Genomic DNA, 115,343 nt, shown 5'->3' with positions numbered 1-115,343 from the left:
CTGGGCGAAGAACCCGATCCGCGGGTCGTCGGAGAAGACCTTCTGCCAGCTCGCGGTCAGCGTGACCACGGCGACCCAGGCGAGCGGCGCGGCCGTCACCCAGGCCCACCGCAGCCGCCCGCTCTTGACGAGCACGGTGGTCGCGACGGTGAGGGCGATGGCGGCGAGCAGCTGGTTGGCGATGCCGAAGAGCGGGAACAGCTGGTTGATGCCGCCGAGCGGGTCGCTGACCCCGGCGTAGAGGAAGTAGCCCCACGCGGCCACGACGACCGCGCTCGTCGCCCACAGGCCCGGCTTCCAGCCGACCCGGCCGAGCGGCTTCCAGACGTTGCCGAGGGTGTCCTGCAGCATGAACCGCCCGACGCGGGTGCCCGCGTCCACAGTGGTCAGGATGAAGAGCGCTTCGAACATGATCGCGAAGTGGTACCAGAAGGCCTTGAGGCCGTCGCCGCCGAAGGCCGAGGAGAGGATCTCCGACATGCCGACCGCGAGCGTCGGCGCGCCGCCGGTGCGGGCGACGAGGGACTCCTCCCCCACCGCGTCGGCGGCGGCCTGCAGGTCCTGCGGGGTGATGGTGAACCCGAGGTTCGCCACGGCCGTGGACGCGGACTCCACAGTGGTGCCGAGGACGCCCGCCGGGGCGTTCATGGCGTAGTACAGGCCGGGGTCGAGGATGCACGCGGCGATCAGGGCCATGACGGCGACGAACGACTCCATCAGCATGGAGCCGTAGCCGATCATCCGGACCTGCGACTCCTTCTGGATCATCTTGGGCGTGGTGCCCGAGGCGATGAGCGAGTGGAAGCCCGACAGCGCGCCACAGGCGATCGTGATGAACACGAACGGGAACAGCTCGCCCGAGAACACCGGGCCCATGCCGTTGAGCGCGAACTCGGAGACGGCGTCGGCCTGCAGCGTCGGGGCGACGACGAGCACGCCGACCGCGAGCAGCCCGATCGTGCCGATCTTCATGAAGGTCGACAGGTAGTCGCGCGGCGCCAGCAGCATCCACACCGGGAGCACCGCGGCGACGAAACCGTAGACGACGAGGCAGAACACGAGGGTCTGCGGGCTGAGCGTGAACGCGTCGGCCCACGACGAGGCCTGGACCCAGCCTCCGGCGACGATCGCGAGCAGCAGCAGCGCCAGGCCGATGAGGCTCGTCTCGATCACCCGGCCCGGCCGCAGCGTGCGCAGGTAGAAGCCCATGAGCAGTGCGATCGGGATGGTCATGGCGATCGAGAACGTGCCCCACGGCGAGGCGGCCAGCGCGTTGACGACGACGAGCGCGAGCACCGCGAGGATGATGATCATGATGGAGAAGACGCCGACGAGGGCGGCGGCCCCGCCGATCGGGCCGATCTCGTCGCGGGCGAGCTGGCCGAGGCTCTTGCCGTTGCGGCGCATGGAGATGAACAGGACGACCATGTCCTGGACGGCTCCGGCGAAGATGGCTCCGGCGATGATCCACATCGTTCCGGGGAGGTAGCCCATCTGGGCGGCGAGGACGGGTCCGACGAGGGGTCCGGCGCCCGCGATGGCGGCGAAGTGGTGGCCGAGGAGGACGCGGCGGTCGGTGGGCTGGAAGTCGACGCCGTCTTCGAGCCGTTCGGCGGGTGTGGCGCGGGTGTCGTCGACCTGCAGGACTTTGCGGGCGATGAACTTGGCGTAGAAGCGGTAGCCGATGGCGTAGGAGCCGAGTGCGGCGAGGACGAGCCAGAACGCGGAGATCTCTTCGCCTCTGGCGAGGGCGATGACGCCCCAGGCGGCGGCTCCGGCGATCGATATCGCGGTCCAGACGAGGACGGATCTCCAGTTGGGCCTTGTCCGTGGTGCTTCGGTGGTCATGTCGTCCTCCGAGTCTCGGGCGGGTGGGGCTGGAGTCGCCGGGTGGGGGGCGGCGACAACCTAGACATAGTTGAGCATCAATGTCTATTTCGACGATTGTGGCGCAACTCCGACCCGTGCACAAGATGAAGTGCGGACTTTGCGGGTGTCTAACCGACCCATAGGAACAGGACGGCGAGGCTCGCGGCGGCGCCCGCGAAGCAGGCGGCGGCGGTCTTCGTGCTCGGCGCGGCGGTGCCGGAGGTGTGGCCGCCGAGCATCGTCTCGAGCTGTTCGCGCAGTTCATCGTTGAACGCGAGGCCTGCGGCGAGGATGAGGGCCGAGGGCAGGGCGTATACGAGGGTGTAGCCGACGAGGACGGCGACTGCGGCGGGGGCGGCGATGTCGGCGTGGATGAGGCGTTCGACGGCGAGGACCATCGGGAAGGCGTTGGGGAGGTCGCCGAGGGTGGCGAGGACGCCGAACGGCAGTGCGCTCCAGGCGTTGACCCAGGGCGGCAGCGTGTAGCCCTTGCGTTCGCGCGGCCGGAGTCTGCGTACGCCCATGACGGCCAGTGCGACCGCGAGTCCGGCGAAGAGGGCGCGGCGCAGCCACAGGGTGAACCCTTCGAGGACCGAGTCGGCGAACGACATGCCGAAGTAGAAGGCCAGCGCGATGGCGAGGAAGGACGCGGCCGCGCCGAGCATGAACGCCCAGCCGGTCGGGGCGGGGCGCTTGGCGCCCAGCAGGATCACGATGACGATCCAGATGGTGGCGGCGTTGACCGAGTCGAGCAGCGCCAGGCCGGTGAGGCCCCACAGCAGTCCGCCGGTCACCGGGTGCCGTCCTCGTCGCGGCCCATGCGCTTCCCTCCCGGTGTGCGGCGCGGGGCCGCGGGTCGAGGGCGGCCGGCGCCGCCCGTGGGCACAGTACCTTCCATCGCGCGGCCGGGAGTTGTCGGCGGTGCCGGGGCTGTGGCATGCTTATCGAAACGAAAGCATTTCGTTTAGAGACGGAGGCGGCTTTGGAACGCAAGTCGCGGCTCTCGCCCGAGCGCGAGGCCGAGATCTTCGACGTGGTCGTGCGCCTGGTCAGGGAGCACGGCTACGAGAAGGTCACCACGCAGCAGATCGCGGCCGAGGCCCGGACCAGCACCGCGACGCTGTACCGGCACTGGGACGGCAAGCCGCGCCTGGTGGTGGAGGCGGTGCGCCACCGCCGCCCCGCGCCGCTCGAGGACGTCGACACCGGGAGCCTCCGCGGTGACCTCCTCGCCGGGGCGAGGGCGGTCATCGAGGCCGGGCCCGAGGACCACGACCTCATGTCCGGGCTGGCGAACGCGGCCCGCAAGGACCCCGAGCTCGACGAAGCGCAGCGGGAGATCCTGGTCGGGCCGATGCGCCGCGCCGTCGAGGCGGTGCTCGACCGGGCCGCCGAGCGCGGCGAGATCGCCGCCGACGCCCCCGCCCGCGAGTTCATCAACGAGCTGCTGTTCGCGTCCCTCATCGCCCACCGCGTCCATACCGGACAGTTTCCTGACGAGGCCTACGTCGGCCGCTTCATCGACACCGTCATCCTTCCCGCATTCGGAGTCCAGCACCCATGACCACCGCAACGGCCGAGAACCCGGCCGCCCCCGCCGCACCGGAGAGCGCGAAGCTCCCCTCCCACTTCGGGTGGATCTACGCCGCCCTCATGGTCACGATGCTGCTGTCCGCGCTGGACCAGACCATCGTCTCCACCGCGCTGCCGACCATCGTCGGCGAACTCGACGGCCTGTCGCACATGGCCTGGGTGACCACCGCGTACATCCTCGCGGCCACGATCGGCATGCCCGTCTACGGCAAGCTCGGCGACCTCATCGGACGCCGCAGGCTCTTCCTCGCCGCCCTCGCGGTCTTCGTCCTCGGCTCCGGGCTCGCCGGGTTCGCGCAGGACATGCCGCAGCTCATCGCCTTCCGCGCCCTCCAGGGCCTCGGCGGCGGCGGGCTCATGATCGTCTCCCAAGCGATCATCGCCGACCTCGTCCCGGTCAGGCAGCGGGCGAAGTTCATGGGCCCCATGGGCGCCGTGTTCGGCCTCGCCGCCGTCGCCGGGCCGCTGCTCGGCGGCTGGATCACCGACAACACCGACTGGCGCTGGGCGTTCTGGATCAACCTGCCCCTGGGCGTCGCCGCGCTCGCCATCTCGGCGGCCGCGATCAAGCTGCCGCACAAGCAGGTCAAGGTCAGGTTCGACTACCTCGGCACCGCGCTCATGGCCGTCGCCGTCACCAGCCTGATCCTGGTGTGCACGTGGGGCGGGACCGAGTACGACTGGACCTCCCCCACCATCCTGTGGCTCGGCGCGGTCACCGTCGCCGCCGCCGTGCTGTTCTGCGTCGTCGAGCGGCGCGCCGCCGAACCGCTCATCCCGCTGCGGATGCTCAAGAACCCGGTCTTCTCCATCGCGACCCTCATCGGCATGATCGCGATCGGCCTGGGCATGTTCGCCGTCGTCTCCTATATGCCCACGTATTTGCAGATGGTGTACGGGTACTCCGCGACCGAGTCCGGCCTGCTGCTCATCCCGATGGTCGTGGGCATGATGCTCACCGCGACCACGTCGGGCGCGCTGGTGTCGAAGCTCGGGCGCTACAAGGGGTTCGTGATCGCGGGCATGCTCGTCATGCCCGTCGGGATCTGGCTCATGTCCACTCTCGACCCGTCGTCGCCGGTGTGGGTGCTGTGCCTCTACATAGGGCTGCTCGGCGCGGGCATGGGCCTGGTCATGCAGAACCTCGTCCTCGCCGTCCAGAACGCGTTCCCGCAGAGCGAGGTCGGCACCGCGACCTCCTCGAACAACTTCTTCCGAGAGATCGGCGCGACCGTGGGCGTCGCGGTGGTCGGCGCGATCTTCACCAACCGCCTCACCGACGCCCTCGGGTCGATCGGCACCGACTTCGGCGGCGCCGGAGCCGAGTCGATCACGCCCGCGATCGTCCGCTCGCTCCCCGAAGCGCTGCGCGACCAGGTGATCGACGCGTACGCGGACTCGCTGCTGCCGATCTTCCTCGGCCTCGTCCCGGTGATCCTGGTCGGCACCGTCCTCGCGTTCGTCCTGCCGAACCGCAGGCTCCGCGACGACGCCGAGCACGCGCCGTCCCACTGACCGGTCGGCGGCGGGCCGGGGTCATTCCGGTCCGCCGCCCAGGAACCGCTCGATCACCAGCGTCGCCGCGCCTTTCGCGACCGCGTCGGGCCCGAGCCTGCCGGGCACGATCCGCGCCGTCTCGAAGGGCTGGTCGAGAGCGTAGGACCGCGCCGCGGCCGCGATGTCGTCCATGCGGCGCTCGGCGAGCATGAGCCCGGCCCAGCCGCCGATGACGATGAGTTCGGGGTTGAAGAGGTTGAGCAGGTCGGCGACGCCCGCGCCGAGGTACTCGACGGTCTCGTCGACGACGGTGCGCGCCGCCTCGGAAGGGTCGTCCAGCAGCCGGGCGAACGCCGCCTCCTCGTCGTCCTCCGCGACCGTGCCGCCGACGGCGCGGAAGCGGGCGAGCACGCCTTCGGCGCCGACGTACGCCTCCAGGCATCCCGGTGCGCCGCAACGGCAGCGGCGGCCCCGCACCTCCACGGTCGTGTGCCCCCACTCCCCGGCGCTGCTCGCCGAGCCGCGGTAGAGGCGCCCGTCGGTGACGATGCACGACCCGACGCCGGTGCCGATCAGGGCGATCACGGCGTTGTCCGCGCCGCGCCCGGCCCCGGACCACAGTTCGGCCTGACCCATCGTCATCGCGCCGTTGTCGACGTGGACGGGCAGGGGCGCCAGGCGCTCCATGAGGATCCGGCCGAGCGGGACCGCGTCCCAGCCGAAGGCCTTGGCGTGGATGACCCCGTCCGGCCCGTACTCCACGATGCCGGGCATGCCGACCCCGACGCCCAGGACCTGCGGGCCGTCGGACGCGGCGAGGACGGAGCGGACGCCCGCCACGATGTGCTCGACCACAGTGGAGGGGTCGTGGACGCCGGGGGCCAGCGGGTACTCGGCGCTGGCGAGCTCGCCCAGCTTGAGGTCGACCAGCTCGACCCGGACGTGGGTCTCGCCGACGTCGACGCCCACCGCGCGGGCGTGCCCGGGGTCGACGTCGAGGAGGATGTGCGGGCGCCCGCCGTCGGACTCGACCTTGCCGCCCTCGCGCAGGACCCCCTGCGCGAGGAGCTCGGCGGTCACGTTGCTGACCGAGGCGGTGCTGAGGCCGGTGGCCGGTCCCAGGTCGCGGCGGGTCAGCGGTCCGTCGAAATAGAGGGTCCGCAGCAGGCGCATCCTGTTGCCCTGCTTGAGGTCCCGGGTCGTCTTGTGCCGGGGTCGTTCCATCGCTCCACCAGTGGGTAGTTACGGGTCCGAGATCAGGCCGTTATGTCGAGGAGATTGACGGCGCGTTCCCGAATACTTAATCTAAGTCTTATAGGTAAGTCGTGTACAACGCATCGAGCTTACCTCCGGGCGGCTCGGGCGCATGCCCGTCCACCACCGTCCGTCCCTTCGACCACAGCCCTTCACATCCCTTCAGCACCGTCGGAGCCGCCGCAGGCTCCGATCGAGGAGCATCCCATGAGGACCAGATTCACCCCGCGCGGCCGCACCGCCGCGACCACCCGCGCGCTCGTCGTGGGCGCGTGCACCGCGCTGGCGGCCACCGCCTGCCTCGACGGGTCCGGCGCCGCCGCCGGACCCGTCGAGATCCGGTGGTTCGTCGGCATGGGCGTCGGCTCCGACGCCCCCACGATCCCCGCCCAGGAGCAGATCGTCGACGAGTTCAACGCGAGCCAGGACGAGATCGAGCTCGTCCTCGAGATCGTCGACGCCGACCAGGCCCCCGACATCCTCTCCACCCAGATCGCCACCGGCGACGCCCCGGACATCGTGGGGCCCATGGGCATCCGCGGCCGCTCCACCTTCCCCGGGGCCTGGCTCGACCTCACGCCGCTCATCGAGGAGAACGACTACGACCTCACCGACTTCGACCCCGCGCTCGTCGACTTCTACCAGATCGAGGACGAGGGCCAGATCGGCCTGCCGTTCGCGGTCTTCCCGTCGTTCATGTACGTCAACCTCGACCTCTTCGACGAGGCGGGACTCCCCTACCCGCCGCAGGAGTACGGCGCGCCGTACGTCGACGCGGAGGGCAACGAGCGCCCCTGGGACATCGCGACCCTGACCGACATCGCCATGCAGCTCACCGTCGACGGCGAAGGCAACGACGCCAACGACCCCGCGTTCAACCCCGACGACATCGTGCAGTTCGGGTTCGGCAACGTCTTCGCCGACATCCGCGCCCAGTCCACCCTGTTCGGCCCCGGCTCGCTCGTCAGCGAGTCCGGCGACGCCCAGATCCCGGAGCACTGGGCCGCCGCCCAGCAGTGGTACTACGACGGCATGTGGGAGCAGCACTTCATCCCCAACGGGCCCTACGGCGACTCCGACATGCTCAACGCGGGCTCGTGGTTCGAGTCCGGCAACCTCGCGCTCGGCTACTCGCACCTGTGGTACGCCACCTGCTGCATGGGCGGCTTCGAAGGCAACTGGAACACCGCCGCCGTCCCGGCCTACGACGGCGCGACCACCGCGAAGCTCCACGCCGACACCTTCTCCATCACCGCCGGCACCGAGCACCCCGACGAGGCGTTCGAGGTCCTCACCTACCTCCTCGGCGACGCAGCCGAGGCGCTGACGACCACCTACGGCGGCATGCCCGCCCGCATCAGCCTCCAGGACGGCTACTTCGACCGGGTCGGCGCCGAGAACTTCGAAGGCCAGGAGATCGACTGGGACGTCGCCGTCGAGGGCATGTCCTACGTGGACAACCCCTCGCACGAGGGCGGCATGCCGAACTTCCTCGAGGCCGAAGCGGTCATCGCCGAGTACGGGACCAGGTTCAGCCAGGAGGAGGGGCTCGACATCCCGGCCGAGCTCGAAGCGCTCAGGACCGAACTCCAGGCCGTCTTCGACGCCGCGTGACCCTTCCCGCCCGATCCTCCTGACCGGTCGGGCGGGAGCGCCCCGCGCGCCCCGCCCGACCGCCCCTTCCGAAAGGACGCCAATGTCCGACCTCACCGAAGCGGTGCTGTCCGTCCGGCGCCGCCCGCGCGCGCCGAAGCGCCCGCCGACCTCCATGCAGCGGCGCGAGGCCCGCTGGGGCTACGCCTTCATCTCCCCGTGGCTCATCGGCTTCGTCCTGTTCTGGACGATCCCCATCGCCGCCTCGCTCGTGTTCTCCACCCTCGACTTCAAGCTCACCGCGCCCGACGAGACCGCGTTCGTGGGCCTGGGCAACTGGGAGCGGGCGCTGTCCGACCCCGACACCTGGACCTCGCTGCTCGTCACGCTGCGGTTCACCCTCGTGTTCCTGCCCGTGAGCCTCGTCGTCTCCCTCGCGCTGGCGCTGCTGCTCAACTCCTCGCACCTCAAGGGCCGCAACTTCTTCCGGCTCATGTTCTACGCGCCGTCGATGATCCCGCTCGTCGCCGGGATCCTCATCTGGCAGCAAGTGCTCAACCCGCAGACCGGCTGGCTCAACCGGCTCATCGACCTCACCGGCGTCCAGGCCTCCGGCACCTCCGGCATGCGCTGGCTCGACAACCCGGTGCTCGTGCTGTTCGCGTTCAGCTTCATCGGCCTGTGGGGCGTCGGCAACGCCATGATGATCAACCTCGCAGGGCTGCAAGGCATCCCGACGCAGCTGTACGAGGCCGCCGCCATCGACGGCGCGGGCTGGTGGCGCAGGCTCACCAGCATCACCCTCCCGCTGCTGTCGCCGGTCATGTTCTACAACCTCGTCATCGGCTCGGTCCTGGTCATGCAGTACTTCGTGGTGCCGTGGGTCCTGTTCGGCGCCTCGGGCCACCCGGACGGGGCCAGCCGCTTCCTGCTCGTCCACTTCTACGAGGAGGCGTTCGTGTTCGGGAACATGGGCTACGGCGCGGCCCTGGCCTGGTTCATCTTCCTCGTCGTCGGCGCCCTGACCGCCCTGCTGTTCAGCACCGCCCGACACTGGGTCCACTACGGAACGGAGCGGTCATGACCGTCGACAGCCCCACCCGCGAGACCGACGCCGCGACCGCCCGGCGCCGCCGCCGCATCCTCCTCGCCGGGTGCACGACACTCGGCGCGTTCCTGCTCGTCATGGTGTTCCTCATGCCGCTCGGCTACGGCGCCGTCACCTCCCTCAAGGACAAGGACCAGGTCGCCGACGCCGACAGCCCGGTCCTGCCGGTCACCGCTGTCACCTTCGAATACGAAGGCGAGGAGCACGACGTGTACGCCGTGCCCATGCCCGACGGCTCCACGCGCGAACTCGCCCTGCTCGAACCGGGCCGCGAGTCCAGCGTCTTCATCGACCCCGCCGACACCGCCGCGGGCCCGGTCGAATGGGAGGGCCGCTGGCGCACCCTCGAACCCGTGCGCGGGTTCGACCCGCAGTGGGAGAACTACAGCGAGGCGTGGACGACCATCGACTTCCTGCGGCTCACCGGCTGGACCCTGTTCTACGCGCTCACCACGATGATCGCCACCGTCGTCTCCTCGGCGGTCGTCGCCTACGGCTTCGCCCGGTTCCGCTTCCCCGGCCGCGGGCTCCTGTTCGGGCTCCTGCTCGCCACCATCCTGCTGCCGCCCGCCGTCACGCTCGTGCCAAAGTACGCGGTGTTCCTCCAGATGGGATGGGTCGGCACCTACCTGCCGCTTATCGTGCCGCAGTTCTTCGCCAGCGCGTTCAACGTGTTCCTGCTGCGCCAGTACTTCCTGACGATCCCGCGCGAACTGGAGGAGGCCGCCCGCATGGACGGCGCGGGCCCGATCCGGACCTTCGTGCGGGTCATCATCCCGCAGTCGGTGCCCGCGCTCACGGCCGTCAGCCTCTTCCACTTCTTCTACGCCTGGAACGACTTCTTCGAGCCGCTGCTCTACCTCGCCGGCAACCGCGACATCGTGCCGATCGGCGTGGGCCTCAGCTACTTCAACGGCGTGTACAACGCCGAGCCGCAGCTGATCCTCGCCGCCGCGCTGCTCGCCCTGATCCTCCCGATGCTCATCTTCCTGGCGGCGCAGCGCGTCTTCGTCCAGGGGATCGTCGTGTCCGGAGTGGACAAATGAACCGACCGCACAAGGAGCCCGCCACCATGACCGACGCCAGCCCGTTCCCGAAGGACTTCCTCTGGGGCGCTTCCACGGCGGCCTACCAGATCGAGGGGTCCGCCGACGCGGACGGCCGCCTGCCGTCCATCTGGGACACCTTCTCGGCGACGCCGGGGAAGACCCGCGACGGCGACACCGGCAACGAGGCCTGCGACCACTACCGGCGCTGGCGCGAGGACTTCGCGATCGCCGAGGGCATCGGCCTGCGGGCGTACCGGATGTCGGTCTCGTGGGCGCGGCTCCAGCCGACCGGGCGCGGGGAGCTCAACCCGAAGGCGGTCGCGTTCTACCGGGAGCAGTTGGAGGACTTGCGCTCGCGCGGCATCAGGCCGTTCGTGACGCTGTACCACTGGGACCTGCCGCAGGTCCTGGAGGACGAGGGCGGGTGGCCGGAGCGGGCCACGGCCCTCATGTTCGCCGACTACGCCGCGCGCACCGCCGAGGCCCTGGGCGACCTGGTCGAGGACTGGATCCCGGTCAACGAGGCCTGGTGCGCGGCGTTCCTCGGGTACGCCGACGGGGTCCACGCCCCCGGCCGCACGGACCTCGCGGCGGCGCTGCGCGCGGCCCACCACCTCAACCTCGGGCACGGCCTGGCGGTCAAGGCGATCCGGGAGCGGCAGCCCGAGGCGCGCGTGGGCTCGGCGGTGATCCTCACCGACATCGAGGCGGCGAGCGACAGTCCGGAGGACGCGGCCGCGGCGCGGCTGGCGGACGGCTCGGGCAACCGGCTGTTCCTGGACCCGCTGTTCAAGGGGTCCTATCCGGAGGACGTGGTGGCGCACTACGGCCCGACCGGGGCGTTCGCGGCCGTCGAGCCGGGAGACATGGAGACGATCGCCGCGCCGCTGGACTTCGTGGGGGTCAACCACTACCACCACTTCCGGGTCGCGGCCGACGACGCGGACGCGCGCATGGGGGCGAGCAACCTCCCGGCACAGGGTCCGCTCACGAGCTTCGGCTGGGAGATCACGCCGGACAGCCTGCGGCGGATCCTGGAGCGGGTGCACGCCGAGTACACCGACCTGCCGGTCTACGTCACCGAGAGCGGCGCCTCGTTCGACGACGAGGTCGGCCCTGACGGCACGGTCGACGACCAGGCGCGCGTGGACTACCTGGACGGCTACTTCCGCGCGGCGGGCGCGGCCGTCGAGAAGGGCGTCGACCTGCGCGGCTACTTCGTCTGGTCGCTCGTCGACAACTTCGAATGGGGCGAGGGCTACTCGAAGCGGTTCGGGCTGGTCCACATCGACTACCGGACGCAGCGGCGCACCTTGAAGCGCAGCGCCGACTGGTACCGCGGCGTCATCGCTTCCAACGGCGCGGACCTTCACTGGGACTGACCGGGGAACAGGAGCGGGCCGGGGCCCGGCGGCAGGTCGTGCCGCCGGGCCCCGGCTCGTGTTCGCGCCGCGGCCGCTAGGAGGCGGTACCGGTCACGGTGGTGCCGTTCTTGGTGACGGTGTAGTCGACCGAGTCGCCGCCCCAGAAGTGGTACGTGATCGTGACGGGCTCGCCGTCCCGGATCGCGTTGACGAACGAGGTCGGGACGGTGATCGTGCCGCCGTTGTAGTTCGGCAGCCAGCTCACGTTGGACTCCTGGTACGGGGTCCAGGAGGCGGGTCCGGCGTTGGAGCCGTCCGCGTAGTGGGCCTCCATCTGCTCGATGCGGTCGCCCTTGAACTGGGTCGGGATGACGAGCGAGTTCGTCCCGGTCGCGTCCGAGAGCACGGGCTGGTCGAAGGTGATGATGTTGATGCGCCACGGGACGCCCGCGGAGAAGCGGGCCTCGACGGTGGCGTTGGTGCCGTAGGCGCGGTCGCCCGCGAGGCGGGTGAGGGTCGCGGCCTTGAACGTGAGCGTGTCGCCCGAGAGCGTGTAGTCGGTGCCCTCGACCAGCTGCGTGTCACCGTGCCACAGGCCCTCGAACTCCAGGCCGTTCAGGTTGAGCGTCTGCGACACGTCGCCGATGGTCCCGGCCTTCTCCAGGTAGATCCGGTCGAACGAGGTCGAACCCGAGCGGGTGGTCCAGCTGGAGGAGATCCGATCCTGGAGGTACTGGTCGTGCCACTGGAGGGTGTTGCGGTTGAGGAACTGGATCGCGTCCCAGATCATCGTCGTGAAGTGGTACTGACGGGCCTGGAACTGCAGGTCCTCGAAGAACTTCAGCATCTCCCCGTACTCGACCACCTCGGGACCGGTGACGCCGTAGTTCAGGATCGCCCACTCGCCCACGATGACCGGGATGCCGTTCGCAGTGAAGGTGTCGTGCGTCCGCTGGAAGGCGCCCGCGAGGTCCGCCTGGGACACTTCCTCGTAGGTCGGGTACCCGGCGACGTTCACCGAGAACGGCCAGAACCCGTAGTAGTGGATCGTCGCGGCGACCATGTCGTCGTTCAGGCTGTCGATCATGGCCTTGAGCGGGTCGAGGCGCTCCTGCGCGGCGTTGGTGTTCAGCGTCGGCAGGACCAGGAGCCGGTCGGCGTTGCCGCCGCCGGAGCCGCGGACGATGTCGTAGAAGGCGCGGTTGAGCTCTTCGTTGTAGGGGTCGCCCGCGTCGCCCTCCTTGCCCACGAACTGCGGCTCGTTGTTGCTCTCGAACGACAGCCCTTCAGGGTAGTCCTTGAACCGCTCGGCGATCTGCGTCCACATCGCCTCGAACTTGGCCATGACGTTGTCGTGGTCGTTCGGCAGCTCGTCGAGCCACATCCACGAGTCGTGGTGGAGGTTGATCATGACCTGCAGGTCGTTCTCCAGGGCCCAGTCGACGACCTGCGCGACGCGCTCCATGCGCTCGGGCGCGATCGTGTAGTCCGGACCCGGGCCGGTGAACTCGTCCCAGGTCACGGGAAGCCGGATCGAGTTGTAGCCCTCGGCTTTGTAGGTCTGGAGCAGTTCCTCGGTGATCATCGGGTTGCCCCAGGCGGTCTCGCCGCCCAGCGCGTCGAGCGTGTTGCCGATGTTCGTGCTCGGCTCCATGGCCGCGACCTGGTCCACGGCGTTGTCCCACTCGGCGGGTCCGCCCGTGGGCGTCTCGGTGGGCTCGCCGGTGGTGCCGTCGCACAGGCGCCCGTTGAGCTTGAACCCGGTCGGGTCGGTGTTCTCGCCGGACCAGGAGCCGGTGAAGCCGAAGGCGGTCGAGTCGCCGGTGGCGATGCGCTTGTTGTAGCCGTAGCTCTCGGCCGTCGCGGTCTCGCCTGAGGCGGTGTGCTTCGCGTTCCACATGCTCGTGACGCGCTGGCCGTCGGGCCAGGTCCACTCGAGGCTCCAGCCGTCGACCGGCTCGCCGAGGTTGGTGACCTCGACCTCGGCGATGAACCCGCCGGGCCATTCGCCTGTGACCTCGTAGTCGACTTCGCAGCCTTGGGCCGCTTGGGCGCCGACCGCGCCGAGGAGGCCCGCCGTGAGGGCGGTGACGGCGGCTCCGGCCAGCACGCCGAGGCGCAGCCGTCGCCGGTGCGCGGTGGATGGACTCATGGGAGGACTCCTGTCAGGGGAGGCGGTTTCGTGGCGGGCCCGGTTTCTAAGCGCATAGATAGATGCGCGTCCATGGCCCGTGAAGCACCGTAAGCCAAGATCCTCATCTTTGTCAATACATGAAACTAAGTGAGCATGAACTGCACCGACAATTCAGGACATTCGACTGCGGATCGACAAGCGGCATAAGCCGATCGGCGGCGGTCGCGGTGTCGACCGCCGCCGGAGGCGACTGCTCGAGCCGGTTTGGTTGCCGGCACTTACAAAGGAGTTCAGACGGTCCAGTGCTGGCTCGTGCCGGTGCCGCACGTGGACTGCTGCAGGCGGACGCCGTTGGCGGTGCCGCCGCCGACGAGGTCGAGGCACTTGCCGGAGTGGCGGGCGACGAGCTGGACGTAGCCGCCCGCGTCGCGCTGCTGCCACTGCTGGTTCGTACCGCTGCCGCACGTCCACAGGATCGCCCTCGCGCCGTCGGCGGTGGAAGCGCCGCTGATGTCGAGGCACTTTCCCGAAGCGGCGGAGACGATCTGGACGTAGCCGCCGCCCGCGTCGCGCAGGGTCCACTGCTGATTGGCGCGACCGTGGCAGTCGTACTGGATGATCTCGGCCCCGTCCGCGGTTGAGCCGCTGACGACGTCGACGCATCTGCCGGACAGGCGGTTCACGATGTCGGTGGTCTGGCCGCCGCCGATCGCGTCGCCCCAAGCGTGCCGGATCCGGTCGGCCCCTGAGGGGTTGCGGACCGTGAGGTCGATGGCGGTGCCGGAGCCGCTCGCGGCGAACATGGAGTACCAGTCGTACCCGATCGTGCCGGGCTTGCCGCCGATCGCGGGCCAGTAGGTCGAGCCCATGCGCTGCTCGCGGGCCACGTCGGTGACGGCCCGGAGGTAGCGCACGAAGTTGTCGGTGCTGGCGGCGTTCGCGTAGTCGCGCCCGTCGTTCATCGGCGCGCCGAACTCGGTGAGGACCGAGCGCGGGCCGCACGTGCCGAGCTGGTCGCGGACGCTCTGCACCCACCCGGCGTAGTCCTTGGTGCCATAGAAGAACTGGTAGTGGTGGAAGGACACGAGGGTGCCGTCGAGGCGGGAGTCGGCGCAGATCGGCTTCGCGTCCTGGCTGTAGCCGGTGCCGCCGATGAGGATGCGGCCCTTCGGGACCGAGGGCCGGGCGCTGATCCACGAGGCCGCGACGTTCGTCCACTCGCTCGCGCTGTAGCCGTGGGGCTCGTTCATCGGCTCGAAGTAGACGAGGCTGTTGGAGCCGTACTGGGAGGTCACGGTGTTCCACATGGTGTTGAACGCCGTCATGTTCGTGATGCGCCCGCCTGAGGCCGCGCCGTCCTCCCAGTAGGCGAGGATGACCTTGAAGCCGCGGGCGGTGGCGGCGTCGATGGTGCCGCGGTAGGCGTTCCACCAGGTCGTGCCCACGGTGTGGGTGTTGACGGGGAGCCGGACGGTGTTGGCGCCCATGGTCGCGGCCATGTCGGCGTAGATCGCGTCGGCCTTCGCGCGGACGGTGTCGTAGCTGTCGGACTGGCTCAGCCGGTCCAGGACGAGGGGGCCTTCGACGAAGTTGTCCCCCAGCACGGCCCAGTTGAAGCCGCGGAACTGGCTCGTGTCGGCCGCCGCGGGCGATGCACCCGTGAGGACGGCGACCGGTACGAGGACCAGCGCGGACAGCAGGCTGAGGAGGAGGCCGTGGAGGCGGCGCGGTCGAGGCGGAGAAAGGTTCATGCGGGGCCGTTTCTCGTGCGGCGCAAGGAGCCGTGAGGGTGCGGTGTGTGCGCGATCACATCCGCCCAAAGTATGGCACCGCGCCCCATCCCCGTCAAGGATCGATGAATGTCAATTTCTTATGGCAGGGCGGTGATCTCCAGGACGAGGGCCTCGCCGGGGGCGAGCAGCGGGAGCTGGACGCCGACGGCGGCGAGCACCGAGCCGGGCAGGCGCAGGCCGTCCTCCGCGAGCCACGGCGGGGGCTGCTCGTCGAGGCCGCGCGGCACCGGCAGCTCGGCCACGGGCGCGACCCGGTAGCGCGTGCCGGGCTCCAGGCCCGGGACGCGCAGCGCCGTGCCGAGGGCACGGTCTCCGGTGGCGTGCCTGGCGACCCGCACCACCGCATGGCGGAGGTCGTCGGACACGACGGCGGTCGCGGTCGCGCCGCCGTCGCCGGTGTCGAGGTGGCTCATCGCGCCACTGTGGAGGAGGCCGCGCAGGCGCCGGTAGCAGGCGACGGCGTCGCGCAGCCGGCCGAGTTCGGCCGGGGTGCACGCGGTGACGTCCCATTCGATCCCGAAGGAGCCGAACAGCGCGGTCGCCACCCGGAAGTCGAGGCTCGCGGCCCGATGGGTGGTGTGCGCGGTCGGCGGGCCGATGTGGGAGCCGATGAGTTCGAGCGGCAACAGCAGCTCGGTCCAGCGCTGGATCGCTAGGCGCTCAATGGGGTCGTTCGTGTCCGAGGCCCACACCCGGTCGGTGCGCTCGAGGACGCCGAGGTCGACGCGGGCGCCGCCGGAGGCGCACGACTCGATCTCCAGCGCCGGGTGGCGCTCGCGGAGGCGGTCGAGGAGCCGGTAGACGGCGGCGGTGTGCTTGTGGACGTTCGCGCGCCCGTCGTGGACGGCCTCGATGAGGTCGCGGTTCTGGTCCCACTTGATGTAGTCGAGGCCGTATTCGGCGACGAGCGCGGAGATCGACTCGAGCAGGTGGTCGAACGCCTCGGCCCGGGTCAGGTCGAGCGCGTGCTGGCCGCGCCACGCTCTGGTCGCGGGCGGCTGGAGCAGCCATTCGGGATGCGCGCGGGCGAGGTCGGAGTCCGGGTTGACCATCTCCGGCTCGAACCACAGGCCGAACTGCATGCCGAGGGAGCGGACGGTGCGCACGATCGGGTGCAGGCCCTCGGGCCAGACCCCGGTGTCGACGGTCCAGTCGCCGAGCCCGGCGGTGTCGTCGCGTCGGCCCCGGAACCAGCCGTCGTCGAGCACGAACCGCTCGACGCCGATGTCGGCGGCGGTGCGTGCGAGCGCTTCCAACCGGTCGAGGTCGTGCTTGAAGTAGACGGCCTCCCAGGTGTTGAGGACGACTGGGCGGGGTTCGCGCGGGTGCGCGGGCCGGGCGCGCAGCGAGCGGTGGAAGCGGTCGCCGAGGCCGTCGAGCCCCCGGTCGCTCCAGACGAACACGGCGTCGGGAGTGCGGAACGACTCGCCCGGGGCGAGTTCGATCTCGCCGGGGCGCAGCAGCGGCCCGGCGCCGAGGAGGGTCCGGGCCTCGGGGAGGGCGTCGTGGCGGTAGACGGCGTCCCCGCTCCAGCCGAGGTGCACCGCCCACACTTCGCCTGCGGCGCTGTCGAAGCCGGGGGTGCCGAGGACGAGGGCGAACGGGGAGTCGTGGCCGGTGCGCCCGCGCCGGGTCTCCCGGACGCGGCTGCCCTGGGCGAGCGGGCCGCGCTGGGGGACGCGTTCGCGGGTCCAGCGGCCGGTGAAGTCGAGGACCTCGGCGGCGCGGTCGTCGACGGGCAGCACGGGTTCGAGTGAGGCGAGGGAGAGCGGCTCCGCCGCGGTGTTGACGATCTCGTGGGCGATGCGCAGGACGCCGCTGTCGTCGAGGCGCAGTTCGCTGTGCAGCAGCAGGCCGGGGGCCTCGGCGCGGACGTGGAGCGTCCTGGTCTCGGCGTCGGCCTCGAAGCCCGCGTCGGCGACTCTCCACTCTGGATATTGGGCTTGCCCGGCGCGGTGCGCGGCGAAGCCGGGGCGGCCCTCCCAGCCGTCGTGCTCGCCCGGCACGAGGGTGAGGGGCCAGGGGGCGTCGAGCGCGCTGGGCGAGACGGGGCGGACGCGGGCGAGCCGCAGCTGCTCGAAGTCGCCGGGGCCGAGGTCGCCGAGGTCGCGGCCCCAGTGCAGCACTTCGGGGAGCCCGCGCTCGGGCAGGTGCACGACGACGGAGACGCCTGCGGCCCAGAGCATCCGGGTCTTCCCGTCGCTCTCGGGGTCGTGCGGGACAGCCTGGCGCGGAGCCGGGGCGCGCCGGAGCGGCGGGGGTTCGGCGACAGTGCTCGATTCAGACATGCGGACTCCTCGATGGACCGGCTGGGGCCGCCCAAGTATCGACAAGTCGCCATTGTTTGTCAACTCATGAAACTAAGCGTTTCAGAACCGGAGGTGGTCCCGGATGGCGAGCACGGCCCCGGCCCGCGCCCATTCGGCGAACTCGAACGGCTGGATGTCGAGGGCGACCGGGGCCTCGTCGGGGCCGCGGAGCATCGCGATCGCGGCGTCGATCTCGTCGCGGGCCAGCTCGGTCACCGCGATGCCGTCGCCGGTGATGACGATCTTCTCGGGGTCGAGGGTGTTCGCTAGCATCCCCGACAGGACCCCGAGCGCGTGCCCGGCGTCGCGGAAGGCCTGCCTGGCGGCGGGGTCGCCGCCCCGCGCGAGCTCGAGGACGTTCGCGTAGTCGAGCCCGGGGGTGCGCAGCGCGGCGACGATCGCCGCGTTCGGCAGGTACGCGGCCACGCAGCCGCGGTGGCCGCGCTCGCACCGCGGGCCGCCCGGGTCGACCGGCAGGTGTTCGACGTTCCCGGCCCGGCCGCTGGCGCCCGTGACGACCTTGCCGTCGACGACGACACCGACCCCGACGCCGGCGCCGACGGTGACCAGGACCATCGACTCGTATCCGGCGCCGACCCCGAACCAGTGCTCGGCCGCGGTCAGGGCGCGGACGTCGTTCTCGGTCGCGACGGGCACGCCGACCAGTTCGCCCACGAGGTCGGCCAGGGGCACCTCGCCCCAGCCGAGGAACGGCGACTGCAGCACGGTCTGGCGGTCGCCCTTGGCCACGACGTCCCCGGCGAGGCCGATGCCGACCGCGGCGATTCCGGGGTGCTCGGCGGCGAGGCGCTCGTACACGCCCGCGATCTGCGCGACGGCGTCCTCGACCGACCGCGAGGCGAGGGGCTCGTCGTACTCGGCGAGCGCCTGCGCGGCGAGGTCGGTGACGACGGCGAAGAGCCGCTCGCCGGTGAGCTTGACGCCGAGGAACCGGCGGCCCTCGGGCCGGATGCGCAGGACCTCGCTGGGCCTGCCGGTGGCGCCGCGCAGCTCGAGCGGTCCTTCGGCGACCAGGCCCTGCTCGATGAGCGTGCGCGTGACGCGGGTGAGGCTCGCGCGCGACATGCCGAGCTCCCGGGCTATCTCCGCGCGGGACTTCGGCCCGTGGACCAGCAGCTCCCGCAGAGTGCTGCGCTCCAGGCCGCTCAGCGGGGCCGCCGTCGGTGTCTGCTCCATTGCGATCTCCTCGGTTTGTTCAAAGCCAACGATATCCAAGCAACATTCATCTGATCTTTCCGCCCGAATGTCGCCTTCTTGACCGTTTGCAGCTCGCCAATTGAAAACAAGTTCGTTTCATTCGTTGACAAACTTGAGTCCGTCTGCGTACGGTACATCGCACCAGGTCAGGCATCCACATACCTCGATACGCCCGATCTGTGTAGCTCCTTATCCCTTCGCGACAACGAGGTTCAGCGACATGACCACTCCCTCAGACCGGGCGCCCTTCAAGCGCCGCTCCCTGTTCAAGGCCGCGGGACTCGGGGCCGCGGGGGCCGCGGGCCTCCCGGTCGTCGCCGCCTGCTCCGACATCCAGGGCAGCACCGGCTCCACGCAGACCAGCGAGGGCTTCGACTTCCTGCCCACGCACGAGGACTGGCCGCTCCCGGTCCAGCCCGACCTGGTCGGCGAACCGCCGCACCACCCGTCGGCCTTCACCTCGTACCCCGCGCCGGTCCAGGCCATCGCGGACGTGCCCTCCGGCAGCGGCGCCTACGAGATCACCATCCCGTGCTGGGGCACCCCTCCCGCGCAGGACGACCCGTACTTCGCGAAGTGCGCCGAAGCCTGGGGCGGCACCAAGGTCACGATCCGCCAAGGCGACGGCATGACCTACGGCGACACGGCGGTCCAGTGGGTCAAGGCCGACGAGTACGGCGACGGCATCCAGCTGTTCAACTACATGACCGGCTCCTTCGCCAACTTCCAGGAGACCGTGGTCAACTCCTTCTACGACCTCACCGAGATCGTGCAGGGCGACATCGCCGACCGCTGGCCGCTCCTCGCCGCCCTCCCGTCCGAGTCCTGGGGCCAGGCGGTCTGGTCCAAGGACCCGAACGACCCCGACACCGCTGGCATCTACGCCATCCCCATGACCTACAGCGGCGGCCAGGGCAACGGCATCCTCGCCCGCACCGACCTCCTGGAGGCCGAGGGCCTGGCGATGCCGACCACGGTCGAAGAGCTCCTCGAGGTCTCCCGCGCCTGGACCACCGACTCCCGGTGGGCCTTCGTGGGCCTCGACTGGTTCATCGGCCAGTGGTTCGACCTCGGCGGCATCGACGGCTGGAACTGGGACCCCGAGCAGAAGAAGATGGTCAACAACATCGAGCGGCCCGAGTTCACCGAGCTCATGGAGTTCCGCCGCACACTCTGGGACGAGGGGCTCATCCACCCCGACGCCCCGACCGGGACCCTCGACGCCGCCGCGATGCAGGAGGCCGGCCAGGTCATGTTCACTCAGGACAACCTGGTCCGCTGGAACGACTACAACCTCAAGGTCAGGAGGGGCGAGGCCGAAGGCGCGGTCGCCCCGCTCCCGCCGCTGGCCGCGAAGGGCCGCACGCCCATGGTGGCGGTGTCCGCCGGGATCGGCGGCTGGACCTTCCTCAACAAGAACCTCTCCAAGGAGCAGGTCGAGGAGATCCTGGACGTCGCCAACTGGTGCGCCGCCCCGTACGGCACCACTGAGTACCAGCTGCTCCAGTACGGCGTCGAAGGCGAGCACTTCGAGATCGACGCTACCGGCAACCCCTCCTACATCGGGGCGGGCCCCGAGGTCGTCCAGGGCCCGGTGAACTACAAGGCGTTCGCCCAGGTCGACACGTTCCTCACCGGCGACCCGGACATGGTCGCCGCCCGCTTCGAGTACAACGCCTCGATCCAGGAGTACATCGTGGAGCCCCCGTTCAAGGGCATCCGCATCGAGGCCCCCGCCGCCGCGAAGGCCGCCGGCACCACGCTGTGGGACCAGCAGTCGGACATCGCCTACGGGCGCGCCGACCTCTCCTCCATCCCGGAGATGGTCGAGACGTACTTCAAGAACGGCGGCGAAGAGGCCCGCAAGCACTACACCGACGCGTACCTGGCCGTCTACGGCGACGAGTAGCGCACCCCGGTCGGGCGGCCCCCCGCGGCCGCCCGACCGCCGCCCGTACCGGAACTACACGACTGGAATCTGAAGCGATGGCAACTCTCCAGAGCACCGCACCACCGGAAGCAGGCGAGGCTTCCCGCCCACCGGTGGTCAGGCGCAAACGCACGGTGGCGCAGCGGCTCCGGCACGACTGGCCGCTGCTGGTGCTGGCGCTGCCGGTGGTCGCCCACCTGCTGGTGTTCCACTACTGGCCCTCGGCCTGGAACATCATCGCGTTCATGGACTACAGCCCCTACCGGCCGTTCTGGGAGAACCCGTTCGTCGGCTTCGCGTGGTTCGAGCGGCTGTTCAACGACCCCTACTTCACGCCCGCGCTGCTCAACACCCTCAAGTTCGCGGCGTTGAACCTGCTGTGCATGTTCCCGCTCTCGGTCGTCCTGGCCCTGGCGATGAACTCGATCATCTCCCTCAAGATCCGCTCGACGTTCCAGTCGGTGGTCTACCTGCCCCACTTCTTCTCCTGGGTGCTGGTCGTGACCGTGTTCGTCCAGGTCCTCGGCGCGGACGGCCTGGTCTCGAACTGGCTCATGGACGGCGGCGGCGAGCGGCTGAACTTCACCTCCAACCCCGACAGCTTCCTGTTCCTGGTCTGGCTGCAGTGGGCCTGGAAGGACGCGGGCTGGGGCATGATCATCTTCCTCGCCGCGCTCGCCTCGATCAACCCGAGCCTGTACGAGGCGGCGGCCTCCGACGGCGCGGGACGCTGGCGCCGCATGTGGCACATCACCCTCCCGGGCATCCGGCCGGTCATCATCCTGCTGCTCATCCTCCAGATCGGCGGCATCCTCTCCGTCGGCTTCGAGCAGTACCAGCTCCAACGCCAGGCCGTGGGCTACCAGGCGACCGAAGTGCTCGACACGTACGTCTACTACCAGTCGATCGTCGGCAACCAGGGCGAGTCGTTCGGCACCGCCGCGGGCCTGTTCAAGGGCGTCATCGGACTGATCCTCATCCTCGTCGCCAACAACATCGCGCACCGCCTCGGAGAGCAAGGGATCTACCAGAAGTCATGACCGCCATCGCATTGAAACCCAAGCGCCGCAACAAGAACCGTCCCATCTGGGACGAGGAGCCCTCGGTCGCCGGCAAAGCGGTCAAGGCCCTGTTCCTCATCTGCTACGCCGCCGCGATCATCCTGCCGATCTGGGCGGTCGTCGCCACCAGCTTCGCCAGCGAGGACGCCCTCAACCGCGCCGGTGGCAGCCTCCTGATCCTGCCCACCGACGTGTCGGCGCAGGCCTACCGCGAGATCTTCTCCGGCGGCGCGCTCACCGACTCGCTCGTGCTCACCCTGACCCTGACCTTCGTCGGCACCGCCATCAGCCTGGTCCTCACCATCTGCGGCGCCTACGCGCTCTCGCGGACCGGCTCGCTCCTGCACCGCCCGATCCTGTGGCTCATCCTGCTCACGTTCCTGTTCGGACCGGGCATGTACCCCTCGTTCCTGGTCGTGCAGAAACTGGGCCTGTTCAACTCCTACTGGTCCCTCATCCTGCCCGGCGCGGTCGGCACGTTCAACATCATCATCCTGCGCGCGTTCTTCATGAACTCGATCCCCGGGGAGCTGCTGGACGCGGCCCGCATCGACGGCGCGGGCGAGTTCCGCATCCTCCTCACGATCGTGCTGCCGATGTCCAAGGCGATCCTCGCCGTCATCGCCCTGTTCTACGCCGTCGGCTACTGGAACATGTACTTCCAGGCCGTGCTCTACACGCCGGGTCTGGAGACCCAGCCGATCCAGGTCGTGCTGCAGCGCATGCTCATGTCCACCCAGGGCCTGCCCGAAGGCGCCCAGGCGACCGCCCAGTACCAGGCCCGAGGCGAGGCCGCGCCCACCGCGGCACTCAAGATGGCCGTCGTCGTCTGCACGATCATCCCGATCGTGATCATGTACCCCTTCATCCAGAAGCACTTCACGAAGGCCGTCATCACCGGCGCCGTGAAGGGATAGACCCGCGGCTGTGAGGGTCCGCGGGGGAAGGGCGTCCGGACTTTTGCCGGGCCCGGACGCCCGTTACCCCTACTCCCCCATCGCATTGACGCAGATTCCCCCAATCAACGCAAGGAGAAGCACGTGCGACGACGCACATTCGCCGCCACCGCAGGCGCGGCCGTGGTCGGGGCAGGCGCCCTGTCCGTCCCCCTCATCGCCGGAGCCGAAGAGCGCGACCGGCAGGGCGGCGACGCCTACACCTGGAAGAACGCCGTCATCAACGGCGGCGGCTTCGTCCCCGGGATCGTCTTCAACGAGACCGAGGCGGACCTGATCTACGCGCGCACCGACATCGGCGGCTGCTACCGCTGGCAGGAGGACACCCGCACCTGGAAGCCGCTGCTCGACTGGGTCGGGCGCGACAAGTGGGGCTACTCGGGCGTGGTCTCGATGGCCACCGACCCGGTGGACACGAACCGCGTCTACGCCGCCGTCGGCACCTACACGATCGACTGGGACCCCAACAACGGCGCGGTCCTCTACTCCGACGACAAGGGCGAGTCCTGGGGCGTCGCCGAGCTGCCGTTCAAGCAGGGCGGCAACATGCCCGGCCGCGGCATGGGCGAGCGCCTCGCGGTGAACCCCGCCGACAACGCCGAGGTCTACCTGGGCACGCCCTCCGGCAACGGCCTGTGGCGTTCCAAGGACTACGGCCGGACGTGGGCGAAGGTCGAGGAGTTCCCGAACCCCGGCGACTTCGTCATCGACCCGAACAACCCCACCCAGGCCGACAACCAGGGCGTCGTCTGGATCGACTTCGACCAGATCGGCGGCAAGATCTATGTGGGCGTGGCCGACCCGGCCGATCCGCTGTACGTCTCCGAGGACGGCGGCCAGACCTGGCAGCCCGTCCCCGGCGCGGCCGAGATCCTCGGCTCGGCCGACGGCAACCGCACCTTCCCCCAGCAGTCCGCTGTGGACGACACCAACGGCTACCTGTACATGGTGACCGGCTACGACCCCGGCCCGTACAACGGCGCGCCCGCCTCCGGCGACGGCGGCAAGATCGTGCGGCTCGCGACCCAGACCGGCGAGTGGACCGACGTCACCCCCACGTACAACCCCCGCGGGGTGATCCCCGGCTTCGGCGGGATCACCGTCGACCGCCAGAACCCCGGCACTCTCATGGCGGCCACGCGGAACAACTGGTGGCCCGACGAAATCCTCTACCGCTCCACCGACTCCGGCGCGACCTGGTCGCTCAGCTGGGACTACGCCGAAGGCCAGGACCGCCACGACCGGTTCGACATGGACAAGTCCGGCAGTCCGTGGCTGTCGTGGAACGGCGAGGACTCCGGGCCCGCGTACGCGGTCAAGCACGGCTGGATGATCGACGCGCTCGCGATCGACCCGCACGACTCGGGCCGCGTCATGTGGGGCACCGGCGCGACCATCTGGGGCACTGAGGAACTGACCCGATGGGACTCGCAGGGCGAGCTCATCGGCGAGGAGGACGGCCAGCGCGTGCCGCTGCCGGTCGAGAAGTTCACCGTCGGCGTCCGCGCCGAAGGCGTGGAGGAGTGCGCGGTCCTCGACCTCGCCGCGATCGGCGGGACCCTCGTCTCGGCCGTCGGCGATGTCGGCGGGTTCGTGCACACCGACCTCGGCCGGGCCGAGCCGATGATCGACACCGGCTGGTCGACCGGCACCAGCGTCGACTTCGCGCAGTCGAAGCCGGACATCGTCGTCGGCACGGGCAACGTGCACGGCAACGAGAAGGGGCACGTCGGCGTCTCGACCGATCGGGGCAAGACCTGGAAGAACGCCGCGCGTGTCGAGGGCGTGCCGGGCGACGGCAACGGCGGCTCCGTCGCGGTCACCGCCGACGGGGCCGTGATCCTGTGGACGCCGGGCGGGAACCAGGTGGCCCCGGTCTACAGCACGGACCTGGGCGAGACGTGGGTCCCGGTGGAGGGGCTCCCGGTCGGCGCGAAGATCCGCTCCGACCGCGTCACGGCCTCGGTCTTGTACGCGTTCTCTGGCGGGAAGTTCTACCGCAGCGCCGACGGCGGCAAGACCTTCGCCGACACGGGCGCGACGGGCCTGCCCTCCGGGGCCGTCGAGGACTTCCGGGCCGTCCCGGGCCGCAAGAACCACGTCTGGCTCGCCGGGCGCGGGGACGACAAGGAAGGTATTCCGGGCGGCATGTGGCAGTCCAAGGACGGCGGCACGACCTGGAAGCGGATCAAGGCGTTCGAGACCGCTGACTCGGTCGGCTTCGGCAAGGCCCCCAAGAAGAACGGCTATCCGACGATCTACACGTCGGCGCTGAAGGACGGCAAGGCCGCGATCTACCGCTCGACCGACGGCGGCGTCCGCTGGCGCCGCATCAACGACGACGAGCACCAGTGGGCCTACTCCGGCTCCGCGATCACCGGCGACCCGCAGATCTACGGCCGCGTGTACCTGACGACCAACGGCCGTGGCATCATCTACGGCGACATCGCCGCCTAGCAGCGAAGCGCCGCCCCGCACCACGCGGGGCGGCGCTTCGGTACCCGCTCCGATTTTCCCTGTACGCAAGGAGAGCACCATCGTGAACCCTCTCGCCGCCACCCCGCCGATGGGCTGGAACTCATGGGACGTGTTCGGCGGCTCGGTGACCGAGGCCGAGACCCGCGCGAACGCGGCGTTCATCGCCGAGCACATGGCCGAGCACGGCTGGGAGTACGTGGTCGTCGACATCCAGTGGTACGAGCCGAAGGCCCGCGCGGGCGGCTACAACCCCGGGGCCGAACTGGTCTTGGACGAGTACGGCCTCCCCCAGCCCGCCCCGAACCGCTTCCCGTCCGCCGCCGACGGCGCCGGGTTCAAACCCCTCGCGGACTACGTCCACTCGCTCGGATTGAAGTTCGGCGTCCACATCCTGCGCGGCGTCCCGCGCCAGGCCGTCGCCGCCGACCTGCCGGTCAAGGGCACGGACTACACGGCCGCGCAGATCGCCGACAAGGACCGCCCCTGCGCGTGGAACGACGACAACTGGGGCATCGACCACTCGCACCCCGGCGGCCAGGCCTACTACGACGCGCTGGTCCGCCAGTTCGCGGAGTGGGGCGTGGACTTCGTCAAGGCCGACGACATGATCGGCCCGTACTGGGACGACGAGATCGAGGCGTTCAAGCGCGCGATCGACCGCTCCGGGCGCGACATCGTCTTCAGCCTCTCGCCGGGCGTGGGGCTCTCGATCGAGCACGCCGAGCACCTCAAGGCGCACTCGCACATGTGGCGCGTCTCCGGCGACCTGTGGGACCGCTGGCGGGACGTCGACGCCCAGTTCGACCTGCTCCGCGACTGGGCGTCGCACTCCGGGCCCGGCCACTGGCCCGACGCGGACATGCTTCCGTTGGGCCGCATGGGTCTGCGCGCCGAGGTCGGCGAGCCGCGCGACAGCCTGCTGACCGCGGACGAGCAGCGGACCATGCTCACGCTGTGGTGCGTCGCCCGCTCGCCGCTCATGGTCGGCGCGGACCTGCCGAGTTCCAGCAAGGAGACGATCGAGCTGCTCACCAACCCCGAAGTCCTCGCCGCCGTCCGCCATCCCGTCGGCGCGGTCGAGCGGTGGCGCGAGAAGGAGCTCGTCGCGTGGGTCTCGGAGGACGGCGCGTTCGCGGCGGTCTTCAACCGCGGGGACCGGGCCGTGAACGTGCGGCTTCCTTGGGCCACACTGGGTGTCGACCGTCCCGAGCGGATCCGCGACTGCTGGAGCCGCACTGATCTGGACCCCGCCGACGACCTCGGGGTCGCGCTCGCCCCCCACGGTGCCGCACTGCTTCGCCTGGGGGCGTTAGCGAACGAACGATAGCGGGCGGGTCGGGGCGGATGCCTCGGCCCGCCTTCGCGTCACCGGTGCCGCCTGCGGTACGCGGCGGGCGGGAGGCCGCATTCGGCTTTGAACGCGGCGTAGAAGCGGCTGACCGAGCTGAATCCGGATTCGGCGGCGACGTCGGCGATCGGCAGGTCGGTCGTGATGAGCAGGCGGCGGCCCTCGGCGAGGCGGCATCCGAGGAGGTAGTCCCAGATCGTCGTGCGCACGACCTTGCGGAAGTGGGCCATCGCGTAGTTGGGGTGGAGGTTCGCGGCGGCGGCGACCTCGGCGACGGTCAGCGGCTCGCGGAAGTGCTCGGCGAGGTGGCGCACCATGGCGACGACGTGGCGCAGCGCCGGGTCGCCGCCGGTGTACGGGGGCGAGGGCTCCCCCGGCGCGTCCAGGGCGAGGCGGCGCACGCGCGCCTCGACTTCCAGGAGCAGGATGCGGCGGCGCTCGGGCTGCCCGCCCGCCAGGTCGGCGGCCCACTGCGTGAAGTTCGCGGGGTCCGAGGGCATCGCGGCCGAGGGCGGGGCGATGAGCGGCTTGCCCGACAGCAGCCGGCCGACGAGCGCGGCGGGGAGCCCCCAGCCCAGGAAGGTCGCGAACGGGACGTGCACCCAGTGCGCCCTGGTCACGGTGTTGGCGACGAGCTGGTGCGGCACCGCCGCCCAGAAGGCCGCGACCGACCCGGGCGCGATCTCGACGGGCTCGCCGCCGAAGAGGTAGAGCATCGTGCCGCCCTCGGCGACGAAGTTGATCTCCAGGTCGTCGTGCTGGTGGGCGGTGTCCATGAGGATGGGCCGCCCGGCCCACCCGACCAGTTCCGAAGGGTGGATGGCTATCTGAGTATCCAAGAAACACCCGCTCGTATCGATGAAGACTTCCCGGATCAAAACTAATACGGTCGTGACGGCGACCGGCACCGGCCGTTCGGCCATGCATCCGCAACGAAGGAGCCTCCCTTGTTCGCTATCGGTATCGTCGGGGCCGGGCAGTTCGCCGGCGGCTTCGCGAAGCTGTTCGACGCCCACCCCGGCGTCTCCCGCGTCACCGTCACCGACCTCGTCGCCGACCGCGCCGCGACCCTCGTCGCCGAACTCGGCCTGGCAGGCGCGGAGGACGACTTCGACGCGATGCTCGCCTCCGATGTGGATGCGGTGGCGATCTTCACCCAGCGTTGGACCCACGGCCCGCTCGTCGTCAAGGCGCTCCGCGCGGGCAAGCACGTCTACTCCGCCGTCCCGATGGCGTTCACAGTGGACGAGATCGGCGCGATCATCGACGCGGTCAAGGAGACCGGCCTCACCTACATGATGGGCGAGACCAGCCAGTACCACCCCGCCACCGTGCTCGCCCGGCAGAAGGCCGCCGACGGCGCGTTCGGGCGCCTGTTCTACGCCGAGGGCGACTACCTGCACGACATGGACCACGGCTTCTACGCCGCGTACCAGTACAGCGGCGGCGCCGACTGGAAGCGGACCGCCAGCTTCCCGCCCATGAAGTACCCGACCCACGCCGTCGGCGGGGTCCTCGGCGCCTGGAACACGCACGCCGTCAGCGTGAGCGCCATCGGCGTGCCCGACCGCCTCGGCGACGGCGTCTTCGACAAGGCCGTGAGCATGTTCGACAACGACTTCTCCAACGCCACCGCGCTGTTCGAGACCGCCGACGGAGGGAGCTTCCGCACCAACGAGTTCCGCCGTATCGGCCTGGCCCACTGGATCCCCGAGTCCCGCTTCGTCTTCTACGGCACGGAGGGCATCCTCGAGCAGGGCTCCCGCTCCAGCTACTGGCACAAGAAGTCCGAGGACCTGCAGGACGTCACCGAACTGCTGAAACCCGGCTGGGCGTCCGGCGCCGACGACCCGGTCCTCGCCAACGTCGACCCGGCGCTGCACGACTCGTTCATCTCCGGGCACGCGCCCGTGCACGACACCTCCGCGCTCCCGGTCGAGTTCAAGGGACTCGGCAACGGGCACATGGGAAGCCACCACCTGCTCGTCAACGACTTCGTGACCGCCGTCAACGAGCAGACCCTCCCGAGCGTGAACGCCTGGGTCGCCGCCCGGTACACGCTCCCCGGCGTCATGGCCCACGAGTCCGCCCTGCGCGGCGGCGAACGCCTCCGCATCGACGACTTCGGCGACGCGCCGCAGTAGCCCGTCACGACCGCGAACGCCCGGAGGCGACTCCGGGCGTTCGGCGTGTCAGCCGCGCGGCGGCGCGGTCGACTCGCGGACCACGAGCTGGGGCTTGACCACTGAGGACGTCAGGCCGGTCTTGCCCTGGAGCTGCTGCGAGAGCAGGTCGAATGCGCGCGCTCCCAGATCCTCGAAGTCCTGTTCGACCGTCGTCAGCGAAGGGCGCCAGAGCGAGACGAGCGGCTGGCCGTCGAAACCGGCGACGGAGACGTCGCGGGGGACGTCGACGCCGCGGTCGGCCAAGGCCCGCATGACGCCCAAGGCGATCTCGTCGTTGCCGCAGAACACGGCGGTCACGTCGTCGCGACCGGCGATCCGCTCGCCCCAGCGGTAGCCGGACGGGGCGTCCCACTCGGAGTGCATCACGGTGGGGACCTCGGCCCCGGCGTCGAGCAGCGCGTTCCGCCAGCCCTCGGTGCGGCCCGAGGTCTTGCCGCCGGTGGGCCCGGCGATGTGGTGCACCGTGCGGTGCCCTTGCCGCAGCAGGTACTCCGTGACCTGGCGCCCGCCCGCCGCTTCGTCGATGAGCGCCGCCAGCGAGCCGTCGGTGCGCTCCGAAGCGCCCCCGGCCCCGACGACCGGCAGGGACTCGGGCAGCGCCTTCGAGACCTTCATGCCCGCGGCCCGGAACTCCAGGACGATCGCGCCGCCGATGGGCTGCGACAAGGCGAGGTCGACCGCCCGCGCCACCGCGTCGTCGTCGTCGGACGAGAGGATGGTTATCGACACGGACATGCCCGCCTGCTGCGCGGCCATCTCGACGCCGCGCAGCGTGTTCGCGTAGCCGTAGCTCGAGGTCGTGGCCTCCGCGATGATCGAGATGAGGTTCGACTGGCTCATCCGCAGGGAGCGGGCGGCGCTGTTGGGCCGGTACCCGAGCGCCTTCACCGCCGCGTTGACCCGCGCGACCAGCTCTGGGGCGACGTTCTTGGTGCCGTTGAGCACGCGGGAGACGGTCGGGACCGAGACACCCGCCGCCTTCGCTACATCGGCGAGGACAGGGGCGCGGTACGACTTCGGGGAGGCCATGCCATTGAGGATACGAGACGTTCTTCGCGATCCGCGCCCGGGAGGTGCTGCCAGGATAATCGTTATCCCAAGTCGAGATGCAAGCTGAAGTCGATGGAGAGCCGCCGCGTATCGAACACCTTGATAACCTTCTCTCGGAGACTGGCAGCGCCGGCCGGGGCTTCCGACGCCCAGACCGGACCGCCAAGGGGCCGAGCACTGTCGCGCTCGGCCCCTTGGCGTCTCGGTCAGACGCGGATCAGGCGCCAACGCTGCGTCACGGCGCCCTTGTCGGTCCACTGGATCGCGGGCTCGCCGTCGACCTCCTTGTTGCCGTTGTCGAGGACCATGCCGGAGCGTTCGCAGGTGAGCTTGACGGCGCCGCCGCCGACGTCGGTGATCTTCCACCGCTGCGGGGCCGTGCCGTTGTCGGTCCACTGCTTGACCTGCGCGCCCTCGGCGGTCGAGTTGCCGTTGTCGAGGGCCTTGCCCGAGTGCTCGCAGACGAGCTTGTGGTGGCCGCCGCCGACGTCGATGATCTTCCACCGCTGCTGGACGCCGCCGTTCTCACCCCACTGGATCACGGGCTTCCCGTCGACCGCGGACCGGCCGTTCTCCAGGAGCTTCCCGGATCGCTCGCACATCAGGTGGTAGGTGCCGCCGGAGACGACCGCCGGGGTGGAGCGCATGTGGGCGAGCGTGCCCCAGCCGAGCGCGTCGAATCCGCCGGAGTTGCCGCCGTAGTCGCCCCCGCCGCCTTCGGGGCGGGCGAGCGCGGCCATGCGCGCGACGTGGGGCATGCGCATGCCGCGCCGGACGCTGTAGTGGTTGTAGACGAGTTCCCACACCGGCCGGATCTGGCCGCGCGCGCCTTCGGAGACGACGGTGTGCTCGACGCCGTCGCAGTTGCGGTAGGTCGTGAACGGCACGTCGTAGCCGAGGTTGTAGCGGGCGACGTACTCGGCGGCCTTGGCGAAGGCGTCGTCGCGCGCGGAGTAGAGGTCGAGGCCCTGGCTCCAGGCCATCTCCATGAACGTGCTCATGAGGCCGATGCCCATGATGGAGTGGGCTTGGTCGCGGCCCGACTCCTGCCATTGGGCGAGGTCGCCGTGGAGGAACGGGATCGCGTTGGTGATCGACCCGGCGCCCGCGCCGTTGTGGAAGTAGTCGACGGCCGTGTCGATCTTGGCCTGGTCGTCGCAGAGGATGCCGATGGCGAGCATCGAGGCCATGTTGCACAGGTCCCAGTTCGCCCAATAGTGGGTGTCGCAGGTGTTGTTGTGCCGCACCAGGAAGTCGGCGTTGAGTTCGTAGAAGACCGTGGTCATCATCTGCTGGAACCGGCCCAGTTCGAACCCGGGCGCGTCGCGGACGAGCTCTCCCGCGTTGGCGAACTGGTAGCCGTAGATCCCCGAGGCGAGGCGGGAGTCCGAGGGCGGCCAGTAGATCGACTTGAGCGTCTCCGACCAGGCGTTGCAGATGCGGACGGCCGCGTCGCGGTGGGCGGTGTCGCCGCTGATGCGCCAGCGCAGGGCGTTCTGGTAGGCGGCGTGCGCGTCGTTGTAGAGCAGCCAGTAGTTCTGGGGCTTGTCGGTGTTGCCGCGGACGATCTCCGCCACGGGCTGGGGCGTCCAGGTGCTCGCCGAGTGGCCGTTGGCGACGAGTCTGTCCCAGCCCTGCTTCCAGGGTTGGGCGCCCGCGTCGACCTTGGACCTCATGCGGTCGAAGTCGGCTTGGAGGTGAAGCATCCCGGGGTGGGCGAGCGCTTGCGCGCCGACCTCCTGCTGCTGGGCTCTGGCGACGGCGAGGCCGCCGGTCCCGGCGGCGGCCAGGGCGGTGGCGGCGACCGCGCCCCTGAGGAGGTTGCGCCGTTTGAACCGGGCGCTGCCGGTGCGGTTGTCGGTCATGGTGCTCCTTCGGCTGTCGTTGGCGAGGGGCGGAGGGGGCGCGAGCCGAGATCGGATAACGTTATCCCCTTGGACTGAAGATAAGGTTATCATCCATGTATGTCAATATCTAATGACACCGATTCGAGGCCGAATGTGGTCGACATCCACTGAGAACAGGCATCGAGCCCGTCCTGTCCAGCGAATGGCAATCGCGACATGATCGACGTCGGGCACTGTCTTAGAAATCGTTATCCCTCAGGCCTGCCAAGGACTCCGCATAACCGCTGCGGGCCCGAAAACCGCACCGCCCCGCAGCGCTCCAGTGCGCTGCGGGGCGGGCGGCCCGAGACGGTCGGTTAAGCGAGTTCCCCGAAGAACTGGACCTCGCCGAGGTTGCCGTGCCAGCGGTTCGGGTTGTAGATCCTGAACCAGCGGTAGGCCGTGTCGTCGGTGACCGCGCGGCCCTGCCAGACACCCGGCTTGGTGCCGGTCAGCGGCTCGGTGAGCGTGGTCCACGTCTGGTTGTCGTCGGAGCCCAGGACGATCGTGCCGTCGGATCGCGACGGACAGCACAGGCGGGGCAGCAGGTACACCTCGTCGAGGCGCACCGCCGCCTCGCCGAAGTCCACTGTGTAGTACGAGCCCGTGCCGGTGTTCAGGTCGCCGGCGGTGTCGGCGTCGCCGTCGAACAGCAGGTATCCGATCTCGTCGGGACCGGGCACGTTGTTCGGCCACCCGCCCGAGGAGGCGGTGACGGTGGCGAGGTTCGCGACGTCGATCAGCCGGTCGCCGTTCCCGCCGACGAACAGCCCCGCGCCTTCGGTGGGGCCGTAGAGGGTCGGTCCGGCCTCGCCGCCGTCGGTGTAGGCGACCGAGAGCGTGACCGAACCCGGTTCGACCCCGTCGAGGACGACCGGTGCGAGCCATTCGACGCCGTCGTCGGAGGCGGCGGCCGCTTCGATCCCCATCACGTTCACCGTGACCGAGTCGACCGGCTGCCTCGTGGTGACGGCGACGTTCACGGTGTCGCCGACGGCGACCTTCCCGGCCACGGCGTCGTCGGAGGCGACCACCGCCTTCGCGATCTGGTTGCCGATCTCGTGGCGCTCGCCGTAGATGTGGAACTCGGTCATCTCGAAGACGCCGCGGATGATCCCGTACAGGACGTCCGGCAGCTGCTCGATCATCTGGACCTTGATGTACCGGAACCGGTCGTCCCGCAGTTCCGGCGACACTTCGAGGGTGTTGAAGTCCTGCGTGAACTCCGTGACCCCCGGGGTGAGCCGGGTCCAGTCGACGCCGTCGTTCGAGCCGTACACGGCCGAGTTGGCGAGCCGGTCGGCGAAGATGTTGCTCTGGAAGCCGAACTCCCGTGCCGAGACGCGGAAGTCCGGGCCGAAGTCGAACGTGTGGGACATGTCGACGGCCTGCGGGTAGGCGGTGCCGGTCTGGTTGTCGCCGTCGATCAGGAGCGCGGTGCGCTCCTTCGCGGTCGAGGCGTGCAGGAGGTTCGCGTAGTCCAGGCTGCCGTCGACAGCGGACTTCGGGTTCACGAGGCGCAGGCCGTCGCCAGCGGCGACCAGGTCCGCCAAGGCGCTCGCGTACTCGGTGTCGGTACCGTCCTCGAGCTTCGCTTCGGCCGCGCCGCGGGCGGCGGTGAAGGCGGCTTCAGTCGCGGACTCGTAACCGTCATCGGGCTCGTAGTCCTCCTCGGCGAGGGCCAGTGCGCCTTCGCGGTCGGCGGCGGCGTCGAGGACGACCGTGCGCGCGGCGACGCTCGTGCCGTCGTCGGCGGCGACGGTGACCGTGCCCGAATCCTCGCCGGTCCAGGTGAGCCGCCCGGTCGCGGCGTCGATCGCGGCGCCGTCGGGGAGTCCGGTGGCGCTGTAGGCGATGCCGTCGCCGGTGGCGGCGAGTTCGAGCGTCTGTCGGGCGCCCTCCCAGCCGACGACCCGGCCGGGGGCGTCCTCGGGGAAGACCGGGCCGTGCAGTTCGGCCTGGGCGTTGGTGTTGATGTGGTCGATGTCGACCGCAGCGCCCTCGGTCTCGATGAACAGGATGTCGCCCATGCCCCGGGTGACCGTGACGTACCGCCATTCGCCGCCGGTGTCTGGCACGGTCACGGAGGTGTCGCGCCTGACGGTGTCGTCGTGGCTGACGCCGCCCAGGTGGATCACGGCCGGGCCTTCGGTGCGGACGAGGAAGCCCTGCTGGGGCTTGTTGTTGGCGCCGCTGATGTAGGAGATCTTCGACCCTCCCGCCATGCTGACGAAGCCGTCGCCTTCCTGGACGTCGCCGGCGAGGTGCGTGTAGCGCTGCTCGATCTCCAGGATGTCGGGGTCGGCGTTCGGCGCCTGGGCGGTCTGGCCCGCGGCCTCGGCGGGCGCGAACATCCACGAGTCGCCGCCGCCGTCGCGGCCGTCCCAGCCGATCTGGACGGGCGTGGGGCGCTTGGCGTAGGCCTCGGCGAAGAACGGGGCGATCGTCTCGACGTCCTCACCGCGCTGGTACTCGTAGTAGTAGTACATCTCCCAGAAGCTCGCGGTCGCGTACCGGCCGCGGTAGCCGTCGGCGATGTGGTCGTAGGTGTCGCGGATCGTGCCGTCGGGCGAGATCGCGTAGCCCACCGGGGTCCATTCGGGGTCGCGTCCGGACATGAACTGCCAGAAGTAGTCGGCGGCCTTGATGATCCGGTCGTCGAGGAACTCGTAGGGCCCCACCGCGTTCCCGGCGGTCGAGACGGTGCCGTCGACGGGGTCCACTTCGGTCCCCTGCGCCATCATCATGCGGGACAGGGCCGCGTAGTTCGTCAGGTTGCCGCCGCCGTGGGCCTGGTCGCGGCCCATCTCGACGAGCTGGACGTGGGGGTCGGCGATGGGCTCGCCGGTCTTGTCGTCCGTGTCGACCCAGCGGGCGAGGCGGGCGATGGAGCCGTTGAAGCCCTCGTCCTGGGCGGTCTCGTTGACGGTGAACCACTCGACCTTCTGGGCGTACAGGTCCGCGTCGTCCATGAAGATCGACCCGGCCATGGAGCCCAGGAGCGGGTAGTTGTGCTGGTTCATGAAGTGGTCCGGGGAGGACATGAACGTCGCGATCGCGGGCCGGATCAGGTTCTCGCCGAAGGCCCGGGCCTCCTCGTCGGTCAGGACGAGCGCCGGGTCCTCGCCGCAGCTGGTGTAGCGCAGGAGTTCGGCGGCTCCGGCCATGCGGAAGAGCGGCATGCCGTTGTGGATGTGGGAGTCGGTGTAGTACTCGAACTTCGTCGGGTCCATCTGGGCCCAGTTGCGGATGATCGCCAGGGCGTTGCTGCGGTACACCTGCTTCCCGGTGAGGACGTGCAGGATCGCCTGGGTGTAGGCCTTCAGGCCGTCGGCCTCGAACATGCCCCTCGTGCCCGCGTTGAAGGCGGTCGTGCGGGGCTTGGTCGGGTCGGCTCCGGCGTTGGAGGGTTTGACGCCCTCGCCCGCGGCGCTCGACTTCAGCAGCGCTTGGTAACCGGAGGCCCACGGTTCGGCTCCGGCTGTGAGCTGGGTGCGGACGTTCTCGAGGATCGGCTCGGTGAGCCCGATGCCGGGGTGGCTGAACCCGGCTTCGCTGGTAGTGGAATCGAACTGGACTTCGCAGGTGGTGGCGGCTTGCGCGGGCTCGGCGGCGGGGACGAGCTGGACGAGCCCGATCGCGAGCAGTACCGCCGCTATGAGCGCGGCGGCGCGCCCGCGTGCGGCGGTCGCAGGGGGATGCATGAGCGGTACCTCCGGTTGAGAGTCGTTGCTGGGTAGGCGGTCAGGACCAGGCTTTGCTCAGCCGTTCGTGCTCTTCGGCGGTGACGGGGAGGACGACGCCGTGGCAGGGGTCTTGCGGGAGTCGGAAGTCCGTGGAGGGGGTCCATTCGCCGCTGGCGAGGTCGGTGGTCTCGAAGGGCACGTAGCGGCGTTCGGCGGTGAACTCGTCGATCCAGAGGAACCACTTGTCCTCGGTGTTCGACTTGTAGACCAGGGGGCCTTCGCCCTGCTTGATCGCGCCGAGGCCGATGCCCTCGGCCAGCGGCGCCCACTCGGCGGCGGTGAGCGACGCGGCGGTCTCGGAGAAGATCGACTTGCCGAGCGGCGCTTGGCCGCCGCGTGCGCGCTCGTCCTTGAGGAAGCGGTAGTAGACGCCGTCGTGGTCGATGACGGTGGCGTCGATGGTGTGCCAGCCGCGGTCGATCCAGGTGCGCGCGGGCGAGAATTCGCGGAAGTCGCGCGTGGTGGCGTACATGATCCGGTTGTAGCTCTCGCCTTCGTGGGCGGCGTCGTCGTACACAGTGGAGGACCAGTGGACGAGGTAGGCGTCCTGCTCCGGGTCCCATACGGACTCGGGGGCCCAGGTGTTGCCCGCCTCGGGCGGGGCGACCTCGACCAGGCGCCCTTCGCCCCAGTCGACGAGGTCGCTCGACTCCCACACCATGATGGAGCGGCTGCCCCAGCGCTGGGTCAGCGCCCAGTCGTTCACGGCGAAGACGCGCAGGTCGGTGGCGACCATGAAGAAGCGGTCGCCTTCCGGGGAGCGGACGATGTGCGGGTCGCGGACCCCGCACTCCCCCAGCGTCGAGAACAGGACCGGCTGGCCGTTGTTGAGGTCGTCGAAGTGCAGCGGGTCGTTCCCGTCGCTCAGGGCGAAGTGGATCTGCTCGCCGTCGGCGGACTCCCGCTTGAAGTGCACGTAGAGGTAACCGGCGAAGTCGGTGGTCATGATGCTCCTTGGTGTCGATGGTCGGCGCTAGCGCGCCGCGTAGATCCGGGCGGCGGGTCCGGCCTGGACGTCGAGGACGGGCACACCGTCCACGGCGCGGACCTTCCACTCCGGCAGGGCGGTCGGGTAGACCTGTTCGAAGGCCCGCCCGCGCAGGCCCGGTAGCGCGACTTCGGCGGCCTCGCCGCGGGACCAGACCGCCAGCAGCGACTCGTCCCCGGCATCCAGCTGCAGCGCCAGCACCTCGTCGTCCCAGCCGGGCAGGCCGAGCGGCCACGACGGGTGCGACCGGGCGATGCGCTGCCGCCAGTCCTTGTGCAGCGTGACGGCTTCGCGCACGAGCGCGAAACGCTCGGCGCCGAGGCCGCCGAGGAACCCCGAGAGGTAGAGGCGGCCCATGACGCCCGCCGTCATCGCGAACGCCGTCTCCTCCAGTGACATCGACGCCGCCGGGTAGGCCCAGTTCCCGGCCTGCTCGGGCAGGACGCTCGCGGGCGCGGCGGCGGCGATCGCGGCGTACCGGCGGAAGTCCTGCTGGTCGCTCGTGGACTGCAGGTGCGCCACCGACAGCAGGTGGTAGTCCATGCGCATCCCGCCGGACGCGCAGTTCTCGAACAGCACCTCGGGGTGGCGGGCCTGGGCGGCGAGCAGCCACTCCCGGAAGGCCCTGGTGTGCCCCAGCAGGCCCGCACCCGGCGCGACGGCGTCCACATCGGTGCCCACGCCCGAGTTCACGTTGTAGTCGAGCTTGAAGAACTCGAACCCGAACTCGGCCACGAGCCGGTCCACGGCCTCGTCCAGGTGGGCGCGGGCCGCGGGATGGCGCAGGTCGAGCTGGTAGTGGCCGGTCTCGAAGACGCGCTTGCCGTGCCGCTGGAAGAACGCGCCCTCCGGCAGGTCCCGGCTCGCCGCCGCATTCGCGCCCACCGCTTCGGGTTCGAGCCAGATCCCCGGTCGCATCCCCTTGGCGCGGATCGCCTCGATGACCGCGATCAGGCCGCCCGCGAACCGTCCGGGGGCTTCGAACCAGTCCCCCGCGTCGTTCCACCAGTCGCCGGTGCCGTACCAGCCCGCGTCGACGCAGAAGTACTCCGCGCCCGCCTCGGCCGCCGCCTCGATGAGCGGCAGCTCCTTCTCCGTCGACGGGCCCGCCATGAGCGTGTTCATGAAGTCGTTGTAGACCAAGGGAAGCCGCGCATCGACCGGGCGCGTCTCGCGGATCGCCCGCCGGTAGTCGGCGAGCGCGGCGAACGCCTGGTCGCGGCCCCCGTCCGTGATGCAGCAGCCCGCGGGCGCGGTCGCGAACGACGCGCCGGGCTCCAAGCGCGCGGCGAACTGGTGGTACAGGTCGGTCGGGCCCCACACGCCGACGGTCACCGTGCCCTCGTGCTGCGTCGCCTCCCAGTGCCAGCCCGCGCTCGTCTCGGGCTGCCATGCGATCGACGGCCCGCCTTCGGTGAGGAGGACCCCGGTCGGCAGGTAGGCGCCGCTGGAGAAGGACCCGTGGCTGGTGAACGCGATGCTGCCGCGGTGCTGCCGGTGGTGGATCCCGGGGTTGACGTCCGGCAGGAGTTCCGCGACAGGGCGCTGTCGCCAGCGCCCTTCGGCGAGCCATTCGCTCTCGCCCCAGAGCAGGTCGTGGCCGCCTTCGGGGACGGCCACGAGGGCTGAGCTGATGTTGAGGAGCACGATCGCGTCGTCGGTCGCGTTGCGGACGGTGTGGCGGATCTGGAGTCCCGGACCGGCGGCCCGGAAGACACTGTGGACTTCGAGTCCGAGTTCGGGGTCGCGCTGGGCGATGCGCAGTTCGCCGCCGTCGGTCTCGTGGCCGGTGTAGCGCAGGCGCAGGCCCGCGCCCCAGAGCAGGAGGCTCTGGTTGTGGCGGGCGCGGCGTTCGCCCGCGGTGCTGAAGTCGACGATCGGCGAGGGCGCGGCGACGGAGGGCGCGTCGGGTCCGGTGGCCCAGTGGACGAGCCGGACCGGTCGGTCGTCCGCTTCGAGGCCGGTGTCGAACCGCAGGTGCAGTCCGGGGCGGGTCCACTCGATGACGGTGTCGTGGTCGGGGTGCATGTGTCGCTCCAGTTCGAGTCGTCACGGTCGCGTCCGGGCGAGGCGGACGCCTGCCGTGGCACGCGTTCTCAGGAAAACGATATCGAGGTATTGATTCCTGCTCCTGACATAATTAGCATCGATCCAAGGATAACGATATCCTGATCTCACGATGCGAGCCGACTCCCTGGTCCCCCTAGGCCCGCACCGGATCTACGGAAGGAACCCCCCGCAATGAAGCGGATCGAACGCAGAGGACGGCCGCGCCTGTCGGCCGCGGCCGCCGTATTGGCGCTCGCGGCGGGCATGGTGACGGCGTCCTCGCCCGCCCAGGCCGCCGAACCACCCGGACTCGTCACCGACCACGTGGTCGCGGTCAACGAGACGGTGAGCGACGCCGGATTCGTCCACCCCGGCATCGGCCTCTCCGCCGAGGACCTGCGAACGACACAGGAGATGGTCCGTTCGGGCCAGGAGCCGTGGGCGTCCTATTTCGACGCCATGACCAAGACGGGCTTCGCCTCGACGACCTGGCGGGCCTCGAACTCCGTGTCGGCGGCCGAGCCCGACAAGGCGCGGACCAGGATCTTCGACAACGCCGGGATGCGCGGCCGCGAGACCAACGACTCCTTCGGCGCGCTCACGCAGTCCCTCATGTGGGTCAACACCGGCGACGAGGTCTACCGCAAGAACGCGATCCAGGCGCTGCGCACGTGGGCCGACATGGACCCGGACGGCTACACGTACTTCCCCGACGCGCACATCCACACCGGGCACCCGCTCTACCAGTTCCTCATGGCCGCTGAGATCATCCGCGCCACCGAGCCGGTCCCCGACGAGACCCCCGGGCAGCACGACGGGTACGACGTGGTCTGGAGCGCGGCCGACGACGAGCGCCTGCTCGGCAACTTCGCGAACCCCGTCCTGGAGACGTTCCTGGCCTCGAACAAGCACTGGATGAACCAGCACAACTTCGGCCTGTTCGGACGGATCGCGACCGCGATCTACTCCGACGACGCCGCGGGCTACGCCAAGGGCGTGGAGTGGTTCACCGTCAACGAGGGCGACACCGCCTACGACAACGGCTCGATGGCCGAGCAGATGCCGCTGATCGAGGCTGACGACCCGATCAACCCGTACGGGTACGACTTCGTGCAGGTCCGCGAGATGGGCCGCGACCAGGCCCACGGCGAGTGCAACATCGACAATTTCGCCGGCCTGGCGCGGATGCTGGAACTGCAGGGCACCAAGGTGGACCCGGTCGAGGGGACCGTCTCGACCGCCGACGACGCCGTCTCCCCCTACGACTTCCTCGACCAGCGCCTCCTGCAGGGCGCCGAGCAGTTCTACAAGTACATGCAGGGCGGCTGGATGCCCTGGGTCGACGAGCGCGGCGAAGACTGGTTCGGCACCGTCTCGCAGTCGTATCGCGGCCGCATCTTCAACACGGTCTCGGTCGCGGAGCTGTACTACGAGTACAAGATCGAGCGCGGCGTCGACGTCGAGGCCGAAGCGCCGTGGCTGGCCCGCCTGGCGTCCCGCATGGACGGCCCGATCTACACGCGCGGCTCCTCGACGACGGCGAACTTCTGGGTCCCCGGCGACAAGAACCCCGAGTACTGGGTGGCGTTCCCCGAAGAGCTGGCCGGGACCGAACCCGAGCCGCCCCGAGAGGACCCCGCCTGGCGGTTCGACAAGGCCGGGCTCATGCTCGACGACCGGACCGAGCTCGTGACCGAGGACGGCGCGACGTTCGCGCGCGCGAACCTCACCGAGGAAGGCACGACCAGCGCCATGGCCCGCTTGGAGTTCGGGCAGGGAGCCGTGTTCGGCCTGAAGTACCGCAGCGACGGTCCGGCACATCTGGAAGTGCTCCGCAACCCCGAGCCCTCCGGGCTCAACCCTGATGAGGCGCCCAAGAGCACCCTCGCGGCGCAGGACCTCCCCGACACCGGCGGCGAGTGGCGGTACTTCGCCTACCCCATGTCGGGCAACCCGATCAACTACTTCCGGCTCACCGGCGCCGAAGGCACCACTGTGGACATGGACAGTGTGATCACGACCGGCGCGAAGGACCTGACGCCGCCGCAGTTCCCGCAGACCGACGGCACCCTCTACCTCGCCGCGAACATGGAGCGGTCGCTCGACCTCAAGGCGGTCGACACGGGCGGGAACGTGGCGTACACCGTCGAGGGCCTTCCTGAAGGGGCCTCGTTCGACACCTCCACGGGCGATTTCACCTGGACGCCCGGTGACGCCGACCGGGGCCGCCACGAGGTGCGGATCTTCGCCGACGACGGCCAGACCGTCGCGAGCCGCACGTTCGAACTCGTCGTCGCCGCCAACCGGCCCAAGACGATCGACGCGCTGCTCGCCGACGTCTACGACCCCGACGCCGTATACGAGACCGCCAGCGCCGAGCAGTTCGACGCGGCGCTGAGCGAGGCCAAGGAGGCCTCCGAATCGGGCGCCGACGAGGCGTTCCTGACCGCGCTCGGCGCGCTCCGGGACACGGTCGAGGCGATGCGGCTGCTCAACCCGCGCTTGGAGGACGGCGGGCTCGACATCTCCGGCGGCATGGTCACGCCGCACGACGCCACCGCCGTCCAGGTGGACCGGATGGTCGGCCCCGACCACACCGGCAACATCCTGCACACCTCGTTCGTGCTCGACTTCGGGACGCGGTTCAGGGTGGCGGCCGAGGAGTTCGCGTTCCAGGGGCCGTTCGCGTTCGCGATGCGCTCGGCCGGCACCAACGTGTACGGCTCGAACGACGGGATCGAGTGGGATCTGCTCTCGGAGCGGCCCACCGCGGAGGTCAACAGCTGGGAGCACATCCCGGTCGTCGAGGAGCACCGCGGGGAGCGGTACCGGTTCCTCAAACTGCAGGTCGACGAGCCCGCGCTGCCGAACGACCCGGCGTACCCGGGCATCTGGATCGTCGACGAGTTCCACATCATGGGCGAGCGCACCGAACTGCCGGGCGCGGTCGACGCGGTGTCCTTCACTTCTCCTGGCGCGCTGCGGGAGCGGGTGACGGCTGGCGACACAGCCGAGCTCACGTTCGAGAGCGACGAGGCGATCGGCGATGTGGTCGTCGAGATCGGCGGCCACCAGGTCGAGGCGGTCAGCGAGGACGGGCTGTCGTGGAAGGCGAGCCTCGAACTCGGCGAGGACACTCCGGTCGGCGACGTGCCGTTCAGCATTGACTACAGCATCGGCGGCGACGCCGCGCCGACGGTGCTCGGGACGACCGACTTCAGCCGCGTGTACTTCTCCGATGAACGCGACATCGTCGATCCGGCGACGTTCGCCGAGGTCGTGGACGACAGCGGCGCACCTGACGCCACTCGGGAGGCGCAGGCGGCGCTCATGCTCGACGGCAAGGTGAACAGCATCGGCGCCCTGAGCGGGAGCACCGGCGAGTACCACGTCACCTGGGACTTCGGGGAGGGCCGCGGGCTCTCGCTCGACCGCGCCGACTTCCTGATCAACCAGGACACCAGGTACCCGGGCCTCATCGACACCATGGTCTTCCAGGGCTCCAACGACCTCGAGCACTGGACGGACCTGACCGCGCCGGCGTTCCGCGGCTACGACTGGCAGAACCTGGAGTCCGGCGACGAGACTCCGTACCGGTACCTGCGGCTGCGCAACCGGTACGCCGTCTCGGTCTCGGAGTTCAGGCTCTTCGGCGACATCAGCGGCGACCTGGACATTGTGCTGGAGCAGGCCGACGCCGTGGACCTGGAGCAGTACACGCGGGGTTCGCGGATCCTGTTCCCCCGGGAGGTGGCCGCGGTCCGCGAAGCCGCGGAGGACGAGGGCGCCGATGAGGAAGCGCTCGCGCGGCGGCTCATCGACGCCTGGAACCTCTTGGACCCCTTGGTGACCGAGGCCCCGGCCGAAATCGACCGGGACTGGGTCGCGGCGAGCACCGTGAGCTGGGACGGCCGGCTCGATGCGGCCGACAACGGCTGGCGCATGTTCGACGGCGACCCCGGCACCTGGACCGACACGACCACGAAGTCGTGCACGAACACCGTGCTCCCGACCGACGGGACCGCGTTCGAGGTGCTGGGGGTCAGGTACTTCCCGAAGGACGCCGCGGTGAGCCGCGCGACCGACATGTCCATCGACGGCTCCAACGACGACGGGTCGACCTGGACCGCGTTCGCCAACACGGGAACGCCGGTGCGCGGCTGGAACACGGTCGCGCTCGCCGAACCCGTCGGCTTCGAGGCGCTGCGCATCAGCGGCGGCAACGGCTACTGCAACGTGGCCGAGCTCGAGTTCCTCGTCGCCGTCATCGACAAGTCCGGACTCACTGTCCGCCTTGACGACGCGGCGGCGCTGCACGAGTCCGATTGGACGCCCGAATCCTGGGCCGCCCTGGTCGCCGCCCGCGACGCCGCCCAAGCGGCCGCGGACGACAAGGGCGGCACCCAGCAGGAGGTCGACGACGCCGCCTCGGCGCTCGCCGAAGCCGTCGCCGGACTGACCAACGCCTGATCCCGGCCACCCCGGCCACCCCGGTCGCCCGGGCCCCGATCGCGGGGCCCGGGCGTTCCCGTTCAGTCCGGCTGAACGGGCGCTTCGGGATTCGTCGTTGCCGCGGCCCTTCGGGGGTGGTGAGACTGGAGGGGCGCGTGTCCGCGTGCGACGAACGATGGAGTGAGCTTTGAACGAGGACTGGGACGTGATCGTGGTCGGGGCCGGGCCGACCGGGCTGATGCTCGGGGCCGAGCTGCGCCTGGCCGGGGTGCGGCCGCTGCTGCTGGAGAAGCACCCGCAGCGCCGCGACACGGCGAAGGCGGGCGGTCTCGGCGGTCAGATCCTGGAGCTGCTGCGGTACCGGGGTCTGATGGAGCGGCTCGAGGCCGCCGCCGGTCCGGCCCCCGAGCCCCGGTTCCCCTTCGGCGGCGTGCACGTCGACCTGACCCGGCTCGAGCACGCGCCGATGCACGCGCTGCCGCTGCCGCAGGCGCGGCTCGAAGGGCTGCTCGACGACCGGGCCGCCGAGCTCGGCGTCGAGGTCCGCCGCGGGCACGAGGCGGTCGCCGTGACCCAGGACGAGGACGCGGTGACCGTGGAGGTCCAGGGTCCCGGCGAGCGGTACCGGCTGACCGCCCGCTACCTCGTGGGCGCCGACGGGGCGCGCAGCCCGATCCGCGAACAGGCCGGGATCCCGTTCCCGGGCATCGCCTATCCGGAGGTCAACCGGCTCGCGCAGGTCGCCCTCCCCGACACGGCGACGGTCACCGGGGGCGGCGGCGTGGACTTTCCGGGCCTCGGCGCGATCGGCGCCGGGTTCACCCGCACCGAGCGGGGCCTGTTCGGCCTCGCCGCCTCGCCGGACTCGAGGACCGTCTCCTTCTACACCACCGAGGACGAGGCCGCCGAGTACGACGACGACGTGCCGATGACGCTCGACGAGGTCCAGGACAGCGTCGAACGCGTCCTCGGGTTCCGCCCGCCGGTCCACAGCCCGACGCGGCTGTCGCGGTTCACGTTCAAAGCACGCCAGGCGGAACGGTACCGGGACGGGCGGATCTTCCTCGCGGGCGACGCGGCCCACCAGTTCCCCGCCACCGGTGTCGCGATCAACGCGGGCATGCTCGACGCGGCGAACCTGGCCTGGAAGCTCGCCGCCGAGGTCCACGGCTGGGCGCCGAGCGGCCTCCTCGACACCTACCACGGGGAGCGCCACCTCGCCGGGGCCCGCACCATGCTCCACACGCAGGCGCAGGTGGCGCTGCGGCGCGGGCACGACGCCGCGGCCGAAGCGCTCCGCGAGGTCTTCCAGGAGCTGCTCGCCGACGAGCCGGCCCTGCTCCGCCTGGGCGCCCTGCTCGCCGGAGCCGACGTCCGCTACCCCGTCCCCGGCGCGGAACGGCACCCGCTCACGGGAACGTTCACGCCCGACCTGCCGCTGCACACCGACCAGGGCGAGATCCGGATCGCCGACCTCCTGCACACCGCGCCGTCCGTGCTGCTCGTCCTCGCCGACCGCGGCGACCTCCTCGATGCCGCAGGCAAGTGGGCCGACCGGGTCGACGTCGTACCCGCCTCGACCGCCGACCGCGCCGCCGACGCCCTCCTGATCCGCCCCGACGCCCACATCGCCTGGGCCGCAACGGTCGACGAGTCCGGTGCGACGGCGGTCCCGTCCTTGGAGCGGGCCCTCACCGACTGGTTCGGCGCGCCCTGACGCGAAGGGGCCCTGGCCGAAGCGGGGGCCCGACTACCCCAGGTCCGCCGGGGCGTTCGGTTTCGTTCGGAAACCGCTCCCGGCTCCGGTTCTCGGCGAGGATCGGGGGTCAGCCGCAGGAACCCCTGGCGGCCTTGAGGAAAGGAAAGTCAGATGAGCATTCGGGTGCGAACCGGCCTGGCGGCCGCGGGCTCGGTGGCCCTCATCCTGCTCGTCGCGTCCCCGGCGGCCGCGGACAGCGTGCGGATCACCGGCGGGGCCGACGGGTTCACCCCGCCGTACGCCAGCGTGCGGATCACCGGCGACGACGTGGACAACCGCGACTACAGCGTGCGGATCACCGGCGCCGACGACCGCGAGTACCTCGTCCGCGTCGTCGAGCTGAAGGACGACTTGGACAACCGCGACTTCAGCGTCGCCCCCGCCAACCGGGAATGGTAGGACCGGGCGCTCCCGGCGGGTCCTCGCATGCCCGCCGGGAGCGCCCGACTCCCTAGTACAGCGGGGCGCCCGGCTCGACCGTGGCCTCCGGGTCGTCGGCGCCGATCGGCTTGACGACCAGGTCCGCGAAATGCGGTGTGCTGAAGGACGGTTCGATGCCCGCCAGGAGGCCGACCATCCCTGCCGCGTGGGCGGTGTGCACGGTCCCGAGGACCGGTTCGCCGTCGATGAGGGCGGTGATGCGCGCGCCGGAGCACCTGAGCGTCAGGCGCCGCCACCGCCCCGGGGCGGGCTCGACCGTCGCTTCGGCGATGAGCTGCTCGCCGCCCGCGCTGTGGTCGGCGGCGGTGATGAGCGCCTGCTGTTCGGCGTCGCCCACGAGTTCGCCGGGGTCTTCCTTGCCGTTGACCGAGACGAGCCGGCAGCTCCCGTCGGCGGCGAGTTCGAACAGGTAGCACTTGGGGATGAAGCCGTAGCCGGTGCCGACGTGGTTGACGCGGCCCATGAGCGCGGCGCGCTCCCCCGGTTCGAGGAGGACGCTGACGCCGACCTCGTAGTCGGTCCAGTCGGCGTCGCCGATGATCGTGTACGGCTTCCAGTCCGGGGCCCACGAGTGCGTCGCGGCGGGCACGACCTGCCGCAGGCGCGTGCCGCCGCCTTGCGCGGGGACGAGTTCGAACGTCCCGGCGATGTCGGCGGTGAACCGCGGCAGGTGCCCGCGCGCCTCGGGGTCGCCGTAGTCGAAGCTGTCGCGGTAGGGGAACGGGAACGGCGCGCTGGCCGGGACCTCGGCGAAGCCGCCCTTGCGCTGGCCGGTCGTCGTCGACAGCGAGTACACCGAGTCGGGGGCGAGGTCGATCTCGAGCGCACCGTCCACGATGTCCGCGAAGCCGAGGTGCTGGAACTGCTCGGCGGCGTCGCTGCGCCACACGGTCACCGGGCCCTGCGCGAGGCCGCCGGGGACGAGCACGCGCAGCCGCTGCGGGGCGCGGGCGTCCTTCGTCTCGGCGATGACGCTGAAATCGCCTGCGGGGGAACGGAGGGCGACGGCGCTGCCGCCGCCGTCCAGGAACGCGCAGGCCTCGTCCACATAGGTCCATCCGAGTCCGGTGAACTGGCCGTAGTGCGCGTAGCCCCACAGCGCCTCCCGCACCCGGTAGTGCCCGCTCCACGGCTCGTGCGCAACGATCATCGCCGGGTCCACCGCGTACGGCTCGACCGGGTAGACGCCCGCGACGTCGTACCAGAGCACGGTCTTCGTCGCGCCGCTGCGCAGGTAGTTCTCGTTGAAGCACTCGACGATGCCGATCAGGCAGTCGAACCCGTCGCGGTAGACGTGGTCCTCGGTGTTCCAGATCGGCTTGCCCGCCGTCTCGGCCCAGGCGCGGACCTCGTCCGGGGCGTGCACGTCGTTGGCGTACATGACGTGCGCGCCGATCACGTCCACGGCCGCGACCGCCTCGGGGTCGCGGCGCAGCTGCTCGACGAAGTCGAACTTGTCCTCCGGCCAGTTGTCGAAGGCGTGCAAGAGGACCGAGTCGAACCCGGCCGCGTCCAGAGACGCCCGGAGGCGCTTGGCGAAGTCGAGGCTCACGCCCTTCTCGTTGCGGCAGCCGATCGCGTCGAGCTCGAACCCGTGCACCTCGCGCAGCAGCCGCGCCCACGAGACGTAGTAGTCGGCCATGTCCTGCGACCAGAACTCGCCGTCGCCGATCCACCCCGGCGCGCTCCACGCCACCGCGTCCAGGCTCAGCACCGGGTTGCGCCGCTTCGCCTCCCGCATGACCCACCACGTGTAGCCGCGGTGCGCGCCCAGGTCGTCCCGGGTGTGCATGTGGCTGGGCATGGACCCCTGCGTCGCGTTCCCGTCGCCGGGCACCTCGACGAGCATCGCGCTCACCGAGGCCCCGAACTTCGGCGCGAACACCAGGTCGAGGATCTGGCCGCGCTGCGGCTCGGGATAGTCCTTGAGCAGCGCCGAGGTCGCCCCGCCGCCGTTGACCGCCCCGATCCCGTCGAACCGGCGGTCGCCGGGCCCCTCCCGGAGTTCGAGCACCTGCACCTGTTTCCCGCCCACTGCGCCTCCTCGGGTTCCGATTTTGTTTAGCACATTGACAATAGCAGTGATATCGACGATCATCGTTCTAATGGGCTCCTTGGGAGCGCTTCCCACATTGCCGTCCGAAGGGATCGGGCATATGCAGATCAATAGCAGCCATCGAAAACGCCTGGCGGTCACCGCGATCGGCGCTACCGCCGTCATCGCGGCGGCGCTCGGCCTCACCACCGCGAACCAGGCCTCCGCGCAGCAGGGCTGCGACGTGGACTACCGCGTCGTCAGCTCCTGGGGCTCGGGGTTCCAGGCCAGCGTCAGCATCACCGCCGCATCTGCGGTCGACGGCTGGGACCTCGCCTGGGAGTTCCCCGGCGACACCACCGTCACCAGCGCCTGGAACGTCGACTGGAGCCAGACCGGCGGCGCCTTCTCCGGCACCGACGTCGGCTGGAACGGCGCCATCGCCGCCGGGCAGACCCGCGAGGTCTTCGGCTTCATCGGGTCGGGATCGACCGAGGCCCCGACCTCCTTCACCCTCAACGGCGTCGCCTGCGGTGACGAAGGCGAGCCGACCGAGACCCCCACCGACGACCCGACCACCGACCCGCCGGACGGTCCGGCACCGGAGCTCAGCGTCTCCGGCAACCAGATCGTCACCGAGGACGGCGACCCGTACCGGCTGCTGGGCGTGTCCCGGTCCTCGACCGAGTTCGCGTGCGTGCAGGGCAAGGGACTGTTCGACTCCGGCCCGGTCGACCAGGCGTCCGTCGACGCCATGAAGTCCTGGAACATCCGCACCGTGCGCCTCCCGCTCAACGAGGAGTGCTGGCTCGGCCTCAACGGCACACCCAGCGGCGCCGCCTATCAGCAAGGCGTCGAGGACTACGTCGACCTCCTGGTCGCCAACAGCCTCAACGTCATCCTCGACCTGCACTGGACCTGGGGCGCCTACACCACAGGACCGGACTGGCACTGCACCGACGTGCACGCCACCTGCCAGAAGCCGATGCCCGACGCGCAGTACGCCCCGCAGTTCTGGGCCGGCGTCGCCGAGACCTTCAAGGGCGACGACGCCGTCGTCTTCGACCTGTTCAACGAGCCGTACCCGGACATGGCCAGCAACTGGGACAAGACCTTGGGCTGGCAGTGCCTGCGCGACGGCGGCACCTGCGCCGGCATCGGGTACGAGGTGGCCGGCATGCAGGACCTCGTCGACGCGGTCCGCGGCACCGGCGCCACGAACATGCTCATGGTCAGCGGGCTCGAATGGACCAACGACATGCGGGAATGGCTGGCCTACATGCCGAACGACCCGCTGGACAACATCGCCGCGTCCTGGCACGCGTACAGCTTCAACCGGTGCGTGACCGCGTCCTGCTGGGACGCCGAGATCGCCCCGCTGATGCAGGAGGTGCCGGTCGTCCTCGGCGAGTTCGGCCAGGACGACTGCGCGTTCGACTACATGCAGCAGCTGGTGGACTGGGCCGACGCGAACGGCATGAGCTACCTCGCGTGGACCTGGAACCCGTGGGGCTGCACCACCGGCGCGGTCCTCATCAAGGACTGGTCAGGCACGCCGGAACCCGGTGTCGGCGAAGGGTATCGGAGCCACCTGCTCACCCAGAGCCCTTACCTGTAACCAGAAAAGGCACTGAAGCGACCGGTCAGCCCTCGGCTGGCCGGTCGCCGACGTTCGGCGATTCGAGCAGGTTGCGCAGCACCACCATCGCGGCACCGACGGCCGCGGCGCAGGAGACGTCGGCGGCGAGCTCCACCCGCACCTCGTGCACGTGGCGCATGAACACGGCCCGGTCCACTTCGTCCTGCAGCGCCTGGCGGTAGACCGGGCCGATGTCCGCGAACGCGTTGCCCACCAGCACGACCCGGCCGACGTCGAGCAGGTTCACCATGCTCACCACCGCGACCGCCAGCGCCCGCGTCGAGACCCCGATGAGCGCGCCCGCTTCGGGGTCGCCCGCGGCGGCCGCCGCGGCGACGCTCCGGAAGTCGGCGAGCGGATCGCCGACGAGGCCGAGGCGCGCGGCCAGTGCCGGGTCGCTGCGGGCGCGGTCGGTGACCGCGACGGGCCCGGCGACGCCGTCCACGCAGCCGCGGTTCCCGCACACGCATCGGGGGCCCTCGGAGTCGACGGAGATGTGGCCCAGTTCCAGGCCGTTCGAGGTCGCCCCGCGGTAGGGGCGGCCGTCGATGATGAGGCCCGCGCCGATGCCGCCGGACATGAAGACGACGGCGAAGTTCGGCTGCGGGTCCCCGGGCGTCTGCGCCCCGATGCCGGCCGCGGTGGCGTCGTTCTCGATGGCGACGGGCAGGCCGGTCGCTTCGGCGAGCGCCGCCGCGAGCGGGTAGCCCTGCCAGGCCGGGGTCGGCTGCGGGGTGAGCAGGACGCCCGCGTCGCGGTCCTGGGGTCCGTAGGTGGCGAGGCCGATGCCGAGCACGTCGGGGCGGGCGAGGCCCGCCGAGGCGAGGAGGTCGCGCACGAGGGCCGCGAATTCGGGGACGACGGCGTCCGGGTCGCGGCCGCCGGGCGCGGGCAGCTCGCGCCGGGCGACGACCGCTCCGGCGAGGTCGACGACGACGGCGACGGCCGCGTACGAGTCGAACTGGACGCCGACCATGTGGCAGGCCTTGGGCTGGAGTTCGAGGAGCCGCCGAGGCGTGCCACGCTGGGACCGGGCGGTCCCGACTTCGTGGACGAAGCCCAGGTCGATGAGTTTACGGACGGCGTTGGTGATGGTGGCGCGGGTGAGTCCGGTGGCTTCGGCCAGTTCGACGCGGCTGACGGTGGTGCGCTCGCGGAGGAGGTCGAGGACCAGGGCGACCGTGGGCAGGCGCGTGTCCGCGCCGAATGCTCGCAATGCAGTCTCCTGGTCCCTTGGGCGGCAGCCGGTTCGCACCACCCTACTGGAGGGGGTCAGCGCAGGTCGGCGGCGTCGAGCAAGGCGGTCACGGTGGGGACGAGGAAGCCGTCGAGGTGCTCGGCGCCGATGCCCGCGCGGGCGCTGGCGCCGTCGAAGACGAGGGTGAGCTGGCGGGCGAGCAGATCGGGGTCGGTCGCGCCGCCTTGTGCGGACTCGGCGCGGAAGAAGCCGGTCAGGCTCTCCTTGACTGCTCGCGCGACCCGGCTCGCGGGGTGGTCGGGGTCCTTCAGCTCGATCTCCGCCGAGAGGTACGGGCAGCCGCGGAACTCGGGGTCGGCCGCTTGCAGTATGACCTGTTCGAAGACGTGCAGGATCCGCTCGCGGGGCGCGTCCTTCTCGTCGGGGGGCAGGAGGCCCGCCACGTACGCGGCGGAGCGGCGTTCCAGGCTCGCGGCCAGCAGCTCGCCTTTGCTGGCGAAGAGCTGGTACATCGAGCGCTTCGACACCCCGGCGGCCTTGCAGAGCGCTTCGATGCCGATGCCGACGCCTTCGCGGTAGGTGAGCGCGGCGGCCGCCTCCAGGAGGCGGTCGCGGGAGTTCGGCTTCAGGTCGGTGGTCACCGTGCCAGGTTAGCTCGATTTCGCGACTTCGAAAACCGATCGGTTTCAAACACTTGCGGAATGCAAACCGATCGGTTTACCATTGAGAAAACCGATCGGTTTTCTATCGCACGACACCAGAGGAACAGCAGCAATGTCCAGCCAAGCGACGCCCACGATCACGATCCCGGGTACGACCAGCCACACGCTCGCCCCCCGCCGCGACGGCGAGGGCGAGCTCCGCTACCTCAAGGCCGGGCGCGGGGCGCCGCTGGTCCTCCTCCACACCGTGCGCACGCAGGCCGAGCACTTCCGCTCCCTCATCCCGCTGGTGTCCGACCGCTACACCGTCTACGCCCTGGACCTGCCGGGCATGGGCTACTCAGCGATCGTGCCCGGCGCGTCCTACGACGAGCCCGCGATGCGGGCCGGGGTCGAGCGCCTGCTCGACGAGCTCGACCTGCGAGACGCGACGCTGCTCGGGGAGTCCATGGGCGCGGTCCTGGCCGTGACCGCCGCGGCCGACCGGCCCGAACGGGTGCGGCGCGTCGTCGCGGTGAACGCGTACGACTTCCGCGGCGGCGTCGCCCGCTCGAGCCTGCTCGCCCGCGCCGTGGTCACCGGCGCCCTCGCCCCGGGCATCGGCCCGGTCGTCGCCGGGATCGAGCCCAAGCCCGCGCTCCGCAAGATCCTGCAAGGGGGCCTGGTCGACAAGGGCGCGCTCAAGGACGACTACTTGGACGAACTGCTCCAGGTCGGCACCCGTCCCGGCTACGCGGCCGTGGCCCGCGGCGTGTACCAGGCCCTCCCCAGCCTGATCGCGGCCCGCGCCCGCTACCGCGACGTCGCGGCGCCCGTCCACCTCGTCTACGGCGAGCGCGACTGGTCGCGGACCTCGGACCGCGAGGCGAACCGCTCGCTGCTCCCCGACGCCGAGTTCACCCAGGTGCCCGGGGCGGGCCACTTCATCGCCGTGGAACGGCCCGACGTGCTCGCCGAGCTGCTCAACGCGCACGCGCCCGCCGCCTGACGAAGACACCCGCGCACTCGCCACCGCCTGACCGGGAGCCGCTCGCTCCCGCCGTGATCCCGCGGCCGCCGTCTCCACTGGACAGGGACGGCGGCCGCGCCGCGCCCGGGTCCGCCACTAATCGGCGGGCCGTCCTCAGTGGCCGCGTGCCGCTACCCCTGGACGGCGGCCGTGCGGCCGCTCCGGACGGCGCGCATGGCGCGCTCGACGGTCTCCTCGTTCTCGCCGTAGGGGGCCACGTAGTCGATGACGGCGCGGGCGGCGTCCTCGCCGAGGGTCCTGGTGATCGTCCAGGCCGCCAGGTACTGCGAGGCCAGGCAGCCGCCCGCCGTCGCGATGTTCCCTTCGGCGTGGAAGGGCACGTCCAGGGCCTTGACGCCGCGGGCCTCCAGGAACGGGCGGGTCTTCATGACCCCCAGGTGGCCGAAGGCGCGTCCCGCGCGCTCCGGGAAGCCCGGTCCGCGGGGCTGCCGGTCTTCCCCGTCGTCCATGAGGCGATGCGTGAACGGCTCCATCCCGCGGCGGCGCCGCTCGGCGACGAGCCCGCCCTGGGCAAGCCCAGGCTCGGCGCGTTCGCCGGCACCGACCTGCACGCCCGCCTCCAGCAGGGCGGCATCGGCCGCGTCCTCATCGCCGGGGTCGCCACCTCGGGGACCGTGCTGTCCACCGCCCGATGGGCGTACGACGCCGGTTACGAGGTGGCCGTGTGTGCCGACGCCTGCGCCGACCCCGACGCGCAGGTGAACGCCGCGCTGCTGGACGAGTCCGTCCACCCGGACAGCTGGCTCGGCCTGTGGCGCATCGCCCGCGTCGTCGACTCGGCCGGAATCGCCGGGCTGCTCGGATGACGCCCGCCGACGCGGCGGCGGGAGCGGATCGCGGAAACGGAACGAACCGCCGCTGATCAGGCGATACTGATGAACGACGAATCCCTCCGGCAACGTCGGCGCCTGAACCGAACGGAGCCTCCATGGCGGATCTGGACTACGTCGCCCTGTTCGCGGCGATACCCACCCCGTGCGTGGTGATCACCCGGGAGATGGTGATCGTCGCCGCCAACCCGGCCTACACGGCGGCCACCGGCAAGTCGCCCGAGGACCTGGTCGGGCGGGAGATCTTCGAGGTCTTCCCCGAGAACGACCCCGAAGTGCACAGCGAACGGGACGTCCGGTCCTCGCTCAACCGGGTCATGGAGACCGCGCGGCCGCACACCATGGCCCTGCAGAAGTACGACGTCCCCGTCGAGGACGGCGGGTTCGAGGAGCGCTGGTGGTCGCTCATCAACGTGCCGATCCCCGGCCCGGACAGCCCGGTCGAATGGATCCTCATCAGGGCCGAGGACGTGACGGCGTTCGTCCAGTCCCGCGGGTTCCGCCACCCGCACACCCGGGTGCCGTCCAAGGCGATGGCGCTCGAGGCCGAGCTCTTCGAACGGGCCCGCGAGCTGCAGCACCTCAACCTCGAGCTCAGCGCCGCCAACCTCCGGGACCGCCAGGTGGCCGTCACCCTCCAGAAGGCCATGCTGCTGACGCCCGACCTCGAGAACCACACCGACGTCGCCGTGCGCTACCTGCCCGCCACCGAGAGCCTCAACGTGTGCGGCGACTGGTACGACGTGATCGACCTCGCCACCGGCCGCTTCGCGCTCGGCGTCGGCGACGTCGTCGGCCACGGCCTCGAGGCCGCCGCGGTCATGGGCATGCTCCGCAGCGTGCTCAACGCCGCCGTCCGCGCGCTGGAGCGGCCCGCCCACGCCCTCGAAGTCCTCGGCCTGTACGCGCGCACGATGGAGGACGCGCTCAACTCCACGGCCGTCGAGGCGATGGTCGACCCGGCGAGCAAGCTCATCATCTACAGCAACTCCGGCCACCCGCCCCCGATCCTGGTGCACCCGTCCGGGGAATGCGACCTGCTCGACCAGGTGCTCGACCCGCCGCTGGGCGCACGCCCGCAGCACGTCCCCTGCTCGCAGGCCGGGCACCCGTACGCCTGGGGCGACACGCTCGTGCTGTACACCGACGGGCTGATCGAACGGCGGGGCGAGGACATCGACGTGGGCCTGCGGCGCTTGTGCGAGACGGTGGCGCGCCACTCCGCGCTCGCGCCCGAGGAGCTGGCGGACGCGGCGCTGGCCGACCTCGGGGTGGCCGCCGGAGCGCACGACGACATCTCGCTGGTCATCGCCCGGCTGTAGACGGCGACCGTGGTCTCCGGTGCCCGCGTGCGGGCGTCGGAGACCACGGTCCTCCTCAGTGGACGGGGTGATTCGCCGCCGCCTCGGAGGCGGCGGAGCGCCGGGGCGTCAGGAGGCCCGCGACGATCGCGCCCGCGGCGGCGGCCGCCGCTGCCACGACGAAGCCGTCGGTGAAGCCGCCGAGGGTGTCGCCGATGAGGCTGGCCGCCGCCACGCTGGAGACGACCGCGGCGCCGATCGACGCGCCGAACTCGTGGAACGTGCTCACGAGGCCGGAGGCGACACCGGCCTCGTGCGGCGCGACCTGGCCGAGTGCCGTCGCCGACGCGACGACGAACAGCGCTCCGGTCCCGGCCCCGGCCAGCGCGACCCCGGCCGTCACGGCCGCCGGGTGCATCCACAGCGCGGGGACGGCGAGGCCCGCGGCCGCGACGAGCAGCCCGACGACGGCGAGCGTGCGGCCGCCGACGCGGGCGAGCAGCTTCCCGGTCGCGTTGGCGCCCAGCATGGTCGCGACCGCGACCGGCAGGAACAGCAGGCCCGTCCGGAGCGCGCCGTAGCCGAGGGCGTGCTGGAAGTAGAACGTGCCCAGGAAGAACCCGGCGATCATCAGGGCGGTCGCCATGAGGATGAGGAAGGTGCCGGTCGCCACCGGGCGGCGCACCAGCAGGCGCACATCCATGAGCGGGGACCGGGCGATGCGCTGCCAGAGGGTGAAGAGCCCGTACCCGACGATCGCTGCGAGTACGAGCAGTCCTGTCGCGGCCGAGGCCCATCCGCGTTCGCCGGCCCCGATGAGCGCGTAGATGAGCACCGCCGACGAGGCCGTCACCAGCAGCGCGCCGAGCACGTCGAGGCGGGCGCGCGGCGCGGTCGCAAGCCTGCCGGGCAGCATCACGGCGAGTCCGGCCGTGATGGCCGCGCCGATCGGGACGTTCACGAAGAACACCCACGACCAGCCGGGCCCGGCGGTGAGCAGGCCGCCCAGCAGCAGGCCGAGTGCCGCTCCGGCGCCGCCGAGCGCGGACCAGACGCCGAGCGCCTTGTGCCGCTCTTCGCCGTCGAACAGCGTCACGACCAGCGAGAGCGCGGCGGGCGAGAGGAGCGCCGCTCCGACGCCTTGGGCGATGCGGCCACCGAGGAGCATCTCGGTCGACTCGGCGAGGCCGGTCGCGAGGGACGCCGCGGTGAAGAGCAGCAGGCCTGCCAGGACGACGCGTTTCGCCCCGACCAGGTCGACGACGCGTCCGCCCAGGAGCATGAGTCCGCCGAAGGCCAAGGTGTAGGCGCTCACCGTCCAGGTGAGCGCTTCGCGACTGAGTCCGAGCTCGGTTTCGATGTGGGGCAGCGCGATCGCCACCACGGTGATGTCGACGATGAGCATCAGCTGGGCCGCGCCGAGGAGCCCGAGCAGGCGCCACCGCAGCGGGTGCGGCGCCGTCGGCGCTTCGTTGTCGGTCGTTGTCATGACCACCCTCCGGTGATAAGTCGTATGTTCGAGTACGAGTTACAACCGAGAGCTTAACTCGTATATTCCTGTACGAGATAAACTGGGGGCATGACTTCGCAGACCCGGCCCCGCCGACGCGCCGACGCCGAACGCAGCATCGCCCGCATCGTGGCCGCCGCCCGCACCTGCCTCAGCGAGGACCCGGACGCCACCATCGAGACCATCGCGGCAGCCGCCGAGGTCGGGCGCATGACCCTCTACGGGCACTTCAAGACCCGCGCCGACCTCGTCGACGCCGCACTCGCCGCCGCGATGGAGGCGGGCGAGGCGAAGCTCGCGACGGTCGACATGGAAGGCGACCCCGGCGAGGTCCTGGACCGGCTCCTGGCGTCGAGCTGGGCGCTCGTGGCCGAGTCCTCAGCGCTCCTCGAAGCGGCGCAAGGGGTCCTGCCCCCCGGACGCCTCCGCGAGCTCCACGCCGAACCGGCGAAGCGGATGGAGGACCTCCTGCGGCGCGGTCGGCGCGAGGGCGTCTTCAGGACGGACATGCCGCTCGCCTGGCTCGTGAGCGTCGTGCAGTACCTCCTGCACGGCGCCGCGGAGCAGCTGCGCGCCGGGACCCTCACCGAGCAGAACGTCGCCGAGGTCGCGACGGCGAGCGTGCGCTCAGTACTCCGCACGCCCGCCGACTGAGTTCGACCCCGGACCCCCGCCGCTCCGAGATGCCCGGGGTCGCGAATGCTACGGCGTCGCGCGGAATCCATAGGTCGCCCCGCTGAGCGCCTGGAACTCGGCGGTCGTCCCGGAGTCGAGCACCTTCGTGTTGGTCGTGCTGCCGTCGAGCACGGCCGAGCGGACGCCCACGTTCGCGACATGGTGGTTCATCGCCAGGTAGTTGCCGCTCCCCGACTTCACCAGGACGATGGTCGGCACCGCTCCCGAGGGGGTGATCGAGGAGGAGGGCACGTCGTAGGTGAAGTGGTTGCCCGTCACGGTGTTGCCGCTGCCGTTGACGTGCACCAGGCCGAACAGGTCGTCGGTCGTGAGCGGCACGCCCTGGAACGGGCCGAAGGACTCGCGGTTGCGCAGGAAATGGTTCGCGCCGACGAGGTTGTTGCGGCAGTCGCCTTCGAGGGTCACCATGCCGGACGAGAACGAGTGGAGGCGGTTCGCCGAGACCGTGGAGTCGTTGCAGTTCTTCAGGTGCACCGAGCTCTTGCCGCGCGGGAAGATGTTGTTGCCCGTCACGTTGAGTCCGAAGTGCCCTTCGGCGAAGACCGAGAACCCAGCGGGCCCCGCTCCGAAGTGGTTGCCGTTGACCATCGAGGCCTGCCCGGAGCCCACGAGTTCGACGCAGCTGCCGCACTCGGCGATGAAGTTCCCGTTGAGCTGCAACGCGTCCACACCGGTGAGCACGACACCGCGTTCGAGGTACACCATGCCCATCCCGGCGATCCGGAGCGAGTCGGTGTCGCTCGTGGAACGCACGCCGATCTTGCCGTTGCGGTAGCTGTTCTGGTTCGAGGTGAACGAGAGCCCGTCGAGGCAGAAGTCGACCAGTTCGATCGAGCTCAGGCGCGGTGAGCCGCCACGGTGGATGAGGATCGCCTCCGCGTTCCCGTCTGTGTTCTCGACCTTGATGCGGCTGCCGCCCGGCCAGACCTCCCACCAGCCGGAGGTGTCGCCGCTGTTGTAGCGGATGCTCGAGGAGGTGAACCCGTGCCCGGACCCCTTGATCTGCAGGTAGCTGACGTCGATGACGATCCGGGTCTTCAGCGAGTAGTCGCCCGGGGGGATGTAGACGACGGCGCCGGGCTTCGCGCCCTGATTGGGCTGGTTCGTCTTGATGTCGGCGATGATGCTGTTCACGACGGCGCCGATGTCGGTGTACGCGGTCGTGCCGGGGCTGCCGGGGATGGTCCAGGTGGTCACGTCGTAGATGGTCGAGGGCATGGTGGTCTCCCGCTTCGTCGAGGTAGATGGGGTTCGTGGGGGCTAGATGAGGCCGAGGAGGGTGCGGTGCGGCCGCTCCTGGGGTGCGGTCTCCTGCGCGGAGGGCGCTTCCGGTTCGGCGCTGGCCGCCCGGGGGGCGCCGAGGCCCGTCAGGACGCCGACGGCGCCGGCGGCGAGGAGGAGTGTGCGGCGGCTGGGGCCGGTCGGTGGGGAGGTCATGGCGCTCCTTCTTCATCGAGGGGAGCCAAATGGATTTGGCATCGTGCTGACCGATGCTAGGACCGTTCGTCGCCGCAGGTCAATGCGCCAAACGATTTTGGCGGAAGTTAACCGGTGTTTGGCATTGACACTCGCCCGCCACGGGTTGCAGACTCGTGCCAAGACGTTTTGTCAAAACGTTTTGTCACCCGCCCAGGTGGCCCCTCACGGGTAGCAGTGCTGCTACAAGAACGGAGTCGAAGTCATGTCGCTTCGCGATACCAGCGGTCGTGTCCGGACCGCATCCCTCGGAACCGCCGTGGTGACGGCGGGCGCGCTCGCGCTCACCGGCTGCGGCGCAGGCGGCGCCCCCGCCGAGGACGAGCTCACCGTCCTCGTCGAAGGCGGCGGGCTGGCGGAACTCCAGCCGATCGCCGACCTGTACGAGCAGGAGACCGGAACGACGGTCACGTTCGTCGAGCTGCCGTACGACGGCCTCTACGACCGCATCCAGTCCGAGCTCGGATCGGGCAGCGTGTCCTTCGACGTCGCCGCGCTCGATGCGATCTGGCTGAGCGCCTTCGCCGACGGCGTCACGCCCCTCGGCGACCTGTTCACCGACGACGTGAAAGCGGACCTCTTCCCAGGCCTGGTGAGCGAGGCGCAGGTCGGCGGCGAGTACGTCGGCATGCCGGTCTTCACCAACTCCGAGATCCTCTACTACCGCACCGACCTGTTCGAGGATCCGCAGAACCAGGCCGACTTCGAGGCGAAATACGGCTACCCGCTCGCGCCGCCGACGACCTGGGAGCAGTACCGCGACGCCGCCGAGTTCTTCACGCGCGACACCGACGGCGACGGCGAGATCGACCTCTACGGCACCGACGTCAAGGGCGCCGTGGAGACCGAGTGGCTCGCCACGGTCTCGCAGACCGGCGAGGAGCACATGGTCCTCGACCCCGACACCGGCGAGGTCACGATCGACGACGCCGAGCACCTCGCGGCGCTCGACTACTACACGAGCCTGCTGCCCTACGCCCCCGCCGGTGCAGCGCAGCTCGACTGGGCCGGAGCGCAGAACCTCTTCTACCAGGGGCAGCTCGCCATGATGCGGTTCTGGGGCCACGCCTACACCCAGACCCCGGCCGACTCCCCCGTCGCGGGCCAGATCGGCGCGGCCCCCATGATCGGGGGCGCGGGCGGCGTCGCGGGCGTGCCCGGCGCCTGGTACCTCTCGGCGCCCGCCGCGGGCACGAAGCAGGACCTGGCGAAGGACTTCATCGCGTTCGCCTACGAGCACAACGACCTCTCGATCGACACGTCGCTCGGCCTGGTCGCGCGCATCTCGGCGTTCGAGTCGCAGGCGGGCGTCGCGGGCAGGGAGAACTACCCCGCAATCCTCGAGACGCTCAACGCCCCGGCCACCCGCGCCCGCCCGGCGACGCCGCAGTGGCAGGAGATCGTCGACACCGTGCTCACGCCCATGCTGCAGAAGGCCGTCGAGCCCGGGGCGGACAACGCCGCCCTGCTGAAGGAGGCGGAGGCGCAGATCGAGGCGATCCTCCAGTAACCGCCGACCGCCCGCACCGGCGGCCGACCGCTCCGCAGCGGCCGGCCGCCCCGACCGACCAGAAAGACCATCCACTGTGCGTGTCTCCGATCGCCGGTTCGCCTTGCTGCTCATGGCGCCGGCAGCCCTCTTCCTCATAGCCTTCGTGCTCTGGCCGCTCATCCGGTTCGTCTCGAACGCCTTCTACGACATCTCGCCGATCGCGGGCGGCCCCCGCACCCCGGTCGGCCTCCAGAACTTCATCGAAGCGTTCGCCTCGGCCTCGTTCCAGGGCGCGTCGCTCCGCACCGTCGTCTACACGGTCGTCGTCGTCGCGCTCGAATTCGCGCTCGGACTCGCCGTCGCGCTCATCTTCGCGGCGCTGGGCCGCCGCTCGGCCGTGTTCCGCACGATCTTCATGTACCCGCTCATGATCGCCCCCGTCGTCGCCGGACTCCTGTGGCGGTTCCTGCTCATCGACAACTTCGGCATCCTCAACGAGCTCCTCTTCCGGGTCGGCATCCTCCAGAGCCCCAGCCAGATCGGCTGGCTGAGCGACCCGACGATCGCGCTCTTCTCCGTGGCCCTCCCGGACATCTGGCTGACGACCTCGTTCATCACCCTGGTGCTCTTCGCCGGACTCCAGACCATCCCGGGCGAGATCCTCGAAGCCGCCCGCATCGACGGGGCGCGGTACCCGACGATGCTGTTCCGGGTCATCATCCCGCTGCTGCGCCCCGTCATCGCCGTCGCGCTCATCGTGCGCGGCATCGACGCGGCCCGCGCGTTCGACATCATCCTCATCCAGACCAACGGCGGCCCGCAGGAGAGCACGACCACGCTCAGCCTGCTCATCTACCGCACCATGACCCGCTACGGCGACATCGGACTGGCCAGCGCGATGGGCACGATCTACCTGATCGGGATGCTCCTGGTCGCGGCGGTGGCCGTCTCCATGATCTGGCGGCCGGGGGAGGCGCGATGAACGGCATCGAGACCCGCAAGCGGTCGACGAAGGCGATCCTCGGCGTCCTGCTCGCCGTGATCCTGGTGCTGTACGGATTCCCGTTCGCGTACCTGCTGCTCACGTCGTTCAAGCCTCCGAGCGAGGCGATCGCGGTGCCCCCCACGGTGGTCCCGGACGCGTGGACGCTGGAGAACTACGTGGCGGCCCTCGCGAAGGAAGGCGTCGCCCCGGCGCTCATCAACAGCGTGATGACGGCCGTGCTCAGCACGCTGATCTCCCTGGTGCTCGCGGTTCCGGCGGCCTACGCGGTCACCAGGTTCCGCACGCCGAGCGGGCGGGTGTTCGTGCTCGCGGCGCTCGTCACCCGGATGGTGCCGACGATCGCGATCGGGGCGCCGCTGGTGGAGACCATGCGCGCCTTGGGGATCAGTGACACCTCGTTCGCCCTCGCGATCGCCCACACGACGATCTCGCTGCCGCTCTCGATCTGGCTCATGGCGAGCTTCTTCGAGGCGGTCCCTGAAGAGCTCGAGGAGGCCGCGAAGATGGACGGCGCGTCGCGGCTCGGGGCGCTGTGGCGGGTCGTGCTGCCGGTGGTGTCCGGCGGCCTGGCGGTGACGGCGATCTTCGCGTTCCTCGCCTCGTGGAACGAGTTCCTGTTCGCGCTGCTGCTCACCTCGGTGCGCGCGCAGACGACGCCGATCGTGATCGCGAACTTCCAGACGCAGTTCGGGCTCGACTGGGGCGCGATGACGGCGCTCGCCGCGGTGTACTCGCTGCCGGTCATCCTGCTGACCCTCACGCTCCAGCGCCACATCGTCGCGGGCCTCACCCTAGGCGCGGTGAAAGGTTGACTTCCTCCCTTCCCTGAGGGGAGGGGATTCCGGTGGTCGCCCACCGGGTTTCCTGTTTCATCGACAGTTGCACTCACCCTAGGAGGGATCGTGTCTGACACCGTCTCCGCAGGCGTTTCGACTGTCCGCCAGCCCGGCGGCCAGAATGTTCTTCGCGGCGTTCACGTCCCGGTCTTCGGTGTGCCCGCATGGGCATGCGAAAACACGGACATGCAACGGCATGCTGTCTTTCAATATTCCACAGGCCGAGCAGGTTTTCGACGACGGGAAGAACCGGTCGACGGCGACCAGGTCCCGGCCGTACCACTCGGCCTTGTATTCGAGCATGCGCCGAAACGACGCCCACGAGGCGTCGGCTATGGCGCGGGCGAGCGTGTGGCTGGCGAGCATCCCCCGCACGTGCAAGTCCTCGACAGCGATCGTTTGGTTTTCGCGAACCAGTCGAGTGGTGAGCTTGTGCAGGTGGTCGTGACGTCGGTCGGACACGCGCGCATGGGCGCGGGCGAGACTGATCTGGGCTTTGCGGTAGTTGGCCGAGCCCCGCTGTTTGCGCGACAGGTCTCGCTGCCGCTTGCCGATCGTGTCACGGCCACGCCGTTCGTGGCGCGGGTTGGTGATGTGCTCGCCGGTGGAGAGAGTGAACAGGGCCGAGATTCCAGCGTCGACGCCGACCGCTTCGGTTCGTTTCGGAAGCTCGGCGATGTCTGCTTCCACGAGGAGGGACACGAACCAGCGACCGGCACCGTCCCGCGACACGGTCACCGTCGACGGCACCGCTCCGTATGGAAGTTCACGAGACCAGCGGATCTTCAAGGGCTGGTCGTGTTTGGCGAGTGTGAGCTGGCCGCCGCGCCAGCGGAACGCGGACTTGGTGTACTCGGCCGATCCGGTCAGGACGCGTTTCTTCTTGAATCGCGGGTAGCCGGTCTGGCCTTTGAAGAACGTCGAGAAGCCCTTCTGGAGGTGCCGCAGGGTCTGCTGCAACGGCACGCTGGAGACCTCGTTGAGAAAAGCGAGGTCGCTTCGCTGCTTCCATTTGGTCAGCATGGCCGAGGTTTGTGTGTAGGTGACCGACTCCTTACGTCGGTACCAGGCTTTGTGCCGGTAGTCGAGTGCCTTGTTGTAGACCAGGCGGGCGCATCCGAAGGTGCGGGCAAGCTGCTCAGCCTGCTCGCTACTCGGGTAGCACCGGAACCGGTAGGCCCGGTGACGCACTTGGACACTCACATTTCACATGATACGTACCAGTTTTGCAAGTTGGGCTCCGGTGTGGGCAGGCGGCGACGTCTTCGCCGGTCCCTGACCTGTTCCGCAGGAGTCCGTTTCCTCCCCGGCCTGAACACCGGGGTGTCCACGGAGGAACGAAGATGAACGGACGCGATCCGATGCGAGAGAGCAGGAGACCACAGTGGCCGTGAACGGTGTCGGCATCCGAGACGTGGCCCGGTTGGCGGGCGTGTCCATCACCACGGTGTCCCACGTCCTCAACGACACGCCGCAGACGCGGGTCTCCGCGGAGACGCGGGCGCGTGTGCGCGAGGCGGCGGCCCAGCTCGGCTACGGGCCCAACCGGGCGGCGCGCACGTTGCGCACCAACCGGTCCGGGCTGATCGGGCTGCTGAGCGAGGAGATCGCGACGACCCCGCACGCGGGCCGGATCATCCTCGGCGCGCAGGACGCGGCCCGAGCCCACGACCTGACGCTGGTCATCGTGAACGCGGAGCGCGAGTCGAACGGCGTCTCGCACGAGGACGACGTCAGGACGCTGATCGACCGGCAGGTCGAGGCGATCCTGTACGCGACGATGTACCACCGCCAGGTGTCCGTCCCGGCGAACCTGCGCGGCGTGCCCGCTGTGCTCATCGACTCGACCGACCGGGACGGCGTCGTCCCGGCGGTGGTCCCCGACGAGGTGGGAGGCGCGGTCGCCGCCGTCACGCACCTCGTGGAGGCCGGTCACCGGCGCATCGGCTTCCTCAACAACGACGACGACGTGCCGGCCACGCATGAGCGCCTTGTCGGCTTCAAGCGGGTGCTGCACCAGCACGGCATCCCTGTCGACGGGAGCCTGGTCCTCCAGGCGCCCTCGGAGACTCTGCCCGGGTACGCGCTCGCGCGGGAGGCGCTCGACAGGCCCGACCGGCCGACCGCCCTGTTCTGCTACAACGACCGGATGGCGATGGGCGCCTACCGGGCCGCGGCCGAGCTGAGCCTCGACATCCCGAATGATTTGTCCATTGTGGGCTTCGACAACCAGGAGCTCATCGCCGCGAACCTGTTCCCCGGACTCACCACGGTCGCGCTGCCGCACTACGAGATGGGCGAGTGGGCCGTCGAGAAGCTCGTGCACCTGCTCAGCGGGGACGCCGAGGACACGGCCGCCCCTGACGGCCCGACCCGCCTCCCCTGCCCGTTGATCGTCCGCGGTTCGGTGGCCGCGCCCCGAGAGCCACGAAAGGCCTGACAGCATGCTTCGACTCGCCGCATCCTGGGTGTGGGACTTCTGGTTCGCCGACGACGGCGACCGCTACCACCTGTTCTTCCTGAAAGCGCCCCGGGCGTTGCTCGATCCCGACCGGCGGCACTGGAGGGCGACGATCGGCCACGCGACCTCCACCGACCTGACGAACTGGACCGAGCACGCCGACGCGGTCGTCCCCGACGACTCCCCCGCGTTCGACGACCTCGCGACCTGGACGGGGTCGGTCGTCCGCGGCGACGACGGTATGTGGCGGATGTTCTACACGGCGGTCAGCCGCGCCGAAGGCGGGCTCGAGCAGCGGATCAGCTCGGTCGTCTCCCCAGACCTGTTCACCTGGCGGCGCGAGCCCGACCGGCAAGTGCTCGAACCGGACGCCCGCTGGTACGAGACGGCCGCGACACGGCAGTGGCCGGACCAGGCGTGGCGCGACCCGTGGGTGTTCCGCGACCGGGACGGCTGGCACATGCTGACCACCGCCCGCGCGAACCACGGAGCGGCCGACGACCGGGGCGTGATCGGGCACGCGACCTCACCGGACCTGGTCGACTGGACCGTCCGGCCCCCGCTGTCCGAGCCGGGCGCCGGGTTCGGTCACATCGAAGTGGTCCAGACCGCCGTCGTCGACGGCACCCCGGTCGGGCTGTTCTCGTGCCTGGGTTCCGAACTGGCGCAAGGCCGCCGGGACGGCGACCCGGTCGGCGGGGTGTGGGCCTTCCCGATCGGCTCCATGACGGGCCCGTTCGCGCTGGAGGAGGCGTACCGCATCACCGACGAGCGCCTCTACGTCGGCCGGCTGGTGCAGGACCGCAAGGGGCAGTGGTGCTTCCTGGCGTTCCGCAACGAGGACGAGCACGGGAACTGGATCGGCGAGATCACCGACCCGCAGCCGGTGCGGTGGGTCGACGGCCGACTCGAAATCGACGGGAACCGGGAAAGGGGAACCGCCATGCCGTCCTCCAACTACTACGACGTCACGCAGTGGCCCGTCGGCGACGCGGCCGAGGACGTCGGCGAGGTCATCAACAGCATCATCGCCGACATCAAGAGCCGCCAGAAGGCCACGGACGAGCACGACGGCGGCAAGCCCGGCGCCGTGATCTACCTGCCTCCCGGGGACTACCGTCTGCGCACGCAGGTGCTGATCGATATCAGCTTCCTGCGGATCGAGGGCGCCGGGCACGGGTTCACGTCGTCGAGCATCCGCTTCAACGTCCCCGAGGACGAGTGGCCGGACCTGCACGAGCTGTGGCCCGGAGGCAGCCGCGTCCTCGTCGACCTGCCTGCAGGAGAAGAGGAGTCGGCGGGCGCGGCGTTCTACGTCGCGCGCGGCGGGAACCCCCGGATCAGCTCGGTCGAGTTCGCGGACTTCTGCATCGACGGGCTGCACTTCGACTCGGACGGGTCGGCGCTCCACCCGGAGAACACCTACGTCAACGGCAGGACCGGCGTCTACGTCGCGGACGCCAACGACTCGTTCCGCTTCAACGGCATGGGCTTCGTCTACCTCGAACACGCGCTCACCGTCCACAATGCAGACGCGCTCTCGATCCACGACAACTTCATCGCCGAATGCGGCAGCTGCATCGAACTGCGCGGCTGGGGCCAGGCCTCCAAGATCACCGACAACCTGATCGGGGCCGGTTTCAAGGGCCACTCGATCTACGCCGAGCACCACGGCGGACTGCTGGTCACCGCGAACAACGTCTTCCCCCGCGGAGCGAGCAGCGTCCGCCTCAAGGGGGTCACGAGGTCGAGCGTCACCAACAACCGGCTGCACTCCTTCTACCCCGGGATGGTCGTCCTGGAGGCGAGCTCGGAGAACCTCGTCGGTTCGAACCACTTCCTGCGCGACCACGAACCCTGGGCCCCCTTCTTCGGCGTCGACAACGGACTCGACGACGACTTCGGGCTGCTCGCCATCAGCGGCAGTGACAACTCCGTCATCGGGAACCACTTCTCCGCGATCGTCGACGCCGACAGGATCCGCCCGGCAGGAGAAAAGCCCGTCATCATCCGCCTGAAGGCAGGTGAGGCGAACTACGTCGCCACCAACCACGTCGTGGCGAAGGACGTCCGCGGCGAGACGAGCGACTCCGCCTACGAGTCCCAAGTGGATGCGCTCCTCGCGACCGACACTGCCAAGCGCCTCCCGGTCACCACGGTCAAGGTCGACCCGGAGTCGAAGCGGAACACGGTCCTCGATTCGGGGACCGAGCAACAGGTCAGCTTGGATGCCGCAGCGAACACGCTCCGGGCCACCCCTGGCAGTCCTGTTCAGGCGTAACGCGGCGGCTCCGGCGAGCCGATCACGCCCGCGAGGCGGTCAGGCGTCCTCTTTGAGCGCCTCGCGGCGGCCCTCTTCGCGGGCCTCTTCGAGCTTGCCTTCCAGGCGTGTCCGGGCTTTGCGGCGACCCCGCAGGCTCGACACGACCAGGAGCGCGATCCCGGCCAGGGTGAGCAGTTGCGGCCACGGGACGGCCCAGAACCCGGCGTCTGCGGTCACGGGCTCGATCGCGGTGCCTTCGCCTTCGCCGACGACTGTCGGCGTCACGGTGACGGAGCCGGGCACGAACACCAAGGGCCACACGTCGTCCACCGTCACGGTGAACGTCCGCCGGTCCCCCGGCAGCAGTTCCTGGTCGATCTCGTCCGGGCCCGGGAAGGCGACTTCCCGGCCGCCGACCGCCACGGCCCCGGTCACGAGGAGACGGGCATTGCCGGTGTTCACGACCTCGAACGTCACCTGCGCGGCTCCCGGCGAGAGGGGATTCCACGACAGGTCGAAAGTGGACGAAACCGCCTCGACCGAGGCCGCGGGCGCCAGTTCGCCGGTCACGCGGGTCATCACGCGGAACCCCACGCGGGACTCCACACCGACCGTGGCGCCGTCCTCCCCGACCTGCTCGGAGAGGACCGAGGCGGCGATCCCCGCCGCGTGGTCGCCCGGGGTCGCGTTCTCGGGCACCGTGGTCGTGAACGGCACGATCACGGTCTCGTCCGGGCCCACGGTCACCTCCTCCTGCACCGCGATCCACAGCCCCGAGTCGACGGACTCCTGGTCGGAGGGCAGCATGCTGAAGCGGCCGTTCTCCTGGAAGTAGCCGTCGGCGGCGGAGAGGCGGAACGTCACCTCCTCGCCGGACAGGTTGCGGACCGCCATGTGCTCGGTCGCGGTCTCGCCCGGGTCGAGTTCCTGTTCGACCCAGGCCCGGCCGTCCTCCCCCGCCTCGTCCGCCGGGCGCACCGACCACGTCACCGTGCCCGTGTCCTCGGCCGACTGCGCGGCGGCGGGAAGCGCGGGTCCGGAGACGACGAGGAACGCGGCGGCGACGGCGCACAGGACGCGCACCGCCCGTGCGGGAGTTGAGGGAAGCATCATCGGCCTTTCCCGAGATCGTTCACTGGCGGGCGGGTGCCGCGAAGGGCCGGCACCCGCCCGATCGGTCCTATTCGAACAGCGACAGCGTGATGTTCGAGGTGTACGTGCCGGGCTCGACGTCCGCCGGGACCTGCAGCGTCAGGGTCGCGTTCGCTTCCCACGACCCGATCGCCTCTTCGCTCGTGAGCGCCATCGCCAGCAGTTCGCGGCCCTGGAGGCCGACGTTGTTCGGGGCCTCGTCGGCGTCCAGCGCCGGAGCGACGTCCGGGCCCACGGCGACGACGCCGGAGCCGTCGTCCACGAGCGACGGCGACCAGCCCAGGTTCTCCGAGCCGATCGGCTCCTGGCCCGCGTCGCCCGTGAAGCTCGAAGCCGTGCCCTCGACCCACCAGAACGCGCCGTCCGGGATCTCGTCGGCGGTCCGCGTGTCGGTCACCGTGACCGTCGGCAGCTCGCCCGTGAACTGGCGGACCGTCTCCGTCGAGCCGTTCTCGGACAGCGTCGTCGTGGTGCCCGCGACGCTCATCGCCAGGACACCCGGGTCGATGTCCTCGATCGTCACGTTCACGTCCACATCAGAGCCGGTGCCGACCTGCTCCTCTGCCCAGGCCGCAGCCGCCACGCCCGCCAGCATCGCGCCGCCGAACGCGGCGAGCGACACCCGCTTCACCATGCCACGATTCATATCGAGACCTCTCTTGGATCCTTTTCGGAGGCGACCGTCGCCCTCCTGACCGGACGACGCCGCGTCGTCCGGATGCCCTGTCGGCCTCGGGGCCGGCGGGGCGGGCGGCGGCCCTGGGCCGCCGCCCTCCGCGTCTCAGCCGCAGTTCACGGCCGCGAAGGCCGCTTCCCGCACTCCGGCGGCGCCCGCCGCCGTCGCGGTCACGCTCACCGAGCCCGCCGCGACCTGCGCCACCCTGGTGGTGAACCCGCTGGTCGACGTGCCGCCCGCGGCCAGCGAGTTGATCGTCTTGTCGCCGTAGGGGGTCGACACGACGAGGGACACCGGTCCGTCGCTCTGGTTCTGGACCGACACCGTCAGGACGACCTTGCCTGCCACGCAACGCGAGCCGGTCGCCACCGTGAACGCCGGTCCCGGTGAGGGCACGGGCTGCGGTCCGACGCTCGACAGTGTCGGGACGACGGGCTGGAACAGGCCGTCCTGCCCGATCTCGAGCTTGTCGATCGTCGTCTCGCGGTGGGTGCCGTCGCCGCCCGAGAGCGCGAAGCGGTGGTACGCGATGTACCAGTCGTCCGTGCCGGGCACGTTGACGATCGAGCTGTGGCCCGTCCCCTTGATGCCGAGCGACGTGTCCTTCTGGAGGATCACGCCGCGGTAGGTCCACGGCCCGTCGATGCTCGTCGCCGTCGCGTACCCGACGCGGTAGTTCTCCGAGCCGGTGTCGTCGATGGAGTAGGTCAGGTGGTAGACGCCTTCGCGGTAGTTGAGGAAGACGCCCTCGCGGAAGTCGGTCAGGCCCGAGATCCGCTTGTAGGTGCCCGCTTTGACCGACACCATGTCGTCGTTCAGCTCCGCGATGACCGGGCCGCTCGTGGGACTGCCGTTGCCCCAGGCGATGTAGTACTTGCCCGAGACCGGGTCGTGGAACGCGGCGGGGTCGATCGCCTGGCCCGACGTGACCGATTCGTTGTTGAGGATCATCGCCGTCGGCTGCGCCGTGAACGGCCCTTCGGGGCTGTCGGCGACCGCGACGCCGATGGTCTTGCGGTTCAAGGCCGTGTTGTGGCCGCTGAAGTAGAAGTAGTACTTCCCGTCCCGCTCGATGATGGTCGGCGCCCACGCGTTGCCGCTCGCCCAGGGGACGTCGCCGTTCGCGCCGTCCAGGGTCAGGATCGGCTCGTCGGAGCGCGTCCAGTCGACCAGGTCCTTCGAGGACCACACGTAGAAGTCCTTGCCGCCCCAGCCGGGGTAGCCGTCGGTGGTCGCATAGATGTAGTAGGTGTCGCCGAACACGGCGATGTTCGGGTCGGCGTAGAGCCCTGGCAGGACGGGGCTGTTCACGACCTGGGCCGAGAAGGTCCAGGTCGTGGTCGATCCGCCTGCGGTGACCGCGTACTGGACGGGCGCGGACAGGTCCACTGTGGTGCCCGACGCGGGCGATGCCGTCGCGCCCGTGGCGGTGGTGAACGTCGGCGCGAGCACCGTGACGTCGGTTCCCGGGACGACCGGGAGGACGACCGTGCGCGCCTCGGCGTCGACGAGCGGCGCCGTCGCGAGCGCGGCGGGGTTCGCGAGCGACACGTCGGTGACCGCCCCGGTCGCGCCGGCCTTGTCGAGGACCTCGGCGGAGCTCAGCGCGCGGTCGTAGACCGCGAACGACCGGAACTTGCCCTTGAAGCGGGCGTCCTGCTCGTAGAGCGAGCGGCCGAGGTAGTTCGCCCAGGTCTCGCCACCGGAGATGTCGCCGGGGTCGACCGTGACGCCGGTCTTGGTCGCGACGAGCACGCCGTCGAGGTACAGGCGGGCCGTCTCGCCCTGGAGCGTGTAGGTGAGGTGCGCCCAGCGTCCTCTGGGGAGCGCCGAACCCGAGCTCGCCGTCTGCTCCGCGGTGTACGAGCTCGTCGTGATGCTCGTGCGGTACGAGCCGTTGCCGGTGGTGAAGAGGTACCCGCGCCCGGCGCCCGCGGCGTCGGTGTTGCCGAGGCCCCAGATGAAGTAGCTGCCGGACTGCGCGGTGTCGACCCACACGTCGGCGTCGACCGTGATGTCGGTCAGGCCCGCCATGAGGTCGTCGGGCAGGTCGACGTAGTCGTCGGTGCCGTCGAACTGGAGCGCGCCGTCGGACCAGGTCGCGCCGTTGATCGTCGCGTCCCGTCCGTTGCCGGAGACGTCGGTGAGGGTCGTGCCCGCGCCGTCGGCGAAGTCGTAGCGCACGACCTCTCCGTCCTCATTGGATGCGATCGGCGCGCGGCCCTCGTAGAGGCCGGCCAGTTCGGCGGCCGTCACCGGGATGACCGTGCCGTGGCGCGGACTCGCGGGGAGGTCGTAGTCGGAGGCGACAGTCCATCCGCCGCTTGCGATGTCGTCGGTGGTGAGCGGGATGTAGCCGCGCCCGCCGTACTCGTCGACGAAGAGGTAGTGCCTGCCGCCGCCGTTCACGTCGCCGGGGTTGGACTGGAAGATCGAGGGGCCTTCGACCGCGCTCGTGCCGGCGTCGCGGCCGATGCAGGAGTCGATCATGGTCCACTCCGGGAGCGGAGCGCGCAGGGAGGCCGAGGACTCCTGGATGATGTCGGAGCATCCGGTCGTCCCGGCGCCCTCGTCCTTGGTGAAGCGGTAGTACGTGCCGTCGTGCAGGGTGACCGTGGAGTCGATGCGGGACATGCCGTCCTGCCAGATCTGCGGCTCGCTGAAGGTGACGAAGTCGCGCGTCGTCGCGTACATCATGCGGTTGTACGTGCTGCCCGCGTGGGCGGTGTCGCTCGCCTCGTACAGCTTCGACGCCCAGAACACGACGTACGCGCCGAGCTCGGCGTCGTAGTACGCCTCGGGCGCCCACGTGTTGCCTGCAGTCTCGGGCGAGACGAGCACGTGCCGCTGCGCCGACCAGTTCACGAGGTCGTGCGACTCCCACACCTCGAGGTACCGGCTGCCCTGGCGCTGCGAGGCGTCCCAGGTGGTGCCCGAACCGATCGAGAGGTCGGTCGCGATGAGGTAGAACGTGTCGCCCTCAGGCGAGCGGACGATGAAGGGGTCGCGCAGGCCCTGCTCGCCGTACTGCGAGGACAGGACGGGGAGCCCGCCGTTCAGCTCGTTCCATTTCAGGGCGTTGTTGCCTTCGCTCGCGGCGAAGTGGATGTTCTCGCCCGCGACGCTGTTGCCGGTGAAGTACGCGAACGCGTAGCCCTCGTACTCCTCCTGCTCGTGGGCGGCGCGCACGGTGAGCGCGAATTCGCGGGTGAGGCCGCCTGCGGTCGCAGTCAGGACCACGTGCTGGTCGGACGTGCCGCGCGTGACGGCACCGGGCGCGACCGCGCCGCTGGCCTGCGTCGAGACGACGCCCTCGGACGACGAGGTCCACGTGATCGCGTTGCCGTGCACCGGACCGGCCTCGGGAAGCGCGATGTTGCCGCGGATGTCGTCCGCGTTCGGGATCGTGATCGCGTCGAGGTCGGCCTGGAAGTCGGCCGCCCCGGTCGCGGGCACGGTGGCGGTGAACTCGCGCGTCGCCGTCGCGGAACCCTTTGCGGCCGTGGCGGTGAGCGTGACCTGGGCCGTGCCGCTCGCGGGCCGCGTCACGCGCCCGGTGTTCGAGATGACGGCGGCGTCGCTGGTGGCCCAGGTGATCTGGGAGCCGTTGGGCGCCGCGGTCGGCAGCGTGAGGTCGGTCGTCACGTTCGAGAGGTCGCCGAGGGCGATCGCGGCGGCGTCGCGCTGCGCCTTCACCTGGTCGGAGGGCTGGAGCGCCGCGACCTCGGCGGCGGTGAGCGCCGTGTCGTAGACGCGGAAGTCGCGGACGCTTCCGGCGAGGTACCTGTCGGAGGCGTAGTTCGAGCGGCCGATGTAGTTCGCCGTGGTCGTGCCGCCGCCGATCTGCGCGGGCGTGACCGTGACGCCGGTGTTCTGCGCGACCTGGACGCCGTCGAGGTAGACCGTGGCGGTGTTGCTCGCGTCGTCGAGCGTGTAGGTGATCGTCTTCCACACGCCGCGTGCGAGGTTCGCGCCGCTGGTGGTGTTCTGCTCGCCCGACCAGTTGCCCGTCGTGATGGCGGTGCGGTAGGCGTTGCCTGTCGAGAACAGGTAGCCGGTGCCGGAGCTGGAGGACGCGGGGTTGCCGAGGCCGTAGATGAAGTAGGGCGTGCCCTGCTCGGCGCGCACGAGCACTTCGGTGCTCACCGTGATCGAGGTGAGCCCGGCCAGCAGGTTGTTCGGCAGCTTGATGTGGTCGTCGGCGCCGTCGAGGCGGACGCCCTCGCCGCCGGTGGGCGTCGCGCCGCCGACGATCTGGGCGTCCCGGCCGTTGCCCGAGCTGTCGGCGGCGACCGTGCCGGTCGTCTCGTCGAGCGCGTAGTGCGCCACGAGATGGTCCTCGGCCGCGGCCTGCGCCGGGCTGACGCCCGCGACCGCGAATGCGGATGCCGTTGCGGCGGCGAGGAAGCGAAGCGTGAAGCGGCTCGCTCGGGATGGCGCGTCCATGCGCTCTCCTTCGAGGGACTTGGCAACAGCATTGTTACCGGTATCAGATATTAACGGGAGTGATCCTCAGGAAACAAGAGGAGCGGACCGGCCCCTGCCGCAGAGGCCGGTCCGGAGGGTCAGCCGCAGCTGGCGGCGGGGTAGGCGGCTTCGAGGGTCGCGCCGTCTGCGGTCGCGGTGACCGTTCCGGCGGGGATGGCGGCCTGGCGGGTGATGAACACGACGGACGCGCTCGCACCGGGCGCGAGACCGGTGATGCCCTTGTCCCCGTAGGCGGACGCCAGCGCGATGTCCAATGCGGCGGTGCCGGTGTTAGTGGTCCGGACGACGAGGGACGCCTTGCCCGCGACGCACCGGACGGAGGCGACCACGGTCAGCGGCGCGGTCACGGTGACGCTCGCCGTGACAGGTGCGCGCGAGTCGTCTTGCGCGACACCGGTGACGGTGAAGGTGCCGGGCTGCGCGTACTGCGCCGGGTCGATCGCGTCCCACGCCACGGCCACGTCCTGTTCGGAGCCGTCGGCTTTGGTGAGGTGCGCGCCGGGCAGGACCGGAGCGGTTCCGGCCTTCGTGGTGACGGCGATGTCGGCGGCAGCGGTCACCGCGAGGTCGGGTGCGAAGGCCTGGAGCACGGTCTCGTACTCGGCGCGGGTCACCGGGATGACGGTGCCGTGGCGGGGCTTGCCGCCGTCGGCGTTCTCCGGCAGGTTCTCGCGCAGGGTGGATCCGACCGGCTCCCAGGCGTTGCCGTCGGCGATGTCGTCGGTGGCGAATGGGATGTAGTAGTTCGGTCCGGCGTGGTAGGAGGGCTGGTCGATGAAGAGGTACCACTCGTAGCCGTTGACGTCGCCTTCGTTGGCGGGGAAGACGCTCGGGCCTTCGCCTTGGGTGAAGGTGCCGCCGGGTTCGCCGTTGGGGAGGCCGGTGGCGACCTGGTCCTTGACGAGGGTCCATTCGTCGGCCGCGCCGGTGGTGCCGGGGAGGGTTCCGGTGACGGTCGCGAGGAGGTCGTCGGAGCGCTCCTGGCGGATGGTCATCGAGCCTTCGTCCTTGATGAACCGGTAGTAGGTGTCGCCGACCTGGGCGATGGTGGCGTCGATGGTGCCTCTGCCGGTGCCGCGCTTGACGTCGACCCAGGGCTTCGCTTCGGAGAAGTGGACGAAGTCGTCGGTCGTCGCGTACATCATCCGGTTGTAGGTGACGGCGGTGCGGTCGGAGGCGTCGGTGGTGTCGTAGAGGTTCGAGGCCCAGTAGACGACGTACGTGTCCAGCTCCTCGTCCCAGTACGCCTCGGGGGCCCAGGTGTTGCCCGCGTAGTCGCTGGAGACCTTGACGTGGCGCTGCTCGGACCAGTTGACGAGGTCGTTGGACTCCCACACTTCGATGTAGAGGGAGCCGCTGCGCTGGGCGGTGTCGAAGCCGCCCGCGAGTCCGGCGACCTTGAGGTCGGTTGCGAGCATGTAGAAGCGGTCGCCTTCGGCGGAGCGGATGATGAAGGGGTCGCGGAGGCCTTGGGTGCCTTGGGTGGAGGTGAAGAGCGGCTGGCCGTCGTTGAGGGTGTTCCAGCTGAGGGCGTCGTTGCCGCGCGAGGCCGCGAGGCTGACCTGCTCGGCGCCGTCGCCTTCGCCGGTGAAGAACGCCCAGACGTAGGCCTCTTCCTCGGCGCCCGCTGCGGGCAGGGGCTGGAGGGTCAGCGCGATGTCGCGGGTGCGGATGGCGTCGCCGATGCGGGCCGTCGCGGTGACGGTGACGTGCACCGGGTCTTGGCCTGCGGCGGGGCGGTCGACGACGAGTGTCTGCGTGCCGTCGGCGGTGCCCTCGCGCAGGGTGAGGGGGGCTCCTGCGGGGAAGGTCCATGCGATCGCCGCGCCGTTCGCGCCGGAAGTCGGGACGGCGACGTTGGTGCGCACGTCGTCGGCGGTCGCGATGGTGATCGCGGCGAGGTCGGCGTCGGCCTTCTCGGTGTCGGTGAGGTCTTCGGGGACGATCACGGTGTACGCCTTGGTGCGTGTTTCGCCTGCGGCCGTGAAGGATGCGGTCAGGGTGACGGTGGCGTCGCCGGTTCCGGGCGCGGGCCGGGTGACGTTCGCGGTGCCGTCGTCGATGGTGATGGCGTCGCCGTCCGAGGTCCAGGTGATGGCCGCGCCGTAGGCCGTGGTCGGGAGCGCGAAGTCGGCGTCCACTGTGGTCGGGAGGGAGACCGAGGCGACGGCGCGGTCGAGCGCCCCTTCGGCGTAGAGCGACTGCGCGTCGGCGGCGCTGAGGGCCGAGCCGTAGACGGCGAGGTCGTCGAAGTCGCCCGCGAAGAACGCGTCCTTGTAGGTGGAGCGGCCGAGGTAGGCTACGAGGCTCGCGCCGAAGCTGGAGAGGTTCCGGGCGATCGTGTGCTCGGCGGCCTTGGCGCCGTTGACGTAGAGGGTGAGCTTCCCGTTGGTGCCGTCGATGACGGTGGTGTAGAGCGCCATGCCGTCGGGCGTCCTGACCCCGGCGGTCGGCGTTCCGGTCGCGCCCGCGCCGATCTCGGTGCCCCACGGGGCGGCGGCGTTCGTCGTGTTCGTGACGACGGACTTGACGTAGCCGCTCGGGTTCGCGGGGTTGAGGAGCCAGTACCCGCTGGAGAAGGAGGCCCCGGAGGCGACGGGCGCGCCGATGAAGGCGGCGGCGACGTTGCCCGGGCCGGAGCGGTCGGACACCCAGGCGGACACGGTGACGTCCGTGCGTCCGACCAGGTCGGCCGTCGGGATCTCGACGTACGCGGCGGCGCTCGTCGAGGAGCCGCCGGGGAGCGAGAGCACGCCGTTGTCGAAGGCCGCGCCCGACTGGCGCAGCGCGCCGTCGTTGCCGTTGCCGGTCTCGTCGGTGATAGTGACGCCGTCTGCGGGGGCCGCGTCGAAGGAGTAGTGGAGGAGCGGCGCCGCGTCGATAGCGTGCGCGGGGGCCGCGGTGACGGCGAGGCCCAAGGTCAGTGCGGCGGTGACGCCGATGGCGGCAAGACGGGTCTTCAAGGAGCTGCCTCTCGTCGTTGAGATGGGCGGGACTGCGTTGGGGGAAGCTGGGTTTGGTGCCGACACCTCACCGGAGCCGGGTCGGTGAGGCGTCGGCGGGTGCGGCTACTCGCGGCGTCGTGCGAGGACGGCGCGCTGGAGCAGGACGAACACGAGGAGGATGCCTCCCGTGATGATGGTGGTGGCCTCGGGCGGGATGCCGCCGTCGCGGGTGATGAGGACGTTCATGAGCCCCAGGACGAGTGCGCCGACGACCGAGCCGAGCACGAAGCCCGCGCCGCCGGTGAGCAGGGTGCCGCCGATGACGGTGGCGGCGATCGCGTCGAGCTCCCAGCCGATGCCGGTGATGTTCTGGGCGCTGCCGAGGCGGGCGGTGTAGACGACCGCGGCCAGGCCGGAGAGGGTGCCGCTGATGATGTAGACCCACATCTTCGTGGCCGCGACGGGCAGGCCCATGAGGGCCGCGGACTGCTCGGAGCCGCCGATGGCGTAGACCGTGCGGCCGGTGCGGGTGCGGTGGAGGATGAAGAACGCCGCCGCGACCACGACGGCCGCGATGATCACGCCGGGCGTGATGACGATGTCGTCGACCTTCGGCCCGTCGTAGATCTCGATCTGGGTGCCGAGGGAGCGCAGCGGCGACTCGTCGTCGAGGCGTTCGGGCACGGTGCTGAGGATCGACGCGAGGCCGCGGCCGAGGAACATCATCGCGAGGGTCGCGATGAACGGCTGCACGTGGAAGTACTGCACGAGGATGCCGGAGATCGTGCCGAACGCGGTGCCGATGAGGACCATGAGGACCATCGCGAGCCACGGGTTCCAGCCCGCGTTGACGAGCATGACGCCCGCGACGCTGCTGAAGGCAATGACCGCGCCGACCGAGAGGTCGATGCCGCCGGTGAGGATCACGAACGTGAGGCCCACGGCGAGGATGACGAGGTGGGCGTTGTTGATGAGCAGGTTCGACAGGGTGTTGAACTGCACGATCCGCCCGTACGCGGCCTCGCCGTAGATGATCATGCCGATGAAGATGACGACGGCCGCCGCGGTGGGCAGCGTGTCCAAGTGGAGCGACAGGCGCTTCGCGAGGGCGCGGACGCCGGTGGGCTCGGTCGCGGGGTTGCGGGTGAGCGTGCTCATGCGGCGACGACCTCTCGCTCGGCCGGGCGGGCGGGGCCCGCTGCGCGGCGCTGACGGAACATGCGGCGCACCCGCTCCGACTGCAGGAGGCAGAGCACGACGATGACGACGGCCTTGAAGGCGGGCGTCGCCGAGGACGAGACGCCGAGGAACACGACGGTCTTGTCGAGGGTCGCGATGAGGATCGCGCCGACGACGGCTCCGGTGATGTTGAACTTGCCGCCCGCGAGCGACGTGCCGCCGATGACGACGGCGAGGATCGCGTCGAGTTCAAGCTGGTAGCCGGTGCGGGAGACGTCGACGGTCATGACACTCGCAGTCGCGAACACCCCGGCGAGCCCCGCGAGGACGCCGCCGAGGATGTAGACGGTGAACAGGAGCGCGCGGCGGTTGACGCCCGCGAGGCGGGCGGCCTTGGCGTCCATGCCGATCGCCTCGAGCATGAGGCCGAGCGCGCTGCGCCGCACCAGGAGTCCCATCGCGAGGGCCAGGAGCAGGGCGAGGAGGAACACGACGGGCAGGCCGAGGACGTAGCCGTTCGCGGTCCACCGGAACGTCTCGTTCACGGCCGTGGTGTTCTGCCCGCCGGTGATGACCTTGGCGAGGCCGCGGCCCGCGAGCATGATGACGAGCGTGCTGATGAAGGGCTGGAGCCCCACCACGGAGACGAGCACGCCGTTGACCGCGCCGAGGGCGGCGCTGACGACGACGACAAGGCCGATCGCGGCGAGGCCGGAGCCCACGGTGTCCGGGGCGTCCTTGAGGAACTCCATCGACACGGCCCCGGCGACGGCCATGACGGACCCGACCGAGAGGTCGATGCCGCCGGTGGCGACGACCAGGCACATGCCGACGGCGATGAGGATGATCGGCGCGGCGGCGCGGAGGATGTCGATGACGTTCCCGGCGAGGTTGCCGGAGGGCCCGATGGAGACGGCCAGGTAGCCGGGGTCCTTGATCAGGTTGACGACGAGCAGCAGCGCGATGGCCACGATGCCCCAGAAGTACTGACGCCGGACGAGGGCCTTGAGCGCCTCGGACGGGCCGTGCGCGTTCGCGCTCATGCGGATGCCTCCTCGCGGACCGCTGTGTCCGCGCTCGGGTCGCCGAGGCCGTCCTCGGCGATCACGGTGACGATGGATTCGGCGGACACGCCCGGTCCGCCCTGGAGTTCGGCGATCTTGCGGTGGTCCTTGAGGACGATGATGCGGTCGCTCTGGCGCACGACCTCCTCGATCTCGGAGGAGATGAAGAGGACCGAGAGGCCCTCGTCGGCCAGCCCCGCGACGTACTCCTGGATCTCGGCCTTCGCGCCGACGTCGATGCCGCGCGTCGGCTCGTCGAGGATGAGCAGGTCGGGCTCGGTCGCGAGCCAGCGGCCGAGGAGGACCTTCTGCTGGTTGCCGCCCGAGAGCAGGCGGATGGGCCGCTCGGGGTCGGCGGGGCGCACGCCCAGCGCCGCCATGTACTTCGCGACGATGGCGTCCTGCTCGCGGCGCGGCAGAGGCCGCGCCCAGCCGCGGCGGGCCTGGACGGCCAGGACGAGGTTCTCGCGGATGCTGAGGTCGCGGATGATGCCCTCGTCCCGGCGGTTCTCGCTCGAGAAGGCGATGCGCCGGGCGAGCGCCTTCGCGGGCGTCGTGATCTCCGTCTTCTCGCCGTCGAGGGTCACCTCGCCCGTGTCGGGGCGGTCGGCGCCGTAGACGAGGCGCGCGAGCTCGGTGCGGCCGGAGCCGAGGAGCCCTGCGAGGCCGACGACCTCGCCGCGGTGGAGCTCGATGTCCGTGGCGTCGATGGCGCCCTTGCGGCCGATGCCCTTCGCGGCGTAGAGCGGCGCGTCGTCCGAGCGGACGCGGCGGGCGTCCTTCGCGTCGAGGGCTCCCAGCGTCGCGATGTCCTTGCCGATCATCTTGGCGATGAGCTGGGCCCGGTCGAGTTCGTGGGTGCGGTACTCGCCTTCGGACCGGCCGTTGCGCAGCACGGTGAGGCGGTCGCTGATCGCGTAGACCTGGTCGAGGAAGTGCGAGACGAAGAGGATCGCGACGCCCTGGTCCCGCAGGCTCCGGATGACGGTGAAGAGCTGCTCGACCTCGTTGGCGTCGAGGCTGGAGGTCGGCTCGTCGAGGATGAGGACCTTGCACTGGGCGACCATGGAGCGGCTGATCGCGACGAGCTGCTGGATCGCCAGGGGCAGGGTCGAGAGCGACTGCTTCGGGTTGAGGTGGCCGAGCCCGAGCTTCGCGAGGGTCTTGCCCGCCGCGCGGTGCGTCGCCCGCCAGTTGATGCCCGAGATGCCTCGGATCTCGTGGCCGAGCATGACGTTCTCGCCGATGGTGAGGTTGGCGCAGAGGTTGACCTCTTGGTACACGGTCGAGATGCCCGCGTGCTGCGCGTCGGCCGTGCCGCCGAGCCGCCGCGGCTCGCCCGCGATCCGGATCTCGCCCTCGTCGATCCGGTAGACGCCGGTGAGCGCCTTGATGAGCGTCGACTTCCCGGCCCCGTTCTCGCCCATGAGGGTGTGCACCTCGCCGGGGAAGAGCCGGAGCCCCACCTCGTCGAGCGCCTTCACGCCGGGGAACGAGATCGAGATGCCGGCCATCTCGACGATCGGTTGCGATTCTGACATCGCGTGCTCCACAAATCTGTCGCCGCGGCGATGCCGCGGGGGGTGGTCTGAGGGGCGCGGGGCCCTGGTGGGGCCCCGCGCCGGGAGATGCTGCCGTGCCGCTCCGGTTAGAACTTGCGGTCGGGCAGGGCCGTCTCGGCCGCCTCGGGCGAGTCGAAAGTCGCGCTGGGCACGACGATGCTGGACTCGACCTCGTCGCCGGCGAGGACCTTCTCGACGACCTCAAGGGCGGTCTCACCGAACAGCGGGTTGTACTCGGCGACGAAGCTCAGCTCGCCGGCCGCGAGGGCGGTGAGGGCGTTCTTGGTGCCGTCGATCGTGGCGATCTTGACGTCGACGCCGGGGGTCAGGCCGGCCTCCTGGACGGCCTGCACGGCGCCCAGGCCCATCTCGTCGTTCTGGGCGAAGATGAACTGGACGTCGTTGTTGTTGGACTTCAGGACGGTCTCGACGACGCCCTTGGCCTCTTCGGTGGACCAGTTCGCGGTCTGCGCGCCGACCTTGACCAGGCTCGGCTGCGCGGCGGCGACGGCGTCGAAGCCCTCGTTGCGCTCGTTCACGACCGAGACGCCCGCGGGGCCCTCGAGCACGAAGTAGTTCGCGCCGTCCGGGAAGGCCGAGACGGCCCAGTCGGCGACGGCGGTGGAGACCTCGATGTTGTCGGGCGCGATCCGCGTGACGAAGAGGTCGGTGTCGTTCGGCTCGATGCCGCGGTCGAGGAGGATCACGGGGATCTCCGCCTCCTGCGCGCGCTTGAGCGAGTCCTCCCAGCCGGTGGCCTCGGTGGCCGAGAGCAGGATGACGTCGACGCCTTCGTCGACGAACGACGTGAACGCGTCGATCTGCGACTTCTGGTCGAGGTTGGTCGCGGGGGCGTACTTGAGCTCGTAGCCCGCTTCCTCGGTGAAGGTGTCCTGGATGTTGGTCTCGTTCGCTTCGCGCCAGGCGCCTTCGGGGCCGACAGCGACGAAGCCGATCGTCGTCACGTCGTCGTCGCCGCCCGAGTCGCCGCCGCCGCAGGCGGCGAGGCCGAGCGCGAGGGTGCCGACGGCCGTCATCCCGATCGCCTGGGCGAGGCGGTGCTTTGCAGACATGGTTCTCCTCCTTGAGAGGCCGGACGCAGGGAAGTCCGACTGACCGGGACCGCGGTGGTCCGCTGCCGGTCGCGGTGGCGCGGGGCGCGCCGCCGAATTCTTGTTACCGGGAACAATTTAGCGTGAACAATTTCATGGAGGCAATGGCCGTGTCACAATCGTGACCGAATAACTCCTCGGGGTCCCCGTCCAGATCCGCCGCGATCATCTCCACGATCGTGTCGACGGTGACGCCCGGACCGTTGCTGAGCTCGCCGATCTTCTCGCGGTCCTTGAGCACCACGATCCGGTCGCTCAGCCGCACGACCTCCTCGAGCTGCGAGGAGATGAACACGACGGCGACGCCCTCCCCCGCCAGCCGTGCCACGCGCCGCTGGATGTCGAGCTTCGCGCCGATGTCGATGCCGCGCGTCGGCTCGTCGAGGATGAGCACGTGCGGCCGCGTCGCCAGCAACCGCGCGAGCAGGATCTTCTGCTGCGTACCGCCCGAGAGCTCCTCGATCGGGCGGTCGATGTCCTTAGCGGACAAATGGAGCGCGTCCAGGTACGTCTCGATGAGCGCGCCCTGCTCGCCGCGCGAGAGCGGGCGCGACCACCCGCGCATCGCCTGCAGCGCGAGCACGATGTTCTCCCTGGCGGTGAGCCCGCTGATGATCCCCTCCTCGCGGAGGTTCTCGGTCGACAGCGCGATGCGCCGGTGCAGCGCCGCCCCCGGGCTGTTCAGCTGCACGCGGTCGCCGTCCATCCAGATCTCGCCGCTGTCGGCCCGCTCGGCGCCGCCCATGAGGCGGGCGAGCTCGGTCCGGCCCGAGCCGTTCAGCCCCGCGAAGCCCACGACCTCGCCGCGCGAGAGCTCGATGTCCGTCGGGTCGAGCGTGCCGCGCCGCCCCAGCGCCGCCGCCCGCAGCGTCGGCTCGCCCGAAGCCGCGTAGTGGTGCGCGAGCCGCTCCGAGCGCAGCGCCCTGAGCGCCTCGATGTCCTCGCCGATCATCTTCGAGATGAGCTCGGCGCGGTCCAGCTCGTCGGCCGGGTACTCCCCCACGAAGCGCCCGCCCCGCAGCACCGTCAGCCGGTCGGCCACGTCGAAGACCTGCTCGATGAAGTGCGAGACGAACAGGATCGCGACCCCCCGGTCGCGCAGGCCGCGCACGACCCGCAGGAGCGTGTGCACCTCGGCCGCGTCCAGGCTCGACGTCGGCTCGTCCAGGATGAGCACGCGCGGCTCGAGCACGAGCGCCCGCGCGACCGCCACCAGCTGCTTCACCGCCGGGGACAGCGCCGACAGCGGGCTGCGCGGGTCGAGGTCGTCGAGCCCCAGCCGGGCGAGCACCTCGGCGGCCCGCGCGCGGTTCGCCTTCCAGTCGATGCCGAACGTCCCGCGCACCTCGTTGCCGATCATCACGTTCTCGGCGACCGACAGCTTCGGGCTCAGATGCGTCTCCTGGAACACCGTCGCGATGCCCTCGGCCCGGCTGCGCGCCACGCCCTCAGGCCTGCGCTCCTCGCCTTCGATGCGCACCTCGCCGGAGAGGATCGGCACGGTCCCGGTCAGCGCCCCGATGAGCGTCGACTTCCCCGCGCCGTTCTCCCCCATGAGCGCGTGCACCTCGCCCGGGTACAGCGCCAGGTCCACGTCGTCGAGCACCCGCACCCCGGAGAACTCCACGGTGATGCCCGACATCGCCACCACCGGCCGAAGCGCGGTCATGACGCCCCCCGCGGGGCGGCGGTCGACGACCGGACCAGCAGCTCGGCGGGAATCCTCGTCACGCGCGGGATCTCGCGCTCCTCGATGGCCGCGCGGAGCAGCTCGACGATCGAGACGCCCAGCGCGCGGAAGTTCTGCCGCACGGTCGTGAGCGGCGGCAGCACGTGCGCGGCCAGCGGCACGTCGTCGAAACCCACGATGCTGAGGTCGCCCGGCACCGAGAAGCCGCGCTCGTGCAGGCCGTGGACGAGCCCCACCGCCATGTCGTCGTTGGCGACGAAGACCGCCGTGTAGTCGGGCAGCTCCCGGATGCCCTTCGCGAAGTCGTACGCGAAGTCGGCGCTCCAGTCGCCCACGACGATCGGGCGCTCCCGCACGCCCCACGACTTCGCGCGCGCGTGGAAGGCGCGCTCGCGGGCGCGCGCGTCGAGCCAGTCGAGGGGGCCCGCGAGGTGGAGGATGTCGCGGTGCCCGAGGGCGACGAGGTGGTCCACGGCTAGCGTCGTCCCTTCCTTCTGGTCCAGCGAGACGGTGAGGAACGTCGGGTCCTTGTCGGGCTTGACGACCAGGACGGGGACGTTGATCGAGATCTTGCGGAGGGCGGCGATCGACGACGAGCGCGGGGCCACGACGCAGAGCGCGTCGACCCCCTGCGTCGTGAGGTTGTCGACCGCCTCCTGCGGCGAGATCCTGTCGCCGTCTTCGAGCGAGATGGAGCTCACAGCGTACCCGGCTCCGCGGGCGGTCGACTCGAGCGCGCGGAGGGTGCTGGTCGGACCGAACTCGACGGCGCTCTCGACGATGACGCCGATGCGCTGGCTCTTCTGGGTCGCGAGCGCCCGCGCGGCCATGTTGGGGCGGTAGTCGAGCTCCTCGATGACCTCCAGGACGCGGCGCCTGGTCGCCTCCTTGATGTGCGGGTACTCGTTGAGCACGCGCGACACGGTCATGTGGGAGACCCCGGCGAGACGCGCGACCTGCCGGATGTTCGGCTTGTCAGCGCTGGTGTTCGCCACGCGCGTCCTCCAGAAGGTTCGTCTCCATCGGGTCCGTCCTCTTCACGAGCTGCGGGAGCCGCGCGGGGTGCTGCACGACTCCCACAGCGTACCGATCCGGACTTTGGTAACGGGAACATCACCCGCAAGACGCGGTGGCATGAGCCGCATCGCCGGCACGGCCGCCCGGGCCGGAGACTCCGGTCGGCGGGCGGCCGGGGCGGCGGCACGGCACCACCGCCCCGGTCCACGTCATCCGCAGTGCAGTGCGGCGTAGTCGGCGGATTCGGTGCGTTCGCCGCCTCCGGCGGTTCCGGTCACCTCGACGGTCCCGGCAGCGATCGACGCGGTCCGCGTCGTGAAGGCGGCCGAGACGGTGCCCCCGGGTGCCACGGCCGCGAGCGTCTTCGTGCCGTAGGGGGTCGAGACGACCGCCGTGGCCGCCGTGTCGCCGTCGTTGCGCACTGACGCCATGAGCACGACTTTCCCTGCCGCGCAACGGGTCGAGGCGGTCACTGCGAGCACGGGGCCCGCGTCGGGGTCCTCGCCGACGCCCGCGAAGTGGTACATGACTCGCTCGTACTCGCGCTGCGTGATGGGGAGGATCGCGCCGTGGCGCTTCTTCAGGACGCCGAAGTCCACATCGGTCGCCTTGCTCCAGTCGGCGGCCGAGGTAGAGCCCGGGTCGGTGGTGCGGAACGGCAGGTAGCCCTTGCCCGCCGCGTACTGGTCGGTCATGAGGCCGTACAGCGCTTCGGCGGCGCCCCGGTCGTCCTCGTTGTAGCGGAAGAACTCCGCGCCTTCGAGGCAGTTGCCCGTGTAGTTCCTGCCGGTGCTGCAGGCCTCCGTGGTGCCGCCGAGGATGGACTGGAGGGTGCCGACCTGGACCCACTCCTGCTCGGTGCCGGAGGTCTTCGCGGTCTGCGAGACCGAGAGGACGTCGATGGCCTTCGACTTCTCGATGGTGATCTGGCCGTCGCCCGAGGCGCGGTAATACCAGTCGCCGACCTTGAACATCGTCGTGTCGATGATGGAGATCTGCCGGTCGATCCACAGGCGCGGCTCGGAGAAGGTGACGAAGTCGCGGGTCGTGGCGATGTACATGTTCACGGGGTCGCCGAACGTGTTCTGCTCGGTGGAGCGCGTCGCCCAGTACACGTAGTACTGCTGCGTCGCCTCGTCCCAGTACGCCTCCGGCGCCCACATCATCCCGGCGCCGGGGATGGACCCGGCGAGGTCGGGCAGGCGCGGCTCGCTCCAGTTGACGAGGTCGGTCGACTCCCAGACGACGATCTTCGTGGAACCCGTCGTCGTCGCCTGCGAGTTCCCCCAGCCGCCGCGGTGGTAGATGCTGAGGTCGGTGGCGATGAGGAAGAAGCGGTCGCCTTCGGGCGAGCGGACCAGGAACGGGTCGCGGACGCCGCCGTCGCCCTCGTCGGGGGCGAGCGAGAGCACCGGGTCGGCGTCCGCGCGCGTGTCGGTGAACGTCGCGCCGTCGCGGCTCGTGGCGAGGTAGATCTGCTCGTCGGTGTGGCTGTCCTCAGTGCCGGTGAAGTGCGCGAAGAGGTAGTCGGTGGTCTCGGGCATGACGTACGCCTTGCGCACGAGCAGCTCGATCTCGCGCGTCGCGACGACGCCGCCGTTCTGAGCGGTCGCGGTGAGAGTCACCTGGGTGTCGGCGGCGGGCCGCGTCACCACGCCGGGCGCGATGCCGCCGCTTCCTTCGACGTCGACGATCTCGGGGTGGTCGGTGGTCCAGGTGAGCGCCGAGCCGTACCGCGAACCGGTCTCGGGAAGGGTGATGCTGCTGCGGAGGTCGCCCGCGTCGGGGACGGCGATGGCGGCGAGGTCCCGCTGCGCCTGCTCCGCCGCGCTCGGCGCGTGCAGCACCGTGACGTCGAAGGTGCGTGAAGCGGTCTGCCCGCGCACATCGGCTGTGGCCGTGAGGGTCACAGCGGTGTCCGCGGCCTGCTGCGTCACCGTCCCGTCGGCGGCGATGACTCCGGCTGGGTCGGACTCCCAGCTCACGCCGCCCGCCCGGGGCAGCACCAGGTCGGTCTCGACCTGCGCGAGGTCCTGTTCGTTGGCGGCGTCGAGGTCGATCCCGGCGACGGTCTCCGCGGCGGCCGCAGGGGCGTCCACGGCGGCGATGTCGGCGAGCTGCGTCGCCGTCAGCGCCGAGTCGTAGAGCCGGAACGAGGACACCTTGCCCCGGTACAGCGCGTCGGCCGAGTAGGCGCTCCGACCGATGTAGTTGAGGGTGTGGGCCGTGAGGTCGGCGAGGTTCACCGTGGAGTCGGTCTTCTCCGCCCACAGCTCGCCGTCCACATAGAGCCTGAGCGTCGAGGTCGTGCCGGTGCCGTTGCGCGAGATGGTCGCCGCGACCGACTGCCACTGGTCGAGCGCGAGCTTGCGGGTCGCGGTGGCCGTCTGCTCCCCCGTCCAGTTCGTCTTCGAGATCGACAGCCGCGGCGCGACGGGCTGGATGAAGAACTGGCCGGTCGCGGCGTTGCCGGAGCCGCCGATGTTCCACAGGAACTGCGCCCCGGCGAGGTTCTCGGGGCTCGTCTCGATGACGATCGTCGCGGCGTCCTCGCCCTGCAGGATGCCGTCGGGGAGCTTCACGTGATTGGCCCCGTCGAACTGCATGTACCCGGCGTGCCAGTCCTCGCCGCCCACGACCGTGGCGTCGCGCCCCGCGCCGGACCCGTCGTGCAGCACCGTCCCCGAGGTCTCGGAGAAGTCGTACGAAGCCAGCAGACCCGCCGTCGGCACCTCCGCCGCGGCCGCCGGTCCGCCGGTGAGCAACGCCCCGGCGACGGCCAACCCCGCGGCCCCTGACAGCGCCCGCCTCAAGCGCGGCCGCGCCCGCTCGCGGGCAACCCGATCACTCATGTCGATCCCCTTCGATCTCCACTGCGGCGCGCACCTGAGGGGCGGCGCCCTACGGAACGAGGGAATGTTACCGGGAACAATTCAGATCGGTCAATACCGTCCGGCTCGCGGGAGCCGTCGACTTCGATGCACGAGCCGGCGTCATCGCCCGGCCCCGCACGTGGGAACGGCACGCGCCGCAGGAGGTGGTCGCCTCATGAGGCGAGTACTCGCCGGAGGTCAGCGCGGCAGCCAGGCGTCGGCGTCGGCGGCCAGTTCCCTGATGTGGAGCGGGAACTCGCCGCTGAGCGCCTGCGCGAGGGTCACCTCGTCGAACACCGACCGCACGGCCGCGCGTCCGGCGATCCACAGCCGCGGCAGGTTCGCCGCCGCGCCCTCGTAGCTGGTCGACTCGGGGCGCTTGCCCCTGACTTCGGCGAGCGGACCGTCGGCGGCGCGGAGCACCTCGGCCACCGCGATCGCCTCGGGAGGCCGGGCGAGGCGGTAGCCGCCTTCGATGCCGCGGACACTGTGGACGAGGTCGGCGCGGCGCAGATCGGAGAGGATCACCTCCGCGAACTTGCGCGGCAGGGACTGGACGGCCGCGATCGAACCGGCGGAGCGGGTGTCGGGGTAGTCCGATGCGAGCGCGAGCGCGATGCGGACGGCATATTCGGCGCGGGCGGAGACTTGCATGATCGCCTCCCTGTTCTGGAGCGGGTCGAGCCTGGGCCTCAATCCTACTATATTGATAGGATATTTGATCCTGGTGTCCCGCAGGAGCGAAAGCGTCTTCCCGAGAGGTCCGCAGTGGAGGAAATCCCAAGCGGCGTCCCGCGATGCGAGAAGCCCTATTATTTCGATAGGAATACTGGTACGGTGATCCCCATGCAGCCGACCGCCCTCCTGACGCGGCGGCGCGAAATCGATCAGATGCGCGCCGCCAGCGCCCTCTGTCACCGCTCCATGCGCTAGCCCGGCGCCGCGGCACTCCTGTGTCGAGGACGCGACGGGTGCCCGCCAGGCTTCTCGAATCCAAGCGAGCAGCCCTCTCCCGGCCTTAAATTCCCACTAACTTGATCAAGTTTATCGAAGAACTAGAGAACGAGTCAGCATGAACGCCATCCCCTTGCCCCCCAAGCCCTTCAAGCGCCGCAGCGTCATCGCGGCGGCCGGTGCGGCCCTCGCCGCCGTCCCCGTCCTGGCCGCGTGCGGCGAGGACGAGCAGCCCGTCGAGTCCGACGTCGACGCCGCCGCGATCGACAGCTCCAAGGCCTCCGGCACGATCCGCCTGGGCTACTTCGGGAACGTGACCCACGCCCCCGCCCTCGTCGGCCTCGAAGCGGGCGTCTTCGCCGACACCCTGCCCGCGGCCGCCAAGATCGAGACCACCGTCTTCAACGCCGGACCCTCCGCGATCGAAGCCCTCTTCGCGGACGCCATCGACATCTCCTACATCGGCCCGAACCCGGCGATCAACGGCTGGGCGCAGTCCGAGGGCGCGGCCCTGTTCATCCTCGCCGGGTCCACCTCAGGCGGCGCGGGCCTGGTCGTCAAGCCCGACATCACCGAGGTCGAGGACCTGCGCGGCAAGGCCCTCGCCACCCCGCAGCTGGGCAACACCCAGGACGTCGCGGCCCGTTACTGGCTCAAGGACCAGGGCTTCACCACCGACGAGAACGGCGGCGGCGACGTCGCCGTCACCCCCATCGAGAACTCCGAGGTGGCCGCCGCGTTCGACGACGACACCGTCCAGGCCGCCTGGGCCGTCGAGCCGCGCTACTCGGACCTGCTCCTCAAGCACGGCGCGGTCGAGTTCCTCAACGAGCGCGAGCTGTGGGAGGGCGGCGAGTTCGTCACCACGCACATCATCGTCGCCCAGAATTTCTACCAGGAGCAGCCCGAGCTGGTGAAGGCCTTCGTCGAAGGCCACCTCGCCGCGCTCGACTACATCGCCGCGAACCCCGAGGAGGCGCAGACCGCCGCGAACGACCACATCGAGGCGCTCACCGACAAGCGCCTCGACGACGCGGTCATCGCCGCGGCCTTCGCGAACCTGACGTTCACCGCCGACCCGATCGCCGACTCCCTCCAGGGCAGCAAGGAACACGCCGTCGAGGTCGGACTCCTCGAAGAGGTCGACCTCAAGGGCATCTACGCGCTCGACATCCTCAACGAGGCCCTCCGCGACCGCGGCGAGGACGAGGTCTCGGCGGGTGAACTGGCATGAGCCCGACCCGCATCACTGAGCGGGTCGACGACACCGCCCGGGCCGACGCCGCCCTAGTGCTGACCGACGTGGTCAAGCGCTACGGGCGCGGCCCGGGCGCCGTCACGGCCCTCGACGGGGTATCGCTCACCGTCCGCCCCGGCAGCTTCACCTGCCTGCTCGGGGCCTCCGGCTGCGGCAAGAGCACCCTGCTCTCGCTCGTCGCCGGACTCGACGACCTCACCGCAGGCTCCATCGACAACGTGGAGCGGGCGGTCGCCATGATGTTCCAGGAGTCGGCGCTGTTCCCGTGGCTCACCGTCGCGGGCAACGTCGAGATCGCACTGCGGGTGCGCGGCGTCGGTCGGGCTGAACGACGCCGCCAGGCCGCAGACCTCCTGGAGACGGTGCGGCTCACCGGGTTCGGCGACAAGCGCCCGCACGAGCTCTCCGGCGGCATGCGCCAGCGCGCCGCGATCGCCAGGGCCCTCGCTCAGGAGGCCTCGATCCTGCTCATGGACGAGCCGTTCGGCGCACTCGACGCGATGACCCGCGACCTGCTCCACGACGAGCTGGAGCGGATCTGGCGCGAGCGCGGGCTCACGGTCCTGTTCGTGACGCACAACGTGCGCGAGGCGGTGCGCCTTGGCGACCGGGTGGTGCTGCTGAGCTCCCGGCCGGGCCGGGTGCTCAACGTGTACGAGGTGGACCTGGAGCGCCCCAGGCGGATCGACTCGGCGCCGGTCGCGAACCTCGCGGCCGAGATCACCGACGCGCTGCGGGAGGAGGTGTCGCGACATGCCGGCTGAGACCTTGGAAGACAAGGAGTCCCGGAGCGTCGTGTCCGGTCTGGACGAACTGGGGCGGACGCCGGCCTCGGATACCCGGTTCGGCCGCCTCGGCCTGCGGCTGTGGGAGGGGACCTGGCCGAAGCTGCTGGCCCTGGTGATCATCATCGGCGCTTGGCAGGGTCTGGTGTGGAGCGGGTGGAAGCCCGAGTTCGTGCTGCCGCCGCCGCTTGAGGTGTGGCGGGAGCTGACCGCGTACGCGGCGACGCCTGACTACTGGCAGGCCATCGGGATCACGATGCAGCGCGCCGTCACCGGGTTCGCGCTGTCGGTCGCGGTCGGCACCGTGCTGGGCATCGCGGTGGCGCGGTTCAAGCCGCTGCGCGCGGCGATCGGCTCGGCGATCACCGGGCTCCAGACGATGCCGTCGATCATCTGGTTCCCGCTGGCGATCCTGCTGTTCAAGATCTCGGAGTCGACGATCATGTTCGTGGTCGTGCTCGGCGCGGTGCCGTCGATCGCGAACGGGATCATCTCCGGCATCGACTACGTGCCGCCTGCATGGAAGCGCGTCGGCACGGTCCTGGGCATGCAGGGCTTCACGCTGTACCGGCACGTGATACTCCCAGCGACGCTGCCGTCGTTCGTGTCGGGCCTGAAGCAGGGCTGGGCGTTCGCGTGGCGCTCGCTCATGGCGGGCGAGCTGCTGGTGATCGTGGCGGGCCAGGGCTCGATCGGCGCGCTCATGCAGGGCGCGCGCGAGTTCAGCGACGCGCCGCGGGTGCTGACGTGGATCATCACGGTCCTCGTGATCGGCATCCTCGTTGACGCCCTGTTCCGGGCCGCCGACAACCGCATCCGCCGCTCCTGGGGCCTGGACCAGGACTCGTAGACGACCGCAAGCCTCCCCTTGCCGGGCCCGCGCACCTGGGTCCGGCAAGGGGACCACCTCGCGCTTTCATTGGGGCACAACATGACTACTATTCCTACTAAAACCATAGGACACATAGATTTCAGGGCCGGGCTGTCGCGGCTGCGGATCCTCGTCGGACCGCTCGTCCTCCTCGCGCTCTGGCAGCTCGGCTCCTCCACCGGGCTCATCCCCGAACGCACCCTCGCCGCACCGCTCACCGTCATCACCACCGGGGCCGAGCTCATCGCCTCCGGCAAGCTCCAAGAGCACCTGCTCGTCTCGCTCGGCCGGGCCGCCACCGGGCTGGCCCTGGGCGTCGCGATCGGCGTGGTCCTGGCCGTGGCCGCCGGGCTCTTCCGGATCGGCGAAGACCTCATCGACGGCAACATGCAAATCCTGCGGGCCATCCCCGGCCTCGCCCTGGTGCCCTTGGCGATCGTCTGGTTCGGCATCGGCGAGGAGGTCAAGGTCTTCCTCGTCGTGTTCGCCACGACCTTCCCGATCTACCTCAACACTCACGCAGCGATCCGCGGTGTCGACCCCCGCTACGCCGAACTGGCCCGGACCGTCGAACTCGGACGCTGGAAGCTCATCCGCAAGGTCGTCCTGCCAGGCGCCCTCCCGGGCTTCTTCACCGGACTGCGCTTCGCGACCGCGATCTCCTGGCTGGTCCTGGTCGTCTCCGAGCAGATCAACGCCTCCAGCGGCATCGGGTTCCTCATGACCCAGGCCCGCTCGTTCAACCAGACCGACGTCATCGTCGTCGGCCTGGCCGTCTACGGCCTCCTCGGCCTCACCTCGGACCTCTTGGTCCGCTTCATCGAGAGGAAGACGCTGTCATGGCGACGGACCTTCGAAGCGCGGTAGACGCCCCCGCGGTCGCCGTCTCGGGACTGGACAAGCGGTTCGGCGCGCAGCACGTGCTCCAAGGCGTGGACCTCGCGCTCGCCCCCGGCGAGTTCACCGCGCTCCTCGGCCGCTCCGGATCGGGCAAGTCGACCCTGCTGCGGATCCTCGCCGGTCTCGACGCCGACTTCGACGGCACGGTCGAGGTGCCCCGGAGACGGGCGGTGGCCTTCCAGGACTCGCGGCTCCTGCCGTGGGCCAAGGTCATCGACAACGTCGTGCTCGGACTCGACGGGGCCGAGGCCAAGCGGCGCGCCCTCGAAACGCTCGCCGAGGTCGGCCTGGCCGACAAGGCGAAGGCCTGGCCGGGCACGCTCTCCGGCGGCGAGGGCCAGCGGGCCGCGCTCGCCCGGGCCCTCGTGCGCGAACCGGAACTGCTGCTGCTCGACGAGCCGTTCGGGGCCCTGGACGCCTTGACCCGCTTGAAGATGCACGCGCTGCTGCGGCGGCTCTGGGAGGCGCACCGCCCGGCCGTCCTGCTCGTCACCCATGACGTGGAAGAGGCGGTCGCGCTGGCCGACCGGGTGGTGGTGCTGACGGAGGGCCGGATCTCCCTGGACCTGCCGGTGGCACTGCCCGAGACGAACCCACGCCGCTCCCCCGAGTTCGCGGACCTGCGCGACCGCCTGCTCGCCGAACTCGGCGTCGACGAATCCGAGCGATAGAGAGGACCTGCCATGACCATCCCCGAACACGCCCGCGGCTACGAGGACTTCGAAGGCACGATCGGACGCACCGCCGCCGAGTCGGCCCCGTGGTGGCCGCCGGAGCCGACCGCCCCCGCCGGGGCCCCCAACATCATCGTCGTGCTGCTGGACGACATGGGCTACAGCGACATCGGGCCGTTCGGCTCCGAGATCGACACCCCGAACCTGGACCGGCTCGCGGCCACCGGCGTACGCCTGACCAACTACCACACCACCCCCGTGTGCTCCCCCGCCCGCGCGGCGCTGCTGACCGGCCTCAACCCCCACCGCGCCGGGTACGGCTCCGTGGCGAACTCCGACCCCGGGTTCCCCGGGCTCCGCCTGGAACTCGCCGACGACGTACTGAGCCTTCCGGAAGCCCTGCGCGCCAACGGGTACGCCACGTACGCGATCGGCAAATGGCACCTGGCCCGAGACGCGAACCTGGCCCCGGGGCGCACCCGGGACTCCTGGCCGCTCCAGCGCGGCTTCGACCGCTACTACGGCTCCCTCGAAGGCCTGAACTCGTTCTTCCACCCCAACCAGCTCACCGTCGACAACGGCGCTTCTGAGGTCGACGAGTACCCCGAGGGCTACTACCTCACCGACGACCTGACCGACCGGGCCGTCTCGGCGATCAAGGACCTCCGGGCGCACGACGCCGACAAGCCGTTCTTCCTCTACTTCGCGCACGTGGCGATGCACGGTCCGCTCCAGGCCAAGGCCGAGGACATCGCCAAGTACCGCGGGAAGTACGCCGAGGGCTGGGACGCCCTGCGCGAGAGCCGGTTCGCGAAGCAGCTGGCCGAGGGGATCTTCCCCGAGGGCACCGAGCCCGCGCCGCGCAACACCGAACCCGGGTACGACGTGCCCCCGTGGGACGAGCTGACCGACGACCAGCGCGACCGGTACGCCCGCTACATGGAGGTGTACGCGGCGATGGTCGACTCGGTCGACCAGTCGATCGGACGGATCCTCGACACCGTCGAGGCGTTCGGCGAACTCGACAACACGATCGTGGTGTTCACCTCCGACAACGGCGGCACCGCCGAGGGCGGCCCGGAGGGGACCCGCACCTACTTCTCGCAGTTCGTGCACCACCCGGTGCCCTCGGACTGGGAGCGGGACGTCGCGCACGACCCCGAGCTGATCGGCTCCGAGAAGCTCGGCGTGCACTACCCGAGGGGCTGGGGGCAGGCGTCGAACACGCCGTTCCGGTTCTACAAGGGACAGATGTTCGCGGGCGGAGTGCGGGTGCCGCTCGTCGTGTCCTGGCCCGCCGGGCTCGCGAGAGCCGAAGGCGACGACGGCATCCGGCGCCAGTACGGGTACGTCACCGACCTGTTCCCGACGCTGCTCGACCTCGCCGGATTGGAGGCTCCGGCGCACCGGGGCGGCCGGACCGCGCAGGAGCGCGACGGGCTGAGCCTGGCCGAGGTGCTGCGTAAACGGGAGGCGGCGAGTCCGCGCACCGAGCAGTACGCCGAGTTCGGCGGCCACCGCGGCTACTACAAGGACGGCTGGAAGCTCGCGACCCTCCACCGGCCGGGGACGCCGTTCGACGACGCCGAATGGGAGCTCTACGACATCACCTCCGACCCCGCCGAGATCCACGACGTCTCCGGCGAGTTCCCCGGCATCGTCAGGGAACTGGCCGCGGCCTGGGAGCGGGCGGCCTGGCGCAACACCGTGTTCCCGCTCGGGCAGGGCTTCGGCCCGCAGGCGCGGCGGCCCTCCCATGCACGCCTGGCCGACCCCGTCCGACTGCTGCCGGGGACCCCCGTCCTGGAGCGGTTCCGCTCCGCGCAGCTCGTCCAGTACCGGTCGTTCACCGTCGACGCCGAGCTCTCCGGGGACGGCGGCGACGGCGTCCTCGTCGCCCACGGCGACCCGCAGGGCGGCTACGTCCTCTACATCGAGGACGGCCGGATCAAGTTCGGCTACAACCAGTTCGGCCGCGTCTCCATAGTGGATGGAGGTGATCTCCCGCCCGGGACGCGGCTCATCCGCCTCCACGCGGCGGCCACGCCGAAGCTGCGCTGGGACTTCACGCTCGCCCTCGGCGACGGCTCCCGGCCGCCGACCACGGTCGCCGACCTCCCCGGCCGGTTCCAGCTGGTCGGCATGGCCCCCTGGACCGGGATCTCGGTCGGGCGCGACGCGCGCGGCCCTGTCCTGTGGGACCTGCGCGAGCGGCGCGGCACCTTCCCGTTCAACGGCGACCTCGTCGCCGTCACCTACACCCCAGGCGAACTCGCCTTCGGCCCGGAAGCCGTCGCGGCGATCCAGCGCGAAGCCGAACTCGCCGCCGACTAGCCCATCGATGCACTAAGGACACCAATGAGCACCATCCCCCGCCGAAGCCTCCTCGGCGCCGCCGCCGTCGCCCCCGCCGCCCTGCTCGGGCTCTCCGCCTGCTCCGACGACGCCGCAGCAGGCGGCACAACACTCAGAGTCGGCGAGCTGGGCGCCGTCGCGGTGACGCAGGAGCTGTTCAAGGCCGCCGGGCTCGACCAGGACCTGCCCTACGCGATCGAGTGGGCCACCTTCGTCAACGCCGGACCCGAGTACATCGAGGCCGCCGGAGCCGACGCCGTGGACGTCGGCCTCACCGCCGACACCCCGCTCATCTTCGCCGCCGCCGGAGGCATCGGGCTCAAGGCCATCGCCGTGTCCTCCCCGGGTGATCCCGCCGAATCCGACAACGCGATCCTGGCCGCGCCCGGGTCGGGGATCGCGTCCCTGGAAGACCTCAAGGGCCGCAAGGTGTCCTTCCAGGAAGGCACCATCACCCAGTACCACACGGTGAAGGCCCTCGAATCGGTCGGCCTGTCCCTCGCGGACATCGAGCCGGTGAACCTGCCGGTCACCGACGCGGTGAACTCCCTGGGCAACGGCGACATCGACGCCATCGCCACGCTCGGCATCTACTGGACCCAGGCCGAGGCGGCCGGGGCCGAGGTCATCGTCACCGGATCCGGTCTCATCCCCGGCAACAGCCTCGTCTCCGCCCGCGAGGCCGCCGTCGCCGACCCCGACCTCAAAGCCGCGATCGAGGACTACCTGGACCGGCTCGCCCAAGCGCAGCAGTGGCGCGAAGAGCACGTCGACGAATGGGCCGAGATCTACGGCGGCCTCACCGGGCTCCCGACCGACCTCGTGGCGGCCACCGAGGAGCGCGCCGCGAGCGTGATCGGGCCCCTCACCGCCGAAGTCGTCTCCCAGCAGCAGGACCAGTCCGACGTGTACGCCTCGCTCGGGATCATCGAGGCGCAGGACGCCGCCGACCAGTTCGACCCGTCCTTCAACGGCGTCTTCGGCGCCCCGACCTCCCTCTAGGAGACCGATGAGCGCACCAGCCACCCCCGAGACCGAGGCGGCCAACGCCGCCGCGGCGTACGCGCTCGCCGCGTCCGGCGAGGAAGCCCTGGCCGACAAGGGCTTCCTCGCCGTCCTGCCCGGCGGCACCGTCACCGCCGGAGACCGCCTCGTCCGCGACAACGGCCGCTGGTCGTTCCTGAACGGCGAAGCCCCGGCCACCGTCCACCCAGGACTGTGGCGGCACGCCGGGCTCAACACCCGGGCCGGGCTCTACGAAGTGGTGCCCGGCCGGATCTGGCAGGTGAGAGGCCTCGACCTGGCGAACCTGACGCTCATCGCCGGGGCCACCGGCTGGATCGTCCTCGACACCCTCACGAACGCCGAGTCCGCGGCGGCGGCGCTCGCGCTCGCGAACGGGCACCTGGGCGAGCGCGACGTCCAGGCGGTCGTCATCACGCACAGCCACATCGACCACTTCGGAGGGATCCGGGGAGTCCTGCCCGAAGGGCGCGAGGTCCCGGTCGTCGCCCCCGAAGGATTCCTCGACGCCGCAGTCGAGGAGAACATCGCCGCCGGGAACGCCATGTTCCGCCGCGCCGGATACATGTTCGGGGCGTTCCTCCCGGCTTCGCCGCGCGGCCAGGTCGACCACGGCTTGGGCAAGAGCACCGGCGGCGCGGGCACCTCCGGCCTGGTCGCGCCCACGGTCGAGATCGGCGAGACCGGCACCGAGCTGGTCCTCGACGGCGTCCGGATCGTCTTCCAGGTCACGCCGGGCACCGAAGCGCCCGCCGAGCTCAACCTGTACCTGCCCGACGACCGGGCGCTCTGCGTGGCCGAGAACGCCGTGGCGACCCTCCACAACCTCTACACCCCGCGCGGGGCCGAGATCCGCGACGGTCTCGCCTGGTCGAAGTACCTGCACGAGACGCTGCTGCTGTACGGCGGCGAGGCCGAGGTGCTGTTCGCCTCGCACCAGTGGCCGCGTTGGGGCGCCGAGGCTGTCGTCGAATTCCTGACGCTGCAACGGGACGCGTACCGCTACCTGCACGACCAGACGCTGCGCCTGGCCAACCACGGGCTGGGGCCGGTCGAGATCGCCGAGGAACTGGAGTTCCCGGAGTCCTTGGCGCGCAAGCCGTTCCTGCGCGGCTACTACGGCACCGTCAACCACAACGTCAAAGCGGTCTACCAGCGCTACCTGGGCTGGTTCGACGGGAACCCCGCGAACCTGCACCCGCTGCCGCCGGTCGAGAGCGCGAAACGGTCCGTGGCCTACATGGGCGGAGCTGAAGCGGTGCTCGCCAAGGCCCGCGAGGACTTCGCGAAGGGCGAGTACCGCTGGGTGGCCGAGGTGGTGAACCAGGTGGTGTTCGCCGAGCCGGACAACGAGGACGCCCGCGAGCTCCAGGCCGCCGCGCTGGAGCAGCTTGGCTACCAGGCCGAGTCGGCCGCGTGGCGCAACATCTACCTGACCGGGGCGCTGGAGCTGCGTGACGGGATCGCGCCGGTCCCGCGCCGCCTCGTCAGCCCGGACCTGCTGCGCGGCATGAGCCCCGAGCAGGTCTTCGACTTCGTCGCCGTCCGGCTCAAAGGCCACGAGGCCACCGGGATCGCCTTCTCGGTCAACTGGGTGCTGCCGGAGGCCACGTACGTCACCGAACTGTCCAACGGCTCGCTGCACACCGCCGCCGGGGTGCTCGACCCGGAGGCGCACGCGACCGTGACGCTCGACAGGGAGACGCTGACCGGCCTCTTGCTGCGGCCCGAGGAGGTCTTCGCGACGCTCCAGGTCGAAGGCGACGCCACGGTACTCCCCCGGTTGTTCGCCCTGCTCGACCGGTTCGAACCCGGTTTCCCCATCGTCACGCCCTGAGGCGCGACACGAGGACTCCCGGGCGTCACGCGCCCGGGCCCGGCGGCGGCCGGGCTCCCGATCAGCTCGCGGGAGCCCGGCCGCCGCAGCACAGGAACGCCAAGCCCGACATCGAGAAGGAGCCTCGACATGACCGACACGACCATCGACGCCGCCGCCGCCCAGCGGCTGGAAGGCGCCGTCCTCATCGACGTGCGCACGCCCGGGGAGTTCGCGACCGCCCGCATCCCCGGCTCCCGCAACGTCCCGCTCGACCGGCTCGCCGACGAGAAGGACGCGCTGCTCGCCGCCGAGGGCACCATCGTGCTCGTCTGCGCCTCGGGGAACCGGGCCGGACAGGCCCAGGGCGTCCTCGGCGGCAGGGCGTCCGTCCTCGCAGGAGGACTGACCGCCTGGCAGGCCGACGGCGGGCCCGTCGAGTCCGACGGCCGCCGCGTCTGGGGCATGGAACGCCAGGTGCGCGTGACCGCAGGAGGCCTCGTCATCGTCTTCGTGGCCCTCAGCCTCGCCTGGGAGCCGCTCAAGTGGCTGGCCGCCGCCATCGGCGCCGGATTGGTCGTCGCGGCGGTCACGAACACCTGCGCCATGGCGCGCCTGCTCGCCTTCCTGCCCTGGAACCGCGCGAAAGCCTAAGCGCCGCAAAGACAGCCGCTGCTCGTGATCCCGGATCAACGGGCGGCGGCCAGGCGCTGGACCGTGCGCGGATAGTCGCCGAAGGCGGCCTCCACGTCCCCCGGGCCGACGCCGTAGCGGGCCAGGTCGTGCTCGTAGACGCGGCCCGGCTCGGGCAGCGCGGCCACCCGCCCCAGGTTCGCCGCGTCGGCCTCGGTCCAGCCGGTGCCGATGCGCTCGAACAGGCGCGGCAGCCACAGGTCCGGATGGGCCGCGAGCCACTCGTACGGCACGTCCACGATGGCGTCGCGGGGCAGGGTGAGCCGCGCCCGGCGCGACCGCTCGATCGCCTTGGACGCCATCGCGAGCCACACCGGGCCGATGCCGCGCGGGTCGGGCTGGCGCTGGTGCATCGCCCATGAGGCCTCGACGACGCCGCAGTGGGAGCCGAGCACCGCGAGCGGGTCGCGGTGGATCCAGACGATCACCGCGTCCGGGAAGACCGCCCGGATCGCCTCGAACCGGCCCAGGTTCACCGGAGCCTCGATGACCCACCTGGCCGGGGGCCGACCGTGCTGGAGGACTTGCAACGCCTGCTTGAGGAACGCGTAGTCGGGCCGGAAGTCGCGCTCCGCCAGCCAGGCCCGGTACTCGGGCAGGTCCGCGCGCAGCAGGTGCTGGGACCCGTGCGGCAGCAGGTAGGAGCAGTCGTTGGGGGCTTCGGGGTCCATCGCCGACGCCGCGTCGCCGCGCGGCACCAGCCGCCCGACCGACCGGTAGAGCCTGGCGGTGCGCTTGAAGTGCCGGTGCCGGACGTCCTCGCGCTGCGCCGTCTCGGAGCAACCCATCTCCCACAGGAGCGGGGCACGGTGCGCGGCGGAGCCGGCGAGCACGCCGCGCACCAGCGCGGTCGCCGTGCGCGGCAGCGCGGCGACGAAAACCGGCGCCCGCACCTCCTCACGCCCGATCGCGGGTCGTTCCCGGTGGAGGCGCCGCACCCGGATCCGGTTCTCCACGCGGATCTGGAGGTCCACCAGGGCGGTCTGCCAGCCGAGCGCGGTGAACCGGTCCGTCCTGGCGAGGGCCCCCAGCAGGACGCGGAAGTCGTCGAACACGGTGTCGTCCCCGTCGGGGCCGCCGAATCCCTCGCTGGCGGCGGCGATCAGCCCGCTGAAGACGCTGTCGGGCGAATGCCGGCTGGCGAGCGCTGGGGTGAGGAAGGTGTTGAGCAGTCGGGTGCTGGCAGGGACGCCGGACATGCGGTCCTCCGTTGGGGCAGGGGAAGTCTGGTCTCGGAGCCAGGACCGAGAGTAATCCTACTACACTAGTAGGAATCTTGGTCGGTCTCGTCGCCCCGGCGAGTCCGATGGAGATCTTCGTGAAAGGAACCGCATTGCAACTCACCCGACGATCCCTCGCCGCCCTCGGCGCTGGCGCGGCCGCCGCGCTCATCGCCCCCGGTGCGGCCCAAGCCGACCCGGGCCGCTGGCACCTCGCGGCCAGGGACGATTTCCGGCACGGACTGCGCAACTGGACCGCCGAACTCGAGAACGGCGGCACCGTCGAAGCACGGCGCGGCAAGCTCGTCGTGGACGTCCCCGCCGGGGCCACGATCTGGTACCGCCATCTCCTGAAGGGCCCCTACGCCGTCGAGTACACCGCCGTCCCGGTCGGCGCGGGCGGCCCGAACGACCGCGTCTCGGACCTGAACACCTTCTGGGGCGCCCGCGACGCGCGCTCGCCCGACGACGTGTTCGCCACCGCCCGCTCCGGCGCGCTCGCCGAGTACGACCACCTCAAGGCGTACTACGTCGGCTTCGGCGGCAACTACAACGCCACCACCCGCTTCCGCCGCTACGTGGGCGAGCCGGGCAACCGGCCCCTGATCTACGACCGCACCGAGCCGGTGCTCACCGCGAACGAGCCCCACCGCGTCCGCCAGGTCGTCGACGGTGGACGCATCCAGTACTGGATCAACGGCTCGCTCCTGTTCGACTACACCGACCCCGAGCCCTACGACAGCGGCTGGTTCGCGCTGCGCACTACCTGGAGCCACCTCGAAGTCGGCGGATTCAAGGTCTGGCGGCGCCGCCCCTGACCCCGGTCGGCGAGGAAGTCGATGAGGCCGTCCCACTCCGGCTGGCGCAGCGCGAGGGCCCGGTTCAGTCGCGTGCGGCGTAGGCGGCGGGCGAGAGGCCGGTGCGGTCGCGGAAGAAGCGGCCGAAGTTGGCCGCGTCCGAGAAGCCGAGGTGGGCGGCCACGGCCGCGGCGGTCCATCCGGCGCCGAGGAGGCGGCGTGCTTCGAGGAGTCGGCGCTCGTCGATCACCTCGCGCGCCCCGGCGCCGGTGGCGGCCTGCGTGGCGCGGGTGAGCGTGCGGGTCGAAAGGCCGAGGAGCCGGGCGTACTCGTCCGCGTGGTGCAGTCGGCGGAAGTGCAGTTCGAGGAGGTCGAGGAACCGCCGGTAGGTCGTCCCGCGCCGGTCGCCGGGCGCAGCGGGGGCCGCGTCCGGCTGGCGGGCGAAACGCAGGAGCAGCGCCTCCAGCAGGCTGCGCTGCAGGGCGTAGTGCAGTTCGAGCGGGCGCCGTCCGAGCGCCCGGTGCTCATCGAGCAGCTGCAGCGCGGTCTGCTCGGCCCAGCGCGCGTCGGGGCCCGGGGTCAGGACCGCGGGCGCGTCGTGGGCCAGGGCGGGCGCTAGCAGGCGCGCCGTCTCGGCTTGCAGGACGTCCTGCTCGAACAGGATGAACGGTCCCCGGGCGTCGCCGGGCGGGTGCCAGCACTGGGTGTGGCCGGGGCGGACCCACAGCCACTGGCCGGGCCCGACGGTGCGGGTCACGTGGTCGACGTCGTGCAGCAGCTCGCCCGAGGTCACGAGGATGAGGTAGTGGAAGGTGGCCCGGCCGGGCCGCGGCGGGTTCCACGGCCAGTCGTCGTGCCGGTCGAAGAAGTCCTCGACCGTGGTCACCTCCAGGCTGTACGGGGTACCGACCGGGGGCTGGAAGCCGTACAGCGGGGCCGGCGTCCCCGCGGGCCCCGGCTTGCCCAAATGTCCGCTGCCGACCATCAGGTGTCCGCCACATTCGCTTCGAAGCCGTCAGAACCGGGAAACAATACCCCTTGGACCGGCGCTTCCGGCCCCGCTGGCACCGGAGAACCCCGGCTGAATCGACGAATGGAACGAGCATGAACGCAGCAGCGACGTACGAGCAGGACTACTCGCCGGAGCAGGCCGAACTGGCCGAACGCATCGTCGGCCTCGAGAAGGACGCGCTCAACAAGTGGTTCAAAGGAGACGTCTCCGGCTACCGCGAGCTCTGGTCCCGCAAGAGCTTCACCTACTTCGACGGCGACAACCCCGACCGGGTCGAGGACCACGACACGATCGACAGGTTCCTCGACAAACTGTCCGGAAAGCTCTACGCGGACGCCTACGACTTCCGCAACCCGCGCGTGCAGTTCGGCGCCGACACGGCGCTCCTGACGTTCCAGCTGTACGCCGACACCAACCTCATCGACATGAAGTACAACTGCGTCGAGCTGTACCAGAAGGAAGCCGATGGGAAGTGGCGCGTCATCCACTCGACCTGGTCGTTCATTCGCCCGATGGACATGGACTTCAGCACCGCCAAGGAAATCGTGTAGCGCGTCGCGAACGGATAGGAGCGAGCGATGAGCCGAACTGAAGCCGGTCAGCGGGCGGCTGCGCCCGGCGCCATCGAAGTGCGCGGCGCCCGGGTCCACAATCTCAAGGGCGTCGACGTGTCGATCCCGCTGGGGGAACTCGTCGCGATCGCGGGCGTGTCCGGCTCGGGCAAGTCCTCACTGGCGCTCGGGGTCCTCTACGCCGAGGGCTCACGCCGGTACCTCGAGGCCCTGTCGACCTACACGCGCAGGCGGCTGACGCAGGCGGCCCACGCGGCCGTCGACAGCGTCGAACACGTCCCTGCCGCGCTCGCCCTGCGCCAGCGCCCGCCCGTCCCGGGCGTGCGGAGCACGTTCGGCACCGCCACCGAGCTGCTCAACAGCCTGCGCCTGATCTATTCGCGACTGGGCCACCACCAGTGCCCGAACGGGCACCGCCTGGAGCCGACGCTCGACGTAGCGCTCGACCTGCCGCTGACATGCCCGGAGTGCGGGGCGGTCTTCGGCCCGCCCGGCGCGGAGTCGTTCGCGTTCAACTCGGACGGCGCGTGCCCGCGGTGCGAGGGCACCGGTATCGTCCGCGAGGTCGACGATGCCGCGCTCGTGCCCGACCCGACGCTGAGCATCGAGCAGGGCGCCGTCGAACCGTGGAAGATGTTCGGCCTCGTCGTCATGCCCAAGGTCGCCTCCGAGCTCGGCGTGCGAACCGACGTGCCGTTCAAGGAGCTGTCGAAGAAGGAACGCGAGATCGTCTTCGACGGGCCGGAGACGAAACGGCTGATCCTCTATCCGTCGCGCAACGGGAAGCTGTTCGAGCTCAACGCGTCCTACCGCAACGCCCGGCAGGCGGTGCGCGAGGCGTTGAAGAACGCCACCACGGCGAAGGGGTTGGACCGGATCGACCGGTACCTCAGCGTCCAGACCTGCCCCGACTGCGAGGGCACCCGGCTCAGCGCGCTCGCCCGTTCGTCGCTCGTGGACGGCATCACGCTGGCCGAGGCCACCGCGAAGACCCTCGACGAGATCTGCGGCTGGGTGCCCGCGATCGCGAGCACGGTCCCGGAGCCGATGCGGCCGATGGCCGAGACGATCGCGTCGCAGATGCTCGGGACGGCGCAGCGCCTGGTCGAACTCGGACTCGGCTACCTGACGCTCGACCGCGCCAGCTCGACGCTCTCGACCGGGGAACGCCAGCGCGTCGCCCTGTCCCGCGCGGTCCGCAACCGCACCACCGGGGTCCTGTACGTGCTCGACGAGCCGTCGATCGGCCTGCATCCGTCCAACGTGGATGGATTGCTCAACGTGGTCCGGAGCCTCCTCGCGGACGGGAACTCGGTCATCGTCGTCGACCACGACGTGCAGGTGCTGCGCGAGGCCGACCACCTCATCGAGATCGGTCCCGGCTCGGGCCGCGAAGGCGGCACCGTGGTCGCCACCGGGAGCGCGCGCGACCTGGACCGGAACCCCGACTCGCTCATCGGGGGCTCCATCAGCGGGCGCGAACGCGTGCGCGGCCGCCAGCGCGCGAAGGCCCGCGACGTGTTCGACCTGGGCCGCATCCGCATCGAGACCGGTCCGCTGCACACCGTCCACGCCCTCGAACTCGACGTACCCCGCGGGAGGCTCACCGCGGTGACCGGTGCGTCCGGCTCGGGCAAGACCACACTGGTGCTGGAGAGCCTGGTCCCGGCGCTGCGCGCCCACGCGGCCGGTGAACCGCTGCCAGAGCACGTGAAGTCCGTCGACCCGGCCGGGATCAAGCGGGTCAACCTGGTCGACGCGTCTCCGATCGGCGTCAACGTGCGTTCCACGGTCGCCACCTACAGCGGGGTCCTCGACGACCTGCGCCGCGCCTACGCCGCGACCGACGACGCGAAGCGGTTGGGGCTCAAGGCGGGCGACTTCTCCTACAACACCGGGTCCCTGCGCTGCCCGACGTGCGACGGCACCGGGCAGATCGTCCTCGACGTGCAGTTCCTGCCCGATGTGGACATCGTCTGCACCGACTGCGGCGGCACCCGCTACGCGCCCGAGGCGGACCCGGTCCGCCGGGCGCCCCGCCACTCGGAGACGGACGAGGGCCTGACGCTCCCGGAGCTGCTCGCGCTCACGGTCGAGCAGGCGCTCAACCACACGGCGGACCTCAAGAAGGTGCGTTCCCGGCTGCAGACCCTCGCGGACCTGGGCTTGGGCTACCTCACCCTCGGCGAGGCGACTCCGGCGCTCTCGGGCGGCGAGGCCCAGCGCCTCAAGCTCGCCGCCGACCTTGACCGGGACCAGAGCGACGCGGTGTTCGTACTCGACGAGCCCACGGTGGGCCTGCACCCGCGCGATGTCGAAGTGCTGCTCGAAGTCCTGCAGCGCCTTGTCGACAACGGGGCCACAGTCCTGGTCATCGAGCACGACCTCGATGTCATCGCCAACGCCGACCATGTGGTCGACCTCGGGCCCGGCGGCGGCGCCGCGGGCGGCCGGATCGTCGCGACCGGCACTCCCGAGCGCATCGCGCGTACAAAGTCCAGCGTCACCGGCCGCTACCTCGCCGGGCACCTCGACACGCCTCCGCCACAAGGAGGCTCGCGATGAGCGCCCTCTCCGGGCCGCGCCTCCAGCAGGCCGCGCGCGAGGCCGCCGAAGCCCAGCCGGGCGTCTCCCGCAGCCGTCCCTTCGTCGACAAGCTCGACGTCTTCAAGGTCGCGGGCAAGGTGTTCCTGATCGTCACCGACGATCCGGCCGAACCCGTCATCACGGTCAAGTGCGATCCGGAACGCGGCCGGGCACTCCAGCTGCGGTACGAGTCGGTCACGCCCGGCCGCTACCTCGACAAGACCCACTGGACCACCGCGGGCCCGGGACCGGGCGTCACCAGGAAGCTGGTGCGGGACCTCGTCACCGACTCATACGACCTGGTGACCGAAGCACTCCCCCGCCGCCTGCGGCCCGACCCGCGCCCTGGCTCCTAGTACCGCTGCGGCGCTTGGCGTCCCAGCTCCGAGTCGGGCCGGGCGGCCCACCGACTGCCGGATGGACACCAGGGGACGACCGGCTTCACCGGTCGCCCCGCGTTCAGCGTCGGTGGGTCAGACCCATTCGGGCAGTTGGGCGTAGCGGGCGCCGAAGCCGCCGGTCGGCAGGATCTCCTTGATCTCTCTGAGGTCGGTTTCGGTGAGCGTCACATCGGCGGCGGCGGTGTTCTCCTCGACGCGTGCCCGGCTGCGCGAGCCCGGGATCGGGACGATGTAGTCCTTCCGGTGCAGGATCCACGCGAGCGCGAGCTGCGGCACGGTGACGCCTTTGGCCGCGGCGAGCGCGCCGAGCCGGTCGACCGCCTCGACGTTCCGCTCGAAGTTCCCGGTCTGCCAGCGCGGGTCGACGCGCCGCATGTCGGTCTCGTCGTATTCGGCGGCGGGTTTGGCGGTGCCGGTGATGAAGCCGCGGCCGAGCGGCGAGTAGGCGACGAAGCCGATCCCCAGTTCTTCGAGGACCGGGAACAGCTGCTCGACGTCGCGTTCGAACAGCGAGTACTCGGTCTGGAGGACCGAGACGGGCTGGACGGCGTGGGCGCGGCGGATGGTCTCGGGTCCGGCCTCGGAGAGGCCGAAGTACTTGACCTTCCCAGCGTCGATGAGTGCCTTGACCGTGCCGGCGACCTCTTCGATGGGGACGTTCGGGTCGACGCGGTGCTGGTAGAAGACGTCGAGGTGGTCGACGCCGAGGTAGCGGAGGCTGTTGTCGGCGACCTTGCGGATGTTCTCGGGCCGGGAGTCGAGTCCGAACCGCCCTTCAGCGGCGCCGGAGAGCTCGAAGCCGAACTTGGTGGCGATGGTGACCTCGTCGCGGAAGTCCTTGACGGCCTCGCCGAGGAGCTGCTCGTTGGAGCCGGTGCCCCAGCCGTAGAGCTCGGCGGTGTCGAAGAAGTCGACGCCCAGTTCATGGGCGCGGCGGACGGTCGCGCGGCCTTCGGCCTCGTCGCCGGGGCCGTAGGCCATGGTCAAGCCCATGGCGCCATAGCCGATCGCGGAGACGGTGAGTCCTTGGGTGCCGAGCGTGCGGTGCTGCATGACAGATTCCTTTCCTCAAACCAAACGGTTCGGTTTGAACCATACTCCGGGAATCTCCACTCGTCAAACCGAACGGTTCGGGCAGGTAAGCTGGACCGATGCCGCCCAAGACCAGCCCTGAAGCCACCCGCGACCGCATCCTGGCGGCCGCGAGGTCCGAGTTCGCGCGCTACGGCATCGCGGGCGCCCGGATCGACCGCATCGCGAAGGACGCGAGGACCAGCAAGGAGCGCGTCTACGCGTACTTCACCAGCAAGGAAGCGCTGTACCGGCACGTCACCGGACAGGAGCTGACCGCGATCGTCGAGGCGACCGCCATGGACCCGGCCGACCTGCCCGGCTATGCGGGTCGCCTCCACGACTACTACGCCGCGCACCCCGAGCGGTACCGGCTCGTGCAGTGGGGCCGCCTCGAACTCGACCCCGACAACACCGACCCCGGCGTCGAGGACCCGATCAGAGCGACCATGGCGGGCAAGCTCGAACGGCTCCGACAGGCGCAGCGTGACGGCATGCTCGACCGCTCCTGGGATCCGATCGACATCCTGGTGCTGCTCAACCAGATCGCCTCGGCGTGGGCCGGCCAGGCCGCCCTCGCGCCCGACGACCCCGACGCGTTCGACGCGTTCATGCGCGACCGCCGCGCCGCGGTCGTCGCCGCCGTCGCAAGACTCTTCCCCGCCCCGAGCTAACGCTGAAGTCGGACTATGTCCAGCTTCAAGGAGCGTCAGAGGTCGAGCGGCCATCCTTCTGGACCACTGGCTTGGAGTTGTACGACCTCGTCGCCCGGCCTCGCCTCGGCAGCGATGACGAGCGCGTCCGGTCCGATCTCGATCTCTGTGTCGCCGTGTACCAACGACAAGGTCATTCCTCCGTCGTTGATGGTCGCCGCCTGTTCCTGCGTGAGGGGCTCAGTGTGGAACTCGGCCCCCTGGTTCGGATCACCGGAGCGGAACTGGACTCGCCCGTCGATCGGGTGTTCGCCGTCCAGGTGAAGCGTGCCGGCGTCAAGGTGCGCGTAGTCGCTGAGCATGGTGCTGATCGTATGGCGAGGTGAGCGGCAGCGCTGCAAAACCGTGGACGAGGTTTACGGCGCAACCGGACCCCCCGTCGAGAGTTCCCCTCCGCGTAACTCAGTGATCCATGGAATTCATTGATGCGATAACCGCATCAATGAATTCCATGGGAGTGGCATCCGCATCGCCGAGCTCGCGCGCCACCGGGCGACTCCCACAGCCACCCGATCATGCAGTGCGCCTGAGCGGTGCGGAGCTCAGTGGAAGGTGACGTAGCCGTTGCCGTCGGCGTCATCGCGCGCCGGGTTGTAGGAGTGGGAGTCCGCGCCCGCGCCCGAGGGCTTGTAGAGATAGATGGAATCGCCGGTGTTGTTCCAGATGAAGTTGCAGTTGTCCCGGTAGACGACGTTGTTCCCGTCCGAATCGTTGCCGTTGCCGCCGCGGAGCCGGACGTAGTCGCCGGGCTGGAGGTAGTGGTCGGCGGTGAACTTGAAGCTGTTGCCGACAGCGTCCTTCACCAGGTAGCCCTTGAGGTTGACCGTCGCAGTCTTGGAGAAGTTCGTGATGGTCAGGTACTCCTGGGCGGTGTTCCCGCCCACGCAGCGGTTGTCGTCGCGGCCAGGCGCGTTGTACTGGACCCCGCGGATCTTGAGGGCCGACGAGTATTCCGTGGCGGAGGCAGGGGTTGCCGTGGCAACGAGGGTGGCGACGGCAAGGCCGACGACCATAAGCGTCTTCTTAAGCACCAGAATGTCCTCATTGTTCTGAAGTCGAGGGGAGGCTCGAATCGCATCTTGAGTGCATGTTCGAGCAGCTGAGGGTAAATGTTAGCGCTTCTCGGACTTCCTGTGGGGACGCGTGCCAAGCCCTCTGCCAGCGCCTGAAGACCGCGAACGCGACAAGATCCGACAGCAACTCGACGACACCGATACGACCGACATTGCCGCAGCCCAACAGCGAACCAGCGCCTTGCTCGAACTCCTCGGACAACCTCAGAAGCTCTTCAGCCGCCTGCCAGACGACCTGCGGAAGGTGTTCCTCAGTCTCTTCTTCGACAGGCTGTACTCGACGCGGACGAAACCGGCGCCCCAGAGGTCCGGCGGTCCAAGGGCTCCCCGCACACGATTGCGTTGACCGAACTCGTGAACGAAAGCCGAACCACGGGCGACTTGACGGGAGATACACAAGAACCCCGGTCACCTGTTAAAGGTGACCGAGGTTCGAGTAGACCATCTCTGGTCGGGCTGACAGGACTTGAACCTGCGACCCCTTGACCCCCAGCGCTATTCGAACTCTTCTACCAGCGATAATACGCCCATCGAACACCCGCCCACACCTTGCCTGACCAGGCAATTCGCCAACCAATATCAACCTGCTCATGTCCAGGATCATGGCCACCAGATCCATTATGGATTTACTGGCCTTGGCGTTCTGGATCCTGTGATGTTACCTACTTTCTTGGTGACCTCGGCTCCACACCGCTCAGACGCCGTCATATGCCCGGCACTAACCCACTACCGGCCTTCGGGCGATTCCTGCGCCGAATCTCCAGTCCCCCAGCGATGCCGCCGCACTGACACTCCATCGCCTCAGGCACCTCACACCAACCGCGAACGCACTTGTATTGCCACTCAAGAACTTCTACCTACCAGTCGGTAACTCGCCCCTCAAGACTCATTGGACGCCAGCGCTTCCCTCACCCCGATTTTTCGAGTTGGGCTCGGCCGCTGCGGGATCTGGCAGGGCGCGAAGGATCCTACGCAAGGCGATGGGGGCCATGAGTCGGCGAAGTCCAAATCTGAACGTTATCGCCCGCTCGAGGACGACGATCGCGGTCTCCGGTGACCCGACGCCGATGTCTCCCAGGACCATCTTCTCCGGAGTGTCCGCAGGGCCTGCGCGCCACGCTTTGCTGCAGGCCGGGCCTGCGGCCGACCGCACTGCATGGAGGCATCTGACGTAGATCAAGCCAGCTACCTTGTGCTCGGCGGTCACCCACGCGCGCGATTCTGCGAGCTGCTCTTGGAGCCGGTGTCCGGTCTCAGCCAGGTTCGTGAGCGTGGACGGCTCATCGTTGACTCGGCGGCGGATGCGGTAGGGATATTCAGCCCAGGAGACGAGGCTCTTGACTGCTTGGGCGTACCTGCTTCGGCGGGTCTCGGCGTTGGCCCGCAGGTTGGTCATGATCGCACCTATGAGGGCGGCGAGTAGGCCTGAGCCGATGATCGCCAGAAGGATTGACATCACCGGCGAGGGCGACGCCTGTCCGGTGTCGGTCACTGACGGGTCCATCGGTCTCTCTCCTGGTGCATGCGGTCGGTGCGAATCGGATGGGCGGTGGCCCTGTCACCGTGCGGGGCGTCTTCACAGGGCCAGGCGCCGGTTCGACGCCACCGCTCTTCGAACCACAGGTGTTTGTGTACCAGTGTGATCAACGGCTCGAGGCCGTCCTCGGGCAGCCATCGGAGAGCGGGGTCGTCGCGGCGGTATTGCAGGCAGAGGTCCCCGGTCGTGTTGCGATGCGCCCATGCGCGGTCTTCCCCTGAGCGGGGATAGGCGAGTGCTGTCCGCGCGTCGGGAAGGAGTACCAGTCGGAGCGCCTCGACCGGGTAGCCGGCTTTCTTCAGCCCGGGCGGTGGTTCGAGTGTCAATTCGAGGACGGCGGATCCGAGGCTGCCGGTGTGGCCACTGGCGGCGGCCACGCCCCAGTTCTGGCGGGATTCCCTCAGATGTCTTGCGGCACCGGCCGGATCCTCGATGACTGCGGCTAGCGGGTACGCCATGAGCGCGCCGGTCGGTTCGGCTGGGCGCCGTAAACGGAAGTCACCACGCGGCCAGTGGACGAGATGCTGCCGCCCGGTGCGGCGGCGAAGACCTCGTCCTCGGTCTGGGGCTCCGGTTCGGGGAAGGGGTCGCCGAGGAGGGCGTGCCAAATCTCGATAGCAGCGGCGTAGTTGTTGTCACCCGCGAGGTTGATCGCCTCACGGGCCTGCGTCGCGACGGCGCTGAACGCCGCGGCATAGGCGCGGCGGTCGTCGTCGGTCCAGTCCGTCGAGAGGTCGTCGACCCCGGTCGGGTCGTTCACGGGCTGGAGCACGGCCGCCGCGGCGTACTCGAAGGTGTCGGCGAGGGCCTCGGCGTGGGACGCCTTGCGGGCGACGGCCTGGTAGCAGAATGACTCGATCGCGAGGCTGCTGATGCTGCTGATCGCGGAGTTGTTGTCCTTGAAGGTCTTGGCCATGCGGACCTGCCGGACGAAGGCCCCCTTGGTGTCCAGATTCCGCTCGGTGATGAGGTTTCGGAGGGCACGTGTGTTGGACCACTCCCATTCGTCGGTCTTCCGGTTGCCGATAAACACCTCGGTCCCGTCCAGGTCCTCGAACGCCGGGACCAGGTCGAACGTGAAGCGGCAGTCCGCGAACGTGACTTGCAAGGCCTTCGGCGGAGCCTTCTCCACGTCGAACTCGGCGTCGGGCCACGTCTCGCGGATCGCGGCTTCGATTGCGGCCATCGCGGCAGCAGGGCCGCCCATCCCCGCCCCGAACCACTGGTCCCGGTAGGACTCGTGGAGGACGATGACCATGTCGACGTCCTTGAGGGGCTTGCGCATCGTCTTGCGGGCGAAGCTGCCCTGGAGGAACGTCGTGGCGATGAGCCCCGCCGCGGCGAGGACCTCGGTGACCTCGCTGTGGCGTTCCTGGGCTTCCTTACGCTCCTCTGGGTCGAGGTTGAGTTCGTCGTTGAAGGCGTCGAATGCCTGCTTCACTGTCTGTGCGGCCATGTGGTCGCTCCTTCGCTCCGACCTGGTACGGCATTGGGCGCGCGGTCGGCTGCGGGTCCCCGTCCGAAGAGCACAGAGTCGCGCCCTTCACCCTGGACAGACGACGTATCTCCAGCACCCACAAGCATCAGGGGCAAGATTTCAGTGACAGTCGACACATTCGTTGCTGTCGCCCAGGTACATGCGGAGCGGTAGGAGGAGGTTGCAGGAAGAGCATCTCCGCTCGACGGTCTTCGGGCTGCACCCGCATCGCCCGCAGTGCGGGCAGGAGGGTTGCCCACAGTGCTCGCAGGGCCGCTCGTACGCGACGAATTCCGCATCGCAGCCCGGGGTCGAGCAGACCCAGGAAGCGCCTCGGGTCGCCGGCTGCCGCGACGGGAGGGAGAAGGACTCCCAGGGCGCGGAGTCGGTGACCGCGATCAGCAGCAGGTATCCATCCATCGGGGCGATCTGCGCGTAGAGCTCCTCGCCTTCGATGCCGTCCCGATAGCGGAGCCGAGTGCGGCCCTTCGCCCGGCCGCCCCGTCGGAGGGCGTCTCGAATGGTCGGGACACCGGATTGATCACTGGCTCGACGCAGCGGCGGCAGACCCTTGCTGGAGGAGAAAGAGATTCGCCCGTCCGTTCCGAGCAGCACCACATGGCCGGGTGCGGGCAGTGCCTGCGCGGCACGGACACACACGGCGGCGCGCGAGGCGCTGGCAGATGCTTTCCAGAGGTCGACGACCGCGGGTGCCGTCGGCCCCGGTGCCCCCAAGTGGGCGGCGACCCGGTCGTCCGGAAGCAGTATCTTCGCTGCGAAGAGGTCGCACGCGGCCTCCTCGAGCATTACACCCTGGTCGGGCAGCCCTTCGAGTCGATCGCCGAGGCCGTCATCGGTCCGCTGAAGGTGGTGACCGAACTCGTGCAGGGCTGTGAACGCCCGTCGGCCAGCACTCGCAGCGGCCGCGATCCTTAGGCGTGGGGGATCGTATTCTTCGAGGTACATGCCGGCAACGCTGCATCTGTCGGCTTCAGGGGTTCCGGCTTCGCCGAGTTCGCTGACCACCAGGACGACGACATCGTGGTCAGCCGAAAGCACCTCGATGGGATCAATCGACAATGCTGCGAAGCTCTCCGGGTGCAGGCGCCGGTACCCCGCGACCATGTCGTCTGCCTGTTGTCGAACGACTTCGCGAGGAGGGATCATCGTTACTCCAGATTCGCCTGAAAATACTGTTCGATTCGCTCGTCCCAGGCGAAGTCGCCTGACTGGCCGGTCTGCCGGTATGCCAAGCCAGCGACTGCAAACCCGGACCGCACCCACGCGGACACCTCGTCGATGCCCTGTTGAACGGCCAGCAGCCGAACCTTTGCACGCCACTTCGGACGGCTGATCGCCTGCACCAGCGCCGGAGGGGGAGCGGGATTGGCGTCCATCAGCTCATCTGCACTCAGCTCCCATCGCCGTGCGAGCAAAGATGCCTGGCTCGCGCTGATTGGACGTTGTCCCCGGGTAATACCGAGTGCCGCTTGGGGGGTGAGCCCCAGCGTCTCTCGTAGGTCCGCTCGCTGGACTCCAGCGGCTTTGAGAATCCTCCAGAGCTCTCCACTGCCGGCCGGCGCCCACGCACTCGTGGCGAAAGTGTCGAAGTTGTCGGCGTGGCGGGCACGCGCCTTGAACACCTGGTTGTTCAGGTTCACCGGATTGCGACCGGTCCTGGCTCCGGTGTGCAGGGCCTTCTGCGGCCATGCGGGATCTTTCAGGTCGTATGAGATCTCGCCGATCGCGCGGTCGAGCACGTGCATCGGGACCTCGCGCTGCAAAGGGATCCACACCGCCAAGGGCGTTCCCAGCGAACTCTGGTCCGGGGCGAGCATGAGGGATTCAGCGTCCACGTCCGGCGGGGCGATGTCGACCGGCAGCACCTTCACGGTCCCTTCGGAGACGCGGACGATCGCCGCGAGTTCGACCGTGTCGTGCCATCGCAGCCGCCAGACCTGGTTCGGCCGGGGTTCTCCGGGGTCACCGGAAAGGGAATCCCGCAGGCTCTCCGGGATGCGTACCGATCCGGCCAGGCGAGCGAGGCGGTCGGCGGCCGATTCATCTGGTCCCATCATTGATTCCCTACCGTGTTGGCAAACGCGTCCATCAGTCATCCTGCACTGACGACGTAACCCGGGTGCACAGGTCGAGCAGCCGCTCGAGCACTGCACCATAGTCCTCGTCGTCATGGGTGGCCAGCGCCAGCCGCTGCTTGAGCGCCCTCGCCAGCGCCACCGATTCGGCGGACCCCAGTTGGGTGGCCGCCGCCCACCGGCTCGGGTCGTGGAGCACCGGCACGAGGGCGCGTTCCTTGGGGGAAAGTGCGGCGAACAGGTCGTTGGCGTGTACCACCGCCCAGGTCCCCTCTGCCGGTTCGTCGCTTGGGGTCGACTCGTCGTCGCGCTCGACCAGTGGCGGTGGTTCGAGTGGGTCGTTGAGGAGGACGAAGCGGGCTTGCAGAAGCTTGGTCAGATCTTGTGTGCGGACGGCGCCGCGTGCTTCGCGGAGGATCGACTCCACGACGGTCAGCACTGCGTGTGCTGAGTCCTTGGATGTGGGTCCCGCCGTGTTCCAGGTGAGCACCTCAACGCCGCGGACGCTAAACGCAGCATCCTCGAGTTGTTCGAGGTCTCCTTGCCAGATCGCTCCTTCGAACTCCGTCAGGCACCACAGGTCGTTCGAGACATTGACGAATCGCTCGTCGTTCTTGAGGAGCGTCTCGTCGAGGCGGCGCCGGACCTTGCCGCGAGAGGTCCCCTTCGCCTCGTCTTTGAGGAAGTTCTCGATGCTCCGCAGCAGAAGGCGCTCGAACGCACCGGCGTCGGTCGCCTTGGCGAGGCAGATGACAACGAACGGGTGGGACTCGCCGGGATAGTCCTTGTGCTCGCGTGCGAACATGCGGCCGAGCAGCTCATCGATGGCCTCGCCATCGGACCAGCGCATCCCGTCGGGCGCGGGGAACGGACACCGGGGCGAGCGGGTGTACTGGCGGGCCAGCGCGCGGAGGAGTTCGATCGTGGCGCTGCCTGGAGCGCCTTGAACGCGGAGTTCTTCGATCGCCGCTTGGGAAAGTCCGGGCGTGATCATCCTCGTCGACCTCCTTTCCGTTCAGGCCGTGAGGAGTCAATGGGGAGATCGACTCTATACCAGGCTGGACCTGTTGACGGACTTCATTCTCCGTGGCATTGCGGCTAAAGTGGTGGAATCAAACCCAGAATCGCCTGTTCGTTCAATGGAGATGGCCGGTTCGGCTTACCCCGATGGGGTGACACTGAGGTTGTTTTCAATCTCCGTCAATCTGCTTGCAGTGCACTATGTTTGATGGCCGTGCTGGCCCTCGATGGCAGACACGAAGGTGGGCCCCCTGATCAATCTGCGGATACTGAACCTCGGGTTGGATCGGTAACATGCTTACGTGACAGCTCAGAGAAGACCATCGGATGCCGTCTTCGCTGCCTTCGGCTGCAGGGGGACGAGACCGGAGAGGCTCGATGGCGGCCGTGGGCTGACGTGGCGGTCCGGGCCCGTGGTGGTGCGCCCGACCGGTGATGGGGACGAAGCGAACTGGCGGGCGGGAGTGCTTGAGCGTCTGGTGCACACCGACCGGTTCCGGACTCCGCGTCCGATCCGCGCCGCATCCGGTCGGTGGGTCGAAGACGGATGGGAGGGGTGGCAGTGGGTCCCTGGTAAGGCCGATGAGTCACGCATCCTGGACGTGGTCAAGGCTGGAACCGCGTTCCATCACGCCATTGCCGCACTGCCTCGTCCGGCGTTCATCGACACCGCAGACGACCCTTGGGCCTGTGCCGATCGCATCGCTTGGGGAGAGGCTCCTCTGCCTGCCGACGCGCTGCTCGAACGCCTCGCGGCCGCGTTCCGACCGGTGGAGTCGCCATCGCAGCTCATCCACGGCGACTTGCTCGGCAACGTCCTTTTCACCGAGGGCGAGCCGCCGATGATCATCGATTGGGCACCGTACTGGCGACCGGCCGGCCTCGGTGCCGCCATCGCGGCAGTGGATGCCGTGTGCTGGCATGGCACCCCGATCGAGCTGCTGCCCGAGATAGGGCGAGGCATTGACGAGTGGGACCAGCTACTGGTGCGCGCCTTGGCCTTCCGCATTGTCACGCTCCACCTCCGTAACGCGTGGAACGCGTCGCTGATGGATCGTCATGCATCGATCGTGGACGCGGCGCTCCGGCTCGTTCAGCAACGCTGACACTCGCTTGCCGTGATCAGTTGGAGTCACGGCTTTCACGAGATAAGCACACTTGGAACTCTTGTTTGATGTCGGCGATGCCGAGGACGGCGAGCGGGGCGGTGTAGGGGCGGTTGCCGATGCGGTCTCTGGACGCGGTGACGCCCTTGCCGCCCAAGCGTTTGAGGATCGCGATCGCGGCGGCCCGGAGGCTGGCGAGGTTCGCGACCCGGTTCCCGGCGGTCGCACTCGACCGGTCCTCGCCGAACACGACGTCCTTCGTCCAATGCCACGACTCCACGCCCCAATGAGCCCGGATCGCCGCAGCGAACCAGGCCGGCCGCAGACACCGCGCGTCGCGGCTGGTCAGGTAGAACATGACGTGATGGGTCACCTCGCCGGTGGCCTCGTCACGGGTCCACCACCGGATGCGCGCGATCTGCGCCAGGCCGGGGAACGGCAACCGGACACCGCCCCCTGCGGTCAGGATCTTCACCGTGCGTGTCTCGGTACGCCCGTGACCGGACTCGCGGGACTCGCAGGCGTTGTCGACCTCGTGCCACGGCAGTGCCTTCGCCAAAGCGTGGAGGATCGGCTGGTTGCCCTTCAGCGCCAGGCAGTAGTCGGCCCCGGCCTCCAGCACCGCCTTCGCGGTCTCTTCATTGCAGTGCAACGCGTCCGCGCTGACCAGCGCACCTTCGGCATCGAGCCGCTCGCACAAAGCACGGAGCGCGGCGATCTCGTCGCCGTCGTCGACCAGGATCTGGTCGGCCTGGCGACCGCCATCGGCCAGGGCACCTACCAGGATCAGCTTCGAGCCGTCCCCGGTGACGCGCCCCGCGGTCACCGGGCGCTTCCCATCGATCCGCACCTGCCGCACACCATCCGCGTCCTCGTCTTCAGGCACGATCCGGGCTGCGAAGCGGGCCAGCTCGGCGGCGTCCAGCAGTGACAGCACTTCGATCAGGCGGTTGTAGGAGGGCAGCGACCACCAAGCGGCGCCACCGACTTCGAGGCCGATCCCGCCCAGGGCCCGCACCACCGCGTCCGGCGCATCAGCAGCCCACCGGGCCCACTCGGCCGGCGTGTTCCTCCCGCACAACAGGCCCGCCAAAGCCACCGCGACGAACACCGACAACGGATAGCAGCGGCCTTGCACCCCACGGGGGTCGGTCAGCTCCGCCACGCACTCCTCGAACCGCGCGACACCAAAGCATTCGGCAAGATCCTTACCCGGCAACGACTTCCCCCATCGAACAGCGACACGTTCGAAGCACTCAACGAGGAGAACCCACCCCAAGACACGGCCCCACCAGCACGAACACCGACACGATCACATCTCGTGAAAGCCGTGCAACCTGGCCATGCCAGCATCAGCGCCCTGGTCAAGATCGCCGGGCTCCGCTGGCCGATCGAGTCGACCTTCCAGGACGCGAAAGGCCACTTCGGACTCGACGAGCATCAGATGACCAAATGGATCTCGATCCGCCGCTGGATCATCCTCTGCCTGCTCGCTGCCGCCGCGGTCGCTATCGCTCACCTGACCGCTCGCGAGGTCCAGTGCCACGTGGTTCGACGGCCGCCGGCGAAAGCCTTGCTGATGTAGAGGACCTCCTGTTTCGCCACGCCAACGCGGTTGCTAGACAGGAAGGCCGAATCGGAAGGAGAAGTAGTTGTCGTCCCCCAGGACCCGGAAGTCAGCGTCGGTGGGACCGTCGGCGAACACCGCCCCGAAGGTCAGAGTCTTGTCGGCATAGTAGGGGTGCGCACTAGCAAAGGAGACCGGGCGGATGCCGTTCTCGGTCGATGCGGTACCGGGAACGATACGGATGGTTGGGCTCTCCGAGATCAAGTACCAGTGGCAGCCGGCGAGCGCGGCTGTCAGGTCCTTCCGCGTGAACCAGCGCTGATTGTTGTGCCGCACAGAGAGCTTGAAGCCGAGGGTGCCTGCGAAACCTGTGATGCCCCCGCTTTTCCGGACACTCGTTTTCTTGTTTTTGTAGGATCACACCCCGCCTGGACGGGGTTGTGGTAGAACCTCGTGTTTTGT

87 protein-coding genes and 2 pseudogenes (1 of these 89 running past the window's edge) are annotated in these 115,343 nt (G+C 69.9%); 43 read left to right on the top strand and 46 right to left on the bottom strand.

Going from position 1 to position 115,343, the window contains the following annotated elements; genetic code table 11:
- On the bottom strand, window positions 1–1,848 hold the 5' portion of the coding sequence (locus ACGGCP_RS13200) for a carbon starvation CstA family protein (protein WP_392965333.1). Its footprint begins 288 nt before the window's first position; 1,848 of the gene's 2,136 nt are visible here — the first part of the coding sequence; the start codon lies at window positions 1,846–1,848; its stop codon lies off the left edge, out of view.
- 149 nt (window positions 1,849–1,997) lie between these two features.
- Entirely contained in the window at window positions 1,998–2,663 is a 666-nt protein-coding gene (locus ACGGCP_RS13195; RefSeq protein ID WP_392965330.1) for a GAP family protein, read from the bottom strand.
- A 188-nt stretch (window positions 2,664–2,851) separates the two neighbouring features.
- Here ACGGCP_RS13195 and ACGGCP_RS13190 point away from each other — a divergent pair, with 188 nt between their 5' ends.
- On the top strand, window positions 2,852–3,433 hold the full coding sequence (locus tag ACGGCP_RS13190; protein WP_392965328.1) for a TetR/AcrR family transcriptional regulator: 582 nt from the start codon (window positions 2,852–2,854) through the stop codon (window positions 3,431–3,433).
- Window positions 3,430–4,977, top strand: coding sequence for an MDR family MFS transporter (locus ACGGCP_RS13185; RefSeq protein ID WP_392965325.1), 1,548 nt, complete (start codon window positions 3,430–3,432; stop codon window positions 4,975–4,977). Before ACGGCP_RS13190 ends, ACGGCP_RS13185 begins: the two co-directional genes overlap by 4 nt.
- Window positions 4,978–4,998: 21 nt before the next feature.
- On the opposite strand, the gene ACGGCP_RS13180 is transcribed toward ACGGCP_RS13185, so the two are convergent.
- A complete protein-coding gene (locus tag ACGGCP_RS13180) occupies window positions 4,999–6,183 on the bottom strand; it encodes an ROK family protein (protein WP_392965323.1) in 1,185 nt (394 codons plus the stop codon).
- A gap of 237 nt (window positions 6,184–6,420) precedes the next feature.
- Between ACGGCP_RS13180 and ACGGCP_RS13175 the strand changes: the two genes are divergently transcribed.
- From ACGGCP_RS13175 to ACGGCP_RS13160, 4 genes are all read left to right on the top strand, one after another.
- Entirely contained in the window at window positions 6,421–7,827 is a 1,407-nt protein-coding gene (locus tag ACGGCP_RS13175) for an ABC transporter substrate-binding protein (protein WP_392965320.1), read from the top strand.
- An 82-nt stretch (window positions 7,828–7,909) separates the two neighbouring features.
- On the top strand, window positions 7,910–8,890 hold the full coding sequence (locus ACGGCP_RS13170) for a carbohydrate ABC transporter permease (RefSeq protein WP_392965317.1): 981 nt from the start codon (window positions 7,910–7,912) through the stop codon (window positions 8,888–8,890).
- Window positions 8,887–9,960: a carbohydrate ABC transporter permease gene (locus tag ACGGCP_RS13165; protein ID WP_392965314.1), complete on the top strand. Its 1,074-nt coding sequence runs from the start codon at window positions 8,887–8,889 to the stop codon at window positions 9,958–9,960. Before ACGGCP_RS13170 ends, ACGGCP_RS13165 begins: the two co-directional genes overlap by 4 nt.
- A gap of 26 nt (window positions 9,961–9,986) precedes the next feature.
- Window positions 9,987–11,345 (top strand): GH1 family beta-glucosidase, encoded by a 1,359-nt coding sequence (locus ACGGCP_RS13160; RefSeq protein ID WP_392965312.1) that lies wholly within the window; start codon window positions 9,987–9,989, stop codon window positions 11,343–11,345.
- A gap of 76 nt (window positions 11,346–11,421) precedes the next feature.
- On the opposite strand, the gene ACGGCP_RS13155 is transcribed toward ACGGCP_RS13160, so the two are convergent.
- From ACGGCP_RS13155 to ACGGCP_RS13140, 4 genes are all read right to left on the bottom strand, one after another.
- Window positions 11,422–13,479 carry a cellulase family glycosylhydrolase gene (locus ACGGCP_RS13155; RefSeq protein WP_392965310.1) on the bottom strand — a complete coding sequence of 686 codons (2,058 nt, stop codon included), beginning with the start codon at window positions 13,477–13,479 and terminating at the stop codon, window positions 11,422–11,424.
- Between the two features lie 272 nt (window positions 13,480–13,751).
- Window positions 13,752–15,212: an RICIN domain-containing protein gene (locus ACGGCP_RS13150; protein WP_392965307.1), complete on the bottom strand. Its 1,461-nt coding sequence runs from the start codon at window positions 15,210–15,212 to the stop codon at window positions 13,752–13,754.
- A 119-nt stretch (window positions 15,213–15,331) separates the two neighbouring features.
- Window positions 15,332–17,440: an alpha-galactosidase gene (locus tag ACGGCP_RS13145; protein WP_392966300.1), complete on the bottom strand. Its 2,109-nt coding sequence runs from the start codon at window positions 17,438–17,440 to the stop codon at window positions 15,332–15,334.
- A 183-nt stretch (window positions 17,441–17,623) separates the two neighbouring features.
- Window positions 17,624–18,760 carry an ROK family protein gene (locus ACGGCP_RS13140; RefSeq protein ID WP_392965305.1) on the bottom strand — a complete coding sequence of 379 codons (1,137 nt, stop codon included), beginning with the start codon at window positions 18,758–18,760 and terminating at the stop codon, window positions 17,624–17,626.
- A 241-nt stretch (window positions 18,761–19,001) separates the two neighbouring features.
- On the opposite strand from ACGGCP_RS13140, the gene ACGGCP_RS13135 reads away from it, so the two are divergent.
- The 5 genes from ACGGCP_RS13135 (at window position 19,002) to ACGGCP_RS13115 (ending at window position 26,533) form a co-directional block, all read left to right on the top strand.
- Entirely contained in the window at window positions 19,002–20,690 is a 1,689-nt protein-coding gene (locus ACGGCP_RS13135) for a hypothetical protein (RefSeq protein ID WP_392965303.1), read from the top strand.
- 77 nt (window positions 20,691–20,767) lie between these two features.
- Entirely contained in the window at window positions 20,768–21,751 is a 984-nt protein-coding gene (locus ACGGCP_RS13130; RefSeq protein WP_392965300.1) for an ABC transporter permease, read from the top strand.
- A complete protein-coding gene (locus ACGGCP_RS13125; RefSeq protein WP_392965298.1) occupies window positions 21,748–22,689 on the top strand; it encodes a carbohydrate ABC transporter permease in 942 nt (313 codons plus the stop codon). Before ACGGCP_RS13130 ends, ACGGCP_RS13125 begins: the two co-directional genes overlap by 4 nt.
- A 123-nt stretch (window positions 22,690–22,812) precedes the next feature.
- The gene (locus tag ACGGCP_RS13120) at window positions 22,813–25,185 is read left to right on the top strand and encodes a xyloglucanase (RefSeq protein WP_392965296.1); all 2,373 of its coding nucleotides are present in this window, start codon (window positions 22,813–22,815) and stop codon (window positions 25,183–25,185) included.
- An 82-nt stretch (window positions 25,186–25,267) separates the two neighbouring features.
- A complete protein-coding gene (locus ACGGCP_RS13115; RefSeq protein ID WP_392965293.1) occupies window positions 25,268–26,533 on the top strand; it encodes an alpha-galactosidase in 1,266 nt (421 codons plus the stop codon).
- Window positions 26,534–26,571: 38 nt separating this feature from the next.
- On the opposite strand, the gene ACGGCP_RS13110 is transcribed toward ACGGCP_RS13115, so the two are convergent.
- The gene (locus ACGGCP_RS13110) at window positions 26,572–27,393 is read right to left on the bottom strand and encodes a helix-turn-helix domain-containing protein (RefSeq protein WP_392965291.1); all 822 of its coding nucleotides are present in this window, start codon (window positions 27,391–27,393) and stop codon (window positions 26,572–26,574) included.
- 108 nt (window positions 27,394–27,501) lie between these two features.
- Between ACGGCP_RS13110 and ACGGCP_RS13105 the strand changes: the two genes are divergently transcribed.
- Window positions 27,502–28,698 carry a Gfo/Idh/MocA family protein gene (locus ACGGCP_RS13105; protein ID WP_392965288.1) on the top strand — a complete coding sequence of 399 codons (1,197 nt, stop codon included), beginning with the start codon at window positions 27,502–27,504 and terminating at the stop codon, window positions 28,696–28,698.
- 48 nt (window positions 28,699–28,746) lie between these two features.
- Here ACGGCP_RS13105 and ACGGCP_RS13100 read toward each other — a convergent pair whose 3' ends face one another.
- The 5 genes from ACGGCP_RS13100 to ACGGCP_RS13080 all read right to left on the bottom strand — a co-directional run bounded on the left by ACGGCP_RS13100 (window position 28,747) and on the right by ACGGCP_RS13080 (window position 38,438).
- Window positions 28,747–29,769 (bottom strand): LacI family DNA-binding transcriptional regulator, encoded by a 1,023-nt coding sequence (locus ACGGCP_RS13100; protein WP_392965285.1) that lies wholly within the window; start codon window positions 29,767–29,769, stop codon window positions 28,747–28,749.
- Window positions 29,770–29,996: 227 nt separating this feature from the next.
- The gene (locus tag ACGGCP_RS13095) at window positions 29,997–31,655 is read right to left on the bottom strand and encodes an RICIN domain-containing protein (RefSeq protein WP_392965283.1); all 1,659 of its coding nucleotides are present in this window, start codon (window positions 31,653–31,655) and stop codon (window positions 29,997–29,999) included.
- Window positions 31,656–31,993: 338 nt separating this feature from the next.
- Complete coding sequence (locus tag ACGGCP_RS13090) at window positions 31,994–35,380, bottom strand: discoidin domain-containing protein (RefSeq protein WP_392965281.1); 3,387 nt, start codon at window positions 35,378–35,380, stop codon at window positions 31,994–31,996.
- A 40-nt stretch (window positions 35,381–35,420) separates the two neighbouring features.
- The gene (locus ACGGCP_RS13085) at window positions 35,421–36,368 is read right to left on the bottom strand and encodes a glycoside hydrolase family 43 protein (protein WP_392965279.1); all 948 of its coding nucleotides are present in this window, start codon (window positions 36,366–36,368) and stop codon (window positions 35,421–35,423) included.
- Window positions 36,369–36,395: 27 nt separating this feature from the next.
- Window positions 36,396–38,438: an alpha-galactosidase gene (locus ACGGCP_RS13080; protein ID WP_392965276.1), complete on the bottom strand. Its 2,043-nt coding sequence runs from the start codon at window positions 38,436–38,438 to the stop codon at window positions 36,396–36,398.
- Between the two features lie 213 nt (window positions 38,439–38,651).
- Here ACGGCP_RS13080 and ACGGCP_RS13075 point away from each other — a divergent pair, with 213 nt between their 5' ends.
- From ACGGCP_RS13075 to ACGGCP_RS13065, 3 genes are all read left to right on the top strand, one after another.
- On the top strand, window positions 38,652–42,929 hold the full coding sequence (locus tag ACGGCP_RS13075) for a putative Ig domain-containing protein (RefSeq protein WP_392965273.1): 4,278 nt from the start codon (window positions 38,652–38,654) through the stop codon (window positions 42,927–42,929).
- Between the two features lie 169 nt (window positions 42,930–43,098).
- Window positions 43,099–44,628 (top strand): FAD-dependent monooxygenase, encoded by a 1,530-nt coding sequence (locus ACGGCP_RS13070; RefSeq protein WP_392965270.1) that lies wholly within the window; start codon window positions 43,099–43,101, stop codon window positions 44,626–44,628.
- Window positions 44,629–44,781: 153 nt separating this feature from the next.
- Complete coding sequence (locus ACGGCP_RS13065; protein ID WP_392965267.1) at window positions 44,782–45,069, top strand: hypothetical protein; 288 nt, start codon at window positions 44,782–44,784, stop codon at window positions 45,067–45,069.
- A gap of 52 nt (window positions 45,070–45,121) precedes the next feature.
- Here the strand turns inward: ACGGCP_RS13065 and ACGGCP_RS13060 are convergent, their stop codons facing one another.
- On the bottom strand, window positions 45,122–47,146 hold the full coding sequence (locus tag ACGGCP_RS13060) for a galactosylceramidase (RefSeq protein ID WP_392965264.1): 2,025 nt from the start codon (window positions 47,144–47,146) through the stop codon (window positions 45,122–45,124).
- Between the two features lie 121 nt (window positions 47,147–47,267).
- Here ACGGCP_RS13060 and ACGGCP_RS13055 point away from each other — a divergent pair, with 121 nt between their 5' ends.
- Entirely contained in the window at window positions 47,268–48,764 is a 1,497-nt protein-coding gene (locus ACGGCP_RS13055) for a cellulase family glycosylhydrolase (RefSeq protein ID WP_392965261.1), read from the top strand.
- A gap of 25 nt (window positions 48,765–48,789) precedes the next feature.
- Here the strand turns inward: ACGGCP_RS13055 and ACGGCP_RS13050 are convergent, their stop codons facing one another.
- The gene (locus ACGGCP_RS13050; protein ID WP_392965258.1) at window positions 48,790–50,001 is read right to left on the bottom strand and encodes an ROK family protein; all 1,212 of its coding nucleotides are present in this window, start codon (window positions 49,999–50,001) and stop codon (window positions 48,790–48,792) included.
- 56 nt (window positions 50,002–50,057) lie between these two features.
- Complete coding sequence (locus ACGGCP_RS13045) at window positions 50,058–50,624, bottom strand: TetR/AcrR family transcriptional regulator (RefSeq protein ID WP_392965255.1); 567 nt, start codon at window positions 50,622–50,624, stop codon at window positions 50,058–50,060.
- A 133-nt stretch (window positions 50,625–50,757) separates the two neighbouring features.
- On the opposite strand from ACGGCP_RS13045, the gene ACGGCP_RS13040 reads away from it, so the two are divergent.
- Window positions 50,758–51,633, top strand: coding sequence for an alpha/beta fold hydrolase (locus ACGGCP_RS13040; RefSeq protein WP_392965253.1), 876 nt, complete (start codon window positions 50,758–50,760; stop codon window positions 51,631–51,633).
- 152 nt (window positions 51,634–51,785) lie between these two features.
- Here ACGGCP_RS13040 and ACGGCP_RS13035 read toward each other — a convergent pair.
- Window positions 51,786–52,043 (bottom strand): annotated as a pseudogene (locus ACGGCP_RS13035) (AraC family transcriptional regulator); the annotation flags it as partial.
- Here ACGGCP_RS13035 and ACGGCP_RS13030 point away from each other — a divergent pair.
- The gene (locus ACGGCP_RS13030) at window positions 51,984–52,481 is read left to right on the top strand and encodes a cysteine hydrolase family protein (protein WP_392965250.1); all 498 of its coding nucleotides are present in this window, start codon (window positions 51,984–51,986) and stop codon (window positions 52,479–52,481) included. The pseudogene ACGGCP_RS13035 and the gene ACGGCP_RS13030 sit on opposite strands and share 60 nt — an antisense overlap.
- Window positions 52,482–52,603: 122 nt before the next feature.
- Window positions 52,604–53,827 carry a PP2C family protein-serine/threonine phosphatase gene (locus ACGGCP_RS13025; RefSeq protein WP_392965248.1) on the top strand — a complete coding sequence of 408 codons (1,224 nt, stop codon included), beginning with the start codon at window positions 52,604–52,606 and terminating at the stop codon, window positions 53,825–53,827.
- A gap of 55 nt (window positions 53,828–53,882) precedes the next feature.
- Here ACGGCP_RS13025 and ACGGCP_RS13020 read toward each other — a convergent pair whose 3' ends face one another.
- Window positions 53,883–55,295 carry an MFS transporter gene (locus tag ACGGCP_RS13020; protein ID WP_392965245.1) on the bottom strand — a complete coding sequence of 471 codons (1,413 nt, stop codon included), beginning with the start codon at window positions 55,293–55,295 and terminating at the stop codon, window positions 53,883–53,885.
- A 90-nt stretch (window positions 55,296–55,385) separates the two neighbouring features.
- On the opposite strand from ACGGCP_RS13020, the gene ACGGCP_RS13015 reads away from it, so the two are divergent.
- Window positions 55,386–55,970: a TetR family transcriptional regulator gene (locus ACGGCP_RS13015; RefSeq protein ID WP_392965243.1), complete on the top strand. Its 585-nt coding sequence runs from the start codon at window positions 55,386–55,388 to the stop codon at window positions 55,968–55,970.
- 48 nt (window positions 55,971–56,018) lie between these two features.
- Here the strand turns inward: ACGGCP_RS13015 and ACGGCP_RS13010 are convergent, their stop codons facing one another.
- Window positions 56,019–57,230, bottom strand: a complete 1,212-nt coding sequence (locus tag ACGGCP_RS13010; protein WP_392965240.1) for a NosD domain-containing protein — start codon at window positions 57,228–57,230, stop codon at window positions 56,019–56,021.
- A gap of 42 nt (window positions 57,231–57,272) precedes the next feature.
- Window positions 57,273–57,449: a hypothetical protein gene (locus ACGGCP_RS13005; RefSeq protein WP_392965238.1), complete on the bottom strand. Its 177-nt coding sequence runs from the start codon at window positions 57,447–57,449 to the stop codon at window positions 57,273–57,275.
- A gap of 244 nt (window positions 57,450–57,693) precedes the next feature.
- Between ACGGCP_RS13005 and ACGGCP_RS13000 the strand changes: the two genes are divergently transcribed.
- The 3 genes from ACGGCP_RS13000 to ACGGCP_RS12990 all read left to right on the top strand — a co-directional run bounded on the left by ACGGCP_RS13000 (window position 57,694) and on the right by ACGGCP_RS12990 (window position 60,798).
- Window positions 57,694–58,998: an ABC transporter substrate-binding protein gene (locus ACGGCP_RS13000; RefSeq protein ID WP_392965235.1), complete on the top strand. Its 1,305-nt coding sequence runs from the start codon at window positions 57,694–57,696 to the stop codon at window positions 58,996–58,998.
- 76 nt (window positions 58,999–59,074) lie between these two features.
- The gene (locus tag ACGGCP_RS12995) at window positions 59,075–59,962 is read left to right on the top strand and encodes a carbohydrate ABC transporter permease (RefSeq protein ID WP_392965232.1); all 888 of its coding nucleotides are present in this window, start codon (window positions 59,075–59,077) and stop codon (window positions 59,960–59,962) included.
- Window positions 59,959–60,798 carry a carbohydrate ABC transporter permease gene (locus tag ACGGCP_RS12990; RefSeq protein ID WP_392965229.1) on the top strand — a complete coding sequence of 280 codons (840 nt, stop codon included), beginning with the start codon at window positions 59,959–59,961 and terminating at the stop codon, window positions 60,796–60,798. The genes ACGGCP_RS12995 and ACGGCP_RS12990 overlap by 4 nt, the downstream gene beginning before the upstream one ends.
- A 78-nt stretch (window positions 60,799–60,876) precedes the next feature.
- Here ACGGCP_RS12990 and ACGGCP_RS12985 read toward each other — a convergent pair whose 3' ends face one another.
- Window positions 60,877–62,025, bottom strand: coding sequence for an RNA-guided endonuclease InsQ/TnpB family protein (locus tag ACGGCP_RS12985; RefSeq protein ID WP_392965227.1), 1,149 nt, complete (start codon window positions 62,023–62,025; stop codon window positions 60,877–60,879).
- 181 nt (window positions 62,026–62,206) lie between these two features.
- Here ACGGCP_RS12985 and ACGGCP_RS12980 point away from each other — a divergent pair, with 181 nt between their 5' ends.
- From ACGGCP_RS12980 to ACGGCP_RS12970, 3 genes and pseudogenes are all read left to right on the top strand, one after another.
- On the top strand, window positions 62,207–63,262 hold the full coding sequence (locus ACGGCP_RS12980) for a LacI family DNA-binding transcriptional regulator (RefSeq protein ID WP_392965224.1): 1,056 nt from the start codon (window positions 62,207–62,209) through the stop codon (window positions 63,260–63,262).
- Window positions 63,263–63,266: 4 nt separating this feature from the next.
- A pseudogene (locus ACGGCP_RS12975) lies at window positions 63,267–63,905 on the top strand (glycosyl hydrolase family 32); the annotation flags it as partial.
- Between the two features lie 321 nt (window positions 63,906–64,226).
- On the top strand, window positions 64,227–65,564 hold the full coding sequence (locus ACGGCP_RS12970; protein ID WP_392966297.1) for a NosD domain-containing protein: 1,338 nt from the start codon (window positions 64,227–64,229) through the stop codon (window positions 65,562–65,564).
- Window positions 65,565–65,603: 39 nt separating this feature from the next.
- Here the strand turns inward: ACGGCP_RS12970 and ACGGCP_RS12965 are convergent, their stop codons facing one another.
- From ACGGCP_RS12965 to ACGGCP_RS12910, 12 genes are all read right to left on the bottom strand, one after another.
- Window positions 65,604–66,659 carry a WxL protein peptidoglycan domain-containing protein gene (locus tag ACGGCP_RS12965; RefSeq protein ID WP_392965221.1) on the bottom strand — a complete coding sequence of 352 codons (1,056 nt, stop codon included), beginning with the start codon at window positions 66,657–66,659 and terminating at the stop codon, window positions 65,604–65,606.
- A gap of 67 nt (window positions 66,660–66,726) precedes the next feature.
- The gene (locus ACGGCP_RS12960; protein ID WP_392965219.1) at window positions 66,727–67,332 is read right to left on the bottom strand and encodes a hypothetical protein; all 606 of its coding nucleotides are present in this window, start codon (window positions 67,330–67,332) and stop codon (window positions 66,727–66,729) included.
- Between the two features lie 147 nt (window positions 67,333–67,479).
- The gene (locus ACGGCP_RS12955; protein WP_392965216.1) at window positions 67,480–71,820 is read right to left on the bottom strand and encodes a family 43 glycosylhydrolase; all 4,341 of its coding nucleotides are present in this window, start codon (window positions 71,818–71,820) and stop codon (window positions 67,480–67,482) included.
- Window positions 71,821–71,939: 119 nt separating this feature from the next.
- The gene (locus ACGGCP_RS12950) at window positions 71,940–74,825 is read right to left on the bottom strand and encodes an immunoglobulin-like domain-containing protein (RefSeq protein ID WP_392965213.1); all 2,886 of its coding nucleotides are present in this window, start codon (window positions 74,823–74,825) and stop codon (window positions 71,940–71,942) included.
- A gap of 105 nt (window positions 74,826–74,930) precedes the next feature.
- Window positions 74,931–75,965 (bottom strand): ABC transporter permease, encoded by a 1,035-nt coding sequence (locus tag ACGGCP_RS12945; RefSeq protein WP_392965210.1) that lies wholly within the window; start codon window positions 75,963–75,965, stop codon window positions 74,931–74,933.
- The gene (locus tag ACGGCP_RS12940) at window positions 75,962–77,029 is read right to left on the bottom strand and encodes an ABC transporter permease (RefSeq protein WP_392965207.1); all 1,068 of its coding nucleotides are present in this window, start codon (window positions 77,027–77,029) and stop codon (window positions 75,962–75,964) included. The genes ACGGCP_RS12945 and ACGGCP_RS12940 overlap by 4 nt, the downstream gene beginning before the upstream one ends.
- Window positions 77,026–78,591 carry a sugar ABC transporter ATP-binding protein gene (locus ACGGCP_RS12935; RefSeq protein WP_392965205.1) on the bottom strand — a complete coding sequence of 522 codons (1,566 nt, stop codon included), beginning with the start codon at window positions 78,589–78,591 and terminating at the stop codon, window positions 77,026–77,028. Before ACGGCP_RS12935 ends, ACGGCP_RS12940 begins: the two co-directional genes overlap by 4 nt.
- A 107-nt stretch (window positions 78,592–78,698) precedes the next feature.
- Window positions 78,699–79,685 carry an ABC transporter substrate-binding protein gene (locus ACGGCP_RS12930; RefSeq protein WP_392965202.1) on the bottom strand — a complete coding sequence of 329 codons (987 nt, stop codon included), beginning with the start codon at window positions 79,683–79,685 and terminating at the stop codon, window positions 78,699–78,701.
- Window positions 79,686–79,788: 103 nt separating this feature from the next.
- Window positions 79,789–81,393: a sugar ABC transporter ATP-binding protein gene (locus tag ACGGCP_RS12925; RefSeq protein ID WP_392965200.1), complete on the bottom strand. Its 1,605-nt coding sequence runs from the start codon at window positions 81,391–81,393 to the stop codon at window positions 79,789–79,791.
- Window positions 81,390–82,409 (bottom strand): LacI family DNA-binding transcriptional regulator, encoded by a 1,020-nt coding sequence (locus tag ACGGCP_RS12920; RefSeq protein ID WP_392965197.1) that lies wholly within the window; start codon window positions 82,407–82,409, stop codon window positions 81,390–81,392. The genes ACGGCP_RS12925 and ACGGCP_RS12920 overlap by 4 nt, the downstream gene beginning before the upstream one ends.
- A gap of 231 nt (window positions 82,410–82,640) precedes the next feature.
- Window positions 82,641–85,283 carry an immunoglobulin-like domain-containing protein gene (locus tag ACGGCP_RS12915; protein WP_392965194.1) on the bottom strand — a complete coding sequence of 881 codons (2,643 nt, stop codon included), beginning with the start codon at window positions 85,281–85,283 and terminating at the stop codon, window positions 82,641–82,643.
- Between the two features lie 219 nt (window positions 85,284–85,502).
- Entirely contained in the window at window positions 85,503–85,958 is a 456-nt protein-coding gene (locus ACGGCP_RS12910; protein WP_392965191.1) for an RrF2 family transcriptional regulator, read from the bottom strand.
- Between the two features lie 418 nt (window positions 85,959–86,376).
- Here ACGGCP_RS12910 and ACGGCP_RS12905 point away from each other — a divergent pair, with 418 nt between their 5' ends.
- The 9 genes from ACGGCP_RS12905 (at window position 86,377) to ACGGCP_RS12865 (ending at window position 96,594) form a co-directional block, all read left to right on the top strand.
- Window positions 86,377–87,492 carry an ABC transporter substrate-binding protein gene (locus tag ACGGCP_RS12905; protein ID WP_392965188.1) on the top strand — a complete coding sequence of 372 codons (1,116 nt, stop codon included), beginning with the start codon at window positions 86,377–86,379 and terminating at the stop codon, window positions 87,490–87,492.
- Window positions 87,489–88,280 (top strand): ABC transporter ATP-binding protein, encoded by a 792-nt coding sequence (locus ACGGCP_RS12900; protein ID WP_392965184.1) that lies wholly within the window; start codon window positions 87,489–87,491, stop codon window positions 88,278–88,280. The genes ACGGCP_RS12905 and ACGGCP_RS12900 overlap by 4 nt, the downstream gene beginning before the upstream one ends.
- Window positions 88,270–89,151 (top strand): ABC transporter permease, encoded by an 882-nt coding sequence (locus ACGGCP_RS12895; protein WP_392965182.1) that lies wholly within the window; start codon window positions 88,270–88,272, stop codon window positions 89,149–89,151. The genes ACGGCP_RS12900 and ACGGCP_RS12895 overlap by 11 nt, the downstream gene beginning before the upstream one ends.
- A gap of 81 nt (window positions 89,152–89,232) precedes the next feature.
- Window positions 89,233–90,039, top strand: a complete 807-nt coding sequence (locus ACGGCP_RS12890) for an ABC transporter permease (RefSeq protein WP_392965179.1) — start codon at window positions 89,233–89,235, stop codon at window positions 90,037–90,039.
- The gene (locus tag ACGGCP_RS12885; RefSeq protein WP_392965177.1) at window positions 90,012–90,743 is read left to right on the top strand and encodes an ABC transporter ATP-binding protein; all 732 of its coding nucleotides are present in this window, start codon (window positions 90,012–90,014) and stop codon (window positions 90,741–90,743) included. Before ACGGCP_RS12890 ends, ACGGCP_RS12885 begins: the two co-directional genes overlap by 28 nt.
- A gap of 12 nt (window positions 90,744–90,755) precedes the next feature.
- On the top strand, window positions 90,756–93,080 hold the full coding sequence (locus ACGGCP_RS12880) for an arylsulfatase (protein ID WP_392965175.1): 2,325 nt from the start codon (window positions 90,756–90,758) through the stop codon (window positions 93,078–93,080).
- 24 nt (window positions 93,081–93,104) lie between these two features.
- The gene (locus ACGGCP_RS12875) at window positions 93,105–94,103 is read left to right on the top strand and encodes an ABC transporter substrate-binding protein (protein WP_392965172.1); all 999 of its coding nucleotides are present in this window, start codon (window positions 93,105–93,107) and stop codon (window positions 94,101–94,103) included.
- A 7-nt stretch (window positions 94,104–94,110) separates the two neighbouring features.
- Window positions 94,111–95,961, top strand: a complete 1,851-nt coding sequence (locus ACGGCP_RS12870) for an alkyl/aryl-sulfatase (RefSeq protein ID WP_392965170.1) — start codon at window positions 94,111–94,113, stop codon at window positions 95,959–95,961.
- A 129-nt stretch (window positions 95,962–96,090) separates the two neighbouring features.
- The gene (locus ACGGCP_RS12865; RefSeq protein WP_392965167.1) at window positions 96,091–96,594 is read left to right on the top strand and encodes a rhodanese-like domain-containing protein; all 504 of its coding nucleotides are present in this window, start codon (window positions 96,091–96,093) and stop codon (window positions 96,592–96,594) included.
- 35 nt (window positions 96,595–96,629) lie between these two features.
- Here ACGGCP_RS12865 and ACGGCP_RS12860 read toward each other — a convergent pair whose 3' ends face one another.
- Window positions 96,630–97,832 (bottom strand): sulfotransferase family protein, encoded by a 1,203-nt coding sequence (locus ACGGCP_RS12860; RefSeq protein ID WP_392965165.1) that lies wholly within the window; start codon window positions 97,830–97,832, stop codon window positions 96,630–96,632.
- 134 nt (window positions 97,833–97,966) lie between these two features.
- On the opposite strand from ACGGCP_RS12860, the gene ACGGCP_RS12855 reads away from it, so the two are divergent.
- Window positions 97,967–98,671: a DUF6250 domain-containing protein gene (locus ACGGCP_RS12855; RefSeq protein WP_392965163.1), complete on the top strand. Its 705-nt coding sequence runs from the start codon at window positions 97,967–97,969 to the stop codon at window positions 98,669–98,671.
- Between the two features lie 64 nt (window positions 98,672–98,735).
- On the opposite strand, the gene ACGGCP_RS12850 is transcribed toward ACGGCP_RS12855, so the two are convergent.
- The gene (locus ACGGCP_RS12850) at window positions 98,736–99,536 is read right to left on the bottom strand and encodes a helix-turn-helix domain-containing protein (RefSeq protein WP_392965160.1); all 801 of its coding nucleotides are present in this window, start codon (window positions 99,534–99,536) and stop codon (window positions 98,736–98,738) included.
- A 218-nt stretch (window positions 99,537–99,754) separates the two neighbouring features.
- Here ACGGCP_RS12850 and ACGGCP_RS12845 point away from each other — a divergent pair, with 218 nt between their 5' ends.
- The 3 genes from ACGGCP_RS12845 to ACGGCP_RS12835 are packed head-to-tail and all read left to right on the top strand — an operon-like array spanning window position 99,755 to window position 103,176.
- Window positions 99,755–100,213, top strand: a complete 459-nt coding sequence (locus ACGGCP_RS12845; RefSeq protein WP_392965158.1) for a YybH family protein — start codon at window positions 99,755–99,757, stop codon at window positions 100,211–100,213.
- A 27-nt stretch (window positions 100,214–100,240) separates the two neighbouring features.
- On the top strand, window positions 100,241–102,799 hold the full coding sequence (locus tag ACGGCP_RS12840) for an excinuclease ABC subunit UvrA (protein WP_392965156.1): 2,559 nt from the start codon (window positions 100,241–100,243) through the stop codon (window positions 102,797–102,799).
- On the top strand, window positions 102,796–103,176 hold the full coding sequence (locus tag ACGGCP_RS12835) for an MmcQ/YjbR family DNA-binding protein (RefSeq protein ID WP_392965153.1): 381 nt from the start codon (window positions 102,796–102,798) through the stop codon (window positions 103,174–103,176). The genes ACGGCP_RS12840 and ACGGCP_RS12835 overlap by 4 nt, the downstream gene beginning before the upstream one ends.
- Window positions 103,177–103,293: 117 nt before the next feature.
- Here the strand turns inward: ACGGCP_RS12835 and ACGGCP_RS12830 are convergent, their stop codons facing one another.
- Window positions 103,294–104,274: an aldo/keto reductase gene (locus ACGGCP_RS12830; RefSeq protein ID WP_392965150.1), complete on the bottom strand. Its 981-nt coding sequence runs from the start codon at window positions 104,272–104,274 to the stop codon at window positions 103,294–103,296.
- Between the two features lie 98 nt (window positions 104,275–104,372).
- Between ACGGCP_RS12830 and ACGGCP_RS12825 the strand changes: the two genes are divergently transcribed.
- Window positions 104,373–104,966 (top strand): TetR family transcriptional regulator, encoded by a 594-nt coding sequence (locus tag ACGGCP_RS12825; protein ID WP_392965147.1) that lies wholly within the window; start codon window positions 104,373–104,375, stop codon window positions 104,964–104,966.
- 35 nt (window positions 104,967–105,001) lie between these two features.
- Here ACGGCP_RS12825 and ACGGCP_RS12820 read toward each other — a convergent pair whose 3' ends face one another.
- The 8 genes from ACGGCP_RS12820 to ACGGCP_RS12785 form a co-directional block, all read right to left on the bottom strand.
- Window positions 105,002–105,307 carry a hypothetical protein gene (locus ACGGCP_RS12820; RefSeq protein ID WP_392965145.1) on the bottom strand — a complete coding sequence of 102 codons (306 nt, stop codon included), beginning with the start codon at window positions 105,305–105,307 and terminating at the stop codon, window positions 105,002–105,004.
- 240 nt (window positions 105,308–105,547) lie between these two features.
- On the bottom strand, window positions 105,548–106,018 hold the full coding sequence (locus ACGGCP_RS12815) for a lamin tail domain-containing protein (protein ID WP_392966294.1): 471 nt from the start codon (window positions 106,016–106,018) through the stop codon (window positions 105,548–105,550).
- A 946-nt stretch (window positions 106,019–106,964) separates the two neighbouring features.
- Window positions 106,965–107,570, bottom strand: coding sequence for a hypothetical protein (locus ACGGCP_RS12810; protein WP_392965143.1), 606 nt, complete (start codon window positions 107,568–107,570; stop codon window positions 106,965–106,967).
- The gene (locus ACGGCP_RS12805; RefSeq protein ID WP_392965141.1) at window positions 107,567–107,992 is read right to left on the bottom strand and encodes a hypothetical protein; all 426 of its coding nucleotides are present in this window, start codon (window positions 107,990–107,992) and stop codon (window positions 107,567–107,569) included. Before ACGGCP_RS12805 ends, ACGGCP_RS12810 begins: the two co-directional genes overlap by 4 nt.
- 65 nt (window positions 107,993–108,057) lie before the next feature.
- Entirely contained in the window at window positions 108,058–109,071 is a 1,014-nt protein-coding gene (locus tag ACGGCP_RS12800) for a nucleotidyltransferase (protein WP_392965138.1), read from the bottom strand.
- 141 nt (window positions 109,072–109,212) lie between these two features.
- The gene (locus ACGGCP_RS12795) at window positions 109,213–110,259 is read right to left on the bottom strand and encodes an ImmA/IrrE family metallo-endopeptidase (RefSeq protein ID WP_392965137.1); all 1,047 of its coding nucleotides are present in this window, start codon (window positions 110,257–110,259) and stop codon (window positions 109,213–109,215) included.
- A gap of 2 nt (window positions 110,260–110,261) precedes the next feature.
- On the bottom strand, window positions 110,262–111,167 hold the full coding sequence (locus ACGGCP_RS12790) for a hypothetical protein (protein WP_392965134.1): 906 nt from the start codon (window positions 111,165–111,167) through the stop codon (window positions 110,262–110,264).
- Between the two features lie 34 nt (window positions 111,168–111,201).
- Window positions 111,202–112,182 carry a hypothetical protein gene (locus ACGGCP_RS12785; protein ID WP_392965131.1) on the bottom strand — a complete coding sequence of 327 codons (981 nt, stop codon included), beginning with the start codon at window positions 112,180–112,182 and terminating at the stop codon, window positions 111,202–111,204.
- On the opposite strand from ACGGCP_RS12785, the gene ACGGCP_RS12780 reads away from it, so the two are divergent.
- Window positions 112,175–112,417 (top strand): hypothetical protein, encoded by a 243-nt coding sequence (locus ACGGCP_RS12780; protein WP_392965129.1) that lies wholly within the window; start codon window positions 112,175–112,177, stop codon window positions 112,415–112,417. The genes ACGGCP_RS12785 and ACGGCP_RS12780 overlap by 8 nt on opposite strands.
- A 93-nt stretch (window positions 112,418–112,510) precedes the next feature.
- The gene (locus ACGGCP_RS12775) at window positions 112,511–113,314 is read left to right on the top strand and encodes a phosphotransferase (protein ID WP_392965126.1); all 804 of its coding nucleotides are present in this window, start codon (window positions 112,511–112,513) and stop codon (window positions 113,312–113,314) included.
- Between the two features lie 16 nt (window positions 113,315–113,330).
- Here ACGGCP_RS12775 and ACGGCP_RS12770 read toward each other — a convergent pair whose 3' ends face one another.
- Window positions 113,331–114,479 carry an ISAs1 family transposase gene (locus ACGGCP_RS12770; RefSeq protein ID WP_392965125.1) on the bottom strand — a complete coding sequence of 383 codons (1,149 nt, stop codon included), beginning with the start codon at window positions 114,477–114,479 and terminating at the stop codon, window positions 113,331–113,333.
- A 156-nt stretch (window positions 114,480–114,635) separates the two neighbouring features.
- Between ACGGCP_RS12770 and ACGGCP_RS12765 the strand changes: the two genes are divergently transcribed.
- Window positions 114,636–114,899 carry a transposase gene (locus ACGGCP_RS12765; RefSeq protein ID WP_392965122.1) on the top strand — a complete coding sequence of 88 codons (264 nt, stop codon included), beginning with the start codon at window positions 114,636–114,638 and terminating at the stop codon, window positions 114,897–114,899.
- A gap of 33 nt (window positions 114,900–114,932) precedes the next feature.
- Here the strand turns inward: ACGGCP_RS12765 and ACGGCP_RS12760 are convergent, their stop codons facing one another.
- Window positions 114,933–115,217, bottom strand: coding sequence for a hypothetical protein (locus ACGGCP_RS12760; protein WP_392965119.1), 285 nt, complete (start codon window positions 115,215–115,217; stop codon window positions 114,933–114,935).
- Window positions 115,218–115,343: the final 126 nt, after the last annotated feature.

The sequence above is a fragment of the Glycomyces sp. NPDC048151 genome (assembly GCF_043202775.1).
Taxonomy (GTDB): Bacteria; Actinomycetota; Actinomycetes; order Mycobacteriales; family Micromonosporaceae; genus Glycomyces.
The sequence above is the reverse complement of the archived record's forward strand: the minus strand, read 5'-3'. Positions and strand labels throughout refer to the sequence as shown.

Bases quoted from the DNA above. Each gene is read 5' to 3' on its own strand.
- ACGGCP_RS13185 (WP_392965325.1), top strand. From the start codon at position 3,430: ATGACCACCGCAACGGCCGAGAACCCGGCCGCCCCCGCCGCACCGGAG.
- ACGGCP_RS13180 (WP_392965323.1), bottom strand. From the start codon at position 6,183: ATGGAACGACCCCGGCACAAGACGACCCGGGACCTCAAGCAGGGCAAC.
- ACGGCP_RS13175 (WP_392965320.1), top strand. From the start codon at position 6,421: ATGAGGACCAGATTCACCCCGCGCGGCCGCACCGCCGCGACCACCCGC.
- ACGGCP_RS13170 (WP_392965317.1), top strand. From the start codon at position 7,910: ATGTCCGACCTCACCGAAGCGGTGCTGTCCGTCCGGCGCCGCCCGCGC.
- ACGGCP_RS13165 (WP_392965314.1), top strand. From the start codon at position 8,887: ATGACCGTCGACAGCCCCACCCGCGAGACCGACGCCGCGACCGCCCGG.
- ACGGCP_RS13160 (WP_392965312.1), top strand. From the start codon at position 9,987: ATGACCGACGCCAGCCCGTTCCCGAAGGACTTCCTCTGGGGCGCTTCC.
- ACGGCP_RS13155 (WP_392965310.1), bottom strand. From the start codon at position 13,479: ATGAGTCCATCCACCGCGCACCGGCGACGGCTGCGCCTCGGCGTGCTG.
- ACGGCP_RS13150 (WP_392965307.1), bottom strand. From the start codon at position 15,212: ATGAACCTTTCTCCGCCTCGACCGCGCCGCCTCCACGGCCTCCTCCTC.
- ACGGCP_RS13145 (WP_392966300.1), bottom strand. From the start codon at position 17,440: ATGCTCTGGGCCGCAGGCGTCTCCGTCGTCGTGCACCTGCCCGAGCGC.
- ACGGCP_RS13140 (WP_392965305.1), bottom strand. From the start codon at position 18,760: ATGGAGCAGACACCGACGGCGGCCCCGCTGAGCGGCCTGGAGCGCAGC.
- ACGGCP_RS13135 (WP_392965303.1), top strand. From the start codon at position 19,002: ATGACCACTCCCTCAGACCGGGCGCCCTTCAAGCGCCGCTCCCTGTTC.
- ACGGCP_RS13130 (WP_392965300.1), top strand. From the start codon at position 20,768: ATGGCAACTCTCCAGAGCACCGCACCACCGGAAGCAGGCGAGGCTTCC.
- ACGGCP_RS13125 (WP_392965298.1), top strand. From the start codon at position 21,748: ATGACCGCCATCGCATTGAAACCCAAGCGCCGCAACAAGAACCGTCCC.
- ACGGCP_RS13100 (WP_392965285.1), bottom strand. From the start codon at position 29,769: ATGGCCTCCCCGAAGTCGTACCGCGCCCCTGTCCTCGCCGATGTAGCG.
- ACGGCP_RS13095 (WP_392965283.1), bottom strand. From the start codon at position 31,655: ATGACCGACAACCGCACCGGCAGCGCCCGGTTCAAACGGCGCAACCTC.
- ACGGCP_RS13090 (WP_392965281.1), bottom strand. From the start codon at position 35,380: ATGCATCCCCCTGCGACCGCCGCACGCGGGCGCGCCGCCGCGCTCATA.
- ACGGCP_RS13085 (WP_392965279.1), bottom strand. From the start codon at position 36,368: ATGACCACCGACTTCGCCGGTTACCTCTACGTGCACTTCAAGCGGGAG.
- ACGGCP_RS13080 (WP_392965276.1), bottom strand. From the start codon at position 38,438: ATGCACCCCGACCACGACACCGTCATCGAGTGGACCCGCCCCGGACTG.
- ACGGCP_RS13075 (WP_392965273.1), top strand. From the start codon at position 38,652: ATGAAGCGGATCGAACGCAGAGGACGGCCGCGCCTGTCGGCCGCGGCC.
- ACGGCP_RS13065 (WP_392965267.1), top strand. From the start codon at position 44,782: ATGAGCATTCGGGTGCGAACCGGCCTGGCGGCCGCGGGCTCGGTGGCC.
- ACGGCP_RS13055 (WP_392965261.1), top strand. From the start codon at position 47,268: ATGCAGATCAATAGCAGCCATCGAAAACGCCTGGCGGTCACCGCGATC.
- ACGGCP_RS13040 (WP_392965253.1), top strand. From the start codon at position 50,758: ATGTCCAGCCAAGCGACGCCCACGATCACGATCCCGGGTACGACCAGC.
- ACGGCP_RS13025 (WP_392965248.1), top strand. From the start codon at position 52,604: ATGGCGGATCTGGACTACGTCGCCCTGTTCGCGGCGATACCCACCCCG.
- ACGGCP_RS13020 (WP_392965245.1), bottom strand. From the start codon at position 55,295: ATGACAACGACCGACAACGAAGCGCCGACGGCGCCGCACCCGCTGCGG.
- ACGGCP_RS13015 (WP_392965243.1), top strand. From the start codon at position 55,386: ATGACTTCGCAGACCCGGCCCCGCCGACGCGCCGACGCCGAACGCAGC.
- ACGGCP_RS13010 (WP_392965240.1), bottom strand. From the start codon at position 57,230: ATGCCCTCGACCATCTACGACGTGACCACCTGGACCATCCCCGGCAGC.
- ACGGCP_RS13005 (WP_392965238.1), bottom strand. From the start codon at position 57,449: ATGACCTCCCCACCGACCGGCCCCAGCCGCCGCACACTCCTCCTCGCC.
- ACGGCP_RS13000 (WP_392965235.1), top strand. From the start codon at position 57,694: ATGTCGCTTCGCGATACCAGCGGTCGTGTCCGGACCGCATCCCTCGGA.
- ACGGCP_RS12990 (WP_392965229.1), top strand. From the start codon at position 59,959: ATGAACGGCATCGAGACCCGCAAGCGGTCGACGAAGGCGATCCTCGGC.
- ACGGCP_RS12970 (WP_392966297.1), top strand. From the start codon at position 64,227: ATGCCGTCCTCCAACTACTACGACGTCACGCAGTGGCCCGTCGGCGAC.
- ACGGCP_RS12965 (WP_392965221.1), bottom strand. From the start codon at position 66,659: ATGATGCTTCCCTCAACTCCCGCACGGGCGGTGCGCGTCCTGTGCGCC.
- ACGGCP_RS12960 (WP_392965219.1), bottom strand. From the start codon at position 67,332: ATGGTGAAGCGGGTGTCGCTCGCCGCGTTCGGCGGCGCGATGCTGGCG.
- ACGGCP_RS12955 (WP_392965216.1), bottom strand. From the start codon at position 71,820: ATGGACGCGCCATCCCGAGCGAGCCGCTTCACGCTTCGCTTCCTCGCC.
- ACGGCP_RS12945 (WP_392965210.1), bottom strand. From the start codon at position 75,965: ATGAGCACGCTCACCCGCAACCCCGCGACCGAGCCCACCGGCGTCCGC.
- ACGGCP_RS12940 (WP_392965207.1), bottom strand. From the start codon at position 77,029: ATGAGCGCGAACGCGCACGGCCCGTCCGAGGCGCTCAAGGCCCTCGTC.
- ACGGCP_RS12935 (WP_392965205.1), bottom strand. From the start codon at position 78,591: ATGTCAGAATCGCAACCGATCGTCGAGATGGCCGGCATCTCGATCTCG.
- ACGGCP_RS12930 (WP_392965202.1), bottom strand. From the start codon at position 79,685: ATGTCTGCAAAGCACCGCCTCGCCCAGGCGATCGGGATGACGGCCGTC.
- ACGGCP_RS12925 (WP_392965200.1), bottom strand. From the start codon at position 81,393: ATGACCGCGCTTCGGCCGGTGGTGGCGATGTCGGGCATCACCGTGGAG.
- ACGGCP_RS12915 (WP_392965194.1), bottom strand. From the start codon at position 85,283: ATGAGTGATCGGGTTGCCCGCGAGCGGGCGCGGCCGCGCTTGAGGCGG.
- ACGGCP_RS12910 (WP_392965191.1), bottom strand. From the start codon at position 85,958: ATGCAAGTCTCCGCCCGCGCCGAATATGCCGTCCGCATCGCGCTCGCG.
- ACGGCP_RS12905 (WP_392965188.1), top strand. From the start codon at position 86,377: ATGAACGCCATCCCCTTGCCCCCCAAGCCCTTCAAGCGCCGCAGCGTC.
- ACGGCP_RS12900 (WP_392965184.1), top strand. From the start codon at position 87,489: ATGAGCCCGACCCGCATCACTGAGCGGGTCGACGACACCGCCCGGGCC.
- ACGGCP_RS12895 (WP_392965182.1), top strand. From the start codon at position 88,270: ATGCCGGCTGAGACCTTGGAAGACAAGGAGTCCCGGAGCGTCGTGTCC.
- ACGGCP_RS12890 (WP_392965179.1), top strand. From the start codon at position 89,233: ATGACTACTATTCCTACTAAAACCATAGGACACATAGATTTCAGGGCC.
- ACGGCP_RS12885 (WP_392965177.1), top strand. From the start codon at position 90,012: ATGGCGACGGACCTTCGAAGCGCGGTAGACGCCCCCGCGGTCGCCGTC.
- ACGGCP_RS12880 (WP_392965175.1), top strand. From the start codon at position 90,756: ATGACCATCCCCGAACACGCCCGCGGCTACGAGGACTTCGAAGGCACG.
- ACGGCP_RS12875 (WP_392965172.1), top strand. From the start codon at position 93,105: ATGAGCACCATCCCCCGCCGAAGCCTCCTCGGCGCCGCCGCCGTCGCC.
- ACGGCP_RS12870 (WP_392965170.1), top strand. From the start codon at position 94,111: ATGAGCGCACCAGCCACCCCCGAGACCGAGGCGGCCAACGCCGCCGCG.
- ACGGCP_RS12865 (WP_392965167.1), top strand. From the start codon at position 96,091: ATGACCGACACGACCATCGACGCCGCCGCCGCCCAGCGGCTGGAAGGC.
- ACGGCP_RS12860 (WP_392965165.1), bottom strand. From the start codon at position 97,832: ATGTCCGGCGTCCCTGCCAGCACCCGACTGCTCAACACCTTCCTCACC.
- ACGGCP_RS12845 (WP_392965158.1), top strand. From the start codon at position 99,755: ATGAACGCAGCAGCGACGTACGAGCAGGACTACTCGCCGGAGCAGGCC.
- ACGGCP_RS12840 (WP_392965156.1), top strand. From the start codon at position 100,241: ATGAGCCGAACTGAAGCCGGTCAGCGGGCGGCTGCGCCCGGCGCCATC.
- ACGGCP_RS12835 (WP_392965153.1), top strand. From the start codon at position 102,796: ATGAGCGCCCTCTCCGGGCCGCGCCTCCAGCAGGCCGCGCGCGAGGCC.
- ACGGCP_RS12830 (WP_392965150.1), bottom strand. From the start codon at position 104,274: ATGCAGCACCGCACGCTCGGCACCCAAGGACTCACCGTCTCCGCGATC.
- ACGGCP_RS12825 (WP_392965147.1), top strand. From the start codon at position 104,373: ATGCCGCCCAAGACCAGCCCTGAAGCCACCCGCGACCGCATCCTGGCG.
- ACGGCP_RS12820 (WP_392965145.1), bottom strand. From the start codon at position 105,307: ATGCTCAGCGACTACGCGCACCTTGACGCCGGCACGCTTCACCTGGAC.
- ACGGCP_RS12815 (WP_392966294.1), bottom strand. From the start codon at position 106,018: ATGGTCGTCGGCCTTGCCGTCGCCACCCTCGTTGCCACGGCAACCCCT.
- ACGGCP_RS12800 (WP_392965138.1), bottom strand. From the start codon at position 109,071: ATGGCCGCACAGACAGTGAAGCAGGCATTCGACGCCTTCAACGACGAA.
- ACGGCP_RS12795 (WP_392965137.1), bottom strand. From the start codon at position 110,259: ATGATCCCTCCTCGCGAAGTCGTTCGACAACAGGCAGACGACATGGTC.
- ACGGCP_RS12790 (WP_392965134.1), bottom strand. From the start codon at position 111,167: ATGGGACCAGATGAATCGGCCGCCGACCGCCTCGCTCGCCTGGCCGGA.
- ACGGCP_RS12785 (WP_392965131.1), bottom strand. From the start codon at position 112,182: ATGATCACGCCCGGACTTTCCCAAGCGGCGATCGAAGAACTCCGCGTT.